Raw genomic sequence first — 113,174 nt, 5'->3', positions numbered from 1 at the left:
CCTCAAGATCGCCCGCATCAGCCGCACGGCAGCCACTCCGGAGCGTGGGTACCAAGCGGTTCCGATGGCAGGGCCCAGCGCGCCGGCGTTTCCGACAACTGCGCTGCGTGGCGCACCACGGTCAGCATGCCGAAGCCTGATGGCAGGACTTCCAGCAGATCGGCCACGTCGTCGATTTTCTGCTCGGGCGCTTGCAGCCCGGCCGGCACGCGGCCCAGGCTCCGCAGCCACTGTCCGACCTGCGCCAGCGAAACCCGAACGTGCCAGCTGCCGCCCTCGGTAGCGCGCCGGTGCAGCGCCGCCATCGCCCCGAACGCCAGCAGGTAGCCGGCTGCGTGGTCGAGCACCTGGGCCGGCAACGGGTGTGGCGCATCTTCCCCGGCAGCCTGCGCTTCGGCATGGTTGAACCCCGTGGCCGTCTGCACCAGCGAATCGAATCCCCGCTTGCCCGACCACGGGCCGACATGGCCATAGGCACTCAGCGACACATAGACGAGCCCCGGCCGCGCACGGGCCGCAGCCTCCGGACCCACGCCGAGTTCGGCGAGGCCGCCGGGCCGGTAGCCCTGGATCATGACGTCGGCGCCGTGCAGCAGCTTGTGCAGCGTGCGCTTGTCGTCGGGATCGCGCAGGTCGAGCTCGCAGTTGCGCTTGCCGCGGCCGGTATCGATGACCAGCGGCGCGATCGACGGCAGGTGTGCCGCCGTGACCAGCAGCACGTCGGCGCCATGTGCCGCCAGCGTGCGCCCGGCCACCGGACCCGCGATGATCCGCGTGAAATCGAGCACCCTGACTCCGGAAAGCGGCCGGCCTTCGGCCGCTGGCAGCGCAGGCAGCGGTTGCGGCGGCGCTTCGCCGATTCGCTCCAGCGTGACCGGCGGCAGCCCGCGCAGCGCCTCGGCCTGCGGGTGCCGGTCCCATTCGTCGAAGCTGCGCATGGCCGCGACCACCAGGCCGGCATCGGAGGCCGTGGCTTCGAACGCCTCGGCTTCCCATTTGCCCAGCGCCGCCTGCACGGCCGCCTTGTCGTGGGCGCAGCCCAGCAGGCGCAGCACGCCGTCACGGTGGTGCGGGAAATTGGTATGCAGGCGGACCCAGCGGCCGTCCCCGCAGCGGTAGACGCCGGCGATCTTGTCCCACAACTCGGGCGCCGGCCCGCCATCCACGCGCAGGTAGCGTTCGCTGCGGAACTCGGTGATGGCGTGACGCATGTCCACATCCACCTGCTGCCAGCGGCCGGTGCGCTGCTGCCATAGCGCCGCGGCGGCCAGTGCCGAGGCTGCCAGGCTGGCCTGCGCCGCCGTGCCGACGGCAAAGCTGGACGGCAGCACCGGATCGGCGCCCGTCAGGACAAGATGGCCCAGGGCTTCGGCGGGCAGGCCGGCGCCTTGCCACAAGCCGGCGGCGACGTTGGCGGGCGCGGCAGGAACGGGAGCGGTATCGAAACTGGCAGTCATGGCGGCAAATCCCGGAAAGATGGCGGATGGCGCGAGGTCAGCGAGCCGGTGAAGGTACGGCCTCCATGCTACCCCCGCACGTCACTTTCGGCTGCCCCGGCGGACCGCCCGGGACAGCGCCGCACACAAAAGCGGGCACAAATCCGCCATGCTCGCGCCGGGTGGCGCCGCTGGCACGGTAAAATCCCAAAATTGGCAATCCGCCACGCAACACTGAAGACCGAGCGGTCCATCCAGCCGCCACACGGCGCCACCATGAGCCACGACAACAAGCCTACCGACAGCACGCCCGCCTCGCCCGCAGCCTCCAACTTCCTGCGGAGCATCATCGACCACGACCTCGCCGCCGGCACCTACGCCGGACGCCAGGACAGCCAGGGCGAGCCGCTGCCGACCGTCATCACCCGCTTCCCGCCGGAGCCGAACGGCTACCTGCATATCGGCCACGCCAAGAGCATCTGCCTGAACTTCGGCCTGGCCCGCGACTACGGCGGCCGCTGCCACCTGCGCTTCGATGACACCAATCCGGTCAAGGAAGATACCGAATACGTCGACTCGATCATCGACGCGGTGCACTGGCTGGGCTTCTCCTGGGACAACAAGACCCCGGGCGGCCAGCCGCACCTGCACTACGCAAGCGACTACTTCGACCAGCTCTACGCGTTCGCCGAGAAGCTGATCGAGCGCGGCGCGGCCTACATCGACAGCCAGAGCGCCGAGCAGATCGCCGCCAACCGCGGCAACTTCTCCGAACTGGGCAAGCCTTCGCCATTCCGCGACCGCAGCGTCGAGGAAAACCTGCAGCTGTTCCGCGACATGCGCGACGGCAAGTACAAGGACGGCGAGCACGTGCTGCGCGCGAAGATCGACATGAGCGCGCCCAACATCGTCATGCGCGATCCGGTGCTGTACCGCATCCGCCATGCGCACCACCACCGTACCGGCGACAAGTGGTGCATCTATCCGATGTACGACTTCACGCACTGCATTTCGGATGCGATCGAGAACATCTCACATTCGCTGTGCACGCTCGAGTTCGAGAACAACCGCCCGCTGTACGACTGGGTGCTCGAGCACCTGCGCGATTGCGGCGTGTTCCGCGATCCGCTGCCGCACCAGTATGAATTCGCGCGCCTGAACCTGACCTACGCGATCACCAGCAAGCGCAAGCTCAAGCAGCTGGTGGACGAGCAGCGCGTGGATGGCTGGGACGATCCGCGCATGCCGACCATCGTCGGCATCCGCCGCCGCGGCTATACGCCGGAGTCGATCCAGCTGTTCTGCGACCGCGTCGGCGTGGCCAAGGCCGACAGCTGGATCGACATGAGCACGCTCGAAGGCTCGGTGCGCGATGACCTGGACGGACGCGCCGCGCGCGGCGTGGCCGTGCTCGACCCGCTCAAGCTGATCCTCGACAACTACCCCGAAGGCCAGACCGAGGAATGCTCGGCGCCCGTGCATCCGAAGAAGCCAGAGCTGGGCAAGCGCGTGTTCCCGATCTCGCGCGAGCTGTGGATCGAGCGCGAGGACTTCAACGAGACGCCGCCGAAGGGTTATTTCCGCCTGTTCCCGGGCAACAAGGTGCGCCTGAAGTACGGCTACGTGATCGAATGCACCGGCGTGGACAAGGATGCCGACGGCAACGTGGTAGCCGTGCATGCCAACTACCTGCCCGACACCAAAAGCGGCACGCCGGGCGCGGACAGCGTCAAGGTCAAGGGCGTGATCCACTGGGTCAGCGCCGCAGCGGCTTATGAATGCGAAGTGCGCCTGTACGACCGCCTGTTCAACGACCCGAACCCGGATGCCGGCGGCAAGAACTTCCTGGAAGCGCTGAACCCGGACTCGAAGCAGGTCATCACCGCCTACCTCGAGCCGAGCCTGCGCGACGCCGCGCCGGAAGACCGCTTCCAGTTCGAGCGCCACGGCTACTTCGTCGCCGACCGTTCGGATTCGCAGCCCGGCAAGCCGGTCTTCAACCGCATCGTCGGGCTGAAGGACAGCTGGGGCAAGTGATGGCGAAGGCAGGCAAACCCCAGGTGCAGGTCATCACGTTCCCGCTCGATCGCGAGTTCATCGCGCTCAACGACCTGCTCAAGCTGGCGGGTGTGTGCGACAGCGGCGGCGCCGGCAAGGCGCTGGTCGCCGCCGGCGAAGTCTCGGTGGACGGCGAGCCCGAATCGCGCAAGACTGCGAAGATTCGCGCCGGCCAGGTCGTCAGCCTGTCCGGCATCGACATCCGGGTGGTCGCGGCCTGACGGCTGGCGGCCGGTGGCGGTGGGGCCGCTGCAAACAATGCAGCTTCACGGAAGGACGGAACCATGCCGATCGCATTCTGGTGTGTCCTCGTGGCGGGCATCCTGCCCGTCGTGACCGTGGCCATTGCCAAGGCCGGCGGCAAGGCCTTTGACAACCACGACCCGCGCGGCTGGCTGGAGCGCCAGAGCGGCCGCGCACGCCGCGCCGACCTGGCGCATCGCAACCATTTCGAAGCGTTCCCCTTCTTTGCCGCGGCAGTGCTGATCGCCACTCACCTGCAGGCGCCCCAGGCTCGCATCAACGAACTGGCGATGGTCTTCATCATCGCGCGCGTGCTGTACACCGTGTGCTACCTGACCGATCGCGCCACGCTGCGCACGCTGTGCTGGACCATCGGCTTCCTGTCGGTGGTCGGCATCTTCCTGCTGCCCGTCTTCGTGCATAACTAAGGAACGCCCCGCCATGCGCACGCGTTGCCTTGCGTGGCTATTGGCCGCCCTGAGCGGGGCCACTGTCGCGGCCCCGGTCGCCTACACCGTCGACCCGACGCATACAAGCGTCTACTTCGCCGCCAGCCACTTCGATCGCACCACGGTGCGCGGGCGGTTCGGCAAGATCGACGGGCGGATCGTCTATGACCCGGCCACGGGCGCCGGCGGCATCGACTTCACCGTGGAAACGGCTTCAGTCGACAGCGGCAACCGCAGCCTCGACGGCGTGCTTCGTTCGCCACAGTTCCTGGATGCCGCCAATTCCCCGGTGGCCCGGCTGCGAGCCGACCGCTTCATCGTCGAGAACGGCAAGCTCGTGGCCGTGGAAGGCGAACTCAGCCTGCTCGGCACGACGCGGCCGCTGCGGTTGGAAGTCGATCGCTTCAGCTGCGGCGAAATCTCGCTGTTCGGCATCCGCCGCAAGGTCTGCGGCGGTGACTTCCACGCCACCGTGGTGCGCAGCACCTTCGGCATGACGCGCTTCCTGCCGGAAGTGGGCGATAACGTAACCCTGCAGATCTCCGTCGAGGCGTCGCCCGCGGATTCGGCTGCGCCGTGACGGCATCCGATCACCTTTACGCCGGGATTTTTTTGTAGAATCGGCGGTTGGCTTCCCTACAATTGCCTGCCGCGCGTCGCATCCTGCGTGCCGGCGACGCGAGACAGACAATGATCGATATCCACTCGGGCGACATCGTGGCCGCCGCGCTGGCGGCGTCCGGCGCCTGCCTGCTGTGCGCCATCCCTCTCGAATTCCTGCGGCGCTTCCCGCTCTGGGCGGTGCGCACCTACGGCCGCGGCGCGCTGCTGCTGCCGTTCCTGGCCATGACGGTCGGAACCTGGCTGTTCCGCCTCACGCTGGCCGGCCAGCTCGACAGCCCTGCCGGGAACGCCATGGTGGTCGCGGCGGCCTTCCTGACGACGGTGCTGATGTCGGCGCTGGTGCGCTTCTACCTCAGCGACTACCGCAAGCGCTGACACCCGCCGGCTGGCCACGCGCCAGCCAGTTCGCGCCGGAGCCGGGCCCGGACATATGGCCGGCCGCCCGATTCACGTATGATGCGGCCTTTCGCGTCGCACGACGCGTGCCGTATCCCTTTCTCCATGGCGCTCAAATCCACCATTTTCAAAGCCGAACTGTCGGTGTCCGACATGGACCGGCCGTACTACGGCAGCCATACGCTGACCATCGCCCAGCACCCGTCCGAAAACGACGCGCGCATGATGGTGCGCCTGCTGGCCTTTGCCTGCGAGGCGAGCGAGACCCTCGCCTTCACGCGCGGCCTGGACGAACCCGACGAACCCGATTTGTGGGACCGCAAGCTGACCGGTGACATCGAGCACTGGGTGGAACTCGGCCAGCCCGACGAGTCACGCCTGAAGCGCGCGGCCGCCCGTTCGGACCGCGTCACGGTCTATGCCTACAACGGCGCCAGCGCGCGCGAGTGGTGGAAGGGCATGGCGGGCAAAGCTGGCAAGCTGCGCAATGTGACGATCTACAATGTGCCGACTGACGCGGTCGATGCGCTGGCCGCGCTGGCCCAACGTGCCATGCGCCTGTCCGTGACGATCCAGGACGGCGAAATCTGGGTCAGCGACGATGACCGCAATGTGCAACTGACGCTGGACGTGCTCCAGCGCGCCGAAAGCTGAGCAGACCCGGGCGCCTGACGCACTGGCCTGCTCCGCTCCCCCGCTCCAACCGCATCTTTTTGCACCAACCGGAAGGAATTACACCATGCAAACCACCCCGTCTGGCCTGCAGTACGAAGACACCACCGTCGGTTCCGGCGCCGAAGCCGTTGCCGGCAAGCACGTGACCGTGCACTACACCGGCTGGCTGTACGAAAACGGCCAGGCCGGCCGCAAGTTCGATTCGAGCAAGGACCGCAACGATCCGTTCGTGTTTCCGCTGGGCGCCGGCCATGTCATCCGCGGCTGGGATGAAGGCGTGCAGGGCATGAAGGTTGGCGGCGTGCGCCGCCTGGTGATCCCGGCCGACCTCGGCTATGGTGCACGCGGCGCCGGCGGCGTGATTCCGCCCAACGCCACGCTGCTGTTCGAAGTGGAACTGCTGGGCGTCTGACGCCGGCAGCGAGGCGGGCGCTGCCCGCTTCGCTAGTGGATGGCCTCAGAAACCGATGGCGGCGTTGCCGACATCGACCCGGACCTTGTCGCGGTCCAGCAGGCGCGCCGCGTGGCGGGCATAGTCCTGTGCCCACGCGGTATCGTTTGCAAAGCGCGACTCCCCTGAAAATTTGGCCACGTTCAGGATCTTGTCGATCACGAGCACCTTGCCGACCGGGCTCGACGCCTGGCAGTCCAGCTCGGTGTACTCCTTGTCGAACCAGCGCCACGCTGCCTCTTCCCCGACGGCCGCCAGTTCCGCCTGGCCGATCGAGAATTCGAACTCCTTGCCGTTGCCGAACACCACCGTAAGCGTACGCGCCATTGCCGGTTCTCCAAGGTCGGGATGATGCCGCCATTGTAGAGACTAGGTGGCAGGCTGAGCCAGTCCGAACCGGCCTCAACACAAGCCGGCCTGATCGAGGACAAGGCGGCCGTTGCGGATCGAGCGTTGCCTGGCGCCCACACCCTTGCCTGCCAGCGACCCAATATGGCGCTCGTGCCGCTTCCTGGCCCCGCCCGTCGGCCAACTTTGCATTATGCTGGCAACATGGCCATCACCCGACAGGACCTCGAAACGGACCGGCTGCGCACCTCGCTGTGCAGCACGCCGGTCGCGTCCGCCCTGTTGCCTGTGGAAGCCTTCGAGCGTTCCCTGCACGAGGCACTGGCCAGCCGCCCCGACGACGGCACCCTCCATGGCGATGTCTGGGTCTTCGGCTACGGCTCGCTGATCTGGAACCCGATGGTCGTGCATACCGAACGCCAGCGCGCCACCGTGCATGGCTACCATCGCGGCTTCTATCTTTACTCCCGTATCAACCGCGGCACCTGGGACAACCCGGGGCTGGTGCTTGGCCTCGACCGCGGCGGCTGCTGCCACGGCATGGTGTTCCGCATTCCGAGCCACGTGGTGGAGCAGGAATTCCGGCTGTTGTGGCGCCGCGAGATGCTGACAGGCGCCTACCATCCGCGCTGGCTGCGCATCCGCACGGGCCGGGCCGAGTCTTCGGACGGCCCCGAGCAGCGTGCGCTGGCCTTCGTCATGAACCGTGACCACGAGGGCTATGCCGGGCGCTTGCCCGACGCCAGCGTGGTGGAGCGGCTGCGTCACGCCGTCGGCCTCTATGGCCCGGCGCGCGAGTATCTGCAGCAAACGCTGTTGGGCCTGGCCACCCATGGCGTCGACGACCCCTACCTCGGCCGGCTGTGGCGCCAGCTCCAGGATCATGACGCCGCCGATGCGCAACGCGGTCATGGCGGGTCGGTTCATCCGTTGCAGTCTGGTGGCGAAGAGGCGCCGTTGCCCGCGCCGGCAAGCCCGCACGAGACCGTCTGACCCAGGAGCGAATGCCATGACGCGCCCCTTTGTCCGCACCCGCCGCCACGCGCTTGCCGAAATGCTGGGACTGATGGGCCTGCTGAGCTGTGGCGCGCTGCTGGCCGGCCAGGGTGGCCAGACGCTGGCGGCACGCCCCGCCCGCAATTCGGAGGAAGCGGGCGCGTCACGCGGCTCACACGGCAACGGTGCCCATGTGCCGAATCACGCGGAAGGGATCACGGCGCTGGACCGCAACCTGATCACCGCCGCGACGGGCGGCGACCTGGAACTCGTCAACCGCCTGCTGGCGGCCGGCGCCTCGGCGCAGGCCGTCGACGAACGGGGCCGCAGTGCGCTGCTGGCGGCGGTCTACAACCGGCGCGGCGACGTGGCGAGGACGCTGACGCTGGCCGGCGCCGACGTCAACCGCAAGGACGCGGAACTCAACAGCCCGTTCCTGCTGGCGGCCGCCACGGGGCAGGTCGAGGTGGTGCGGCTCTCGCTGTCGCATGGCGCGGACCTGGCCAGCACGGACCGCTACGATGGCACCGCGCTGATCGCCGCCTGCCAGCACGGCAATGTCGAGGTGGTGAAGCTGCTGCTGCAGAAAGGCATTGCCGTGGACCACGTCAACCAGCTTGGCTGGACGGCCCTGCTCGAGGCGGTGATCCTCGGCGATGGCAGCGCGCGCTATGAAGAGATCGTGCAGTTGCTGATCGACGCCGGTGCCGACGCCAACCTGGCCGACCGCGAGGGCGTGTCGCCCACGCGCCATGCGCGCGAGCGCGGCTACAAGTCGCTGGTCAAGATCCTCATGCGCGCGCGCGGTCACTGACCGCGGCGCGCACTGTTCCGCCGTCTCAGGCGGCCGGCTTCTGCGCGCCCGCCTCGCGCGCGTTCTCGGCTTCCTGCAACTGGCGCCACATCACCTTGCCCGTGCCGGACTTCGGCAAGGCATCGACGAACTCGACCACGCGCGGGTACTTGTAGGCCGCCATGTTTTCCTTGGCCCACTCGACGATTTCCTCGGCCGTGGTCTTGCCTTTGGCCTGCGCGCGCAGCACGACCACGGCCTTCACGGTCTCGCCGCGATACGCGTCGCGCGTGCCGATGATGCAGGCCTCCTGCACCGCCGGATGCTTGTATAGCAGGTTTTCCACCTCGGCCGGCCAGACCTTGAAGCCGGAGGCATTGATCATGCGCTTGAGGCGGTCGGTGATGAAGTAGTAGCCCTCTTCATCCATGCGCCCGAGGTCGCCGGTGCGGAAGAAGGTCCTGCCGTCGAACTGGATGAAGGCGTCGCGCGTGGCGTCTTCCTTGCCCCAGTAGCCCTTGAACACCTGCGGGCCCGACACGATGATCTCGCCGACTTCGTTGGGCGGCAGTTCCTCGAGCGTGACCGGATCGACGATGCGCGCGTCGGTATTGAAGGTCGGCACGCCCAGGCATTGCAGCTTGGGGCGATCCGCCGGATTGCTGTGCGTCGGCGCCATGGTCTCCGACAGGCCATAACCTTCCAGGTAGTTCAGCCCGAACTGGTCGCGCAGCCGCTCGGCAATGGCCTGCGGCATGGCCGCGCCGCCACCGCCGATGTAGCGCAGGCTGGACAGGTCGAACTCCGGCAGGTTGGGGCTGGCCAGGAAGTCGATCACCATGGTCGGGATGTTGGTCCAGTGCGTGACCTGGTAGCGCGAGATCAGGCGCCCGGCCACCTCGCGGTCCCAGCGCGGCAGCATCACGACCGTGGCGCCGCTGTAGATCGGGCCGTTCATGCCGTACTGCATGCCCGTCACGTGGAACAGCGGCAGCACTGACAGGATCACCGATTCCGCGCCGCTGCCCGACCACGTCGAGCCGCCGATGATGTTGTGCATGACCGAACGGTGCGTGTGGATGCAGCCCTTCGGGAAGCCGGTGGTGCCGGAGGTATAGGGCATCACCGCCATGTCGTCGGGGCCGGCCGTATGCGGCCCCGGCTGCAAGCCTGCACCAAGCGCTTCGGCCCACGCCGTGGCGCCGGCCGGCAGCGGATGCTGCGTCGTCAGCCAGGCGGCCGGGGCGTCTTCGGGATGCTCGTGGGTGGCCGGCAAGGCGTCTGAATACTGCGTCACCAGCAAGTGCTGCAGTCGATCGGCCGGCGCCAGTTCGGACAGCGCCTGCTCGACGCCGGCGCCCAGGTCGGCAGTGCAGATGGCCACGCGTGCACCGGCATCCGTGACGTAGTGCTTGAACTCTTCGGCCCGGTTCATCGGGTTGACCGGCACCACCACGGCGTCCGCGCGCAGGATCGCGTAGTAGCTGATGAGGAACTGCGGGCAGTTCTGCATGTACAGCAGCACGCGGTCGCCCTTCTTCACGCCGGCCTTCTGCTGCAGCCAGCCCGCCAGCGCGGTGGCCTGCGCTTCCAGCTCGCGAAACGTGACGGCCTTGCCGAAGTAGCGAATGGCCGCCTTGTCCGCATAGCGGCGTGCGGAAACCTCCAGGTTGTACCAGAGCGACGTCTCCGGCAGCACGATCGCGGTGGGCACGCGCTTGGGCCAGAACTGGAAATGCGGGCGAGCAAGGTTCTGCATCGAAGAGTCTCCTGGACGGTCTTTGACGACCTGTTTGTAAGGGTGTCATCGACTATAACCGAACGATCGTTCTATTTTCAATCGATGGCTTTCCCGAATCCCGCCCTCTGAGAACGGGCAGTGCGGTTGCATTTGGCGCCCTTGCCCTCACAATTGCGGTATTACAGAACTCCACGCCTGCCCGACAGGCCTGCTGCCATGAGCGACGTCACCTTGCAGAATTTTGAACCGGAAGTGATTGAGGCCTCGCGCCACGCGCCGGTTCTCGTGGACTTCTGGGCGCCGTGGTGCGGCCCCTGCCGCACGCTCGGTCCGATGCTGGAAAAGCTCGAAGCGGAAGCCGACGGCCAGTGGAAGCTGGTCAAGGTGAATGTGGACGAAAATCAGGAACTGGCGGGCCACTTCGGCGTGCGCAGCATTCCACACGTGGTGGCCTTCGCCGACGGGCAGGCGGTCGATCAGTTCACCGGCGTGCTGCCGGAGTCGGGCCTGCGCGAGTTCCTGTCGCGCCTCACGCCGAACCCCGCGCTACTGGCACTGGACGAGGCCCGGAACCTGGCCGCGGCTGGCGACCGACAGGCTGCCGTCGATGCCTTCCAGGCGGCGCTGGCGCTGGACCCTGGTTCCGATGCGGCGCGCTTCGCATATATCAGCTTCCTGCTCGACGGCAATGCGCTTGCCGAGGCGGAAGCCGAATTCGGCAAGTTGTCCGCGCAAGCTGCGCAGGACGACGCCTACACCGCCCTGCGCACGCGCGTGGAGGCCATGAAGGGCGTGGCCGACCTGCCCGACGAGCAGACCTTGACGAACCGCGTCGCGGCCGACCCGCATGACCTTTCCGGCCGCCTTGACCTGGCACGGCTGCTGATCGCGCGGCAGCAGTACGAACCGGCGCTGGAGCAGTTGCTGGCCATCGTGCGCGCGGACCGCGGCTTCGAGGACGACATCGGCCGCAAGACCATGCTCTCGGTGTTCGACATGCTCGCCGACCAGCCCGAGGTGGTGTCGCGCTGGCGCCGGCAACTGAGCACCTCGCTCAACTGACGGCCCCTGGACTGCATGGCGCGGTAAACTGGCGGCCCTGATTTCCGGCATTGCGCCCGCCAAACCCGCCATGACTGCATCCGTGCGCCTGATCGATTTCCAAGCCGCCGCGCCCGCGCCTAGCCACGACCGCCCTCGCCCTGACCGCCTGGTCGCGGGCAACCCCGACCGCACCACCTGGACGCACTACAGCGCCCGGCATGGCGATTTCGATTGCGGCATGTGGGCGTGCGAGCCGGGGTCCTGGCGCATTGCCTTCCCGGCCGGCAAGGAGGAATTCTTCCACGTGATCAGCGGGCGCATTCGCATCAGCGACGACGCCGGCGCGGCCAGCGAGTTCGGCCCGGGCGATGCCTGCGTGATTCCGGCCGGCTTCACCGGCCTGTTCGAAGTGCTGGAACCGGTGCGCAAGTATTTCGTCGTGATCGACCGCGAGGCGGCGCACTCCGCCTGAATTCAGGCCGGCTGGCCGGCCGGTGCCTCGATCAGCGTGAAGCCGTTTTCGCGCATGTGCTCGACCATCATGCTGTCCATCGACTTGACGTGGTGGTCGAACCAGCCGGACAGCTCGGCCACCAGGCGGCGGCCAAGATCCAGTTCCCCGTCGCTGACGACTTTGTCGCGCACGGCCTGGGCCACGGCGAGTACCTGCTTGTGCTCGCCGGCATGGCAATGCCGCGGGCCGAAGTCCATGGCCTCCATCCAGGTTTCTTCCTGGGCGAAATGATGCCGCGTGTGCTCGATCCATTCGTCCATGGCGGGCAGGAAACCGGCGTCGTCCGCGCGCGCGGCGGCATCCAGCAGCTGCACGAATTCTGCATGGGTGGCATCGGTGACGGGTTCGCCCAGCATCAGGTGGGCAGGCAGGCCGTCTGTGGAGAGCTGGTCTTTGGAATCCATGGATGGGGCTGGCGCGAGGCGGCGCGAAAAGAAACGGAAAGGATACCGAATTCAGTTCCGAGGCATCTGATATTGCGCAAATCCTCCCGGAACGCGCGAGAGGTTATGCTTCCCGTTGCGCCGCCCCCGCGGCCCTCCGAGCCAAGACTTCCCAGATGCCACGACTGATCTTTTTCTGCGGCCATGCCGGCACCGGCAAGACCACCCTGGCGCATCGCCTGATCGGCCCGCTGATGCAGGCCACCGGCGAGCCGTTCTGCCTGCTCGACAAGGACACGCTGTACGGCCGCTACAGCGCAGCGGCCATGGCCGCCATTACCGGCGACCCGAATGACAGGGACAGCCCGGCTTACCTGGAAAACCTGCGCGACCCCGAATACCAGGGGCTGCTCGACACCGCGCGCGAAAACCTGGCCCTTGGCATCAGCGTGCTGGTGATCGGCCCGTTGTCGCGCGAGGTGAAAGCCCACCAGCTTCATGATCCGGCCTGGCTAAAGGTCCCGGCCGGAACCGACGTCCACATCGTGTGGGTCCACCTGCCGGAAGACGAGGCGCACGACCGCATCGTCCAGCGTGGCAATCCCAATGACGCCTACAAGCTGGCGCACTGGGACGCGTACCGCACGCGCCGCTTTATGCCCGTGCCGGCGGAATACCCCGAACTCGTCTACTTCAACAACCTCGCGCCCGGCGAGGCGGAAATGGACGCACTGCTGCGCGCATTGAGCGCTTAGACGTCGCCTTTGGCGATAGCGCCGATCACGGCCGACGCCGCCACGAAGCCGAACACCGCGGTCACGGCCACCGAGGAGCCAAAACCCGCGCAGGCCAGCCCCTGCGGGCCCGATGCCGGCGCCACGGCCGCTACGGGTGGAGCTTCGTCGATCTCGCACGCCTGCTGCTCGGGTTCCGGATATTGCAGCGGCTCGTCCGAATAGACCGCGGCAATGCCGAACTTCTTCTTCGGGTCGCGTGGAAAGCCCCCGTCCCTGCGCAGGTTCTGGCGCACCTTGGCCAGCAGCGGATCCTGGATCGTGCGGGCGAGGTCGTCGATGCGCACGCGCGTCGGGTCGAACTGGCCACCCGCGCCGCCGCAGGTGATGACGGGCACGCCCTCGCCGCGCGCCCAGCCCAGCATGGCGGTCTTGACGCGCACGGCGTCGATGGCGTCGATCACGTAGTCATGGCCGCTGAGCAGCCCGGCGACGTTGTCCGGTGTGACGAAGTCATCGACCTGCGTGACGCGGCAGCGCGGATTGATAGCCAGGATGCGTTCGGCCATGGCCTCGACCTTGGCGCGCCCGTAGGCATCGCCCAGCGCGTGGATCTGCCGGTTGGTATTGGACAGCGCGATATGGTCCAGGTCGATCAGCGTGATGCGTCCGACCGCATTGCGCGCCAGCGCTTCGGCGGCCCAGCTGCCGACGCCGCCGATGCCCACCACGCAGACGCTGGCGGCTTCCAGCCGCGCCAGACCGGCAGCGCCGTAGAGCCGGGCCACGCCACCGAAGCGCCGGTGGTAATCGTCATCGGCCGGGCTTTCGTGGATCAGCGGCTCGGGCAATTCGGGCTGGCGGGAGGGGGAGACAGCGTCGTTCATGCTGGCAGTCAGTGCGGGGAAAGTGGGTGGAAAAGCATGCGGACATGGCATGGCGCGCACGCCACCGTGTCAGCCATCCCCCGACAGGTAAGCGAAGCGCGCAACTATACAATAGACGTAGTGGCCCGTCCGCCGCATAGGTTGCCGTTGCCGGGCGCCCTCCCACAGGAGACTACCCATGCCGGTCCGCCGCAAGGTCATTCTCTGGGCAGCGCTGACGCCGATCCTGCTGATTGCCCTGCTGCTCGTCGTGATCCTGACCTTCGACTGGAATCGCTTCAAGCCCTGGCTGAACGAGCGGGTCTCGGACGCCATCGGTCGCCCGTTCGCGATCAACGGCGACCTCACCGTCACCTGGCGTTCGGCCGAAGGCGAGACCGGCTGGCATACGTTTGTCCCGTGGCCCCGGCTGTCGGCGCGCGACATCACCGTCGGCAACCCGGACTGGACGCAGTCGCCGAACATCGCGACCGTACGCGAGCTGATCTTTGTGCTGCGCCCATTGCCGCTGCTGTCCCACGAGATCGCGGTGCCGACCATCGTCATCGACAGCCCGGCGGTATGGCTCGAACGGCTGGCCGACAACCGCAACAACTGGACCTTTGATACCGGCCCCAAGAAAAAACCTTCTTCCTGGCACCTCGATATCGGCGAAGTGGTGCTCTCGCGCGGCAACCTGGCGCTGTCCGACCAGGCGCAGAAAATCGACTTGCAGGCGACGGTCGACACCATTGGCAATGAAGCGGTGTACGACAAGGCGCGCGACGGCGATCTGGTGGTACCGAGTGCCTCCGCGCCGGCCAGCAGACCTGCACCATCGGCCGCAAGCGTCCCTTCCGCGTCCGGTCCACCGGCCAATGCCGTAGCCGGCAACCAGCGCTATGGCCTGCGCTGGAAGGCCACCGGCCGCTACAACGAAGCGACCATCAATGCCAGCGGGAAAGCCGGCAATGTGCTGAGCCTGCGCAATATCAACGTACCGTTCCCGCTGCTGGCCGATGTGCGGGTCGGCGCGACCCGGGCTGTCATTGAAGGCACGCTGACCGACCCGGCGCACCTCGCCGCGCTGGATGTCCACCTGCAGTTGCAGGGCGACAGCATGGCCAAGCTGTACGCGCTGACAGGCATCGTGCTCCCGTCCACGCCGCCGTACGAAACGCGCGGCCGCCTGGTGGGGACGATCCACAAGGGTGCCTCGGTCTATGAATACCGCGGCTTTACCGGCCGCGTGGGCGGCAGCGACCTGAGCGGCACGCTGACCTACACGCAACGCGCGCCGCGACCGCTGCTGGAGGGCAAGCTGGTCTCCAACGAACTGCGCTTCGTCGACCTGGCGCCGCTGATCGGCGCCAATGCGAAGCCGGGCAAACCGGCGCCCGACAGCAATGTGCGGCAGCCAGCCGACAAGGCACTGCCGGTGGCGCCGTTCCGCACCGAGCGCTGGGACGCCATCGATGCCGATGTGCACTTCACCGGCAAGCGCATCATCCGCGATGAACGTCTGCCGATCACCGACCTGGTGACGCACGTGAAGCTCACGGATGCCGTGCTGCTGCTCGACCCGCTCAACTTCGGCGTCGCCGGCGGCAACCTCGTGTCCACCATCCAGCTCGACGGCAAGCGCGAGCCAATGGGCGCGAAGATCGACATGCGCGCGCGTCACCTCAAGCTCAAGCAGCTGTTCCCGACGGTGCAGTCGATGCGCGCCAGCATCGGCGAGATGAACGGCAGCGCCAAGCTGTCGGCAGCCGGGAATTCGGTGGGTGCGCTGCTGGGGTCGTCCAATGGCGAGGCCAAGGTGCTGGTGGAAAACGGCACGGTAAGCAAGTTCCTGCTGGAAGCGATGGGTCTGAACGTGGGGAGCGTCATCATCTCGAAGCTGTTCGGCGACAAACCCGTGCAGATCAACTGCGGCGTGGGCGATTTCGCCTTCACCAACGGCATCGCACGCGCGCGCACGTTCACGCTCGATACGCAGGACGCCGAAATCAATGCCGTCGGCGCCATCGACCTGAACAGTGAAAAGCTGGCGATGACGATCCACCCTGACTCTAAGGGTATGCGGATCTTCTCGCTGCGCTCGCCGCTCTATGTCGGCGGTACGCTGAAGAAGCCGCGCGTCAGTCCGGATATCGGCATACTCGCGCTGCGGGCCGGCGGTGCGCTGGCCCTGGCGCTCGCGGCACCCGTGGCCACAGCGGTGGTGCCATTGGTGGACTTGTCGTCCTCGAAGGAAAACCAGTGCGGCCGGCTGCTGGCGGAACTGCACGATCGACCGACCGCGCCGCCGCCGGGCAAGACCTACCGCGACCCGAAGGCCCCCAACGCGGCCAGTGCCGTAGCCGCCGAACTGCGCAAGCCGGGGCAGCCAGACAGCGCGAAGGCGCAAGCCAAGCAGGCTGAGCAGGCCCAGTCGGCTACCACCCCGCCGGCCCGGCAAGCCGCCGACGGCGCTCGGCCACCGGCGCGGCAGCCTGCGGCGGCGCCGGTCAACCGGCCCGCCAACGACACCGAGCTCTACAAGGGCGGTTGACACCCTCGGCCGTCATCGCTGCAAATTCACAACACTCCTGGCGTGAATTTTCGGTACAGGCCGATTCTGCGTTGTGCCACGCCCACAGCGGGCGCATAATTAAACGGCCATTTACAAGATGTATCAAACAAATGGCACACTCCGGGTGCCAGCAACGGTGCTCTTCCGAAGGTGCGGCCCATGGCCGCCCTTGTTTTTTTGTTGCTCGCTGCAACCGGCAACAAAAAGCCGAATTCGCCGCTCGCCCCCATGACGCTGCCCCATGCCGCCGTCCCGCCGATCAGCTGGCTGATCGCACTGACGGTGTGCAACCACGTGGCGTTCAATGCCAGCCGCGTGGTGGTATCCCTGTTTGCCATTTCGCTGAAGGCGTCGACCGTGACGCTGGGCTTGCTGATGTCGCTCTACGCGCTGCTGCCCATGCTGCTCGCGATCCGCGCCGGCAAGCGCATTGACGAGATCGGTCCGCGCAAGCCGATGATGGCGGGATCGCTGATGGTCGTGGCGGGCACGCTGCTGCCGGCGGTATGGCAGGAGATTGCCGCGCTCTACGTTTCCTGCGCGCTGATCGGCGTGGGTTTCATGCTCGTCCAGGTCGCGATGCAATTGCTGATCGGCCAGGTTTCCACCAACGACACGCGCCTGCGCAACTACACGCTGCACGCGCTCGGCATGTCGGTGTCGGGCACGCTGGGGCCGGTGGTGATGGGCTACGTGATCGAGCATGCGGGCTTCCGGCCCGCGTTCCTGGTGCTGGTCGCGGTCGCGCTGGCCGGGCAAGCCGGACTGCAATGGGTGCGCCCGCGCCTGCCCGCGCAGGGCGGCAACGCGGGGCGCATCGCGATCGAAGACGGCAGCCGCCGCTCCACGCTGGACCTGCTGCAGCACCCCGAACTTCGCGCCGTCTTTGTCGCCAGTGCGGTCCTGTCGGCCGCCTGGGACCTGCACGCGTTCCTGATTCCGATCCAGGGCTCGCGCATCGGCCTGTCGCCATCGTCGATCGGCTGGGTGCTCGGCGCATTTGCCATCGCCACGTTCGCGATTCGCGTGGCCATGCCGATGATGTCGCGCCGCCTGTCGGAGTGGAAGATCATCCGTATCGCGCTGATGGTGGGCGCATCGGCCTACCTGGTCTATCCGTTCGTCGCCCATTTCTGGATGATGTGCGGCCTGGCCTTCATCCTGGGCCTGGCGCTGGGCAGTGCCCAGCCCAATGTCATGAACATCCTTCACACCGCCTCGCCCAGCGGCCGTGCCGGCGAGGCGCTGGGACTGCGCTCGGCGGTCCTCAACACCAGCCAGGTGGTATGGCCGCTCACGTTCGGCGTGGTCGGCACGGCGCTGGGCATGCTGCCCATCTTCCTGTCCATGGCGGGCGCCATGGGCATGGCGGGCCTCTATTCACGGCGGCAGTCGCGCGCCGCCCCCGCAGAACTCTCGCCGCCGACGCATTGATTTGCGGGCACACAAATGCGGCTTGCAGGGCATTCGCTATACTCAAATCAACCGGATTTCCGGCTGATTCCAACCGAATGCGACATGACTCAACTCGCTGACCTCCGCCGTACCTATGTCCTGGGCTCCTTGAACGAATCGGAAGTGGCGGCCGACCCGATGGCCCAGTTCAAACGCTGGTTCGACGAGGCCGTGACCGCCAAGCTCCCCGAGCCCAATGCGATGACGCTGGCCACCGTCGGCGCCGACGGCCAGCCTTCGGCACGCATCGTGCTTCTCAAAGGCATGGATGACAAGGGCTTTACCTTCTTTACCAACTACGAGAGCCGCAAAGGGCTGGACCTCGCCGCCAACCCGCGCGCCGCGCTGCTGTTCCATTGGGTGCAACTCGAGCGCCAGGTGCGCGTGGAAGGGCGCGTGGAAAAGGTCGAGGACGATGAGAGCGACGCGTACTACGCCTCGCGCCCGCTGGGCTCGCGGCTTGGCGCCTGGGCCTCCGAGCAAAGCCGGGAGGTGCCTGGACGCGATGTGCTCGAGCAGCGCGAATCCGAGTTCCGCGCCAAGTTTGGCGAGAACCCGCCCCGACCGGCACACTGGGGCGGCTACCGGCTGGTTCCGACGGCACTTGAGTTCTGGCAGGGCCGGCCGTCGCGCTTGCATGACCGCATCGCGTATCGGCTGGACGCCGCGGACGGCTGGAAGATCGTGCGGCTGTCGCCCTGATGGGTGCACAGCACATTTCGACGAATTATCCTAAAGTGGGATAAGCGTCGCTTTGGGAATGTGTCAGGCACCGCGTAGCGCCATGCTCACGCGGCGGCCTTGAACGCGCCCGTTACCGCGACCAGGCAGCGCCGGGCAAAGACTACACTGCTTGTTATCGCCCTGCGCCTTCGTTCCGCAAAGTGTGCCGCAACGACAGGAGGTAACGCGCATGTTCTTCAAGCAAGCCCTAGACAAGCAACTGGACAGCTGGATCGCCGACCTGCGCGAGCACGCCAACCTGCCCGTCAAGCTACGCCTGTGGAATGGCAGCGAATATCCGCTGGGCTGTTACGACAAGCCCGACGTGACGCTGACGGTGCGCGAGGCAGGCGCCCTGCCCCTGCTGCTCACACCGAGCCTGGACAACCTTGGCGAAGCCTATGTCCAGGAGAAGATCGACCTGGACGGCAAGCTCACCGACATCATCGACGTCGGCTACCGGTTCTCGGCGGCGGCCAAGCGGCGCGCCGGCGGCGCGCTGGCCAAGGTGGCGCATCATTTCACGCACACCAAGCAGGAAGACAAGAACGCGATCCAGTACCACTACGACGTGTCCAACGAGTTCTACAGCCAGTGGCTGGACCCGAACATGGTCTATTCCTGTGCGTACTTTGAACACGGGAATGAAGATCTTGCCACGGCGCAGCGCAAGAAGATCGATCACATCCTGACCAAGATCCGGTTGCAACCGGGGCAGACGCTGCTCGATATTGGTTGCGGCTGGGGTGCGCTGGTGCTGCGCGCCGCGCAGAAATTCGGCGCGCAATGCGTCGGCATCACGCTGTCGCAGAACCAGTTCGACCTAGCTACCGCGCGCGTCAAGGCGGCAGGCCTGTGCGACAGGATCGAGATCCGCCTGCAGGACTATCGGGATATCACGGGCACGTTTGACCGCATCACCAGCGTCGGCATGTTCGAGCACGTGGGCAAGAAGAACCTGCCCGCTTATTTCAGTCGCATGCGCGAGTTGCTGGCCGACCACGGCGTCGCCATGAACCACGGCATCACGGTGCCCGATCCCAGCGATGCACCGATGGACGGCTCCGAGTTCATGGACCGCTACGTATTTCCGCAGGGAGAGCTGCCGCATATCGGGCTGGTGCTGAAGACCATGCAGGAAGGCGGCCTGGAAGCATTTGACGTGGAGCTGCTGCGCCGCCATTATGCGCAGACGCTGCGGCATTGGGCCGAGAACTTCGAAGCCCATTCCGGCGCCATCCGCGACATGGTGGGCGAGAAAAAGTATCGTATCTGGCGCGTCTACCTGGCTGGCTGCGCACACGCCTTCGATACGGACCAGATGTCGATCTACCAGGTCGTGTGCCACAAGTCGGGCGAGGCGTCGTCCGCGATTCCGTGGTCGCGCCGCTATATCTATGACCATCCGATTGGCCAGAACGATTGACTGAAGACCTGTTCGGCGAGCTGCTTCCGCCAGTTTCGCCGCCGCCACCGCGTGCCGCCAATGGCGGTGACGCGGGAACCGCAAGCAAGCCCTCCCGCAGCAAATCCGTCCTGCCGGCACGGCTCGATCCCACGGTCGATGCACTGGGAAAACGGCTGCCGTCCAATCTCTATCTCGGCACCTCGTCGTGGTCCTACAACGGCTGGAACGGGCTGGTCTATGACGGCGAGTACAGCGACAGCCTGCTCTCGCGCAAGGGCCTGGCCGCTTACTCGAAACATCCGCTGCTGCGCGCCGCCGGCATCGACCGCGGCTTCTACGGCCCGATCCCGCTGGCGGATTACCTGTCATACGCCGCGCAGGTTCCCGAGTCCTTTCGCTTCCTGGTGAAGGCGCCCGCCAGCGTGTGCGATGCGTGGCTGCGCGGGTCGGACGGTGTGGGACGGCTGGCCAATGCCGCCTTCCTCGACGCCGAAATCGCCGTCCGTGATTTCATCACGCCCGCCACCACCGGATTAGGTGCCAAGTGCGGCCCGCTCTTGTTCCAGCTTTCGCCGCTGGGCAGCCTGGCCAATGACGGCGCGGCTTTCCTCGGACGGCTCGACAGCTTCCTTGGCGCGTTGCCGCGGCTGGATTCCTCCATCACGCCGCATGCCTGCTATGCGATGGAGATGCGCGACCCCGTCCTGCTGACGCCGCGCTACATCAAGCTGCTGCGCCGGCACGGCGTGCGTTTTTGCCTGTCGGCACGCGACCGGCTGCCGCCGGTGCATCGCCAGGCCTCGGCGCAAGCCTTGATGGATGCCGACGCGCCCGGCCCGCTTGTGCTGCGCTGGATGCTCCATGCCGGACGCCCGTACGAAGTGGCTGAATCGATCTATTCACCGTTCAATCGGCTGGTGGATGAAGACCCCGAAACGCGCGAGGCCATCGCCGACCTGGTCGTGCGGACGCTGCGCGCCGGCCAGAGCGCGACCGTCATCATCAGCAACAAGGCGGAGGGCTCGGCGCCTCTGACTTGCCTGCGCCTGGCGGAAGCGATCGCCGAGCGCCTGTGAACGCTGCGGCCGCTAACGCTAGCGGCGCAGCTTGCCCGCGAACCGCTCGCGGAACTTGGCCAGCTTCGGCGAGATGACAAAGGCGCAGTATCCCTGACTCGGATGGTCCCGGAAATAATTCTGGTGGCTCGCTTCGGCACGCCAGTAAGGCTGCTCCGGCTCGATCTGCGTCACGATGGGCGCGTCGAAGGTCTTGTTGGCGACCAGTTCCCGCATGACGTACTCGGCCACGGCACGCTGCGCCTCGGAGTGCGTAAAGATCACTGACCGGTACTGCGGCCCCACGTCGTTGCCCTGCCGGTTGATGGTGGTCGGATCGTGGATGGCGAAGAAGATCTCGATAATCTCGCGGAAGTTGATGACGGCCGGGTCGAAGGTCACCCGAACGACTTCGGCGTGACCGGTATCGCCCTCGCTGACCTGCTGATAGGTCGGATGGCTGACATGCCCGCCGGTATAGCCGGACTCCACGGCGCGCACGCCGTTCACTTGCTGGTACACCGCCTCAAGACACCAGAAACACCCGCCACCAAGCGTCGCCGTCTCCAGTTCGTGTTCCATGTTCGCCGCCCCCCGGGGATCCATGCGTTTTGTCGACTTGACGGTCTTAAGCATAAGCGCAGATAAGGCAAAGCGCCTGCGGCATCCGTGCCGGGCCCGCCGGTATTGCCGCCCGCCCGGCGCAGCGTGTTGCCAAACCCGTTACAATTCTCACGAATTTGCCGACGATAGGGCACATCGTTGCACAACGCGACATCGAAGCGCAGACCCCAAATTCCTTGCCGCCAACGTTGCCTGCCACACCGACACCAGCGCATAGCCGGGCAGATCTTGTTCCTATCGCCGCGACCCCCAACTAATGAATCATCATGACCGCCAGTGGAGCCCTTGCGATGGGCATGCCTGAAGCCCCGCCGCGGGAGACCGGCCAGGCCGCATCGCCGGATTTCGATTCGATGCATTTCCGCCGCACGCTGTCGCAGTTCGCGACCGGCGTGACAGTCATCACGACGCGCGCAAGCGCCGCATCCGTGGCCGCCGGGGCGCCGCCGTTCATCGGCATCACGGCCAGTTCGTTCAATTCCGTGTCGATGGATCCGCCGCTGGTGCTGTGGAGCATGGCCACGCGCGCCAATAGCCTGCCGATGTTCCGCGACGGCTCGCACTACATCGTGAACGTGCTGTCGGCTTCGCAGCTCGACCTGTGCAAACGCTTCTCCACGCTCAAGGGCGACCGCTTCGCGGGCGTTGATTACCGGCTATCGGAGAATGGCCTGCCGATCCTTGGGAATGCCCTCGCGTGGTTCGAATGCCACAATCGCAGCCGCTATGACGAAGGCGACCACATCATTTTCGTCGGCGAAGTCGAGCGTTGCGGGGTGCTCGACAGCCACGAACCGCCGCTGGTGTTCCAGAACGGCACTTTTTCGACCACATCCCCCCTCGAAGACTGACGGCAGCGGCGCCGCCCTGGCGCTGCCCGCTCAGGTTCCCGCCGGATCCGCGGACTTCAGCACGGCCAGCGGCGAACTGTCGGTCTTGATCCGCTGCAGCACGATGTTGGAGCGGATATCCATCACACCGGGCGTGCGGTACAGCCGGTTCACGATGAAATCCGAGTAGTGCTTCAGGTTGCGCGCCTGCACGCGCAGGATGTAGTTGCTGTCGCCGGTGATAATGTAGGCCGACAGCACCTCGGGCCACGCCTGCACGGCCGCGATGAAGGTGTCGTGCCAGCCTTCCACGTCGTGCCGCATCGAGACCTGCACGATCGCTTCAAGCTCGAGCCCCAGCCGCTCGGCATCGAACCAGGCGCGGTAGCCGCCAATCACCCCCGATTCTTCCAGCAAGCGCACGCGCCGCAGGCACGCCGATGGCGACAGCGCCACGCGGTCGGCCAGGTCCTGGTTGCTGATGCGACCGTGCTCCTGAAGGCACTCGAGAATGCGCAGATCGATGGGATCGAGGTTCATTCGAATATTTCAGCGTTAGTCCGCAAATAAATCGAATTTTATGCGAAATCACGCGGATTCTGCCGTGGATTTCGCAAGCCTCTTGCCGGTTTTTTTGACTATCATGCCGTCATCGACGACGACACAGGCACCGCGCAGCGGCAGCCGTGCAGACATGACCAACCGCCCCGCCCCACCCGCCGACCGCCGCGAACTTTGGGACATCAGCCCACCGCTTTCGCCCGCCACGCCCGTCTGGCCGGGCGACACGCCGTTCCAGCAGGAAGCCGCCTGGCAGATGGATAAACACTGCCCGGTGAACGTGGGCCGCATCACGCTGTCCCCACACACCGGCGCGCATGCGGATGCGCCGCTGCACTATGCCGCCGATGGTGCCCCGATCGGCGCCGTAGGGCTGGAGCCCTACCTCGGACGCTGCCGCGTGATTCATTGCGTGGGCGCCACGCCGGTGGTCGCGCCGCACCACGTGGAGCACGCGCTGGACGCCCTGCCGCCACGCGTGCTGCTGCGCACCTATGCGCGCGCCCCGCTTGAACAATGGGACGCCGGCTTCTGTGCCGTCGCGCCGGAAACCATCGCACTACTTGCCGCGCACGGCGTGCAGCTGGTCGGCATCGACACGCCGTCGCTGGACCCGCAGGAATCCAAGACCATGGATGCGCACAATGCCGTGCGCCGCCACGGTCTGGCCATCCTGGAAGGGCTGGTGCTCGATGCCGTCGCCGAAGGCGACTACGAACTGATCGCGCTGCCGCTGCGCTTTGCCGGGCTCGACGCCAGCCCGGTGCGCGCCGTGCTGCGCAGCCTTGACTGAGTACTTTCCCCGCACTCCCTTGCCCCACTCCGACATGACCGCACTCACCCGCGAGCAATGCCTGTTGCTCGACCAGCAAGACCCCCTGCGCGCCTTGCGCGACCAGTTCGCGCTGCCTGACGGCGTGATCTATCTCGATGGCAATTCGCTGGGCGCACGGCCGCGTGCCGCCGCCGCGCGCGCCGCCGAAGTCGTCAGCGAGGAATGGGGCACCGGCCTGATCCGCAGCTGGAACACCGCCGGCTGGTTCGAGCTGCCGCAGCGGCTGGGCAATATGGTGGCGCCGCTGGTCGGCGCCGGCGAGAACGAAGTGGTCGTCACCGACACGACCTCGATCAACCTGTTCAAGGTGCTGGCCGCCGCGCTGCGCGTGCAGGCCGCGCGCGATCCGTCGCGCAAGGTGATCGTGTCCGAAGCCAGCAATTTCCCGACCGACCTGTACATCGCCCAGGGACTGGCCGACCTGCTGCAGGACGGCTATTCCCTGCGAATGGTGAATTCGCCGGCCGAAATCGAAGCGGCCGTCGGCGCCGACACCGCCGTGCTGATGCTCACGCACGTCAACTACAAGACCGGCGAAATGCTCGACATGGCCGCCTTCACCGAGCTGGCCCATGCGCGCGGCGCGGTGACGGTGTGGGACCTGTGCCATTCGGCCGGCGCCGTGCCGGTGGCGCTGAACGCGTCGAAGGCCGACTACGCGATCGGCTGCACATACAAGTACCTCAACGGCGGCCCGGGCTCGCCGGCCTTCGTCTGGGTCGCACCCGCGCTGCGCGATGCCTTCTGGCAGCCGCTGTCGGGCTGGTGGGGCCATGCCGCGCCGTTCGCGATGGACCCGCAGTACCGCCCCGTCGACGGCGTGCGCCGCTTCCTGTGCGGCACGCAGCCGATCACGTCGATGGCCATGGTCGAATGCGGCCTGGACATCTTCGCGCAGACCGATATGTCCGCCCTGCGCACCAAGTCGCTGCAGCTGACCGACCTGTTTATCGCACTGGTGGAAGCGCGCTGCCGCCACCATCCGCTGACGCTGGTCACGCCGCGCGAGCATGCGCGCCGCGGCAGCCAGGTCAGCTTCGAACATCCGGAAGGCTATGCCGTGATGCAGGCGCTGATCGAGCGCGGCGTGATTGGCGACTACCGCGAGCCGCGGATCATCCGCTTCGGCTTCACGCCGCTGTACACGAGCTTTACCGAGGTGTGGGACGCGGTGGAAACGCTGCGCGACGTCCTCGATACCGAAACCTACCGCGATGCGCGCTTCCATGCGCGTGGCGCGGTGACCTGAGAGCGGAGCCAACCATGAGCGAATTCAAGGGATGCCCGATGTCGGGCACCGCAGGGCAGGACGCCCAGGACAAGCAAGGCGACCGATGGCATGGCGCGCAGATGGACTTCGCCAGGGACATGAGCTACGGCGACTATCTCGGCCTGGACCAGATCCTGAGCGCGCAGCATCCGCTCTCGCCGGACCACAACGAGATGCTCTTCATCGTGCAGCACCAGACCACCGAGCTGTGGATGAAGCTGATGCTGCATGAGCTGCGCGCGGCGCGTGCCTCGGTGCGGGAAGACACGCTGCCGCCGGCCTTCAAGATGCTGACGCGCGTGTCGCGCATCATGGACCAGCTGGTGCAGGCCTGGAACGTGCTGGCCACCATGACGCCGCCGGAATACTCGGCGATGCGGCCCTACCTGGGCATGTCGTCAGGGTTCCAGTCGTACCAGTATCGCGAGATCGAATTCATCCTGGGCAACAAGAACGCGGCCATGCTGCGTCCGCATGCGCACCGCGCGGAACACCTGGCGCTGGTGGAGACGGCGCTGAAGACGCCTTCGCTGTACGACGAAGCGATCCGCCTGATGGCACGCCGCGGCTTTGCCATCGACGCCGACTGCGTCGAGCGCGACTGGAGCCAGCCCACGGCCTACAACGCCTCGGTCGAGGCGGCGTGGCTTGAGGTCTACCGCAATCCGAACGCGCACTGGGAACTGTACGAACTCGGCGAGAAGTTTGTCGACCTGGAGGACTCGTTCCGCCAATGGCGCTTCCGCCATGTGACCACGGTCGAGCGCGTGATCGGCTTCAAGCGCGGCACCGGCGGCACCGAAGGCGTGAGCTACCTGCGCAAGATGCTCGACGTGGTGCTGTTCCCGGAACTGTGGAAGCTGCGCACGGACCTCTGAAGCGATCTGCGGACCCCGCCTCAGCCGGCGGGGTCCGACAGCCGCGCCGCCAGCGCCTTCAGTGCGGGCGCCAGGGTCTCGTGGAAGACGGACTCCTCCACCGTCCCGTAGGACGCGCTGCAGCTCAGCATATGCAGCTCCTTCTCTCCCACCGGCCGGAATGCCACCGCACAGGCATGGATGGCCGGATGCCAGTCGCGGAATGATGACGAATAGCCGCGGCGCTCCGCTTCTTCCAGCGCCGCGCGCGTAGGCGTTTCCTGCTGCTTCCACTGCTCGGGAAAGGCCTGGCTGAATTCCGCCAGCACGCGTTCCCGCCGGCCCGCCGGCAGCGCCGACAGATACGCGCGCCCCATCGAACTGGAGACCAGCGAGAGCCGCGATCCCACCCCCAGCCCGAGCATCACGCCCGCATCATTGCGGATCGACTCGAGGTAGATCACTTCCATGCGCTCGCGCTTGCCCAGCGACACCGAGACGCCATACGACTGCGCGAACGCCAGCATGTGCGGACGCGCCAGCGTCACCACGTCCGACGCCGACAGGTAGGCATAGCCCAGCGCCAGCACGCCCGCATCGAGCGCGTACTTGCCCAGGCTTTCGTCATAGCGCAGGTAGCCAAGCTGGACCAGCGTGCCGGCCAGCCGGCTCACCGTAGCCTTGGGAAAGCCGGTGCGGCGAACGAAATCCTGGTTGCCCAGCATGGCCTCGCCGGTGCGGAAACAGCGCAGCAGTTCCAGGCCGCGCGCCAGCGCGGTGACGAAATTGGGATCGCTGTCGCGCGCCGCCGGGGCGGACACAGCGGGCGGGATGTCGGGAGAAAGGCTGCTCAAGGCTGGCTCCTGTTGGAGGTCCGGCGCCACGCGCGACAATCGAACACGCTGGTGTTCCTACCGCTTGCATGGCGAACGCATTGCGATATACTAATTCAACGGAACACAGTTCCGCAATGCGGAACCTAAAAATTCCACCGATTCCCTGGATTACTGCTGAGACTGGCGCGCCACAGCGCCTGGCAGCGGTGCCCCCGCTCTACCGAAGGAGACCTGCATGGCTGCCAACGCCGAATTCCACTGGGCCGATCCCCTGCTGCTGGACCAGCAACTGACCGCCGACGAGCGCATGATCCGCGACGCCGCGGCCTCGTATTGCCAGGACAAGCTGATGCCGCGCGTCCTGCAGTCGTTCCGCAACGAAAAGACCGACGTGGAAATCTTCCGCGAGATGGGCGAACTTGGCCTGCTCGGCCCGACCATCCCCGAGCAATACGGCGGCCCGGGCCTGAACTACGTCAGCTACGGCCTGGTTGCGCGCGAAGTCGAGCGCGTGGATTCGGGCTACCGCTCGATGATGAGCGTGCAGTCGTCGCTGGTGATGGTGCCGATCCATGAATTCGGCAGCGAAGCGCAAAAGCAGAAGTACCTGCCCAAGCTGGCCACCGGCGAATGGATCGGCTGCTTCGGCCTGACCGAGCCGAACCACGGCTCCGACCCGGGCTCGATGGTCACCCGCGCGAAGAAGGTCGATGGTGGCTACGAGCTGACCGGCGCCAAGATGTGGATCACCAACTCGCCGATCGCCGATGTGTTCGTGGTGTGGGCCAAGCTGGCCGGCGAAGACGGCAAGGAAGACATCCGCGGCTTTATCCTGGAAAAGGGCTGGAAGGGCCTGAGCGCCCCGGCCATCCACGGCAAGGTCGGCCTGCGCACGTCGATCACCGGCGAAATCGTGCTGGATCAGGTGTTCGTGCCGGAAGAGAACCTCATGCCGGGCGTGAAGGGCCTGAAGGGTCCGTTCACCTGCCTGAACTCGGCACGCTACGGCATCGCCTGGGGCGCGCTCGGTGCCGCGGAGTTCTGCTGGCACACCGCTCGCCAGTACACGCTGGACCGCAAGCAGTTCGGCCGCCCGCTGGCCCAGACGCAGCTGGTGCAGAAGAAGCTGGCCGACATGCAGACCGAGATCACGCTGGGCCTGCAGGGCTGCCTGCGCCTGGGGCGCATGAAGGACGAAGGCACCGCGGCGGTGGAAATCACCTCGATCATGAAGCGCAACTCGTGCGGCAAGTCGCTCGATATCGCCCGCGTGGCGCGCGACATGCTCGGCGGCAATGGCATCTCGGACGAATTCGGCGTGATCCGACACGTGGTGAACCTGGAAGTGGTCAACACCTACGAAGGCACGCATGACATCCACGCGCTGATCCTGGGCCGTGCCCAGACCGGCCTGCAGGCCTTCTTCTGATCGAAGCCTCACGCCTGCGGACAGGCACTCCGAAATAAAAAAGCCCGGCTGCGAGGCCGGGCGAAACACACTACCAAGGAGACGACGAGGCTGCCCCCGTCGATAAAACACCTGTCCTGAACCCTGGCCCCGCCTCAAGCGGGGCCGCGTTCATTTGTCCGGCTGCGGCGTAAGACGCAGGTAGGGCCGCACGGCCTTGTAGCCCTTCGGGAATTTCTCGCGGATCACCGCCTCGTCCTTCAGCGATGGGACGATCACCACATCATCGCCGTCCTGCCAGTTGCCCGGCGTGGCCACGCTGTGGTTATCCGTGAGTTGCAGCGAATCGATGACGCGCAGGATCTCGTTGAAATTGCGCCCCGTGCTCGCCGGATAAGTGATGATCAGGCGGACTTTCTTTTTCGGGTCGATGATGAACAGCGAGCGCACCGTCAGGGTCTCGTTCGCGTTCGGGTGGATCATGTCGTAAAGCTGGGACACCTTGCGGTCGCCATCGGCCAGGATCGGGAAGTTGACCGTGGTGGATTGCGTCTCGTTGATGTCCTGAATCCATCCTTTATGCGACTCGACACCGTCCACCGACAGTGCAATGGCCTTCACGCCGCGGCGCGCGAATTCGTCCCGGAGCTTTGCGGTCAGGCCCAGTTCCGTGGTGCACACCGGCGTGTAATCCGCCGGATGCGAGAACAGCACCCCCCAGCTTTCGCCGAGCCAGTCATGGAAACGGATGCGGCCTTCACTGGAATCCTGCTCGAAGTCGGGGGCGAGATCGCCCAGGCGCAATGCCATGCTTTGTCTCCTGAAAAAAGCGTGGAACCAGAGTATCCGCATTGCGATCGAACCCAAACGAATATAAAGTCACTACAAAATCACTCCAAGTCATATAGCGCGGTGCCGAGGGCGGGCGCCGCAATGTGACGCGATTTTGCCCTTATTGGCTTCGTGGTCTTGAAACCACGGGTAGCCGCCACATATGCTAAGTAACAGACAACGCGTGCCGTTACTCTCGCAACAAGGCAAAATGTCAGAAACCACACAATCCGAACCAACCGCCCGCAAACAGGAGAAACTGATGAGCGATGTCAAGACCGTTCTGTCCGACGCCGAAGAACTGCTGAAGCAAGCGGCGTCGACCACCGGCGAAAAGGCTGCCGAACTGCGCGAGCGTGGCATGGGCCTGCTGAAGCAAGCCAAGGAAAAAGCCCAGGACCTGCAAGACGCCGTGGTCACCAAGAGCAAGGCCGCCGCACGCGCGACCGATGACTACGTGCACGACCATCCGTGGCGCGCCGTTGGTGCAGCCGCCGGCGTGGGCCTGCTGATCGGTCTGCTGCTGAACCGCAAGTAAGACTGCCTCGGTCGCGGCGCCCTGCGCCTCGACCACACTGGCTTTGCCCGTCATCGCGTGCGGGCATGCCGTTGGCCCGGCCTGGGCACTATGGATTGTGCCTACCGGGCTTTGCACGCTGAAAGGCGCGGCCGGTCCAGTGCCGCCGCGCCGCTTCCTCGCCGGAGCTGCATGAGCGAATCTCCTCCCTCACCCAAGTTGCTGGAGTCCGTGCGCAACCTGTTCGGTTCGCTGGTTGCGATGGTCCAGACGCGCCTGGAACTGGCCAGTGTCGAATTTGCCGAGGAACGCTCCCGGCTGATGAAGGTCGGCCTGCTGGCCTGCTTCGGCCTGGTCTTCTTCGGGATTGCGCTGGTGACCTTCACCGCCCTGATCGCCATCCTGTTCTGGGACACCTACCGCTGGCAGGCCCTGGTCGCGCTGGTGGTCACCTACCTGGTACTGTCCGCAGGCTGCCTGGCCAGCGCCCGCCACCTTGTACGCAGTGCCCCGCCCATGTTCGAGGCCACGCTGGCGGAAATCGACAAAGACCGGGAGACCCTGCGCCGATGACTACTCCGGAATCCGACGCCGGCAAGGCTTCCCGCCGCGAACATCCCCGCCCCGTGCGCTACGCGCGCGAAATACGCCTGCCGCTCGAGGTCCGCAAGGAGCTGCTGCTGACCCGCGCCGAACTCGAGCGCCATGACCTGCTGAAGGCCCTGCACGAGGTCAAAGGCGGGGCCAGGCGCCTTGGCAGCTTCGCCAACTGGCTACCTCGCGCGGTCCGTCCCGGCTCGTGGATGAAGGTGCTGGGCCTGGCTCAGGACTATCCGCTGCTCAGCACGGCCGCCACGCTTGCCCTGCCCCTGCTGCGACGCACGCCGCTGCTGCGCTGGACATGGAAGGCGTCGAAGCTTGGCGTCATCGCCGTCGCGGCCTACTGGGGCTACAAGACATGGCGCCAGGCCAAGAGCCAGGCAGTGGCCCCGCCTGACACCGGTGGCGCAAAGGGGCCAGAGGACACTGGCTTCCGCGACCCGCTCGTACGTTAGTCCGGCCCAGGGCCTGCTGGCCCTGCCGCAATCCGCCGCCGTGTATCCGTACAGCCGGCGCACAAAATAAAAGGGCCTGTGACTTGCGCCACAGGCCCTTCGAAATGCTGGTGGGTCGTGCGTGACTCGAACACGCGACCAACGGATTAAAAGTCCGCTGCTCTACCGACTGAGCTAACGACCCGAAAAAACAGAACCGCGATTATAGTGAGGCGCTTGCTGCTGTGTCAAGCATCTGACACCAGTTCAGGCAAACGCCATGCGTTCAAGGCGCCATATCTGGTAGCGGAACGCCATCACCGCCCCGGCCACGATGCCGCCCAGCGCGATGAACGAGCCTATCGCCAGCGTCGACACCCCCGACAGCCCCTGCCCCACCGTGCACCCAAGCGCGGTCACGCCGCCAGCACCCATCAGGATGCCGCCGATCATGTGGTTGGCGACGTCTTCCGCGTTGCCAAACCCCTCCCAGCGGAAGGTGCGCGTGGCCAGCGCATACACCGCCGCACCGGCGATCACGCCGAAGACGCTGACGATACCCACGGTCAGCACCTTGCTCTTGTCGCTGAACATCATCAGCCAGTCGAGCGTGTAGGCATACGGCGCCACGAAACTCAGGCTTTCCATGCGGCCGCTATTGGTGGCGACAAACAATTCCTCCAGCGTATTGGGATCTTCCGCCACGTAGCCGAGATGGCCCGAGACGTACCACATGCCGACGATGATCAGGCCCACCGCGATGCCGCCGAGCAGGTTGTCGAACGTGCGGAAGCCGCGCGCGGCCAGCGCCCATACCACGAGCGCCCCGCCGAGCAGCAGGCCCAGGCCGAGCTGCAGCGCGCCGCGGGCCGCACCGGTGCCCTGCGACAGCAGCGACGGCAGGTCCTGCGTGGCCGGCAGCGTGATCGAGACGGCATCGACGGTATTGACACGCACCACGCCGAACAGGCCACGCAGCGTCATATAGGCCGACAGGCCCAGGAAGACGAACACCACCAGCGACTTGAGGTTGCCCGCGCCGATGCGCACCAGCGTCTTGCTGCCGCAGCCCGAGGCCAGCACCATGCCGAAGCCGAACATCAGCCCGCCGGCCAGCGCCGACAGCCAGCTGAGCTTGCTGGCCGTATAGATGGTCTTGGTCGGATCGATCAACCCGGCCGAGGCCAGCACGCCGGTGCCGATCATGGCCACGCCGACCGCCAGGCCCCACATTCGCATGCGGCTCCAGTCGCCCATGTTGACGATGTCCGAGACCGCACCCATCGTGCAGAAATGCGTGCGCTGCAGGATGGCGCCGAACAGGAAGGTCAGGGCAAACGTGCTCAGCAGCACGGTGCGCGAAAGCGCGGCGATATCGATCTCGGGCATGTCGGGGGCGGTAATGGGAGACTGGGGCGCGCTCAGGCGTTCTGGTAGCGGGTCGGGTCGGCAACGCCGGCCGCCTCGAAGCCCGCGCGGCGGATGCGGCAGGAATCGCAGACGCCGCAGGCACGGCCTTCGTCGTCGGCCTGGTAGCACGATACCGTCAGGCCGTAGTCCACCCCCAGGCGGATGCCGGCCTGGATGATCTCGGCCTTGGTCATGTCGATGATCGGCGCATGCACGCGGAACCGGTCGCCTTCCACGCCCGCCTTGGTGGCGAGGTTGGCCAGCGTCTCGTAGGCCGCAACATACTCGGGGCGGCAATCGGGGTAGCCCGAATAGTCGACCGCATTGGCGCCGAAGAACAGGTCGCGTCCGCCGACGGCTTCAGCCCAGCCAAGCGCCAGCGACAGCATGATGGTGTTGCGCGCCGGCACGTAAGTGATCGGGATACCGGACGATTCCCCGTCGGTCGGCACGTCGAAGTTGTCGTCGGTCAGCGCGGAACCGCCGAAGCGGCGCAGGTCGAGGTCGACAATTTCATGGCGGACGGCGCCAAGCGTGCTCGCCACGCGCTTGGCGGCCTCAAGTTCGGACGAATGGCGCTGGCCATAGCGCATCGACAGCGCATAGGTCTCGAAGCCCTGGGCCTTGGCCATGGCGAGAACGGTGGCGGAATCAAGCCCGCCCGAAAGCAGGACAATGGCGCGTTGGGTCATGAGTGGCAGTGGCGCCGCATACGCGACGCAAGGAAATTGCAGGCGAATCGCGTATTTTAGCGCGACTAGCGAAAAGGGCCCGCATTCCGCGGGCCCTGCAATCTCCGTCCGGTTCCGGCCGTCTTACTTCAGCGTCTTCAGCCGGTTGGTGGCGGCCTGCGCCCCTTCGGTACCAGGATACTTCGACACCACCTGTTCCAGCGTCTTCCTGGCCGCAGCCTTCTGGCCGGATTCGAGCTGGTTGTTGGCGATGGCGATCATGGCATCGGGCGCCTTCGGGTGCGTCGGGTTCGCCTGCAGCATGTTCTGCAGCACCGCGGTCGAGCCCTTGTAGTCGCGCTGCGCATAGAGCGAGTTGCCGAGCCAGTATTGCGCCAGCGGCAGGTACGGGCTCTGCGGATACTTCTTCACGAACGCGGCAAAGGAATTGCCCGCGCTCTTGAAGTCACCGGCCTGGAACTGCTTGAGCGCGGCGTCGTACTCGGGCTTCTCGTTCGGTTGCACCGTGCCCTCGCGGCCTTCCACGGTGACCTGCTGCGGCTCGAACTTCTTCAGGCGCGCATCCAGGTCCGCGTAGTAGTCCTTCTGCTGCTTCTGCAGCGAATCCACCGTGTTCTGCAGCACCTCGTTCTGGCCGCGCAGCCGAGCCACCTCCTGGCGCAGGCCTTCCAGCTGGTTCTGGATGTCGATCGTCGTGCGGCTGTTCTGCTCGATGCGCTGCGTGGCGGTCGCCTGGAAACCGTTGAACTGGTCCCGCAGGGTGAGGACCGCCTTGCGCGCCTCGTCATCGTCGAACACGCCGGCACGGGCCTGCGCAAGGGGCAGCATGGCCGCGCCCGAAACGGCGGCGAGCCACAACAGGGTGGAAACGCGTGCTTTCATGGATGGCCTGTACGCGGATCAGATCAGTAGTTGATGTCGGCGCGGCGGTTCTCAGCCCAGGCAGCCTCGTCGTGGCCATTTGCCTTCGGCTTTTCCTTGCCCAGGCTCACGGCTTCCATCTGGTTGTCGGGCACGCCCATGGTCGCCAGCGAACGGCGCACGGCCTCGGCACGCTTCTGGCCCAGCGCCAGGTTGTACTCGCTGGTGCCGCGCTCGTCAGTGTTGCCCTGGATCAGGATCTTGCGGCCCTTGTTGGCGCTCAGGTACTTGGCGTGATCGCCGAGCATGCCCTGGTAGTCCTGCTTGACGCTGTAGCTGTCGAAGTCGAAGTACACGCTGCGCTTGGCCAGCGGGCTGTTCGGGTCGTTCAGCGGATCGCGCGAAACGTCAACGGGCTGGACGGTGCGGGCATCGGCACCGGTGCCACCCTTGTTGGCGCCGGCATTGGCGGCATCGTCCAGCTTCACGCCGGAGCTGCAGGCGCCCAGGGTCAGCAGGGCGGCGATGGCAAGGGTTTTGGTCATCAGTTGGGGCATGGCGAGAGACTCCTGTTATGGCGTTATTGCATGAAAGGACCCCAGGACGGCTCGCGCACATCGCCGGACTGGAGAGACAGAACCTGCCGGGTACGCCCGTCAGTGGATACGGCAGCCAGCACCGAACGGCCGCCCACGCGGGTAGCGTAAAGGATGTACTTGCCATTGGCGGCAAAGCTCGGCGCTTCGTCATTCGACGTATCGGTCAGTGAGGTAACGTCGCCGTTGGTCAGGTCCTGCAGTTGCAGCTTGAAGCCGCCCGACCGCGTGATGTACGCCAGGTACTTGCCGTCCGGCGAAATCCGCGGACTGACGTTGTAGCTGCCCTTGAAGGTCACGCGTTGCGCGCCGCCCGCCTCTTCGCCACCTGTCGGCATGCGATAGATCTGCGGCGCACCGCCGCGGTCGCTGGTGAAATAGATGCTCTTGCCGTCCGGCGCGAACTGCGGCTCGGTATCGATCGCGCTGCTGCGGGTCAGGCGGCGCAAGCCGGAGCCATCGGCATTGATCATGTAGACCTGGGTGTTGCCGTCCTTCGACAAGGCCACGGCCAGGCGCTGACCGTCCGGCGACCACGACGGCGCGCTGTTGTTGCCCTTCTGGTCGGACACCATGGTGCGCTTGCCGGTGGACAGATCGTGCACGTACACCACCGGCTTCTTCCTCTCGAACGAGACGTAAGCCACGCGACGGCCATCCGGCGACCACGACGGCGAGATGATCGGCTCGTTGCTGGTCAGCGCGACCTGCGAATTCTGGCCGTCCGAGTCCGAGATCAGCAGCTGGTAGCGGCCGCCGACGCGCGACACGTACGACAAGCGCGTGGCAAACACGCCGCGCTCGCCCAGCAGCTTCTCGTAGATGTAGTCGGCGATCTTGTGGGCCGTCACGCGCAGCTGGCTCTGGTTGACGTTGTAAGCCAGGCCGCCCAGGCTCTGGCCCTTGACGGTGTCATACAGGCGGAAGCGCACTTCGTACTGGCCATTGCCGGACGGGGTCACGCTGCCGGCGACGAAGGCATCGGCACCGCGGCTCTTCCAGCTGCCGAGATCGACATTGGCCGACTCGGCCACGGTAGCGCCGCCCGGGTCGACGTTGCGGAAACGGCCGCTGCGCGAGAGGTCGCCGCGGATAATCGCGGTCAGGTTCTGCGGAGCCTGCGCCTCGCCCTGGAAATTAGCCGTGGCGACCGGGAACTGGCTCGAGCCGACCCCGGAGATCTCTACGTTCAGTTGTGCTTGTGCGGCGCCGGCGGACATGGCCAGCGCGGCGGCCAGCCAGACCATCAGCGCGTGGCGGCCGATGAGCCGGTTCGCCGCTAGGTTTGCGGCCTGGTTTGCTTGGTGCCGCTTCGCGGACAGCCAGTTGGGGGCCCAAAGCTTTCGCATGCTGCTCCTCAGTCGATTTCAGGTTTCGTCAGGCACGGCAGGCAGACAGCAGAACAGGCGTCGATGCGCATGGCGCATATCCGTTCCGCGCGCGCATCGCGCGCTGCCGGCCGCCTCAGGCAACCTGTCATGGTAGCGGTGGGACTGGCACCGGTTAATGAAGGTTGCATTATGTTGCAAGTCATGGTGCCTGGGTCACTTAATCCTTGGGACGGAAAGTGATAGTGAAGCTCGCCGGCGCCTTGCCGTTTTCGTCGCGCGGCAGCGGGTCCGAGCGCTCGACGGCGCGCAGCACGGCGTTGTCCCAGGCCGAATTGCCGCTGGACTTGCTCAGCCGCGCCGACATCAGCGATCCGTCCGGCGCCAGTTGCACGGATACCACGGCGGTCGGGTTGCCCGGCACGTCTTCGGTGAACACGATGTTGGGCTTGACCTTGCGGCGCACACGATCGGCATAGCCCGGCGAGGCTTTGCCACCGCCGCCGGCGCCCGCACCCGCAGAACTGCCCACGCCGCCACCGCCCTGGCCACCGGCGCCGCCGCCGGCCATGGCCTGCAGACGCGCCAGTTCGCCCTTGCGCTGCGCGTTGGCCGCAGCTTCGCGCCTGGCCTTGGCATCGGCGTCCGCCTTGGCCTTGGCTTGCGATTCCGCCTTGGCCTTTGCATCGGCTTCCGCTTTTGCCTTGGCTTCGGCCTTTGCCTCGGCTTTGGCCCTGGCATCCGCCTCAGCCCTGGCTTTCGCTTGCGCGTCGGCCTTGGCCTTGGCCTTTGCCTCGGCCTCGGCATCGGCTTTGGCCCGGGCCTTGGCATCGGCCTCCTTGCGCTCGCGTTCGCGTTCGCGTTCGCGTTCGCGCTCACGCTCGGCTTGCTCGCGGTGCTGCTGCTCCTGCTGGGCGGCCTTTTTCCTGGCGTCGTCCTTGCGTTGCGCCTCCTGGCGCTCGGCTTCCTTGCGCTCCGCCTCTTTGCGTTCGGCTTCCTTGCGGGCGGCGTCCTTGCGCGCGGCCTCTTCGCGCGCGGCCTGCTCGGCGGCGCGGCGCTTCTGGCGTTCGAGCGCGATATCGGCGTCTTCCTCGACCTTGCTCTTCACCTCGGGCGCCGGCGGCACCGGGCGCGGCTGGACCACCGGCTCGGGTGGTGCCGGTGGCGCGGGTGGCGGTGCTGTGGTAGCGGGAATCTCGTCCCAGAGTTCCGCTTCGGAGCCGACCGGGGTGCTGCTCTGCCAATGCACGCCGTAGTACAGCACGATGCCGAGCAGCAGGTGCATGAAGAGCGCGAGCAGGAAGGAACGCAGGGTTCCCCGCTCCTTCACCGGCTGGTAAGGAAAGGCGGCAGCGGTCGTCATGGGGCGCGGCATTCGGACAGGCATCTCACGCAGCGGGCGCGTTCTACTTGGATTTCACCATCAGGCCGACACGCTTGATGCCGTCGGCCTTGAGCACGGACATGACATCGAGCACGGACTCGTATTTGACCGAGCGGTCCGCGGCGATCACGACCGGCTGGTCCGGGTTCTCGTTCTGGCGCTGGTGCACGAAATCGAGCAAGCCGTTCTTGTCGAGCTTGCGCTCGAACGAATTGCCGGCGTTGTCCTTTCCGCTCGCAGTCAGCGCACCGTCTTCGTGCACGGTCACGACAATCGGAGGCGCCTTCTGTTGCGGCGTGGCGTTGGCCACGGTGGGCAGGTCGACGACGGCGGGGCTGACGATAGGTGCCGCCACCATGAAGATGACCAGCAGCACGAGCATCACGTCGATATACGGTACGACGTTGATCTCGGCACTGGCCCGGCGGCGGGATCCGCCGCGGCGCTGAATGGCTGCCATTGCTGGGCTCCTGGTCGTTCAGTCGTTCAGCGGGTCTGCCGCTGCAGGATGTTCAGGAATTCTTCCATGAAGCTTTCGAACCGGATCGCCAGCCGATCGATCTCGGTGGCGTAGCGGTTATAGGCAATCACGGCCGGAATCGCGGCGAACAGGCCGATTGCGGTAGCCACCAATGCTTCGGCGATGCCGGGCGCCACCGATGCCAGCGTCGCCTGCTGCACATTGGACAGGCCACGGAACGCGTTCATGATCCCCCACACGGTACCGAACAGGCCGATATAGGGACTGACCGAGCCGACCGAGGCCAGGAACGGCAGGTGCGATTCCAGCACGTCCATCTCGCGCTGGTAGGCTGCGCGCATGGCGCGGCGGGCGGCGTCGAGCAGCGCGCTCGCTTCATTGCCGCGCTCGCGCGCCTTGAGGAACTCGCCCATGCCCGATTCGAAAATCCGCTCGAGCGCGCCGGTGTTGTGCCGGTTGTTCGCCGCACTGTTATAGAGCGCCTGCAGGTCGCCGCCGGCCCAGAAGTCGCGCTCGAACCCTTCCGTCTGCGTGCGCGCCGAGCGCAGCGCCAGGTGCTTGCGGAAGATATATGTCCAGGAGAACAGCGACATGACGAGCAGCAGCGCCATGACGGCCTGGGCGAGCAGGCTGGCGTGCAGCACCAGCGTAATGATCGACAGGTCTTGCGTGACGGTCACGGGATTCATCGGGCGGCCTTGATGGTTGCCAGGACAGGGGCGGGAATGGGAGACGGACGAAAAGTGCTTCGATCGACACAGCCAACGCGAATCTGGCCGCTGGCGAGCAACGTCTCGGCGCGCCAGGCCTCTTGCGCGAACTGCACCGAGGCCGGCCCTACACGTTCGATGCGCGTGCGGATCTCAAGCTGGTCGTCGAGCCGGGCGGGCGCATTGTAGTCCACTGCCGTGCTGCGGACGATAAAGACCACGCCGGCCTCATCTGCCAGCGCCTGCTGTTCGACACCCAGCGAGCGCAGCCACTCGGTCCGGGCGCGCTCGAAGAACTTGAGATAGTTGGCGTAAAACACTACGCCGCCGGCGTCGGTGTCTTCCCAGTACACCCGCAGGGTCCAGGCAAAGTTTGTCATGGCCGGGATTGTAACGGACAGCGAGACAGCTTCGGTGTTAACCCGCAGGACGAGTTTGCAACAGCAAGTTGCGGGCCGCACCGGGCCTGGCGTTGCGGGCCATGGGGCGCGGCTTGCGGCAAATCCCCGCCTCACGCTACACTGCGCCCAACCATTCCATCTTGCGCGACTGGCGATGTCAGTGGGTACTACCACGAGGAAGCGCAAGTTCTCTGGCGTGAAGTTTCAAGCGCCTGCCGCTCGCCTGGGCAGCGAATGGGAAGCAGGGTGCGCCCTGCGCCGACGGTTCGTATGGTTCCGCCGGTGCCGGCCGCCAATCGCTTTCCCCGCGCGCCCTACCCCGATGCAGTAATCGGATTCCCTTTTTTCAGACGAGTTTCGCCATGTTCGAACGCAGCCGCTATACGATCGACCAGATCGACCCCGAGGTCTTTGCCGCTATCCAGAAGGAAAACCAGCGCCAGGAAGACCACATCGAACTGATCGCCTCCGAAAACTACACCTCGCCGGCCGTGATGGCCGCGCAAGGCTCGCAACTGACCAACAAGTACGCCGAAGGCTATCCCGGCAAGCGCTACTACGGTGGCTGCGAGTACGTCGACATCGTCGAGCAGCTCGCCATCGACCGCGTCAAGCAACTGTTCGGCGCCGAAGCCGCCAACGTGCAGCCGAACTCGGGTTCGCAGGCCAACCAGGGCGTGTTCTTCGCCGTGCTGAAGCCGGGGGACACCATCATGGGCATGAGCCTGGCCGAAGGCGGCCACCTGACCCACGGCATGGCCCTGAACATGAGCGGCAAGTGGTTCAACGTAGTCAGCTACGGCCTGAACGCGCAGGAAGACATCGACTACGACGCGCTGGAAAAACTGGCGCAAGAGAAGAAGCCGAAGCTGATCATCGCCGGCGCCTCGGCCTTCGCGCTGCGCATCGACTTCGAGCGCATCAGCAAGGTTGCCAAGTCGATCGGTGCCTACTTCATGGTCGACATGGCCCACTACGCCGGCCTGATCGCCGCGGGCGTCTACCCGAACCCGGTGCCGCACGCCGACTTCGTCACCACCACGACGCACAAGAGCCTGCGCGGCCCGCGCGGCGGCGTGATCCTGATGAAGGCCGAGCATGAGAAGGCCATCAACTCGTCGATCTTCCCGGGCATCCAGGGTGGTCCGCTGATGCACGTGATCGCCGGCAAGGCCGTGGCGTTCAAGGAAGCGCTGACGCCGGAGTTCAAGGCCTACCAGGAACAAGTGGTCAAGAACGCCGCCGTGCTGGCCGAAACGCTGATCGCACGCGGTCTGCGCATTGTCTCGGGCCGCACCGAAAGCCACGTGATGCTGGTCGACCTGCGCGCCAAGAACATCACCGGCAAGGAAGCCGAGCGCATCCTGGGTGAAGCGCACCTGACCGTGAACAAGAACGCCATCCCGAACGATCCGGAAAAGCCGTTCGTGACCTCGGGTATCCGCGTTGGCTCGCCGGCCATGACCACGCGCGGCTTCAAGGAAGAAGAAGCGCGCATCGTCGGCAACCTGATCGCCGACGTGCTGGACAACCCGCACGACGCCGGCAACATCGCCAGCGTGCGCGAGCAGGTGTCGGCACTGACCAAGCGTTTCCCGGTCTACGGCTGATGCCGCGCAAGGCCGCCCGCAAGGGCGGCCGGCAGCCCCGCAGGCGCGCCCTCGTGCCGCTTGCGGGCCTCGCCAACCCGCCCGGTTGCCGCAGAAGGACAAGATACCAAGGCGACGGGGCTTTACTCTGAAGGTGGTCAGGCATGAAATGCCCCTTTTGCGGACATTCCAATACCCAGGTGCTCGACACGCGCATGTCGGAAGACGGCGACGCCGTGCGCCGGCGCCGACGCTGCGAAGCCTGCGACCGCCGCTTCACCACCTACGAACGGATCGAACTGTTCTTCCCGGCCATCGTCAAGAAGAACGGCTCGCGCGTGGACTACAGCCGCGCCAAGCTGAAGGATTCGATGCGCCTGGCGCTGCGCAAGCGCCCGGTCTCCGCCGAAGCCATCGACGAAGCCATCACCCGCATTGAAGAAAAGCTGCTGGCGCTTGGCGAGAAAGAAATTCCGAGCAGCCAGGTCGGTGAACTCGTCATGCGCGAACTGCGCAAGCTCGACAAGATCGCCTATATCCGCTTTGCTTCCGTGTACCGCAGCTTCGAGGACGTCGCCGAGTTTTCCGATGTGCTGGCCGAGGTCACGGCAGGAAACAGCAAGCGCTAGCCAGCGTTCAGCGTTCTCAGCAATTCTGCAGATACGCCGCCGGATTCGCGCCGCCTGGCGCCCCGGAACGCATGTTCAGGCGCATGCTGCCGTCCTCTGGTCGATACGGCCTCATTTCCTGAATATCGAGGGCACGTAAGGGCCGCGTCTCGCAACCAAATTTGCCAGTTTCACTACGTTTGTCCACGGATTGGCGCTGTGCAGCGCGGTACCTTGATGGCCTCACCGCCATCCTCACCGCGCCATGCAGCCTCGCCTTCGCCCGCTCCATTCCTGTTGCCGTTACGGCCGCGGCTATGTCCTGGCCGAGTCGCTCTGCGCCCTGCTGATCGTCAGCGCCGGCCTGATCCCGCTGGCCAGTGTGGGGACCACGGCACTGGCACGGCTGCGCGGCCATGAGCAACTCGCCCACGCCATGCGAACCACCGGAGAAATCGCGGAAATCGCGGCGCTGGGCATGGCTCCGATGAACCGGCCCGATCCGGCGTCCGCCGAAGGCTGTGGGCAAACCCCATGCGCGCTGACCCGCAAGCTGGCGATTGCCAGGCTGGCAGTTGGCGCCGCGGACTCCCCGGCGACGTTGCGCGGCATCGCACTGTGGATACAGCCATGAGATCACGTCTTGCACAGGGCCATTTACGCCTTCTGCCGGCGCAGGGCTTCACGCTGACAGAAATGATGGTCGGCCTGGCACTGGGGCTGGTGGTCACCGCAGTCGCCGGCACCGCATTCCTGCTATGCCGCGCGGCCTATCTCGCCACCGCGGAGCGCGCCTTGCTGGAAGAACGTGGGCAGCGCGCGCTGAGTATTCTTTCCCTCCTGATCCGGCAAGGCGGCTGGCGGCCGGATCCGGCCGCCAGGGCGCCGGCCACGCCCGCGATCAGCGGTGCGGACGATTGCGGCCAGCCGTCCATGGCTTCCATCCCGGCCTGCGGTAAATCGGGTATCGGCGGCAGCGACGTTTTGCTGGTCCGCTTCAGCGGCAGCAGCCATGCGCGCGAACGCACCATGCCCGACCAGACGATGATCGACTGCAGCGGGTGGACCTCCGGCGCGATGGTGCGTGGCGTGGAATCGATGCAGATTCGTTACGCCATGGAGTCCCGCAGCAGTGGGCCATCCGACACCTTCCTGCGCGCGGACCAGGTCAGCGCCATGGGCGACGACGCATGGCACCGTGTGGTGGCGGTGCAGGTGGCACTGGCCTTCCGCCTGGAGCGTCGCGGGGCTGCCACGGCGGGCATGCCGGCAACGACCGCCTATGCGTACGTCGACAACGCGATGGCTGACGTTTTCGACAGGCTCCCCGGACATGACCGGAACGCGTGGCGGATCTTCGCCACGACCATCCGCCTGCGCAATGCTCCGCGCTGCCAGGAGACATTGTGCTAGCCAGGATCATGTTCCGCATCCACAGAATCCATGGCGGCGCGACGCTGCTGTTCGCTGCAACGCTCCTGCTGCTCGCGGTGTTCAGCGCAGCGGCCGCACTGCAGTTCCTGCTCTCCACGCGCCAGCTCGCCACCTTGCAGCTCGATCGCGAAATCGCCTTCCGCGCGGCGGAAGTGGCGCTGCTCGATGGCGAAGCGGACGTGTTGACAGCCGCCGCAGGCAGCGGCCCGCGCGGCCGTCTCGAGCCGCTGCCGGCAAGCGGGACTTGCGGCTCGGGCATGCAGGCCGGGGTCTGCGTCCCGGCCCCCGATAGCATGCCCGTATGGCAAGCCTGGCTGTCGGGCACAGGATCCCCCGATGATGTCGGCGTGCCGTTCGGCACGTTCACAGGCAAGGCGATGCCTGGGTTGCCGGAAGGCATCGCCGGAACGGCCATCGCGCCGCGCTATGTCGCCGAGCTGATCGGCGACATAGCGGCCTTCGACGGTTACGGTCAGGAACGGCCCGCAACGCGCTTCCGTGTCACGGCAATCGGCTTCGGCCGCAGCCGGGATACGACCGCCGTAGTCCAGAGCGTGATTCAGCCATGAGCCCGCACCGCATGATTGTCCTTGTCCTGGCCTGGCTCTTGCCGCTTTCTGGGACAGCCTGGGCCGGCACGGTTCCGGACCTTCCCGCCGGCAATCTTCCCCTGGCCTATCAGCTTCGAAACGGCGCTTACCCCTGGACCGGCCGCCTTGATGCACTTGGATGGAGTCCGCAGCAGCAGCCCACGGGACCGGTATCCCACGCACGACTCTGGGAGGCCGGCGCATCGCTCGATGCGAACCCGGTGGCATCCCGGCGTCTTTACACGTCGATCGCCCCGACCGGCCCGGAGCCGGAACGCCTGGTACCGCTGCAGGAGTCCGCACGCGATGCGGCAAGCCCGCCCGCAATGGCACCGGAAGCGGGAAACGGCGTATCCGGGCAGGACAAGCTGGCATGGCTGCGCGGCGAACGCACCAACGCCGCCTTGCGTCCGCGCGAAACGCGCATGGCCAATGCCCGCGGCGCACGCTTGCTCGTCGTTCGTCCACCGGCCTGGCAACCGGGCAAATCCGGCCATGCCGCGTTCCGGGAGCGATATGGCAAGCGGCCACATATGGTCTGGCTCGGCACCACGGACGCCTCGCTGCATGGGTTCGATGCGATCGATGGCAAGGAGCTTGCCGCCTACCTGCCGCGGACTTTGCTGGCGCAGGCGCTCGACATGGCCGACCCGAAGAGTTCGCTCGCACCCGTACCCTGCCCCCGTCCGGAGGCCGCCGACGTCGTGATCCATCGGGAATGGCGCACCGTGCTGCTATGTGCTATCCCGGCCAAGGCTGAAGGGGATAGCGCGCCCGGCATCTTTGCGCTCGATATCACCGCCCCGACAGATCTGGCGCCGATCGCGCTTCAATGGGAAATCACCGCAACGCCTGCCCTGCCGCTTTCCGCCCGCGGCCCGGTACGCGCCGCCGCCTTTGCCGGGGACGAAGGGCTGCGGTGGTTCGCCGTCACGACCGTCGAAGCACGCGCCGACAGCCCGGCATCCCGACCGGGCCTGGCCCTGATACCACTGGAAGGCGCCGCGGCGGATGCCGCGCTGACCTGGCCGCTGCCAGAACGCGATTGCACCGGCGCCCCGGTGACATCGGCACTAACGGGCGTGAGCGTCCTGAGCGGCATGACAGGCGGGGCGCTCGCCATTTATGCCACCGACGACAGTGGCCAGTTGTGGCACTTCCCGTTAGCCGATGCCACCGGACGTCTCAAGCCGGGAACCCCAACGTGCCGGCACAAGCTGCCCGTGACCGCCCGGACAGACAACGCGGAGCCGCCGTTGCAATTGGGAGGGTCAAGCGCCGCCCTCATCGTCTATGGCCAGGGCAGCGAAATCGCGGCTATCCCGGCCCGGACGGGCGGGACCCCGACCCGCATCGTGGCCGAGCCCGCGGACGGAGGATTCCTGCTGCGCGCCTTGCCAGGCCAGGGCGGCACAAGCGACCAGGCCGGCTGGCAGCTGACACTGCCGCATCCGGGCGAACAACTTGAGATGCTGAGCGACGTGTTTCCCGGCTATCTCCACTTCACGACCCGCGCCGCAGACGGCCTTCAGCGGGCCTATCTTGTGCTCGCATCGACCGGTGAATCCGCGGGCCGCAACCGGGAAGATGCGCCGATGCAGGCGTTCGTGACTGGACAGGCAGCCGTCCCCGAAGGCGACTTCGTCCTGACGAGCACACCCAGACCCGGCCCGCCTCAGGCCGCCGGCACAAGCAGCGCGCAAGCGCACACGGTCACGCTGTGGTCCGTAGACCGGAACACCGCCCAGCCGCTGACAACCACCGTCGCGACCCGCCGCACCGGCCGAATCAGCTGGCGTGAAATCATGGCACCCATTCAGCGAGACGCCCCATGAAGAGCAAGATCTGGCCGCAGCACGAGACCGCCGCGCAACGGGCGTTCAGCCTGATCGAGCTGTTGGTCACGCTCGCAATCGTGGCGATCCTCGCCGCCATCGCCGTGCCGACATGGGACCATTACCTGGCACGCGGCTGGCGCGAGCAGGCGCGCGCGGAACTGGTCTCGGCGATGCTGGAGCTCGAGCAGCACGCGATGGCGGCCACGACCTTCGCCCTGCAGCCGGGCAGTGACATCGCCGCCGGAACCTGGCCTCGGCCGGTGCCGCCCGGACCCAATCCGCGCCACCTCCTTACCGCTGTCGCCTGTCCACAAGCCGACCTGGATGCCTGCGTCGAGATCCGCGCGACACCGGTGATGCCAGACCATCGCTGCGGCGTGCTCATCCTGCGCAGCACAGGTCAGCAACTGAACCTGTCGGGGAACATGGCGCAGGCCGCTCAATCCGGACGGGATTGTTGATATGCCTGAATCAGCACGCCATTGTCAGGGCGGCATCACCTTGGCCGAGCTGCTCGTTTGCCTGGCAGTCCTCGCGCTACTGGGAGTGGTCACCTATCACGCCGCCGACGTCCTGATGGCCCGCCAGCAGGTGACGATTGCCGCCGACCGGATGGCGGCATCGCTCGCGCTGGCGCGCAGCGCGGCCATGTCGCGGCGGGTGGAAGTCACCTTGCAGCCGCTCGACGGCCACTTCACGCTCGATCGTGGCTGGCAGCTGGCGGCCACAGACGGGCGCCGGGGACCGGGGCGGGATGCCGTCCTCTCGGTCGTCCAGCTCGATGCGCCGTGCCTGTCCATCACCCTGCGCCAGACCGCGCGCGCCAGCAACGTCCTGCGATTCGCAGCTGTGGGATACTCTCGGTCTGAGCAGGGCGGATTTCAGGCCGCCACTTTCACGCTCAGCTGTCGCGGCGAGCAGCGCCAGGTTCGCATGGGCGCGCAAGGACGTATTCGCCTTTGCACGCCCGGCCACGACAAGGACTGCGAGGCCTCCGGCGAACCCGCCCCGCCCTGACAGCGGCACGCACACCCAACGCCCAGCGAACCCAGCGAACAAGAGTCACCGGCCAAATGTTTTCCGATTCCGACCACGCCGCCATGCAGCAAGCGCTCGCGCTTGCCGCGCGAGGCATGTTCACCACCACCCCCAATCCCCGCGTCGGCTGCGTGCTGAGCAAGAACGGACAGATCATCGGGCAGGGCTTTACCCAGCCGGCCGGCCAGGACCATGCCGAGGTCCAGGCGCTGAAGGACGCGCAAGCGCGCGGCATCGACCCGGCCGGCGCGACCACCTATGTGACGCTGGAGCCGTGCAGCCATTTCGGCCGCACGCCGCCTTGCGCCGACGCGCTGGTGCGGGCCGGCATTGCCCGCGTAGTGGCGGCGATGGAGGACCCCAACCCATCCGTATCGGGCCGCGGCCTGCAGCGGCTGCGCGATGCCGGCATCGATGTGCGGTGCGGGCTGCTGGAAAAGGAGGCACGCGACCTGAATATCGGCTTCGTGTCGCGCATGACGCGCGGGTTGCCGTGGGTACGGGTCAAGGTGGCGGCATCGATGGACGGCGCCACGGCCCTGCACGACGGCACCAGCCAGTGGATCACGGGCCCGGCCGCACGCGACGACGGCCATGCCTGGCGCGCACGCGCCTGCGCCATCCTGACCGGCATCGGCACGGTACGCGACGACAATCCGCAGATGACCGTGCGCGCCATCCCGACGCCGCGCCAGCCGCAGCGCGTGCTGGTGGACTCGCGCCTGGAAGTGCCGCTCGACGCGCGCATCCTGACGCCCGACAGCGGCGACTATGCCAAGCCGGTACTGGTGTTCTGCGCCGTGGACGACCGCGACCGGCGCCACGCGCTGGAGGCCCGCGGTGCCGAGGTGGTGGTCTTGCCGAATCCGCACGGCAAGGTTGAATTGCGCAAGATGATCGAGGAACTCGGCCGCCGCGGCATCAACGAGCTGCATGTCGAAGCCGGCTTCAAACTCAATGGCTCGCTGATCCGCGAGCATTGCGCCGATGAGCTGCTGATCTACCTGGCCCCCAAGCTGCTGGGCGACGCGCAGGGCATGTTCAACCTGCCGCCGCTGCCCCGGCTGCAGGATGCCGCGACATTCCGCTGGCACGACGTGCGCCAGATCGGCGAGGACGTGCGCCTGATCGCGCGCCGCAACGACGCCTGACCCTGCCCGACGGCCTGACATTTACCGACGGCGCGGCAGCCGCGCCGGTTACCAAACCCTGAACTTTCGAGAACGCATCATGTTTACTGGCATTGTGGCGGCCGTTGGCCGCATCGAGACCGTCACCCCGCTCGGCGCTGGCGACGCCGGCGTGCGCCTGCATGTCGCCGCCGGCGGGCTGGACCTCACAGACGTGGTCATCGGCGACAGCATCGCCATCCAGGGCGCGTGCATGACGGTGATCGCCATGACCGCCGACAGCTTCGACGTGGACGTCTCGCGCGAATCGCTGGACAAGACCGTCGGGCTGGAGCGTGCCGGCCGCGTCAACCTGGAAAAGGCACTGACGCTGGCGGACCGGCTCGGCGGCCACCTGGTCTCGGGCCACGTCGACGGCCTCGGCGAAGTCCTGCATTTCGCCCCGATCGGCGAATCGCATGAGCTGCGCGTGCGTGCCCCACGCGAACTGGGCCGCTACCTGGCGTACAAGGGCTCGGTCGTGGTCAACGGCGTGTCGCTGACCGTCAACCGCGTCAGCGACGAGGCCGACGGCTGCGTGTTCTCGATCAACCTGATTCCGCACACGGTGGAAGTCACGACGCTGCAGGACCTGAAGCCCGGCAGCCGCGTGAACCTGGAGATCGACCTGATTGCCAGGTATGTCGAGCGGATGTTGTCGGCGTCCGGGTCAAACCAATAGGACGCTCGGCAAGCTTGCTGACTCTGCGGCGCCTCGGGCGCCGCAATCATGCGAGGGCCCCGCACCCGGCAGGGCCACCCTCCCGTATTGCCTGCCTTGGCGTACAATACGCGGTTTGACGATGCGAGCCCTTGGCCGCCGCCTCCTGGCCGGCCTGGCGTATTCCCGCAGCAGTCCCCGCATGTTTGAGCCGCCGCCCGCCGGCTGGCCGCTTTTCCGCCCCTTTTTGCCGCCCAGCAGCCATGACAATCGCCCGTACCGAAGACATCATTGCCGACATCCGCGCCGGCCGCATGGTCATCCTCGTCGATGAAGAAGATCGCGAGAACGAGGGCGACCTGGTCCTGGCTGCCGATTTCGTCACACCCGAGGCGATCAACTTCATGGCCAAGCATGGCCGCGGCCTGATCTGCCTGACGCTGACCGCCGACCGCTGCCGCCAGCTGAACCTGCAGCCGATGGTCAGCCGCAACGGTACCCAGCACGGCACCAACTTCACGGTGTCGATCGAAGCCGCCGAAGGCGTGACCACCGGCATTTCCGCGGCGGACCGCTCCCGCACCGTGGAAGCCGCCGTCGCCCGCGACGCCAAGCCGTCCGACCTGGTGCAGCCGGGACACATCTTCCCGCTGACGGCCCAGCCGGGCGGCGTGCTGATCCGCGCTGGCCACACCGAAGCCGGTTGCGACCTCGGCGCCCTGGCCGGCCTGACGCCCGCCGCCGTGATCTGCGAGATCATGAAGGACGACGGCACCATGGCGCGCCTGCCGGACCTGATCGAATTCGCGCAGGAACACGACCTGAAGATCGGCACCATCGCCGACCTGATCCACTACCGCAGCCGCACCGAAAGCATCGTCGAGCGCGTGGGCGAGCGGGCCATGGAAACGCCGTACGGCACCTTCCACAGCATCGTCTACCGCGACAAGCCGACCGGCAACGCCCACCTGGCGCTGGTCAAGGGCACGCCGACGCCGACCCAGGAAACGCTGGTGCGCGTGCACGAGCCGCTGTCCGTGCTCGACCTGCTGGAAGTGTCCCGCACCACCCACTCGTGGAGCATGCCGGCCGCCCTCGAGGCGATCGCCAAGGCCGAAAACGGCGTGATGGTGCTGCTCAACTGCGGCGACTCGGCCGAACAGCTGTTCACCCAGTTCACCGCGCTGGACGAACCGCAAAACCGCCCGCGCCGCAAGCCGGACCTGCGCACCTACGGCATGGGCGCGCAGATCCTGAAGGATGTGGGCGTGGGCAAGATGCGCGTGCTGGCGGCCCGGCAGCGCATGCCCAGTATGACCGGCTACGACCTGGAAGTGACCGGCTACCAGCCCATGAACGGGCTGGCCGACTGAGACTGAATACCTGGCAGCCGCGCCTGGCCGCGGGTGCCACCCCGAACTCTGGAGAACTGAACAATGGATCACGGCTTCTACCCCAGCAACCTCGACGGTGAAGGCCTGCGTATCGGCATCGTACAGGCCCGCTTCAATGAACCCGTCTGCGCCGAGCTGCTCGAAGCCTGCGTGGCCGAGCTGGAAAAGCTCGGCGTCGAAGGCGAAGACACCCTGGTCGTGACCGTCCCGGGCGCCCTGGAAGTGCCGCTGGCCCTGCAGAAGATGGCCGAAAGCGGCCAGTTCGACGCACTGGTGGCGCTGGGCGCCGTGGTGCGGGGCGAAACCTATCATTTCGAGCTGGTCTCGAATGAATCGGGCGCCGGCATCACCCGCGTCGGCCTGGACTTCAACGTGCCTGTCGCCAACGGCATCCTGACCGTCGACACGGATGAGCAGGCCCATGCCCGCACGCGCGAGAAGGGCCGCGACTGCGCCCGCACCGCCGTCGAAATGGCCAACCTGGTGGTCGCCCTGGATTCGCTGCGCGAAAACGACGGCGACGATGCAGACGAGGACGACGATGAGTGACACGCCCGAAACCGGCAAGCCGGCAGCTGGCGCCAAGCCCGCCGCCCGCAGCGAAGCCAAGGCGCCGCCCAAGAGCGCGCGCCGCCGCTCGCGCGAGCTGGCCCTGCAGGGCCTTTACCAGTGGCTGCTGAACCGCAACGACATCGGCGCGATCCAGGCCCACCTCCATGATGCGCAGGGCTTCAACAAGGCCGACCGCGAGCACTTCGACGCGCTGCTGAACGGCGCCGTGCGCGAAGAAGCCCGCCTGACCGCCGCGTTCGAGCCGTTCCTGGACCGCACGGTCGATGAACTGTCGCCGGTGGAGCGCGCCGCGCTGCTGGTCGGCAGCTATGAGCTCGTGCATTGCATCGACATCCCCTACAAGGTCGTCATCAACGAAGCCGTTGAACTGACCAAGACCTTTGGCGGTGTCGAAGGCTACAAGTACGTGAACGGCGTACTGGACAAGCTCGCCGCCCAGGTGCGTTCGACCGAGGTCGCCGCGCGCCGCTGAAGCACCGGGCCCGCGGGCCCTGCCCTGCTTCGAAACGACACCCGCTCACGCGGGTGTTTTTGCTTCCAACCACTGCCCGCCCGAAAAAGGGCTAAGGGCTCCGCCGAAATCGCCATGGACCTGCAGCGCCTCGCCACCGCCTCCCGCCTTTCCAATATCGAGGCCTTCCACGTCATGGAGCTGGCCAAGCAGGCCAACGAGCTCGAACGCGCCGGCCGCCACATCATCCACATGGGGATCGGCGAGCCCGACTTCACCGCCGCCGAGCCGGTCGTGCGCGCCGCGGAAGCCGCCATGCGGCGCGGCGTCACGCAATACACCGGCGCGCTGGGCATCCATGCGCTGCGCGAAGCAATCGCCGGCTATTACAAGACGATGTACGGCCTGGACATCCCCGCACGGCGCGTGATCGTCACGGCCGGGGCGTCGGGCGCGCTGCTGCTGGCCTGCGCGGTGCTGGTGGAAATCGGCGCCGAGGTGCTGATGCCGGACCCGAGCTACCCCTGCAACCGCCATTTCGTCGCGGCGTTCGATGGCGCCGCGCGCATGATCCCGAGCGGCCCGGCCGAGCGCTTCCAGCTGACGGCCGCGCAAGTCGAGGCGCATTGGAACGCGCGCACGCGCGGCGTGCTGCTGGCGTCGCCGTCAAACCCGACCGGCACCTCGATCCTGCCCGACGAACTGTCGCGCATCCTGCAGGCGGTGCGCGCCCGCCAGGGCTTTGCCATCCTCGACGAGATCTACCAGGGCCTGTCCTATGACGCGCCGCCGGTATCGGCACTGAGCCTCGACGACAACGTGGTGACCGTCAACAGCTTCTCGAAGTACTTCAACATGACCGGCTGGCGCCTGGGCTGGCTGGTGGTGCCGGACGCGCTCGTGGCTGACTTCGAGAAGGTAGCGCAGAACCTGTTCATCTGCGCGTCGGCCGTGGCCCAGCATGCCGCGCTGGCCTGCTTCACGCCCGAGGCCATGGCGATCTATGACGAGCGCAAGGCCGAATTCCGCCGCCGCCGCGACCTGATCGTGCCGGCGCTGGAATCGCTCGGCCTGCACGTGCCGGTCATGCCCGACGGCGCGTTCTATGTCTATGCGGATTGCCGTGGCGTCAACCATGCGGCCGCTGGCGACGCCGACAAGCTGACGCAGGCGATGCTGCATGACGCCGGCGTGGTCCTGGTGCCGGGCCAGGATTTCGGGCCGCACACGGCGCGCGACTACATCCGGATCTCGTACGCGACCTCGCGCCGGAACATCGAGGAAGCCATGGCAAGGCTGCAGAAGCTGTTCCGCTGATCTTCGGAGTCTCGCTCTGGCGACGCCGGCAAAATGAAAAAGCACCCCTCGGGGTGCTTTTTCATTGAAGGGCAAACGACGCCTCAGGCGCTCTGCTGCGTATTGCTTGCCGCCTCCAGCTTCTCGCCGGTCTGGTGGTGCTCCGGCTGCGACTTGCCGTCGCCTGCCTTGTCGGCCTGCGCGTTGGCCACGCGCACGCCCAGCAGCTGGCGCAGACGCGCACGCTCGGCCAGCACCTTGGCGCCGTAGCCGCCGTCGGTATTGGTGGTGGCGCCCACGTAGTACTTCAGGCCGCCTTCGATCGAACCGGCACGGGCGATGCAGTCCTTCAGCACCAGCGCGCCGATCTTGATGTTGGCGTACGGATTCAGTGCGGCGGCCACGCCGCCGACAGCTTCGTACTTGTCCTGGTGCACCTTGGTCATGACCTGCATCAGGCCCTGCGCGCCGACGCCGCTTTCGGCATACGGGTTGAAGCTGGACTCGATCGCGATCACGCCCAGGATCAGCAGCGGATCGATGCCGACCTCGCGCCCCGTCATGTAGGCAGCCTTGACCAGTTGCGCGGTGGCCTGCGCCGCCACGCGGTACTTGCGCGCGATGTAGTCGGCCACGGCCGCCTGTTCGCGCGCGGTGCCGAGCGTGCTGGTGCTGCGGGCGTCGAGCGCCACGCGGGTCACCGGGATCTGGGCCGCCAGGTGGGCCACGGATGGCACCTTGGCGGCGGACGCCACGCTCCATTCATCCACGCCCGAGACGCTCGGCAGGCCAGCGTGGCCACGAACGAGCTTGGCCGCCGCCACGTCCGCCGAACTCGAAGGCACGGCAGTGCTGGCGATGACCGGCACAGGCGCGGGTGCCGCGGCACCCACCAGCACGGCCGGCGCTTCGTCGCCGGCCAGCATGGCCGCCAGCGTGGTGCGCCATTCCTGGCTCAGCGACAGCGAGACGGCCGAAACGACCGATACCACGCCCAGACTGTTCAGGACGTACTTCAAGGTTGTGCGGCCCCCGCGCAAGGCGCGGCCCGCGACCGGATGCGCAAATCGGAACTGAAATGCCCGATTCACTCCGGGTACCGGCGTTCGGAGGCGGACCTGCAATGCCCGCCCGATGCCGGGAAGATGAAGGGTTTTCCAACCGCTCATGCTTACCTCCATCCGTTGCCCGCTGTGCGCGCCAGACAACTGCACGCACCCGATCTCAACGTACTCAAGTAAGGATGCTGCGCTGCCTAGCAGTGGCAACCAGCACCTGTTGGTGGGCGCTCCCCATGCGCCCAACTAGAAACAGGGCACGCTCTTGGGGGAGCACGCCCTGCCACGGACAACTCAACGCTCCGGCGAGCCGCCAGAGGGCGACCGGGTCGGACCTCAGGGGCCCACGCGGTCTGGATGGAGGAATCTTTTGCTCACAAATTTTTATGTGCGCCCCTTGACACAAGGGCAGATTCCATGTTGCAACACAACATTCCATCGAGCAGACGCGATTGTAGGAACCGTTTTATAACCAGTCAAGCATAACGATTTCTTATAACGCTACTTTTAGTTATTAGTAACAAGCCGTGCGAGGTCGGATTGGCGCCACTTGAACAGCGGGAATCCTAAGCCTGGCCTAGGCCCGTCCCGATCTTCGCGACGCCTTTTCGGTCAAAAAACTTACAATTTGCGCTGGCGCAAACAAACTATTTTTTTGCCGGGACGCCTGCGCGTGTGTATCGTGGCACACACCACGATGGCGTACCGGCGCTGCCGCAAGGCCGCATCAGGACCAGAATTCACTATGCAATACAAAGACTTGCGCGACTTTATCCACCAGCTTGAGCAACAAGGAGAGCTGCGGCGCGTCAGCACGCCAGTGTCTCCCGACCTGGAGATGACCGAGATCTGCGACCGGCTGCTGCGTGCCGGCGGGCCGGCCGTCCTGTTCGAGCGCCCGGCAGGCGCGGGCGGCCGGGACGGTATCTATAACGTTCCGGTGCTGGCCAATCTGTTCGGGACGACGCGCAGGGTGGCCCTGGGCATGGGCGCGGAGTCGCTGGAGGACCTGCGCGACATCGGCCGGGTGCTGTCGGCCCTGAAGGAGCCAGAGCCGCCGCGCGGACTGCGCGAGGCTGGCAAGCTGTTCACGCTGGCCAAATCCGTATGGGACATGGCGCCCAAACGCGTCAGCAGCCCCGCGTGCCAGGAGATCGTGTGGGAGGGCAATGACGTGGACCTGGCGCGCCTGCCGATCCAGACCTGCTGGCCCGGCGATGCCGCGCCACTGATCACGTGGGGGCTGGTGGTCACCAAGGGGCCGCACAAGAAGCGGCAGAACCTGGGCATCTATCGCCAGCAGGTGATCAGCCGCAACCAGGTCATCATGCGCTGGCTGGCCCACCGGGGCGGCGCCCTCGATTTCCGCGAACACGGGCTGGCCAATCCCGGCAAGCCGTTCCCGATCGCCGTAGCGCTCGGCGCCGATCCGGCCACGATCCTCGGCGCGGTCACGCCGGTGCCGGACACGCTGTCCGAATACCAGTTTGCCGGCCTGCTGCGCGGCAGCCGCACGGCGCTGACCGGATGTCTGACGCCGACGCTGTCCGAACTGAGCGTGCCGGCTTCGGCCGAAATCGTGCTGGAAGGCCATATCCAGCCCGATCCGGAACATCCGTCGGGTTATCAGCACGCCCTCGAAGGGCCGTATGGCGACCACACCGGCTATTACAACGAGCAGGACTGGTTCCCGGTCTTCACCATCGACCGCATCACGATGCGGCGCGATCCGATCTACCACTCGACCTACACCGGCAAGCCGCCCGACGAACCGGCGGTGCTCGGCGTGGCGCTCAACGAGGTGTTCGTGCCGCTGCTGCAAAAGCAGTTCCCGGAAATCACCGACTTCTACCTGCCGCCCGAAGGCTGCAGCTACCGCATGGCGGTGGTGCGCATGAAGAAGCAGTACGCCGGCCACGCCAAGCGCGTGATGTTCGGGGTGTGGAGCTTCCTGCGGCAGTTCATGTACACCAAGTTCATCGTGGTCGTGGACGACGACATCGACGTGCGCGACTGGAAGGAGGTGATCTGGGCCATCACCACGCGCGTCGATCCCGCGCGCGACACGGTCCTGGTGGAGAACACGCCGATCGATTACCTGGATTTTGCGTCGCCGGTGTCCGGGCTGGGCTCCAAGATGGGCATCGACGCCACCGACAAGTGGCCTGGGGAAACCACGCGCGAATGGGGCCGCACGATCAGCATGGACCCCGCCGTCAAGGCCAGGGTGGATGGCATGATGGCCACCCTTTTCGACCGCCCTGCCGGCGCGTAAGCCCGGGCGCAAGTATCCTGTCAGGCTGAAACGCGGGGCGGCGCCAGACTCAAGCGTCCCGCTCGACCTCACCATCCCATACCCGCGCCAGACGGGAATCAGGAGGAGACATGAGCACCCTCGCCGAAGGGACACTGATGTGGACGCCTTCCGCCGCATTCCGCGACGGCAGCCAGCTCGCGCAGTTCATGCGCTGGCTGCAGCATGAGCGAGGGCTCGCATTCGATGACTACGCCAGCCTCTGGCAGTGGTCGGTCACCGAGATCGAAACCTTCTGGGAGGCGGTGCGCGCGTACTTCGACGTGCGCTTCGACACGCCCGCGCAGCGCGTGCTGGACCGGCGCGTCATGCCCGGCGCCCGCTGGTTCGAAGGCGCCAGCCTGAACTACGTGCAGCAGGTGTTCCGCCACGCAGGCAGCGGGCCTGCCCGCCAGCGCGCAGCCATCCGCCACGCGGGCGAGAATCGCCCGCTTGAAGACGTGAGCTGGGATGCGCTTGAAGCACAGGTCGCGTCGCTCGCGCATGCACTGCGCGAGATGGGCGTCGGCCGTGGCGACCGCGTGGCGGGCTACCTGCCGAATATCCCCGCGACGATCGTCGCCTTCCTCGCCACGGCAAGTCTCGGCGCGATCTGGTCGGGCTGCGCGCCGGACATGGGACAAGTCGCCGTGATCGACCGTTTCCGCCAGATCGAACCGAAGGTGCTGATCGCGGTGGACGGCTACCGCTATGGCGGCAAGGACTATGACCGCGCGCCGGTCGTGGCGGACCTCGTTGCCGCCCTGCCGTCGCTCACCGACGTGGTCATCGTCCCGCACACGGGCAACCCGGTCCGGGCGCGCGACGGTGTGAGCGCCCATGCCTGGCACGACGTGCTGTCCCACGGCGTCCCGCTGGCCATCGAGTCCGTGCCGTTCGACCATCCGTTGTGGATCGTCTATTCGTCGGGCACGACGGGCATGCCCAAGCCGATCGTGCATGGCCACGGCGGCATCGTCATCGAGCAACTCAAGCTGATGGCGTTCCATAACAACCTCGGCCCCGACGATGTGTTCCACTGGTACAGCAGCAGCGGCTGGATCATGTGGAATGCGCAGGTCGCCGGGCTGCTGCTGGGCACCACCATCGCGCTCTATGACGGCAACCCGGCGTGGCCCGATGCGGGCGTGCTGTGGCGCTTCGTCGACGACGCGCGCGTCACCGTCTTCGGCGCCGGCGCGGCCTTTTTCACGAATTGCATGAAGGCCGGCGTTGAGCCGGCGCGCATCGCCGATGTGTCGCGGCTGCGCGGACTGGGCTCGACCGGCTCGCCGCTGCCGGTGGAAGCCTATGACTGGATCTACCGCCACGTGCGCAGCGATATCTGGCTGGCGCCCATGTCCGGCGGCACCGATTTCGCCGGCTCCTTCGTCGCTGGCTGCCCGCTGCTGCCAGTGGTTTCGGGCGAGATGCAGTGCCGCTGCCTCGGCGCCAGGGTGGAAGCCTTCGACGACAGCGGCAAGGCGCTGATCGACCAGGTCGGCGAGCTGGTCTGCACCGAGCCCATGCCGTCGATGCCGCTGTTCCTGTGGGGCGATGCCGATGGCAAGCGCTACCGCGACAGCTACTTCGACACCTACCCCGGTGTCTGGCGGCACGGCGACTGGATCAGGATCACGGCGCGCGGGGGCGCCATCATCTACGGCCGTTCGGACGCCACCATCAACCGGCACGGCATCCGCATGGGCACCAGCGAGTTGTACCGCGTGGTGGAAGAACTGCCCGTGGTGCTGGACAGCATGGTGGTCGACCTGGAGTACCTGGGCCGTGAATCCTACATGCCGCTGTTCGTGGTACTGCGCGACGGTGTTGTGCTGGACGATGCCCTGCGCGACACGCTGCGCGGCCGCATCCGGGACGCGCTGTCGTCCCGCCACGTCCCCAACGAGATTCTCCAGGCGCCGGCGGTGCCGCGCACGCTGTCGGGCAAGAAGATGGAAGTGCCGATCAAGAAGCTGTTTCTCGGACACGCGCCGGACAGCATCGCGAACCGCGACGCCATGGCCAACCCGGACTGCCTGGACTGGTACTTTGGCTACGCCACGCGATACCTGGCGGCGCGGCAGGCGGAGTCCTCCGCCGCCTGACACCGTACGCGCCCGTCGAACTCAGAACTCGACATCGAGTTCGCTGATTTCGTCGGGCTCCTCGCGGGCTGCGGCAATCCATTCTTGGAGTTCCGGCATGGCCAGGATCTGCTTGCAGTACTCAACGGGCACCGGGTCCAGCATGACCCCATACGTGACGAAGCGCGTCACCACCGGCGCATACATGGCGTCGGCCATTGTGCGGGTGCCGAACAGGTAAGGGCCGCCATACCGCTCCAGGCATTCGGTCCAGATTGCGGTGATGCGGTCGATATCGGCCTGCGCGCGCGACCAGACTTTCAGGCCGGGGAACTGCCCCTTGAGGTTCATTGGCAATGCCGCGCGCATGGCGGCAAAGCCTGAATGCATCTCGCCACAGATCGCGCGGCAATGTGCGCGTGCGGTCCGGTCGTCGGGCAGCAGCCCTGCGTTGGGAGAGATCTCGTTAAGGTACTCGGCAATCGCCAGCGTGTCCCAAACGGTCACGCCCTGATGGCGCAGGCACGGCACGAGGATCGATGGCGAGAGGAGCAGGATCTCCGCGCGCACGGCCGGGTCGTCCGGCGTCACCAGCACCTCCTCGAACTCCAGGCCTGCAAAGCGCGCCAGCAGCCATCCGCGCAGCGACCATGAAGAGTAGGTCTTGCTGCTGATGGTGAGTGTGGTCTTGCCCATCTCGCCTCCTTGTCGCCCGTCGCGGCGGTCAGCACGATACCGGCCATCCGGCTCTACGCACCCATGCAGTGCAGCGGACCAGCACCAGCGTGAAGCCTGTGCGCCTGCCACGCCACCAGCATTCCATTCGGGCCAACCTGACCGAGCGGCCTGCAAGGCTTGTGCCACCATTGATGCGGATGGCATATATATTGCGGATAGCGGGGCCACGGATTCACGGGAGGCGAGCCATGCTGTACCAGGCGTACCAGACCTACGCGGACATGATGCACCCGGGCTGTACGCTGGCCGGTCTCACCGCATCCATCCTTGCCACCAACCCGAGTGCCGCCGGTACCGATTCCATGCGTTCGCTATGGGCAGCCTGCGAAATCCTGGCGCTGGCACGCCTGACCCACCACCGTCCCGACTTCGGTATTGACAGCGTAGTCGTCAATGGCGTGCCCGTGCAGGTTTCCGAGGAAGTCGTCGCGCGTACGCCATTTTGTTCGCTGCTGCATTTCCGCCGCCACGGCATCGGCGGGCAGCCCCGCGTGCTGCTGGTTGCGCCGATGTCCGGCCACTTCGCCAGCCTGCTGCGCGGCACCGCGCAGACTATGCTGGCCGACCATGACGTCTACATTACCGACTGGCACAACCCGCGCGATATCCCGCTGCTTGCCGGCCGCTTTGGCTTCGACGAGTTCGTCGGGCACCTGATTGCCTTCATGCACACACTTGGCGGACACACGCACCTGGTCGCCGTCTGCCAGCCAACCGTCGCCGCGCTGGCCGCTGCCGCGCTGATGGCCGAGGACGACGACCCGGACCAGCCGCCCAGCCTCACGCTCATGGCAGGCCCGATCGACGCGCGCGTCAATCCGACCAAGGTCAACGAACTTGCCATGGCCCGCCCGATCGAGTGGTTCGAGAGCAGGCTGATCGGCTTCGTCCCGCTTCGCTTTGCCGGCGGTCTGCGCCGCGTCTACCCGGGCTTTGTCCAACTACTGGCCTTCATGAGCATGAACCTGGAACGGCACGATCAGGCGCTGCGCGAAATGCACGCGCTGCGCTCGCGCGGCGAGCATGAGAAGGCCAATGCTATCCAGGACTTCTACGTCGAATACTTCGCGACCATGGACCTGACGGCGGAGTTCTACCTTGAGACTGTCAGCACGGTATTCCAGCGTTTCCTGTTGGCGCAGGGACTGCTGGAAGTGGGCGGACGCCTCGTATCCACGCGCGCCATCCGCCGCACGGCACTGCTGACCGTGGAAGGCGAGCGCGACGACATCTGCGCCATCGGCCAGACCATGGCCGCCCAGGACCTATGTGGCAGCCTGCGCCCGACCCTGCGCATGCACCATGTGCAAACCGGCGTGGGGCACTATGGCGTATTCAATGGCAGGCGGTGGGAAACCCAGGTCTATCCGCTGGTCCGCGACACGATCTACATGCGTGATTGACGCGGATAGAGGCAACTCAGCACGGCGGGCAGCCACGGCGCATACAATGCGCAGTCCAACATCGGACAAAAGCATGGCCTCGCTACCCATCGAACGCTTTCAGGACCAGGACCTGGTCCGCATCGGGCAAGATGAAAACTACCTGTTGCTCGCGCCGCGGCATGGCGGACGGCTGGTGCGCTGGGTGTTGCGTGGGGAGGACATTCTGTACTGGCCCGCCCAGGCCGACTGGAGCCGCGCAGCGAAGATCCGCGGCGGAAATCCGCTGTTGTTTCCGTTTATCGGACGGCACTTTGTAGACGGGCAGGCCGGCCAGTGGCGCGACGCGGATGGCGCCATCCGCGCATTGCCGCAGCATGGCTTTGCGCGCGACCTGCCCTTTTCCGTCGCCAGCAACGACGACAGCAGCATCGCCTTGGCTCTGGAAGGCTCGGACGGCACCTGGACCGGCTATCCGCACGCGTTCCGCTTCGAGGCGCACTACCGCCTGATCGACGGTGGACTGGAAGTGGCGCTGCGCACGGAAAACAGGGGCAACACGCGTCTGCCCTACTATGCGGGCCACCATTTCTATCTTCGATTGCCCTCCGCGCAGCGGCGCGAGAGTCGCCTGCGACTGCCGCCAACCGCGCGACGACGACAGGAGCCGGACGGTCGGCTGACGGCGGCGGCGAAGGGCGAGTCCGCCTATGCTTTGGACGATGACCGGCTGCAAGACACGTTCCATGTGCTGCAAGGCACCGGGCCTGTCACGCTGGCCATGCCGGACAGAACGTTATCGATCGACCTTGATGTTCCGGGCAGCATCGCTTGGCATGCGGTCACCACCTGGTCGGAAAGCGCGGAATCGGACTTCTACTGCGTCGAGCCATGGCTTGGCCTGCCTGACGCCATCCACAACGGCCAGGGCCTGCGCTGGCTGGAGCCTGGCCAGGCCGAAACCGCCATTTGCCGACTGCGCGTGGGCTAAATCGCCATCTCAGTGCTCGAAATCCAGGCCGCCGATCAGCACCGAAGGGGCGGCCTGCGACAGCGAACTCCAGTCGAGATGGCGCGGCTCCTGCCAGGCCTTGAGCTTGGCCGGCAAGGCCGCCAGGTAGCCGGCAAAGCGCTGCGGGCCGCCGTCGGCAAACAGCGCCTCGACCTCCAGGCCGTCCCACGCCAGCGTGACATCGAGTGAATGGGTGAAACGCTGCAACTCCAGGGCGCCGTGGCCGCGGATGCGTACGCGCGCAGGCCAGCCGGCCGGCGTGCCCGGCAGGACTTCGACTTGCAAGCGATGCGGGTACAGGCGGGCGATCGCATCGACGATGCGCGGGATGCAGTCTGCTTCGAAACGCGCGAGGAAGTCGGTGGTCACGGTCAGCCCTTGTGTGTTGAGCAGCGGCGGGATCTGGACAGCCGTCACCGCTGCAGGCAAGCATAATGTGCAGCCACCCCACGGGCAACGTTCCCGCTGAAACGTCTGGCAATTGCAACGGAGCGGTGGCAAATCATGCTAGAATTCGGCCCCAAGTCATGCCAGAGGCATGCCAAGGCGGGCGTCGTATAATGGCCATTACCTTAGCTTCCCAAGCTAAAGACGTGGGTTCGATTCCCATCGCCCGCTCCACTGCCAAGCTCTTGGCGTGTGCCGCCGGCCCCAGACAGGTCGATCGGCAGCAGGAAGACAGTCCACCTTGCGGCCACCTCCATCACAGAGGGTGATCTTTGCCGCATTCGCAACCCTGGTTTTTCGCCGGGGTTATCCATGCCCCACACGGTCCGCCCGTTATCCGAGGACGATAAGTGCCATCTGAACAGCGAGATGTATCTGTGCTGCACGCCAGCAAGAAACCGGTCCATGTGGCATTCGGCGTCGATGCAGGCTACTACCGCGGCATGGGTGTAGCCATCACATCCGTTGTCGAAAACAATCCGGGGCTGGATTTCGTTTTCCATGTTTTCGCCTTCTCCATCACGACAGACAATCGGGAGAAGCTTGAAAAGCTGGAGAAACAGTATGGCGTGGCAATTCAACTCCATCTGCTCGATACGGCCGCTCTCGACGAGTTCCGCCAGTTCCCCTGTTTCAGCAAGCATTCGCTGGGCACCTTTATCCGCTTGCTGATCCCATCGACGCTGAACGGTATCGCGGAACAGGTGTTGTACCTGGATGCCGACCTGCTTTGCTTCGGCGACCTGTCAGACCTGCTTGCCATCGATCTCGGAAACTGCATCGCCGCGGCGGTCGCCGATGAGAAGGACACGACTGTCACCACACAGATTCCAGCACTGGGGCTGAAACATGGCCACTACTTCAATGCAGGTGTCATGTACATCGATGTGCGGAACTGGATGGCCGCCGACGTCCAGCAAGTCGCGTTGAAAGCTCTCGCAACCCTGGACATGCGATTTGCAGACCAGGATGCCTTGAACATCGCACTCGATGGCCGGGTCAGATATGTTGATACGAAGTGGAACTATCGATATCACCTCGTGGATTACCTGACGCGCGGCGAGACCAGGCTGGAGGTCTCACAGCCTTACGTTTTCATGCACTTTACCGGACCGGTAAAGCCTTGGCACAGCTGGTGCTTGCATGACATCCGGGAATTGTTCACGGAGATCCAGTCGCGTTCGCCATGGGCGGAGTCACCGTTGGACGGGCCGCGAACAGCGCGAGAACTGAAACTCTTTTCCAAATTCCTGATCACACAACACCGAATTGCCAAAGGTATCTACTGGCACTGCCGCTACCTGAAATCGCGGCTGATGCAGAGACTGAAGTCCTCATAAGATTTCGATCTTCAACTGGGAACTACAGTTTTGTGCAAGTCAGTGCAGACCAAGAAGAGAATGACTCAACGACTTGATCAAAGCCTCACTTCAATCGCTTCAATGTCCGGCGTTGTTTCGATGGACCGGGAAGACGCGGTAATCCGCGTCCTGGCCCGGCTTGCCGCAGTTGTCCTTGCTGCTTTCTACATTCTCGCACTGATCGTGGATCGCGCGGCCGGCGTGCTGTATGGCCTGCTAATTGTGCTGGGCCTCGCAGTATTGCTTTACCGCTGGAAATCGCAGAGCGGACTATTTTTCGCGCAGGTAAGGCGTTACTGGCCACTTGCCATCGCCATGGCGGCACCGATGATGGCAGTCATGGCGAACGAAATATCGAGGCAACAATTCTCGATCCGTAGCATCGATGCGCCCTCGAGACTTGCCCTGTTCGCGCTGGTATTCTGGACCGTTTCCCATGTGCCGCTGCGATATTTGCGTCATTTGCAGTGGGCCTTCGTTGCGGGCGCAATCCTGTCCACCATCAAGATCCAGGTACTTAGCCATGGCGGGCAAGAAAGGTATCTGACGGACTTTATACCCATTACCATCTTCATTGAAATGGCGATGGTGCTGGGAGCGTACGGCTTGTTTTCGCTTGGCTGGAGCTCGCAGCAAAGCAAGACCGAAATCGTGATCAAGGTTTTGGCGGCAACGGCAATCCTGTATGGCAGCTACATCTCCCAATCACGCGGGGCCTGGATCACCATACCGCTGTTTGGTGGCATCGCGCTGTTCTCCAGTGGCGTGCTGCCGAAGGGCCGCAAGCTGGGCATGACAATCGTGGTTGCGCTGGTACTGGTGGCCGCTATGAGCCAAGCCAAACTGATCAAGGATCGCATTGCTGACGCGCGCAATGATATCGACCAGTACGTAACCGGCACCAATGTCGAGACCTCCATTGGCTTCCGTTTTCAGCTATGGCAGGGATCCGTCGTAATCTTCCGTGAGCATCCTGTTTTCGGTGTAGGCGTCGACAGGTATCGCGACGCCCTCGCAGATCTGGCAAATCGAAAGATCATTACGCCGGCTGCCACCGTTTTTGCCCATTCGCACAACGAGTTCCTGTTCAATGCCGCCAGACTGGGCTTGTTTGGCATTGCCGCCTTGCTGGCCTTGTACCTGGTGCCTGCCTACTATTTCGTGCGGGATCTCCGACACCGCGACAAGGAAGTCCGTGCTGCGGCTTGCATGGGCGCCTCCTTATGCGGCGGCATTTTTGTGCTCGGCCTGACCGATGTGGTGTTCCTTTGGTGGGAAGTCTTCCCCTTCTATGCCGTGAGCATTGCCACATTCTTGAGTTTCATTGACAAGAAGAAGGCCACCCTGCCGGTGCCGCAAGGCGCTGCCGGGTAGATGCCATCGATCAGGTAAAATTCCGCCTCTCCATAGCCGCGCCGCGCGCGGAATGCTGCAGATTCGAACAAACTGCCCGCCGCGAAGGCTGACGCCTGATGGCCGACGCGGTGCATCCCTTGCCATAAATTGCCTGTCCCGCCGGCCGCAAGACCCCGAGCGGCCGTCCAGGCGGCTTTCTCGTTGCCATGCCTGCCCAAGACCCCAGTACCGAAGCTTTCCCGACTAAAGATGTTCCAAGTGGCGAGAACGTTGAAACGCCCTCCCCAACTGACCCCGAAGGCGTAGCCCACCCCCGCCGCATCCGCTCCTTCGTCCGCCGCGCCGGCCGCACCTCCACCGGCCAGCAGCGCGCCATTGATGAAGTCGGCCCACGCCTGCTCGTGCCGTACGCCCCTGAGCCACTGGACTGGGAAGCCACATTCGGCCGCCACGCCCCGTCTATCCTGGAAATCGGCTTCGGCATGGGCGAGACCACCGCGCATATTGCCCAGTTGCGCCCGCAGGACAACTTCCTGGGCTGCGAAGTGCACGAACCCGGCGTGGGTGCCCTGCTCAAGCTGGCGGGCGAACGGGCGATCGAGAACATCCGGATCATCCAGCACGATGCCGTGGAAGTCATCGCGCACATGCTGACCGAGAATTGCCTCGATGGCGTGCATATCTACTTCCCCGACCCGTGGCACAAGAAGCGCCACAACAAGCGCCGGCTGGTGCAGCCGCCGCTCGTGAAGCTGCTGGCCGGCCGTCTGAAGCCGGGGGGATACATCCATTGCGCGACCGACTGGGAAGAGTACGCACACCAGATGGTGGAAGTGCTGGCTGGCGAGCCGGCCCTGGAAAACACCTCCTCGGCAGCCGATGGCTTCTCGGAGCGGCCGGAATACCGTCCCATTACCAAGTTCGAGCGCCGCGGCGTGCGGCTCGGGCATGGCGTCTGGGATGTCATGTTCCGCAAGCGCGGCTGAACGATTCAGCAACGCCCATCAGCATAAACAAAAAGGCGTGGCACGTTGGCCACGCCTTTTTTGTATCCGGCTCTCGCCGTATCAGGCGTGCCAGGATACGAGCCCGGTGTACGCCGTCGCCAGCACGATGATGCCGAACGCAATCCGGTACCAGGCAAACGGCTTGAAGTCGTGCGTGGCAACGAAGCGCAGCAGCCAGCGCACGCAAAGGAACGCGGACAGGAAGGCGAAGACGAAACCGATACCGAAGATGCCGAGGTCATCCGCGGACAACAAGGCGCGGGCTTTGTACAGCTCGTACACCGTCGCCCCGAAAATCACGGGGATGGCAAGGAAGAACGAGAACTCGGTCGCCACCTGGCGCGACAGGCCGAACAGCATGCCGCCGATGATGGTCGCACCCGATCGCGACGTCCCTGGCACCAGCGCAAAACACTGGGCAAGACCGACCTTCAGGGCATCACGCCAGTTCAGGTCATCGACTGATTCGATACGCGGCGCACCGGCCTTGGCGGCTTGCAGCAATGCATTGCCGCGCGGATTGCTCACCACGGCGCGCCGGCCCTCGCGCCATTCGGCCAGCAGGATCACCACACCGCCGACGATGAAGGCCAGCGCCACCGTGATCGGGTTGAACAGATGGGCCTTGATCCATTTGCCGAACACCAGCGCCAGCACGATGGCCGGCACCGTCGCGACGATAACGTTGATGGCGAACCGCTGTGCCTTCGGGTCCGTCGTCAGCCCGGCCAAGACGTTGCCGATGCGCCGGCGAAACTCCCAGCAGACCGCCAGGATGGCGCCGAACTGGATGACGATCTCGAAGATCTTACCCTTTTCATCATTGAAGTCGAGCAGCTGGCCAGCCAAGATCAAATGACCAGTGCTCGAGATAGGCAGAAACTCGGTCAGTCCTTCGACGATGCCGAGTATCACGGCTTTCAAGGCAAGTGCGATTTCCATGGATGAGGTCGTTTAGGCGGGGACATGCCCGAGCTTGGCCGGGCAATGCCTCTTTATGGCTCAGGGGCGATTGATTTTGACGTTGATGCCGTCCGACAGGACCGTGATTGTACCGGGCTCGACCTCTCTTCCCGCAAGGCGCAACTGGTCCGGCCTGAAGGTGTACAGCGGGTAGCCCTGCAGGAACTGCTCAGCCACGATTCCACCGAGCGCGTTAACCTGGCGCGAAAACTGGCCAGGCAGTCCCTGCACGTCGAACTGCTGGACTTCCGGATCCTGCAGCACGACCGAATGGCTCGGCGCGTCGTAACGCAGCCCGCTATCCAGCGCAAACCGGCCCGCCAGCGGCTGGCGGAAGAACAACTTGTTGTCAACGGTGGCATCGAACTGCAGGTTGACACGATTGCGTACCGGATCGAGCGTCAGGCGCGGGTTCGCCAACTGAATATCGAATAGCTCCAGGTAGCGCTTGCTGAACGGAAACTTGTGCTCCAGCGCCGATTGCAACTGGCTCTGCGAGAAGGTGTATTCGTTGCCGAACGAACCGCAGGCGCCCAGCCAGATGGTCGCCACGGCAGCAGCGATGGCGCCGGTCCAGCGCCGCCGGGAAATCCGGATCATATTGCCTCCGATGGAATGGTTTGCGCCGACCGGGGCGGGCGGCACGCGAGGCTGCCCTCACGCGCCGCGGCCGGCAGGCGCGGTCAGGATTTCGAGTTCCGTCAGCCAGCGCAGCGCGGATTCGCGGGAATCGCCGCACATTTCGGCGGAGGGTTGCAGCCCGCCGCAAAAAGCCGGCCGCTCGGGCCTGCCAAATACCGCGCACCTCGCATCCGGCAGCAACTGCGCGCAGCGAACGCCGGCCGGCTTGCCGTTGGGCATGCCGGGAAGCGGTGACGCGATCGACGGCGCGATGCAGCAGGCGCCGCAACCGTCACGGCAGGAAATGTGAGACTGGCAACTCATGGGAATGGTTCAGCAAGCCGCATCCAGGCGCGGCAAAGGCGCCATTGTGCCCCAATACGTCCCGGCCTCCGGGTTAATGCCATTCCGTTAACCACCGTCCGCGCAGGCGGGAACCCAGTGACTTCAAAAGACGCTGGATTCCCGCCTGCGCGGGAATGACAGGGGTGGTTGATAACTTATCTGCCGGCCCCCCAAACGAGCACCATGCATCACATGTTGTATAGCTACCGCACCATGCTCGCGGGACAGGGCGAACCCGGGTTGACCCCCGCCCATGCCCGCCCTACATTACTGACCGAAAAGTTATTAACATTCCCGCGCCCCGCTTCTCATCAAACATGGCAACACCCGGCAAAACCTCCGTCGCCGATCACTCCGCCCACCGCAACGACGCCGAACCTCCACGCTGGAGCCGGCGCAAGGCCGCCCGCCCGCAGGAACTGGTCGCGGCCGCGCTCGGCTTGTTCGTAGAACGCGGCTATGCCGCCACGCGCCTGGAAGACGTGGCCGCGGCCGCCGGCGTCTCGAAGGGAACGGTGTACCTCTACTTCGCCAACAAGGAAGAGTTGTTCAAGACCGTGGTCCGCGAAAACCTGGTGCCTGCGCTGGCACGCGGCACGGACCTGGTCGACCGCTTCGAGGGCTCGACGCCGGAGTTGCTGCGCGAGCTGCTGCGCGGCTGGTGGGGGCTGATCGGCGCCACGCCGGTCGCGGGGCTGACCAAGCTGATCATGGCGGAGTCCGGCAACTTCCCCGACATCGCGCGCTTCTACCAGGAAGAGGTGATGGCGCCCGGTGACGAACTCTTCGCGCGCGTGCTGGCGCGCGGTGCGGAGCGCGGCGAGTTCCGTGCCCTGCCCCCCAATCCGGCCACCACGCTGGTCTGCGCGCCGCTGGTGTTCCTGATGCTCTGGCAGCGCTCGTTCGGCCTTTACGGGCACAAGGAAATCGACCCGGACGTGTACATCGACAACCTGCTCGAGATGCTGCTGTTCGGCCTGACGACCGGCGAGACGCGCGACCGCCCGCTGCCGCCGAAGTCCGGACCCTACGTCTGGGAAAAGATTCGCGACGAGATGGCAACCGAGCGCCTGGCGCAGCACGCCGACGAGCCGGACACGATGGCAGCCGCGGCGGCCGCACAACACGACAAGACATGAAGCGAAACAAAAAGATCCTGATCGCCGTGCTGGGCACGGTAGCCGTGCTCAGCGCCACCGCCGCGGTGCGCAAGGCCGGCAGCGCGCGCCAGGTTCAGGCGTCGGCGCAGGCCGCGGCACCTTCCGTGGTGGAGTTCCTTCAGTCCGACCTGGTGCAGGCGGCCACGCGCGACCTGCAGGTTGCGCTGCCGCTGTCCGGCAGCCTGCGCGCGCTGAACCAGGCCTCGGTCAAGGCCAAGGTGTCGGGCGAGGTATTGCAGGTACTCGTGCGCGAAGGCGAGGCCGTGCGCGCGGGTCAGGTCATCGTACGGATCGATCCGACTGAGTACGAGGCCAAGGTCGCGCAGGCGCGCGGCCAGATGCTGGCGGCGCGCGGACAGTTCGAGAACTCGCGCCAGACGTGGGAGCGCAACCGCGAACTGGTCGGCAAGGGTTTTATCTCGAAGACCGCGTTCGATAACTATCAATCCAATCTCGACGTGGCGCGCGCCAACCTCGACGCCGCCCAGGGCGGCCTGGCCGTCGCACAGAAAGCGCTGAACGACACCGTGGTCAAGGCCCCGCTCGACGGCATGGTCGCGGCGCGCGCCGTGCAGCCCGGCGAAAAGGTATCGCCCGACACGCGGCTGATCGATGTGGTCGACCTGCGTGTGCTGGAACTGGAAGCGCCGATACCGATGGCCGACGTGGCGCGTGCGTCGGTGGGCCAGTCGGTGCAGCTGAATGTGGAAGGCGCCGGGCAATTTACCGGCGCGCTGGTGCGCATCAACCCGGCCGTGAGCCAGGGCACGCGCAGCATCATGGTCTATGTGCGCGTGCAGAACGACGACGGCAAGCTGCGCGCCGGCATGTTCGCGCGTGGTGCGCTGGTGCTCGGCGAGCGCAGCGGCGTGGTGTCGGTGCCAGCGTCTGCCGTGCGCAGCGACGGCGACCGTGCCTTTGTCTACGTGGTCGAGAACGGCCTGCTGGCCGAGCGCGCGGTACAGACCGGCGTGCGCGACGAAGGCAGCGCCATGGTCGAGATCACCTCGGGGCTGGCCACCGGCGCCGAGATCGTGCGCAACAACCTGGGCACGCTGCGCAGCGGCAGCCAGGTGCGCCGCGTGAAGACCTGAGGACGACGCGCCATGTGGTTTACCCGCCTGTCGATCCAGAACCCGGTGCTGGCCACCATGATGATGCTGGCCTTCATCGTGGTCGGCCTGTTCTCTTACCAGCGCCTGCCGGTGGACCAGTTCCCCGACATCACCTTCCCGGTGGTGGTGGTACAGACCGAATACCCGGGCGCCGCACCCGAATCGGTCGAGTCCGACGTAACGCGCAAGGTCGAGGAGATCGTCAACACGATCTCGGGCATTGACGAGATCTTCTCGCACTCGTACCAGGGGACCTCCGTCGTCGTCGTCAAGTTTGACCTGAGCGTCGACGTCGGCCAGGCCGCGCAGGATGTGCGCGACAAGCTGGCACTGATCCGCAAGCAGCTCCGCGACGAAGTCGAAGACCCGCGCGTGCTGCGCTATGACCCCACCGATGCACCCATCTTCTATCTCTCCGTCTCGAACGCGCCGGGTGCCGAGCGCAGCCAGCGCGAGCTGACCACCATCGCCGACCAGATCGTGCGCAAGCGGCTGGAGACCGTGCGCGGTGTGGGGACCATCAATATCGTCGGCGGCACCAAGCGCGAGGTGGAAATCCGCATCCGGCCGACGCAGCTCGAAGCACTTGGCATCGGCGTCGACCAGGTCATGAACGCGATCCGCAGCGAGAACCAGGAGCTGCCCGCGGGCGAACTGCGCTCGTCCTCGACCGAGACCGTGGTGCAGATCAAGGGCCGCGTGCCCACGCCCGATGCTTTCCGCCGGATCATCGTCGCGCGCCGCGCGGGCCAGCCGGTCACGCTGGGCGAGATTGCCGACGTGCGCGACGGCCAGGAAGAACAGGAAAGCCTGGCGCTGCTCGACGGCAAGCGCGCCCTCTTCCTCTCGGTGGTTAAGGCGCAAGGCCAGAACACCGTCGATACCGTGGACGGCCTCGTGCGCATGGTCGACGAAGTGCGCAAGCTGGTGCCTGCCGGCGTGCAGCTAACCGTGGTCAACGACACGGCGCGCGGCATCCGCAGCAGCGTGAAAGAGGTACGCTCCACGCTGCTCGAAGGCGCGCTGCTGACCGTGGCGATCGTGTTCCTGTTCCTGGGCTCGTGGCGCAGCACGGTCATCACGGGCCTGACGCTGCCGATTGCGCTGATTGGCACCTTCGGCGTGATGTACCTGTGCGGCTTCACGCTCAACGTGATCACGCTGATGGCGCTGTCGCTGTGCGTGGGCCTGCTGATCGACGATGCCATCGTGGTGCGCGAGAACATCGTGCGCCACAACCTGATGGGCAAGGACCACCGCACCTCCGCGCTCGACGGCACCGCCGAGATCGGGCTGGCGGTGCTGGCCACCACGTTCTCGATCGTCGCGGTGTTCCTGCCGGTGGGCTTCATGGGCGGCATTATCGGGCGCTTCTTCCACCAGTTCGGCATTACGGTGGTGGCGGCGGTGCTGATCTCGATGTTCGTCTCGTTCACGCTGGACCCGATGCTGTCCTCGGTCTGGCACGATCCGGACCTGCACGGCACCGGCAACAAGAAGAGCTGGTACGGACGCACCGTGGGCCGTTTGCTCGACTGGTTCTCGGCGCGCATGAATGCGCTGGGCCACGGCTATGCCGCGATGCTGGGCTGGGCTCTCAAGCACAGGCTGGCCACGACGCTGATCGCCATCGTCACCTTCTTCGGCAGCTTTGCGTTGGTGCCGCTGATCGGCACCGAATTCGTCCCCGCCGCCGACCTTGGCGAAACGCAGGTGGGCTTCACCACGCCGGTCGGCACGTCGATGGAGGTCACCGAGGCCAAGGTGCGCCAGGTGGAAGCCGCGCTCAAGTCCTTCCCCGAAGTCGCCTATACCTACGCGACGATCAATTCGGGCAACACGTCCGGGCGCAACAACGCGCTGGTGTCGGTGCGGCTGGTGGATCGCCGCGCGCGCAAGCTGTCCACGGTGCAGCTCAACCCGAAGATCCGCGAGCGCCTGACCGCCATCGCCGGCATCACGCTGACCATGGTCGGCATGCCCGATGGCGCCGGCGGCCAGAAGGCGATCCAGGTGTCGATCCAGGGCGATGACCTCAACGAGTTGCGGCGGCTGTCGCAAGAGGCCAGCCGCCGCATGCTGGCCATCCGCGGCCTGGCGGACCTCGATTCGAGCATGAAGGATGACCGGCCCACCATCGAGGTCCGCATCCGCCGCGAACTGGCGTCGGACCTGGGCGTGGGCGTCGCGCAGATCGGCAATGCGCTGCGGCCGCTGCTGGCAGGCGATGCCATCAGCTCGTGGCGCGCGCCGGATGACCAGAACTACGACGTGCGCGTGCGGCTGCCGCGCGACGCGCGCACCGGGATGGCCGACCTCAATGCGCTGATGATCGCCAGCAACCAGACCAACCCCGACGGCACGCCGAAGATGGTGGCGCTGCGGCAGGTGGCCGACCTGGTGCCGACCACGGGCGCCAACCAGATCAGCCGCCGCGACCTGAACCGCGAAGTCGAGCTGACGGCCAACACCGCCGGGCGCTCGGCGGGCGAAGTGGCGCGCGACGTCAAGGCTGCGCTCGACGGCATGACCTGGCCGGCCGGCTACAAGTACCGTTTCGGCGGCTCGACCAAGTCGATGAACGAGTCGTTCGGCTACGCGGTGTCCGCGCTGGCGCTGGCCGTGATCTTCATCTACATGATCCTGGCCTCGCAGTTCGCCAGCTTCTTCCAGCCGATCGCCATCATGACGTCGCTGCCGCTCACGCTGATCGGCGTATTCGCGGCGCTGCTGATGTTCCGCTCGACGCTGAACATGTTCTCGATCATCGGCTTCATCATGCTGATGGGGCTGGTAACCAAGAACGCGATCCTGCTGGTGGACTTTGCCAACCAGGCCCGGCACGGCCATGTGGACGGCGCCGACGGCCGGGCGCCGCTCTCGCGGGAGGCCGCGCTGATCGAAGCGGCGCGCGTGCGGCTGCGCCCGATCCTGATGACCACGCTGGCCATGATCTTCGGCATGGTGCCGCTCGCCTTCAGCCTGGGTGAAGGCGCCGAGCAGCGCGCGCCGATGGGCCAGACGGTGATCGGCGGCATCATCACGTCGTCGATCCTGACGCTCGTCGTGGTGCCGGTGATCTATACGTATCTCGATGATTTCGCGGCGTGGCTACGGCGGCGCTGGCAGGGCCAGCCAGCTGTGGCGGCCAGCTCACCGGACGCAGCCGACGCTGGGGCCGCGGCACAACATCGGAGCGCTGAATGAGCCGGACGGCGCACGGAGGGTTAAAATGCAGGGTTTGACAAGTTTGCCCGGCCGTGGCACCGCGCGGCCCGGACACAAGCACCCATATAGCGGTTGGCATTGGTAAGGAATGGCAAGATGGATCTCGAAAAAGCCCGCTTCAACATGATCGAACAGCAAATCCGCCCGTGGGATGTGCTGGACCAGGAAATCCTTGACCTGCTGGCAGTGGTCAAGCGCGAAGAATTCGTTCCCGCGGCCTACAAGGGCCTGGCCTTTGTCGACATGGAGATTCCGCTGCCGGGCGGCCAGAACATGCTGCCCCCGCGCGTGGAAGCCCGCATCCTGCAGGAACTGGCCGTGCGCAAGCATGAGAACGTCCTGGAAATCGGCGCTGGCTCCGGCTACATGGCCGCCCTGCTGGCCAACCGCGCCCGCCACGTGTTGACCGTGGACATCCTGCCGGAACTCGTGGCCCTTGCCCGCCAGAACCTGGCCGATGCCGGCATCACCAATGCCGACGTGGCTGAAGGCAATGCCGCAGACGGCTGGACCGCCGCAGCGCCGTACGACGTGATCTGCATCTCCGGGTCGCTGCCGGGCATTCCGGCATCGATCCTGTCGCAGGTCAAGGTCGGCGGCCGCATCGCCGCGTTCGTCGGCGCGCTGCCGGTCATGGAAGCCCGCCTGGTCACGCGCCTGTCGGAAACCGAATACCAGGTGGTGAACCTGTTCGAGACCGCGGTCAAGCCGCTGATCGGCGCGGCGCAGCCGTCGCTGTTCCGTTTCTGAGGACGCAGGCGCCATGCAGGTTATCCAAGCTACCGAACTGGCCCAGTGGCTGGCGGATGCCAGCCGCGCCAAGCCGGTCCTGCTCGATGTGCGCGAGCCGTGGGAGGTGCAGACCTGCGCCATGCCCGGCATCACCCACATCCCCATGCGCGACATCCCGGCGCGCGCCGCCGAACTCGACGAGGACGCGGACATCGTCTGCATCTGCCACCACGGCATGCGCAGCATGCAGGTCGCCGCGTATCTCGAACGGCAAGGCTATGCCAAGGTCTACAACCTCACCGGCGGCGTCGATGCGTGGGCGAGCGAAGTGGACCCGGCCATGCCGAAGTACTGATAGGCCGGCCCTGGCTTGCCGGCCGGCCCGCGAAGTCAAACCCGAACAAGAAATGACCGTTGGCCGCGCCTGTGCCGGCAACCTGGAGATGTGATGACGTTTGCGCCTTTCGCCGCGACCGGCAGGATGCGGCTGGCTGTAGCGCTGTCCTTGTATGCGCTGCTGCAAATGCCGGCGGCCTCGGCGGCCGACCTGCTGCAGGTCTACCGCGACGCCCAGTCCAATGACGCCCAGTTCGCCAGTGCGCGGGCGCAGTTGCTGGCCACGCGCGAGAAGCTGCCGCAGGGCCGCGCCGGCCTGCTGCCGCTGGTCACCGGCACGGCCGGCGCCAACCGTACCCGGCTAGACCAGACCGCGTCCCTGGCGCAGGGCCTGCCCAGCGCCTCGGGCGTACGCTTCTTCGACAACAACAGCTGGGCGCTGCAACTGAGCCAGCCGCTGTTCCGCTGGGACCGCTGGGAAACCTACAAGCAGGGCGAGCTGGCCGCGATGGCGGGCGAAGTCACGTTCCAGCAGGCGCAGCTCGACCTGATCACCCGTTCTGCGCAGGCCTATTTCGACGTGCTCACGGCGCAGGACAATCTCTACCTGGCCGGCGCGCAGAAGAAGGCCATCGGCGAGCAGCTGGCGCAGGCCAAGCGCAATTTCGAGGTGGGCACCGCCACCATCACCGACGCCAACGATGCCCAGGCCCGCTACGACCTGGCCACATCGACCGAGATCGCGGCGCAAAGCGCGCTGGAAGTTGCACGCGCCAACCTGCAGCAGATCACCGGCAAGCCCGTGGACGAGTTGCTCGGGCTGCGCCCCGAAGCCGAGCTGCCCGCGCCGATGCCGGCAGACTCCAACGCCTGGGCGGCCCAGGCCGAGGCCACCAACCTGCAGGTGGGACTGGCCAACTACAACCTGGAAACCGCGCAGCGCGAAACCAACAAGGCGAAGGCCGCGCACCTGCCGTCCGTGGACTTGGTGGCTTCCTACGGCTTCACCAACCAGACCGGCAGCGCCACGCAAGCGATCTCCACGCACTACAACGCGTCGCAGATCGGCGTCCAGCTGAGCATGCCGATCTTCGCGGGCGGCCAGATCCAGTCGCGCGTGCGGGAAACGCTGGCACTGGCGGACAAGGCCGCCAGCGACCTGGAGTTCGCACGCCGCACCGCCGCGCAAGGCGCGCGCCAGAGCTATTCGGGGGTGTCCAACGGCCTGGCACAGGTCAAGGCGCTGGAAGCGGCCGAGCGCTCGGCCCAGAGCGCCGTGGAATCGAACCAGCTCGGTTACGAGGTCGGCGTGCGCATCAACATTGATGTGCTGAATGCCGAAGCGCAGCTGTTCCAGACTCGCGCCAACCTGGCCAAGGCCCGCTATGACACGATCATGAACGGCTTGCGGCTGAAGGCGTCCACAGGCGCGCTGAAGGAAGACGATGTCGTCCAGATCAACACGCTGCTGACGTCGGCGCCGGGGGTCATGTACCAGTTGCCGCAGAAGGCGCAGGTGGGCGCGGTGGCAACGCCCGCGCCGGCTGCGACAGGCCGCCGCAGCGGCCGGCGCGAAGCGCTGGCAAGCGGTACGCCCCGCTCCTGACAGAAGGTAGATAACGCAAAACGGGCCGCAATGCGGCCCGTTTTGCTTTGATGGCGGGCCTAGTTCGCACGCGTGCGCGACTCCACGCTTAGCAACTGCCAGCGGATGGAAGGGGCGTCCGCCGGCGGGTTCGCCACCTTGTACTCGCGCACGCGCAGCTTGTACGACACGCCCTGCTCGAAATCCAATCCTTCAATCGGCCCATACCAGAGCTGCCACGGCGCATCCGGCGACTCGCGCCAGCGGTAGCAGGTCATGCGGCCCGCGCCGCTGCATTCCACGCGCTGGGAATCGATATAGACCGTTTTCTCGACGCTTCCCGCGGCATCGATGCGCGCGCCGCGCTGGCCGACGCCCTCGCGCTCGACAAACTGCAGCAAGTCCTCGCCGGAGGTTTTCCAGATGATCTGGCGGCCCGAGGCGCCTGCCGTCGGCTGCGTGCCAACCGTCAGGAACGGCGTCTGCATGGCCTTGAGCAAGGCTGACTCCAGTTCCATGCGCGGCGGCGGGCAGGCCATGCGCGTACCGGCGATGCGGTCGAAACGGATGCCGGTATCGGTCTTGCCGTAGCTGCCGGTGAAGCGGTTGCAGCCGCTCGTGCCGCTGACCGTGCCCTGCGCGGCGTCGATGCCGGCGCTGAATTCGAAGGTAATGGGCTGGCCGTTGTCGCCATGCGGGATATCGCGCAGCGTGCCGTCGGGCTGCTGCCAGCGCACCAGTTCCCAGCGGCTCGGGCCGGAGGACTGGGTCTGGTTGAGGGCGGTGGTGGCGCCGGTCGAGTCTGGCGCCGGCCCCGTCGCGCATGCGCCCAGGGCGCCTGCCAGCATGGCAGCGGCTGCCCCGCGCCGGGCAATCCGGCGGCAGGTATCACGGGTCAATGTCTGCATGGGTCTGGCTCCTGTGTTGAGGCGTGCCAGGCAGTCCGACTGGCACGCCGGTTGATGCCCCTTAGAGCCTGGGGCCTTGCCTCGAATTCCCGCTCTGCTCAGGCACCGAGCGCTGGGGCCAGCGCTGCCAGCGTTCGCACGGTAGCCCCGCGATGCACTCCAGCGAACGTGCGGGCGTGCGAACGCATATCGGCCAGCGCAGGGGGATCAGCCAGCAGCCGGGCCGCGGTCTGCATCACCTCGTCGGCATTCGCCACACGCCGGCATGCACCGGCCGAAATGGCGTCTTCCGTCGCCTGGGCAAAATTGAACGTATGTGGGCCGACCAGCACCGGCGTCCCCACTGCGCACGACTCGATCAGGTTTTGTCCGCCGAGCGGCAGCAGGCTGCCGCCGACAAAGGCCAGGTCCGAAGCGGCAAAGTACATGGCCATCTCGCCCATCGAGTCGCCCAGCACGATGTCAGCGGTGATCGGGGCGGCCAGCGTGTCGATATCCATCGCACTGCGGCGCTGGACCGAGAAACCTGCACGCTCCGCCATGGCCGCGACTTCGCTGAAGCGCTGCGGATGGCGCGGCACCAGCAGCAAGGCCGGTCTTGGCGTGTCGCCGCCCAGCTGCGCCCAGCGCGAGAGCGCATCCAGCAGAAGCGGTTCCTCACCTTCCCGCGTGCTTGCCGCCGCCAGCACGGCACGGCTGCAAAACGCCTGGCGCAGGCGATGGCCGCGCTCGATGCCGGCGGGCGCCGGTTGCATGTCGAACTTGAGGTTGCCGGTGATCTGCACCGCTTCGAGCCCAAGGGCCTGGAAACGCTCGGCATCGCCGCTGGTCTGGGCCAGCACGCCGGCAAAGTCCGCATACATGGCCGACGCGGCGCGCCCGAAGCGCGCCGTACGGCGGAAGCTGCGCGGCGACAGGCGCGCATTGACGAGGAACAGCGGCACGCCGGCACGGCGTGCGCCATGCACAACGTTGGGCCAAACCTCGGTTTCCATCAGCATGCCCGCCGCCGGCCGGAAATACCGCAGGAACCGGCCCACGAGCCACGGCAGGTCATAAGGCAGGTAGCACTGAAGGATGCGCGGCTCCTTGCCGAACAACTCCGCGCCGGTCTGCCGGCCCGTCGGCGTCATGTGCGTGAGCAGCAGCCGGTGCGTCGGATAGGCGGCTAGCAAGGCCTCGACGAGCGGCTGCGCCGCGCGGGTCTCGCCGACGGACACCGCATGCACCCATAGCCATGGGCCTTGCGCGGGCAGCTGTCCGTAAAGGCCAAGGCGTTCGCCGATGTTGCGGACATAGCCGGGCTCCTTGCGCCCGCGCCAGAACAGCCGCAACAAAGCGAGCGGGAGGATGACGAGCCATAGCAGGCTATACAGGACGCGCAGCATCAGGCCCCTACCCCGCGTACGCGGCAAGCCGCCTGCCAGACTTCATCGACCGTGGGTACGACACCGTCATCGCCCACGTTCGCGATCCGTTCGGACCAATACCCCTCGGTCTTCCAGCGCCAGGTGGCGGTATAGATTTCCACAGTCGGACGGCACAGCGCCGCGGCGATATGGACGAGCCCGGTATCCACGCCGATCACCACCTCGGCGCGATTGATCAGCCCGAAGCCCTGCATCACGGAAAAGCGCGGCAGCACCTGCGCACCGGGCACACCGGCGGCGATCTCCTGTGCAGCGCGGCGCTCGGCCTCGTTGCCCCAGGGCAGCAGCATAGTCAGGCCATCGGCTTGCAGCCGTTGACCCAGAGCGTGCCAGTTGGCCACCGGCCATTTTTTCTTCGCGCCGGCGGTGGCATGAAAGCACACCGCATAGCGCGCCGGCAATTGCGCCCAGATCGGGGCATCGACGTGCAGTGAACGTGCCGACTCGCCAAAAAATCTCGGCGGCTCGGCCGGTGCCATGCCGGTCAGCGTCGCGCCAAGCAGGCGCGAGCGGCGCACCGAATGCGCCTGGCGCGGAACGCGGACAGGATTCGTGTACAGCAGGCGGGCGGCCGGCTCGTAGCCCGAACCTTGCGTACGGTTGCCAAGACCGATGATCGGCGCGCTGGCGGCCCGCGCCGCGACGCGCGCGACCACGGCGGTTTTCAGCAATCCCTGGCTTTCGACCACGGCGTCATAGCGCTGCGCGCGCAGCGCATCGCGCACCTCGCCGATCTCATGCCAGATCGCCGGTTGCCAGAAGCGCTTGCGCCAGCGCCGCAGCGCAAACGGAATCACGCGTGCGACGTCGGGCAGCAGCCGCACGAGGTCGACGTAGCCCTCCTCCACCACCCAGTCGATCTGCGCGCCGGGCCAGCGGGCGCGCAGATCGTGGATCAGCGGCATGTTATGGACCACATCGCCGAGCGAGGAGACCTTGACCACCAGGATGCGCGGATTGGCCGGCAACGCGAACGGCGCCGCCTGCGTCACGGCCTGCGGTGCCGCCGGAGCGGCCATCACCTCACGCATCTGCTCAGAACGGGAGCTTGGCATCAGGCTTTTCGGCCAGGATCACGCGCTTGAACTCGGCCTGGATGCGGGCCAGCGCCGCGTCGTTGTCAGCCTCGAACCGCATCACCACGACCGGCGTGGTATTGGACGGGCGTGCCAGGCCAAACCCGTCGGGATACTCCACGCGGACGCCGTCAATGGTGATCACCTCGCGCGCGCCGTCGAACTTGGCGTTGGCCTTGATCTTGTCGAGTAGCGTGAACGGCTCGCCTTCCGCGCACTTGAGCTGCAGCTCCGGCGTGTTGTTGGCGTTGGGCAATGCGTTCAGCACGGCGCTCGGGTCGGCATGACGCGACAGGATCTCCAGCAGGCGCGCGCCGGTGTACAGGCCATCGTCAAAGCCGTACCAGCGGTCCTTGAAGAACACGTGGCCGCTCATTTCGCCGGCGATCGGGGCGCCAGTTTCCTTCAGCTTGGCCTTGACCAGCGAGTGGCCGGTCTTCCACATCAGCGGCTCGCCGCCGTGCTGGCGGATCCACGGGGCCAGCTTGCCCGTGCACTTGACGTCGTAGATCACCTGCGCGCCCGGATTGCGGCCGAGGATTTCTTCGGCGAACAGCATCAGTTGGCGGTCGGGGAAGATGACCTGGCCATCCTTGGTCACCACACCGAGGCGGTCGCCGTCGCCGTCGAAGGCCAGGCCGAGTTCGCAATCGGTGTCGCGCAGGCACTTCATCAGGTCCTGCAGGTTCTCCACATGGGCGGGGTCGGGATGGTGGTTGGGGAAGTTGCCATCGACTTCGCAGAACAACTCCGTCACCTCGCAGCCCAGGCCGCGGAACAGGTCGCCGATGAAGGCGCCGGCCACGCCGTTGCCGGCATCCAGTGCGATTTTCATCGGGCGCGAAAGCTTCACGTCGCTGGTGATGCGGTCGAGGTACTGTTGGCGCACTTCGTATTGGCGGTATCCACCCGCGCCGCTGGCAAACTTGCCCTCCTCGATCCGCTGGCGCAGGGCCTGAATCTGTTCGCCGTAGATCGCCTTGCCTGCCAACACCATCTTGAAGCCGTTGTAGTCGGGCGGGTTGTGGCTGCCGGTGACCATGATGCCGGAGGTGGCTTTTACGCCATCCAATTCAATGTTCGTGCCGAAGTAGACCATTGGCGTGGCGACCATGCCGAGGTCAATGACGTCGATGCCGGCGGCGCATAGGCCGTCGACCAGGCCACCGATCAGGTCGGGGCCAGAGAGACGGCCGTCGCGGCCGACGACGACGGTCTTCTCGCCGGCTTCGGCTGCGGCGGTACCGAATGACTGGCCGATAAGGTGGGCCACGTCGCGGGTCAGCGACTTTCCGACGATGCCGCGGATGTCGTAGGCCTTGAAGATGGAGGGATCGATTACCATACCTAATTCCGTATTGAAGGGCTTATGCGCCGCATTTGAAAGTCAACTCAGACGCTATTGTGCCGGATTTATGTTCAGGGACCGGACGACAGGCGGTTTATAATGCGCCCCCAATCCCCCTGCTATTGGTCCTATGCCCGTTGCAAAGGCAAATTCCGCCTGCGTCAGCGGTTGGCCAGCAGGACAGCCAAAAAGCCGCAAACTGCGCGCAGAGCCTTGAACCGAAAAGCCCCGACTTTCCTGTATGCAGCACCCCCTAGAACCGGCTGGTCATGCATTGGCGCGGCTTCCGCGTCATAAAATGAAGCTGCCAACGCGAACGTCTTCCGAAACCATCCGCCGCCGTAGCCGCATGCTCGCATGGACGGGGCTTGGCCTGCTGTTCTACGGGTTGGCTGCCTTGGCCGGCCATGAGGCGAGACGACACGGTCTGGTGACGCAGGTTTTCCTGAATACCATTGCGATGTCGGTCATTCCCTATGCCGTCGCTTACCGCTTGCTGGACCGCACCATGCATATGCCCCCGCTTGAGGGGAACAACATGGTGGCTCCTGCAACGCTCCTGCCCTTTGCCCTGCTTCTTGCCGTCTGCGCGACATTTCGCATCGACTATTCACGCGGGGCAATGCTTGTATGCATGCTGATCACACTCTTGTGGCTATGGAGCGGCTACAACCGGTTTGTCAGTCGGTACGTTCCCACCTTTGGTTATAGCGACCCCCAGTCGCTCGCGCACCTCCAAACGCTGATGGACATGCCAGGTGCGGCGCAAAGCTCACACGCAGAATTTCGCCACATTGTCACTTTGCCGGAAGCCGTCAATTGCGATGGGCTCATGATGGACCGTAGCGCAACCGTTGACCCGGAACGTACCCGCGCCCTTGCCCGGTTCAAGCTCAGCCACGTTCACGTTTATTCGGTGGAGCGCATCGCCGAGCTCCTTACCGGCCGTCTCGCTCTGTCGAACATAGATGAGAACTTCCTGGATGACCATGCCCAGAACTTCGTATATGCCCCGCTCAAGCGAATAAGCGATATCGCGGCAGTCCTGCTACTGGCGCCTATTGCCATTCCCGTGGGACTGATCGTCGCAGCCGCCATCCGTCTGGAGTCCAGTGGGCCGGCAATCTTCCGCCAAGAACGGGTAGGCCTTTACGGCAAGGTATTCACCATGTTCAAGTTTCGAAGCATGGCGGATATACCTGATGTTGAAGCCCAGTTTGCCGCACACCGAGATCCTCGTATTACCCGGGTCGGGCGCTTTATCCGCAAGTACCGGCTCGACGAAATCCCGCAACTCTGGAACGTTTTCGTTGGCCAAATGAGCCTGATTGGCCCTCGCCCAGAGCAGTCTTCATTGGTGGATTCCTTTTCGGAAACGATCCCGTACTATCCGTACCGCCATCTCGTGCGCCCCGGGGTATCAGGTTGGGCCCAGGTCCAGCAAGGGTACGCTGCCAGCCACGAAGAAACGATCACCAAGCTCAGCTATGACCTTTACTACGTCAAGCACTGTTCGATGGCGCTCGATTTGCTGATTGCTTCCAAGACCATACGCACCCTTCTCACGGGTTACGGGGCACGTTGATGCGACTAGGCAAACCTGGCTGCTGCCCCACGACCTGATGCGTATTTTGTTGCTGACGACCGGGCTCAAGCTTGGCGGAGCCGAGCGCCAGGTTGCAGATCTGGCCAGCCAATTCATAGCACTCGGGCATAGCGTAGCCGTGGTGAGTCTTACCCTCGCACAGGAAATAGAGCTCCCACCAAGCGTAACGCTGTTCCGCGTCGAGCTGCGCAAGACTCCACTGCAGTTCCTTCTCACGTTGCGCGCTGTACGAAAATGGGTTGTAGGATGGGGTCCGGATATTGTCCACGCGCACATGTTTCACGCCAATATCTTTGCGCGATTGATGCGTCCCCGGCGATCCACAGGCAATCGAATTCCGGTGGTATGCACGGCGCACAGCCTGCGTGAAGGTGGCCGGCTTCGCATGCTGGCGTATCGACTGACGGACCGATGGTGCACGTTGACAACACACGTGAGCGCAGAAGGTCGGCAACGCATGGTGGACGTCCATGCGACGACAGCAGCCCGCATCCGTGTCATGCCAAATGGAATCGATACAGATCGCTTTCGGCCTGACCCGAATGCCCGCATACAAACGCGGCGAATACTTGGCTTGAGCCCGGACAGTAGAGTGTTTCTAAACGTCGGACGACTCGTCCCCGAAAAGGCCCAGCAACACCTGATCGAGGCATTTGCTCTATTGCGCCGTGACCCACAGATCGCGGCCGACACTCATCTGCTGATAGCCGGCGACGGTCCCCTCAGGGAAGCGCTGTCGAGCCATGCCGCCGCGCTGGGTCTGTCTCATGTAGTCAGGCTGCTGGGCCCCTGCTCCAACGTGCCCGAACTTATGAACGCCAGCGATATCTTCGTGCTCTCGTCCGTGCTGGAAGGGCTGCCGCTTGTCGTTGCCGAGGCATTGGCCTGCGAGACTGCCGTCGTTGCGACCGATGTATCCGGTGTACGGTCCCTGCTCGCAGCATCTGGCGCCATCGTAGCACCGGCCAATATTGGCGAACTCGCCGCAGCGATGCGCACGGCCCTGTGTAAGCAACAGGATGTCGCGTCGGGACGGGCGCATGTCGTAGCCACCTACGGGCTACCCAACGTCGCAATGCAATGGATCCAGTTGTACCAAGATCTGTCTGCCGCCGCGGGCCGCAGACCCGACGAAGTATCCTGCCAGGAAGCTGGACATGCGTAGACAGATTGCACGCAATGTGGTCTGGCTGCTCGGCGAGCGCGCCCTTCAGGTCATGCTTGGTATCGTTACCGTTGCATTGATCGCGCGTGGCGTAGGCCCGGAAGGTTTTGCCCACTTCCAGTACGCGCAATCCCTTGCCCTCATTGCCTCATCCATCGGGCTGATCTGTGGTAGCGAGGTCCTTGTGCCGCGCCTGGTCGCGAACTCCTCACCCGCGGCGCAATACCACCTTCTAGCGCATGTCTTCGGCCTGCGTGAGGTTGCCGCCGTGGCAGGCTACCTACTGCTACTTGTGACAATCGTACTCACCGGGCAGGATGCCATCACAGTGCACATCGCTGCGATCCTCGGACTTTCTATCCTGCTGCGTGAGCCATTCGGTGTAGTCAATGCCTGGATGCAGGCCCATACCGACAATCGCGCGGGCGTTACCTTCAGCTTGCTGGCCTTGATGCTGAAAGGAGCCTTGATTAGCGTTCTTTACCTTCTGCAAACGCGCACCGTTCATGAATATGCGTGGGCGTTCGTGTTCGAATCCGTCCTGCTGGCCGCCCTTCTGGCACGCCACTACCTGCAACGCCGTCCACGGCAGCCGGTATCGCCGGATCGGGAGCTAATTGCCGGTCTGGTGCGAAGTGGCTCGGTATTCTGGATCGGCATGATGCTCATGTTCAGTGCCCGGCGCATCGACCAACTCCTGCTCAAACCACGAGTGCCGTTGCCCGACCTCGGAGCCTACGCCGCTTGCATGCAAATCCTGGACAACTTTGCGCTGCTCGCCACGATCATTGCCAGTTCCGTCGCGCCACTCGCAATCTATGCGCAACCGACGCTGGCCATGGCACGTCGCAACGTGGCGCGCGTGGCGGGCGGCATGGCAGCAATAGGGGCGACTGGTGGCGCAATCATTGCCTTCAGTGCGCCGTGGATTGTGCATCTACTCTATGGTGGCCGCTTCGACGCCACCGTTGCATTGCTTCGACAGGGGGCGCTTGCAAGCGGCCTGCTCTTCGCTGATGTAGGCCTGTCCCTGTTTGCCATCCACCTGCGCAAGCCAGGCTGGCTGGCCGCAAAAAGCCTGCTCGTGCTGGTTGTCACAGCGGTTGTAGACCTCACCACCATCCCGCACGTGGGCGCACAGGGTGCTGTCTTCGGATATATCGCAGGCAACACGCTAGCAGTAGCGGCAGGCATTGGCTTCCTGCTACTGAACCGCGACGAGCCCGCTGCCTCGCCGCGAACTGCATGAACCCGCGTCCGACAATCTGCTTCCTGACCGGCACAATGGATGCACTTGCCGGAGCCGAACGGGTTACTGCAGTCATTGCCAACGGACTCGCGCGCCGAGGCTGGCAAGTGCGAATACTCTGTCTCTGGGGCCAGAACAGCCAGTACACACTGGATCCTTCCGTCACGGTTGATGCCCTGTATCCCAAACGGCCGTCATTCAAATCAAGGTATGCCTCGACCGTACTCGGGATCCGTCGTTACATAAAAGCTCATGGCGTTCACGTACTGATCAGCGTGGACACTATGCTAGCTCTCTTCACGCTGCCCGCCTGCTTCCGCTTGCCCGTGCGGCAGATTGCATGGGAGCACTGCAATTTCGACCAAGACCTGGGACGCCGCAGCCGGCGCCTTGCACGACGGCTGGCGGTGCGATTTTTTGAACAAGTGGTAGTACTGACTGATCGAGACCGAGTACGTTGGCATGAATGCCTGAATCCCGCCAACCCAGTTGAAGTCATCCCCAATCCCCTGCCCTTCGAGCCATCTGAGACGAACCCGATAGAGGGCTCAAAAACTGTGCTGGCGGTAGGCCGCCTGACCGAAGCAAAAGGTTTTGACGTCTTGTTGCTCGCCTGGAAACAGGTGGCGATGGCCTACCCGAACTGGAAGCTTCGCATTGTGGGCGAAGGGGAGTGCCGGGCTGGGCTGGAACGGCTTCGTGATCAGCTCGAATTGGGCGATTCGGTGACACTGCCTGGTGCAACGAGCAACATTGCAGACGAATACAGCGGTGCGGAGATCTTCTGTCTGAGCTCGCGTTATGAAGGCTTTGGCATGGTCCTGATCGAGGCCATGGCTTTTGGCCTGCCAGTTGTATCGACGGATTGCGAAACCGGACCACGCGAGATTCTGCAAGATGGCCAAAATGCACTGCTTGCTCCAGTGAACGACAGCGAGGAATTGGCCGGGCGAATTTTGCAACTCGTTGCAGACGATACTCTGCGTCAACAAATTACACGGGGCGGAGCCGCCACAGTGCGTCGCTATATGCCAGACCTGGTCATCGAAAGTTGGGAGCGACTCGTTATCGGTCGTAACGCCTGACATCGCCCGGAAATTGGTCGGATGAACCAACGAAAGCGAAGCAACGGCAACACCAGCGTATTCATAGGGTTCTGCTAAAATTCGCCCGGCTCAGCGTAATCCCTTATGAGGCTCACAAGTAGGGATGCAGAACTACGCGACTGACTGTTCATGCAGTGAATTGACCGTCGAAATAGACTGCGACAAGGATGCGAAATAGTATTTACGAACGTCCAGCCCTGGATATACCGGGCGGCCAGGAAGAGGCGGCTGCACGGTCGCAGGAGCGGCGGCTGGACGGCACGCATGTTGCGTTCGTAGCAAACTCTTGCTGGTCCATCCAACAGTACCGTAGTGGTGTGATACGCGCCTTGCTTGCTCGCGGCGCCAGGGTCAGCATTATTGCTCCGGCAGATCGCGCCTCAGAATCGCTCCAAGTGCTTGGTTGCGAATTTCACGCCCTGACACTGTCCGCAAAGAGCGCCAATCCACTGACAGACTGGAAATGCTTCAGCCAACTAGTGCGGCTGTACAGGCAGCAAAGGCCCGATTGCATATTCCAGTACACGATCAAGCCCAATATCTATGGTTCGCTGGCAGCCCGACTAGCCGGCATTCCCTGTATTGCCGTAACCACAGGTCTTGGCTTCGTCTTCATCAACGACAATCTAGTGGCGCGAATAGGTCGGGTGCTCTACCGAGTGGCCCTGCGCTCGAGCCATCAGGTCTGGTTCCTCAACGAGGACGATCGGCGGGAATTCCTATTACGTAACCTGGTCAGCGAACAACAGACCTTTGTGCTGCCCAGCGAGGGCATCGATCTTGAGTACTACGCCCCGGGTCAGCGACCGCCTAGCGAAGACGGCACTTTTCGATTTCTCTTGATTGCGCGAATGCTATGGGACAAGGGTGTCGGCGAATATGTCGAGGCGGCACGCCGCATCCGTGCTGAGCACCCTCATGTCCGGTTCCAATTGCTAGGTCCCGCCGACGTCGAGAATCCAAGTGCGATTTCACGCACACAGCTACTGGCTTGGCAGGGCGAAGGGCTCGTTGAATACCTTGGCACTGCACCGGATGTAAGGGGTGTAATTGCCCAAGCTGATTGTGTGGTCCTGCCCTCCTACCGCGAAGGTGTGCCCCGCACACTGCTCGAAGCAGCTTCGATGGAAAAGCCAATTGTGGCGACGGATGTGCCCGGATGCCGTGATGTAGTGCGGGATGGTGTGACTGGCAGGCTTTGTCCGGCGCGCAGCTATGAAGAGTTGACAGCAACTCTGCTGGAGCTATGCCATAGCGACGACGAAAGGCTGCGGAAGATGGGCAAGGCCGGACGACAGGATGTTGAAGCCCGGTTTGGCGAAGCTCGGATTGTTGATATCTACCTCGAGACGATAAATCAGCTCAAGCTTACCAGTCCTGGTCATTAGCATCATTTGCGAGCCGAATGCAGGTCAGCATCAAAACAATATCAACACATCGACCGGTGCACAAATCTTGTGTTCCTGAAGGGACCAATGACAAGGCATGATCCTTCACGAGATCCATGCTCTTGGATAATTTCCGTCATCGAGCGCTTTGGAGGCTAGCCTAACAGGCTGCTGAAGTACTCACCGCGCAAACGGTGAGGCTTCTCCCACAAGGCCAGGCGGTTCGCAATTTTTTGACAGTCCGGAAGCCGGGCGTCACTGCATCGACGTTTTTTTGCGTTTTGACACTCATTCCCACCTCTTTACCGCGATTACTGCAACTGCGGACGGATTTGTCCCAGCGAGCGCATGCGCACGAGGTTGTAGGCCGCCATGCTAAGCACAAACATTTGGTCGACCTTCTTTAGTCCGCGCACCATTACCTGGCGCATGCGCCCCACGGTCTTCGCCCACCCGAAGCCTTGTTCGATGAGCTTGCGCTTCTGCTGCGAGATGGCATAGCCGGCGCTGCAAGCAATGGCATCAGGAACGGCCGAGCGCCGCCCCGAGGTGTTTTGCGCCACGTGAGGCGTCACCTTCATCTGCAAGCAAGCATCAATGAACTCGTGTGCGTCATAACCCTTGTCCGCGCCCACGGTGACTTCCACATCCGGGTCTTCCGTCGCCTGCCTGGCATCGTTGAGCATGACCTTGGCGGCTTCGCGCTCGGCGTGTCCGTCCGCATTGGTCACCATGGCGCTCACCACCAGGCCGTGGCGGTTGTCGCTCAGGGTATGACCCATGTAGCGCAGTTCGCTGCCTGTCTTGCCCTTGCGGTAGAGCTTGGCGTCGGGATCGGTCTTGGACTCGTGTGTGTCGTTGCTGCGCTTGCGCCCCTTGAAGTTGCCGCCGTCGTTGTCGTCCTTGTCGCCGCCATCCTTGCGCACGAAGCTCTTGTGGCCTGCCCATGCCTGAATCAGTGTGCCGTCCACGCTGAAGTGCTCGCCCGACAGCCAGTTCTTCTTCTGTGCGATGGCCAGCACCTCGTTGAAGAACTCGATGACAGCATCATGCTTGATCAGCCGTTCGCGGTTCTTGGTGAAAACGGTGGGCCCCCAAACTGGGTCGTCCATCGACAGCCCGATGAACCAGCGAAACAGCAGGTTGTACTGGCGTCTGCTCCATGAGCTGACGTTCGGAGCGAATGCTGTAGAGCAACTGCAGCAGCATGGCCCGCAGCAGCTTCTCAGGTGCGATGCTGGGCCGGCCACCCTTGATATCGGCCTCGTACATCTGCGCGAACAACCGGGCCATATTCACCAGCGCCTGGTTGGCCATGGCGCGGATCGAGCGCAGCGGGTGGGACTGCGGCACGAAATCATCCAGCCTTCGCATTGTGAACAAGCTCTCCGTGAAGGTGTCTGCGCCGCGCATGAAAGTAAGGTTGGATGGGGTCCTCAAATCAACGCTTCAGTCAGTCGTCGCGCTGACGTTCGCTCGCGGTATTTCAGCGGCCTGCTAAGAGCCCCGTACCGAGATTGCAGTAGCCGTTTGAGCCACGTCGCCAACCACGTGCGCTTTCACCTCTCTGACGCCACTGGATCTATAGAGAGTTATATTGCGCGACCATTCCGATTCGTATAGCACTCATCTTCAAACCTTCGAACTGGAGTGGCGTAATTGTAGTTTTCCCGAATACGAGCGGCGATCGCTCCCCAACAACAACTGACTCACGTCAACTGTTATTTGACATTTTTCCTCGTTGAATTAAATAACAATCTGCAACTTCGACGCGCGATTGCGACCAGGCTGCATGGTCACGACTAACAACATGCGCCGATCAATGATCAGTCGACGAAAAAATTGCGAGATACGAGGTCAGTGAATAAACACGACAGGACCATGTCAATAGTCATGCAGGGACAATGGCACGAGTTACAGGAAATTTTTGCAAAAGAAAAACGATCGACGCCGACACGAAAAACACGAAGAATGTTACGCACGGAATAGCGATCCATGGGTTTATGAATTTATAATCAAATCCATTTACATCCATTGCAAATATAACCATTACATGAATTAAATACACGCCAAAACTCAATCGACTCAACCTAATCAGCGCGACACTCGTTAATTTAGCTTTAGACAGAAATTCTTGACTCATCCATCTCAACACAATAAAGGCAGCAATAGCGCCAATCGCAACGAAAGGCGACGTGTATGCATAAAACACCTCACTTGCCAGAGATAACTTCATTGAATAAAGCCACGTAAATCCCGCTGTCAAAATCGCACACAACCCCCAAATTACAGCAGAACTAAATACCAAGAATTTTTTTGCTTCTATTTTTTTGTAAAGAATCGCCCCCAAGACAATATAGCCCGAATACAATGAAAGAAATCCCCAATTAATTCCCACGTACTCCTCTTTTGTAAGAAAAAAGATTGTAGGAACAATAGTTGCGCCCACAAACCACACTCCCATCACGAACAGCAAAACCTTGAGGTTATTAGCTTGAAAAAACCCAGCCATCACCGGGAGAAACAGATAAGCCCCCAACAAAGTATATAAATACCAAAGATGATCTACAACAGGAGCTTTCAAAATTCTTGAAATCCAAAATTCATAGTCCGTACCCGTATACTTAAACCACAATAAATACAGAATAGACCAAGAAAAGAGTGGAATTACAACTCTCCGCAACCGCGACAGCATTGATGACACTGAAGACTCTCGCGGGAGCAGTAATGCTCCGGTCACCATGAAAAAGAGGGGCACCGAAATACGCGATACACTCTCAAAGGTATTCACGGCCCACCAGTGTCGTTGCTCGATCGCTGAAAAACCTTTGGCTGAAACGTGAATGCATATCACAAATAACATTGCCACGAAACGGATGCAATCCAACGAAATGTCTCGCTCAAATTCTTGATCTATATTACCGCGCATAAATCCCCCACTCTTATAAACTTTCCTCATATATTAGCAGTTCTACCGCTCGGCTCTATTCCTACGGAAAAATTGCGTTGAATTTCGGTCGGCATAGAGAAGGCAATCAAGGATCTAATCCCTTTTCAAGCCTGCGCCCCCCCCCGATTTGTAGTTGTCACACCGTCAGTTCGGTGCTGCACGAGGCGACAGGGTTGGCGACGCACCGCAGCCAAGAGCGGCTGAGAGGCAATCTCGCTTGGGCTGTGCAGTGAAGCCTCAATCAGTGACAACCGATGAGACCTGGTGAGCCCGTTTCGGGAAGGCTAGCAAGTAGAAAGAAGCTCAGGCTGGCAGCTGCCCGCGAATAGTGGTGGTGGGAAAGAGCCATTGTCATATGCTCATCGGCACCTCAAGGCACACCCGCGGAGGCCTACTTGCACCAACTGGCGATCGCACTCGCCAATACACCGTCAGTGATGGCGCAGCCCCAGTCGTTCAAAACCGACCTATCGTGCAATAAGAACGCCTCGGCATGCCAGCAACACCGCGCCCAAATGCTTTAGTATCTATTTCTATCGGCAATCCGAAGTAGCGAAAATCTCTTTGCGGTATTTCCCTGACCTTCTCCGGGCATATTCGTATGCTGTAATGGATGCCGCAGCCCTAATTTCGAATGATGCCTATAGCCCGCGCGCCAGCACGAAAATACCACCAGTAATCATACATATACCGAATGCCCTCGCCAGAGAAATGCTCTCGCCGAACACGACAGTGCTGGCAAGCGCCACGAGCAGAAATGTTGCCCCCGCCATTAAAGGCGCAGCCATTGAAAGAGGATTTACAGCGAATACTTTTACGGTTAACATAAAACTGGACCCATAAAGAGCAATCGCAAGAAATAGCCATGGCGATAACCACGACATGAAGCCCTCATTCCCTACGCCATGCCGTCCTGCGATTTTTATCATCACCTGCGCCCCAACATTGCAAAGCACCGATACAAGAGCCAACAAAGGGGCATTCATGGTTGAATCTCCTCTTCCTGAGATGCAATCACAAATGGTGGACGGCCTTTCACCTCGTCGTAAATGCGACTCAGGTAGTGACCGATTATACCAAGGCTTACCATCAATATACTGCTCATCATGATGATCAGAAGATTCACCGTGGTAAAGCCATCAATCGCTCTACCTTCGGCCTTCTGAACTATGCTCAGCGTTCCAATCACACCTCCGAGCATAAACATCAGAACTCCGAGCCACGTGATCGATTTCAACGGAAAACTCGAAAACATGGTGATATTGTTGATTGCATACCTCAAAAGTTTCAACTTGTTCCATCTGGATCCGCCAATATCACGCTCAGCAACATCGAATGGAATACGCGCACTTTTGAAACCCACCCAGTGAATCAAGCCGCGGAAGAATCGATTACGTTCCGGCAACGTGATATAGGCCTGCACAACAGCCCTATCGAGCAACTTGAAATCTGAATGACCGGCAATGTCGAGTTCAGAAAGGCGATGGAATAGAGCGTAGAAAGTTTTGGCGAAAATTCGATTGGCGACTGTCTCCCTGCCGCGGTTTGCCTTAATTGCCTCTACAACTGGAAATCCACTTTTCCATAGGCGAATCATTTCTGGGATAAGGCTAGGTGGATGCTGCAGATCAGCATCAATCACGATAACCGCATCTCCGCGAGCCTCCCGCAAGCCAGCCAAAATTGCAGCTTCCTTTCCAAAATTTCGGGTGAAGCAGACTCCTCTGATCCGATTATCAGATTCAGCAACTCTACAGATCTGGGCCCAAGTACCATCCGCAGAGCCGTCGTTAACGGCTATGATTTCCAGAGTATGGCCTTCTGTTTCGGCTTCACTTGCAATTATTTGAAGATTGCGGTTAACGATCGCCTCTTCATTATACAGCGGCACTACGATTGAAATTATTGTCATTCTTCAATACCTTCTTTCGAGGGTGACTTTATGAATTTCCATGACACCGTCACCATCATATATGCTTCGAATTTCCAGTGCTCGCAAACTTCTTTCTGACACGAAATCCTCACTGAGGATAACGCTAGACCCATGGGTTGCTCGCAAGGTGCCTCGCGCAATATTCTGCGGCTTGATCGCGCCATCTGCCATGATATCCCATGAGCCACACTGACCGCTCGATGTCGATGAACACGAATATTCGATTGAGGCCCGGTATCTACCTGGCGTGAGATCAACATAGGGACCATAGCTAAGGGTGCCAGGCCGATCTGCATGGCTGATAAGGCGCTCATCTTTGAGACGCCCTACTACAGTAGGAAGCTCATTGGCCGAGTACTCCGCCTTTCCTTCAAGCATTATGCCATCGACGAGTTTCCCCCCCCAACGAAGCGCGATGTCACCCACACCCAAACCTCGTCGACATGCAATGAGCCCGTCAACAACCACGCATTCATTACGACTTACGGCTGCCACAAGCGCGGGAGAGAGATCAAATTGAATGAACTTGAGCTCACTCTCCGGCATGACGAACACTGTACCTGAGTCAAACTCAGTAGGCAGACCCGCAGCAGCAATACCACATGTTGTTCGTAACCGCGCGATGTATCCCGTATTAAAGGTCAATCCTTGTCGCGCAGCAATATTCTGAAAATACAGATATTGTTCTGGCTCAACACGACCACAACCGAATGCCGGATACATGACTAAATGCTTGGCGCCAGCCAGAATCGTTTCCCACGGCTTCTGATCCACTTTCTCTGGGCGATGCACAGCATCAATTACATTGCTCCGGAGCTTGGATGTATCTAGCCACTGCAAGGGGAGCGCCACTATAAGTACGGCAATGGGCACCATCCGCACTTTGCTCTTTAGCAAGCACGCCAAGGAAACAAACAATGAGAGATATCCGACTACCCAGAAAAACCGGCCGCTCGCCCGGAAGGTGCCGGTAATGAGCCTGAAGGCCGAAGGAAGCGAATAGCTGAGTACTTTGATGCCAGCCAGGTACCATATATTCGACAAAGCATAAAGAGTCAAACCGACTGCCATGAGGATCAGGAACGGATGCTTAAATTTCGCAGCTTTAGCCTTCTCACCCAGCCTGGATGACAATGCGCCTGCAGCGAGAATCAAAAGCCCGCCCACCCCAAAGAAATTTAGCCCTTCCTGTTGTCCGCCCGTCGCATCGATACGACAGTGCAGCAAGAAGCCACCACAAAATGGGGAAGCCAAGTTCATCGAGTAATAGCCGAAGCCATCTGCGCCCCCAGCCGACCCCGTGTAGCCAAGAAGGTACATCAACGCTCCAACCATACCTAACGATGCAGCGATTCGCAGTCCTTGCAGACGCCAACCTTCCCCGCCGAACCCCTTGTCAAGCACATATGCGAGGAAGATGGTGTAAATCATCGCCATCAGATATGGGTGCACCAGCAGGCCAACGGCCACTAGAGCGATCAGCCATCCCGCAGCGCGATTACTGCTATCCTCGTTTTTGAGACCTGCGAAGTAGGCACTCAGCGCGAACAGGATCAAACCATGGGTCATCAGGGAAGTGTGACCCAGGCGATTGGTTAGCGCTGGCCAAGTAATAGCAAGCGCCGTGGCAACACTGGCTGCAAAGAGTGTGCGACAACCAAGCACGCGTATGAGCGCAGTTGCCGCCAGCGCCTGCATTACGTAGGCAATGGCATGCCATAACCCAATATACTGGAAGCCCCGCGGTAGATAAGCACTCAGCGGCTTAAGGAAAAGGGCTACCAAAGGGATGCTATCAGTTAGCGCAATGCTCACCCCTTCTGGGGCATTGAGCCGCGTGGTGCGAAGTAGGGGGAAATGCCAGTCATCCGCCGCATAGAAGAGCCATCCACTCACATGCTGGCTCGCGTCACCGTCGGCAAAGTAATACCCCATTCCACGAAAAAAATCCGATGGATAGATGTACGCCACATATATTAGCGCAATGGCTACCGCCATAGTCATAGCCGCCCAAGCTGGACAAGTAAACACAAATATTGCTTTGGCGACACGTTTCACAGCGGCTCACCTATTCCCTCTGACATCGTTTTCTCTCCAACTCCAACTACTGGGGCATATCTATCTCTACCGCGCGGGAGCGACGAGTGACTCGACTCCGGATTCCAGTAAATATTGAATATGCACCCGTTCAAAATCATTGCCCCATAATCAGTTTCGAAACCTCAGCGTTTTATCCAATCATATGAATTCAGGCGTTTCCGCGTCCACTCAAAACTGCAATTCGTTGCACGATAAACATCTCAAGGGACTTCCTAAAGGCAACTCATTCAAGTGGAATAGGCATTTCGCTGTCGTAAGGACCTTGTATGGGCGTCCCATTGCCAAAAATTCTCCGATAGAGCTCGGCATATGACGAAGTCATGCGGTCTGCGGTGAAAACTGTCTCGAAGCGCCTGCGCGCCTCACTGCCCATACGAGCGACGTCCTCAGGATGCGTGGCCAACCTGTCCATCGCTTCGCGTAAGGCAAGTGGATCGCGCGGCGGGACGACGAGGCCGGTTTGCTCGTTAACATTAACGAAGCTGCTACCCGTGCCAATCTCCGCCGAGATTAGCGGCTTGCTAGACATTGCGCCTTCTACCAGCGTGATGCCATACGCCTCCGACCTAAGGTGGGATGGAAACACGACCGCCAGGGACAGCTTTAACAGCGCAATCTTGTCTTCCTCGGGCAGCGCGCCAAGAAATATCACATTGTCGAGCTTCAATGCCGCTGCTTGTCGACGCAGGCCATCTTCAATGGGACCTGCACCGACAATCACCACGCGAATGTTGGGGTTTGCCGAAGTTGTAGCAGGCCCAAGCGCATCGAGAAGGACGTGCAACCCTTTGTAGTATCGGATCACGCCCACGAAAAGGAAGAACCCTTCGCCGACGCGCGCGCGCCATTCTTCGATACGTGTCTGATCAGGGCGGGGATATGCCGACTCGTTGACACCAATTGGAATGACAACCACTTTATCCGCATACTTTTGCAGCGTCTCGCTTGTTTCCACGTAGTTGGGCGAGGTTGCAACAATTGAATGCATACTATCGAAAAACCTGCGCTGCAGTGGCTTGTATAGTTGCAGCAACATCTTCTGCCGGACAATGTCCGAGTGATAAGTCACCAACGCCGGCTTTCTCGGTCGCACGAGTGTGTGCAGAATATCAGCAAAGGGCCACGGGAAATGATAGTGGATGACATCTGCCCATGCCGCAGCTTCGCGGAATGGACCAAGTGCTCGCGTCGAAAACGGCGTTGATGCAACATCAACCGTACACGGTACCTGGATCACTTCCACGCCGTCCTCATACGCGATTCGCACATCGCGGGCGGCATGGCTTAGCGTGAATATCTTGCAGGTGACACCATACGCCGCGCCAGACGTCGCGATTTGGCGGATCACCTGCTCCACGCCCCCGAACGAGTCGGGGTAGTATGTTTTAAATACCTGAAGTACCCGCATCGTTGTACTGTCGTTTATCCGACCACGCGCCGATACACGTCAGCGGTCATGCGAGCCGTGTTTTCCCAAGACAACGCCTTTGCACGAGCATTTCCAAGCTCGATGAAACGCGCACGAAGTGAATCACTTTCTGCAAGGCGCCCCATAGCATCGGCTATGGCCGCGGAATCGGTGGGATCCACCTTGAGCGCTGCGTTACCTGCAACTTCGGGGAGCGATGAAACGTTCGAGGTCACTACAGGTAATCCACTGGCAAACGCCTCCAAAACAGGGATGCCATAGCCCTCATACAGCGATGGAAAGACGAATACACCTGCGCCAGCATAGATCCGTCGCAAGGCAGCGGTATCCTTGATATCGTCGAGCCAGACGCCCCCACCGCTGGTAGTGCGCGCCGCAGTCAGGCGGCTGACCTCCTCTTCGCAATGCCATCCCGCACGACCAACAATGACCAGTTGCCGGTCCCTACGTGTGGCATCAGGCAGAGCTTCATAAGCGTTCAGGATCCCAACTACGTTCTTGCGTGGCTGCAACGTACCAACAAATAGAAAATATCCGCGACGCAAGCCGCGCAACGCAAGCTCTCTCTCAACGTCTTCCGCCGCAGGAGCGTCGAACCAACTGGCATCTACACCATTGGGCACAACGGAGATACGCCCCTCATCGATGCCGAAGTACTCGACCAAATCAGGAATGACTGCTCGGGAAAGCGCGATCACATGGTCCGCATAGCTGGCGGATCGCTGCAACACAAGACTTTTAAGGCTGCGGAATCGCCCTCTGGTCCATTCGGGGTATTTCAGTGGAACTGCATCGTGCAGCGTTGCGACAACAGGGCAGCGCATTCGCACTGTCCGGTAATCTGTGCTGTGGAAAATATCCAAGCGCTCCCCTGTTGACGCCGGCCGACCCAGACTCGAAGCCAGCATTTGCACTGGGAATGACCACGGAAAAGTCTTGCCCTTAACCATGGACGCCTTGGTGGCGAACGGAGGGAAAGAATAGTCATGAACCGTCACTCCCGCGTCGGCCAGAGTGCGCCGCAATGCCGTCGTATAGACACCAATGCCGTCGAGATGTCCGCCATTGCCTACCGGCTCCAGCATCGACGTGCTGATACCAACCTGCAACTGTCTCATTCCTCGTACATCCAGCGCAGCGTATCCTCAAAAGCGGGGCGGACAAGGCCTGGAACGCAGCGATTCAGCTTCTCGGGGGACCCGATCAGCACCTTCACTTCGTTGGCCCGAACAAACGCCGGATTGACAGAAATCTCGATCTCATAACCAGCGAGTTGCTCCAGTGTCCTGATCACATCTCTCAACGCGTAAGGAACACCATTGCATATATGGACGATGTCGCTTGCAGCGTGGCTCTCTAGTAGCGCACGATACGCATGCGCCACCGTCCTGACGTCAGAGAAATCGCGCATTACGTCGAGGTTGCCCAATTCGATATGGAGACGACGTTGCCGGAAATGCCCCACAATCTTCGGCACCAAGAACTGCGGTGCCTGGCCGCGGCCGGTGTAATTGAATGGCCGGACGATAATTATTGGCAGCTTGTCGAACCACGTCGCAACCATGTACTCCATAGCGGCCTTGCTGGCGCCATAGTGACTCACCGGTTGAATGCGCTGGTCCTCATGCAGCACGCCACCTGCCGTATTGCCGTAGACATTCGCGCTACTGGCTATCAGTATCTTTTCCGGGGTGTGACCAGCATCGTGACACGCCTGTAGCACATTGCTAGTGCCGACGACATTGACCCGATAGAACGCGTCGGCATTGGCATGGGCAACAAAGCTAATTGCGGCGAGATGTACGATATAGTGGGGACGAAATGTCTCAATTGCATTCCGGCACGCTTCCGGCGACGCAATATCGAGAGCCACTCTACCATGTGCCGGCGACATCGCAGTCCCCGTAACATCGTATCCGGCGGCAGCGAGTTCCGCACACACATAAAGACCGGTAAAACCTTGACTACCGGTCACCAGTACGCGCTTCGCGGGTTCAGAACGAGAAACCAATCTCGTTTCTCCTTAGGTCCGCCTTCACCATCATCTCACACAACTGTTCGAGGCTCGTAGTAGGTTCCCAGCCTAGCTTAACCCTAGCTTTTGCAGGGTCGCCGATAAGCAATTCCACTTCCGCGGGACGATAGAACTTCGGATTGACGCGCACAAGCGTCTTGCCGGTCTGGACGTCCACGCCTGTTTCACCTTCGCCCTTGCCCTTCCAGTCGAGCGCGATATCGACGGCTTTGAACGCCATCGTGACAAAATCGCGGACGGTTTCCGTACGATTCGTAGCTAGGACGAAGGTATCCGGCTCGTCGGCCTGTAGCATTCGCCACATGCCTTCCACATATTCCTTGGCAAAGCCCCAATCACGCTTAGCATCCATATTGCCAAGTTCGAGGACATCGAGCTTACCCAACTTGAACTTTGCAACTGAATCCGTGATCTTTCGTGTGACAAATTCGCGGCCGCGCAGTGGTGATTCGTGATTGAACAGAATCCCACTCGAACCAAAAATCCCATAAGACTCGCGATAATTCACCGTGATCCAATGCGCATAGAGCTTGGCGACGCCGTATGGGCTGCGTGGGTAGAACGGGGTCGATTCGGTCTGCGGAATCGCCTGCACCTTGCCGAACATTTCCGAGGTCGAGGCCTGATAGAAGCGAATTTTCGGATTGACGATACGAATGGCCTCGAGCAGGTTCAACGCACCGACGCCGGTGATCTCCGCTGTGGTAACTGGCTGCTCGAACGACACGCCGACGAAGCTCTGGGCTGCCAGGTTATAGACCTCCATAGCATCGGAAGTCTGTAGCAGGCGGATACATGTACTTAGGTCGGTGAGGTCAAATTCGACGAGATGCAGGTTCGGATGCCTGGTCACGCCCAATTCGTCCATGCGCCAGAAATTAACGGAGCTTGTGCGGCGGTACGTACCGTAGACAATGTAGCCTTTGTCAAGCAGCAGTTGAGCGAGATAGGCGCCGTCCTGGCCTGTAATACCCGTAATGATTGCCGTCTTCATGCATCTACTCTTCTGGTTAATCTAGTTGGTTTCAGTCTTTACTCGCTGGCCCTGCGGATGGGCCACGAGTAAGTCCAATGTGAATCGGCCGGATTTGTCAGCAGTGCGACGATCTGCCGAGCACTGTCCGCCCAAGTGGAACGGGGCATGTCCGCCGAGCTGATAGCTTTTCCGGCACGCGCTGCACTCAGCCACTGCTCGATAACGCGCGCCAGCGCCTGGGGCGAATCATCCGAGAAGTAAGTGGCATATTCACATGCCACTTCCCGGAACACTGGTAGGTCGCGCGCCAAGATCGGCTTAGCGTGTTCGGCCGCCTCGACTAACGGAAGGCCGAATCCCTCTCCTTCCGAAGCCATTATTACGCCATCGGAGGCAGAGTAAATGCGCTCGAGCGCCTCGTCGCTGATGCCGCGGTACCAGAAAAGGTTCTTGCCATAGCGCCAATGCTCCAGAAGCTTACTGGCCAAATTATCGACCATCCAGCCCTGCTTGCCGACGATCACCAAGTTGAACGCCGTGCCTGCGCGCCAAAGCTCATCAAAGGCAGCCAGCACATATTTGTGGCCCTTTCGGGGTTCTACCGTGCCGACCATCAGCGCGGTAGGAAGGTCGCGCATCACCTCAAGGTCCGACAGAAGTTGCGCGTCGAGACCCATGGACGGCGCGGACGAGCTTATATCGCTGCCATTATGGAACCAGCCGACGCGGAATGGCTGCGTACGCGCCACGCCGCTAGCTCGAACCCAATCGTTCAGTTCCGATGCCACCGCCGCCGATACACAGAGCGCTCCCGTATTTCGCGCCACCTCATTCAGCCAATGTTCGTGCGTAGTGCTAGCTCCCGGGGGAAAATACTGCGGTAGCCGGATGGGGAGCAGATCATGCACAACGAAATACGCCTGCCCGCCGCGCTGCCGCATCTCAGCAAAGAATGCCGTCTGCTGGGGAACAAAGTAGGCGTGCCAGTCGAGCCCGAGGAAAATGTCCTGCGCCTGAACTTCGACAGGCTCGTCCGTCAACACGGTGCTTTCCGCGCCCAGGAATTCCATGGTAAAGCGCCGCGCATAGTAGTAGGAATGATCGGCAGTCGCATAGACCGGCTCCACTCGAAAGCCCGGGGGAGGATCGCGCAATAGACAGTGCAAGATGCTGCGTGCCACACGTTCGATGCCGGTCTTCAGATCATGCTGGACGATGGCAGACACATCTACCAGCAGTTGGCGGGCGACCTGCGGCAAGGGCATCGAAGTCGCAATGGCGCGGCCCAGATGCCGCAGCCCCGCATCCGAGACAGCTTCGGCATCGAGTGCGTCAAACAACTGACCACGCGCATCTGCGGCGTAGAATGATTCGATGGCATCCCGGTAGCGATCGGCAATATCCCGGGGAGCATGCTGTGCCCAAACCAGCGCGCGCGCGCGGTCGCCAAGCTGTTTGCGTAGCGTAACATCCTGCCAAAGTCGTTCTATGGCATCGACGAGTGCGGCATCCTCGAATTCGTCCACGAGTTTCCACACGGTCGAGTCAGGAATGTCCGCCATCGAACCGTGGGCGTTGATGATGGTCGGAATCCCATGGTTCATGCAATCGAGCACCGCCGCGGAAGTTTCGCCGCGCGAATGGGTGCGCAATTGGATGGCCACGTCGGCGCTGGCCAGCCAGTCCTCGTAGTCAGCGTCGGGGGTAAGTCCAGTTACTCGAATACGACCTTGGCCATGCGAGTCGATCAGGCTGACCATGTCGGCGCCATAGTCCCCACCATGCATTTCGCCGACGAATACCAGTTGACAACGCTCAGACGACGACAATTGCGACGACCGCCACGCCGACAGCGCGCGATGGTTGAGCTTTGTAGGCGCCACCATGCCAAAGCTCGCGACGATAAAGTCGTCCTCGCGCAAACCAAGCCGAGAGCGCGCGGCGGCACGATTCGCATGTGTAGCCGGCTTGCGTAAGAGCGGAATCAATTTCCAATTCTTCGCACTTTGCGGGCCATACCACTTATCTGCCAAACGCAGCGACACGGCCGAATGCACAACGATGCCTCGCGAGTACTGCAGGATAGGGAAATTAACGGGGTACCGGTACACAGCCTCGTGCTTGCATTCGGCCTGTACACCCTCGATAGCTGCAAGATAGCCATGTGAAGCGTACAACTGCTTCTGCCAGACGCCTGGTGTAATGCTGGCGGCCTCCATGTTCGAATACAGGCCGCTCAAGAAGAAGTCATGCAGTACCGTGACGCCCGGAAAGTTTTCAAGCAAGGCAGGCATGTGTGCATGAAACAGCGAGTTTCCGAACTGATAGACGATCCGGTCGTATGACTGTGCATTCGCCAGAAAGTACTCCACCGAACGAATATTGCAGTCCGCCGCAACGAAAGGTGCATCGATTTTCTGCTGATCGCAGATAACGTCGATCTGATAATGGCGCGCCAATTCCGGCAAAAGGGCGGCACTGTAGCCGGCAATGCCCGTCGGCTCGGGCGGCATAGGCGAAACATAGGCTAGGCGCGGCCGACGGCACGGCGCCGGCATGGCCCGCCCCGCGTTACTCGCAACCTGGCGTTCATGCCACGCTTCGGCACCCTCCAGCAACAAACGCGCCGTTTCATCCCACGAGAACTCCTTCGCCTTCCTCAGACCATGCTCCTTCAGCGACGCGCTAAAAGCCTCGTCGGTCAGCACGCGCCCCAGCAACATGGACATCGCACGGGCGCTTCTAGGCGTAAACAACGCATCCTCCCGTCCAATGACTTCTGGGATGCTGGAACTGTTTGCACCAATTACGGCCGCGCCGCAAGCCATGGCCTCGAGTGCAGGGAGGCCAAATCCTTCGTGCCAAGAAGGGAAAACGAATGCCTTACAAACGTTGTACAACTCAACCAGTTCGTAGTCAGTCACATAGCCGGCCAAAATCATCTCGTCCCGGCCTAGGCCATTGGTTTTAGCCAGGTTCCCGAGCTGCGCCATCTCGCCGTCTGTCAGCTTGCCAACAATCAGCAACTGATGGGCGCGGCGGATGTCGGCCGGCAGCATGGCAAAAGCCTCCAGCAGCCCGCGCAGGTACTTCCGTTCGTCGGTCCCACCGGTATACATAACGCAAGGTCGCGTAAGCCCGAACCGCTCGGTGATCCGTGCGAGATCCGTCTGTCCTAGTCTCAATGGGCGAAAGACGGAATCCACCGCCGCGCGAATATTCACAACCCGATCCGCCGGCAGATCCAGGAAGTCGATACCTTCCCTGCGCGACGATTCCGATATGGCGAACCAGAGATCGGCCCGCCGGGCATGTGCGACCTTCTGATAGTACCAGTCGCAAATCGAGGCCTCTGTCAGATAGGTGTCTTTGTGAATAAGCGGGACGAGATCGTACAGCGTGACAGCATTTGGCTGGCTGGTCGAAAGACGGCCAATGCTTGTAACGACGTCATCCACGTAACCTTCGAACAAACTACTGACGAGCACGAGATCCGGCTTCTGGCTTGCAAGAAAAGCTTCCCGGGCTAGTTCGCCAGCACGGCGCCGCGCCGCACTTCCGGGCAATGAAAAACGGACATTGCTCAGCCCCCCCCAGACCCTGATGTTCTCCTGCGGGACGAGCCCATCCAAGGCAGCGCGAATAGGCTCGACAGACTCGGTCAGTTGACCATTCAGGCCAATGATCAGCTCATGATCCTGTGCGCGCTGCGCCAACGCACAGGCAACTGCCAGCGAATAGCGTCCAATTCCCCGAAAACGGCTGGCGCTCTGTGCGCCCTGCAAATCCAAGACGAGCCGCATTGTTACCTTGTCTCCTCGACCTTGACGTTGTGCATTTTGTTCGCGATGCGTTTGACTACCCAGCGCTCGGTAGCGGGCAAGTCCTGCCAATCGCCGTTCGCACGCATGTCAAAACTCATCGACGCCACGCCTACCGCCGGCGCAGTCAGCGGAATCATCATCTTCCGAATGCGACGATCGAGTCGCGGGTAGCGCGCCAGCGCTCGCAGCACAAGACTCTTGTGCGAAGGATGGTGGCGGAGGTACTCCACGGCTCTCCGGCCCAGTCGGCGCACCACACGTCGGGCGAACGACCCATGGTCCGATTTCGCCGCGGCAGTAAGAACGGGGGGGCGAGCAACAGCAGACGATACACCTGCAGTAACCGCACTGCTTGCCGCAGGCCGCCCCTTCAACAAGCTCCCTGCCACGCGCAATGGTCGGGTGATGCGCCAGGACGTGCTGGCATACATGGTAGCTAGTCGTTCGGCCATGGTAGCTAATCGTTCCGCCAGATCGCTATTCTGCCCGTACGCGATAGCCAGTTCTTCGGATAGGCGGGATACATCATGACGGGCAGCATCGAGTTCTTGTGTTCGCCGGGCAATCACGTCTTCGAGTACCCTTATGCGATCTGAAAGGTGGGCCTCCATCTCCCGCTTGCCCGCGTTGACCATCCAGTCGACGAGAAAATGGTCGAATACATTCGGGGGCAGTTGCAATGACTCGACCAGGTCCGCATGCTCATTGGCTACATAAAACCGGTTCAGCCCGTCGAAATGGGCGAAAACATAGCCATGCGCGAGCAGCATCGGTTCCCATTCTGCGCTGCTGACCTCCTGTTTCAGCGGGCGAGTTGCTTCTAGCACTACCACCCAAGGACGCCAGCGCACCCAGTCCATCCCGGCGACAACTTCGCGCTCCGCCCCCTCGACGTCAATCTTCAGGAAGTGGATCTCGCGGTCACCAACAAATTCGTCACACACCTCGGCCAGCGTGCGCACGGGTATCGTGGATTCGCTAGGATGCCAGCCCGATTGTGTATGAGATTCGGCTATGTCCTTTTCGATCGTTGACAACCCGGTGTCGGCGATGGTGTAGAACGTTACCTCCCCCGACTCGGCACCGATAGCGCACTGAAGGTTGATATCTCGCCCACGAGCCTCTTTCAGGCGGTCGAAATACTGCTGCATGGGCTCGATATTCAATCCAGACCAGCCGCGCTCATAGAACGCTCGCGTGACAGAATGCAGCGAAGGGTCGTTCGCACCCACGTCCACATAAAAGCCGGCCTCCTCCTGCTTGAGCGTACGCCACAACAGGACATCTTCGAAATTCTGAGCGTAAGATTGAAACGTCATTTTAAGGATTGTTGCCACACCGCCGCCATGAACTCACCATCCTGGATAAAGCACTGCAGGCTAAGACCTGCTTTCTCGCCCAATAACGTCCGGGAGCGCCCCAAAAAGAAATAGAGATGAAAGCGTGTATATTCGTATAGGTACTCGAAGCACGGCGTGGCGTGCACCATGGTCGCGCCGGGCTTCAGCAACGCGCCCATTTGGCGAAGCTCTTCAATCGGATACCGTAAGTGCTCAAGTACATTATTGGAAAAGATCCCATCGAATCGCATCCTGGCCAGCGAAGCGTAATCCGTGAAGACACCCTCGGCGCCCGCCGCCGTCTCGCCATGCGGCTCGAATCCATATACTTGCCAGCCTTCCTGACGCAGAACTTGCAGCGTGCGTGACCAGGATCCGGCACCATAGTTCAGATAAATCCCATCTCGCCGCGGGTGCAAGGCATGAAAGGCCCGCACTTCCTGTTCGGTGGAATCCCCTTCGGCGTAGACAAGGTAGTGCCAAGCATATTCCTGCGCTAATTCAGCACCGGTCAGCTTCAGCATCTTGTTTGGTCCGAAGATCACATCGCAAGTCGGACACTGGTGCCGGGAAAGCCTTCCCCCGCCGAACGCGCAATGTGCCTCATATGATCTAAAACCCGCGCCTTCATCGGCATACCCGCACAGAGGACATATTAACGACCGAGAATCGTTGCGCATGCTGGTATCCAGCGCATCCAATACAGACCACTTCGAGGCAATCTGATGCTTGATGGCTTCATTGCGAGCCAGCGCGACGGCGAGTTCCGTCCCTTGCAGACGATCATTCAAGGCACGAATGATATCCGCCGCGCTCGTATCAAGCGCGCCGGAATCACTGCGGCACGAACGGACCAAATCATTCCGCAAATGATCAAGCGTCGAGCGCTTGGTAACAGCAAGATTAAGGTGCGCCAGCAATCGATTGAGGAAGACTTTGGCCATGTAGTCGACTAGCACTCTACCGTAATCATTGGATCCAGCCATGCGCATCCCACGAAATGGGAATGGCTGGCGTTTACGACCGAAAACATCAACGCTCGGTCTGTCCACTCGTAATTGTTCCGGAGATGCGTATCAGAGCTCGCGACCGATGTCGCGATGGAGTAATGCCCCTCCCCTAGGTTGGCCGGAAACTCAAACTTGTAGATAATGCGTTGACCGGCGCGCACATCTTGCACCACCTGATTCTTGAGGTGGGTGTTTGTGCCGAATATGGGCTGTCCGAACCGGTCTTTAATCAGATATCCGAGAACCAATTCCGGAATGTGCGCCTTCGTCGTAACTTCCACCCACAGCATTACCTTCGCCCCAACTTCAATCGTTTCAGCGGGTTGTCCAACCTCATTCAGCAGAATGATATTGGATACGAAGGCCTCCCCGCTCCCCGAGACCGTCTGGACATGGCCATTTTCCAGGACACGCTGGGCGATAGCCCCGCTTTCGCGCTCTGCCAGCATCGCATTGTAATAATCCATGACATCCTCTGGCCTGCCCTCTTTCACCAAGCGCCCGCTGTCCAGCAAGATAGCGCGATCACAAATCGACTGAATGGCCGTCTTGTCATGGGAAACCATCAGCAAAGTGGTCCCTTGGTCGCGATAGGTACGGATTCGATCAAAGCTCTTGTGTTGGAAATAAGCGTCGCCTACCGAGAGAGCCTCGTCGACGATCAGCACGTCCGGGCGGCGCGCCGTCGCGATGCTAAAGGCAACGCGCATTTGCATGCCACTTGAGTAGACTCGTACCGGCTCGTCCATATAGGCGCCGATTTCGGCAAACGCCTCGATCTCTGGCATCAGATCCTGAATTTCGGTGGCGTCCATACCCAGAAGTTGCCCGGCCATCAGCACATTCTGACGCCCAGTAAAGTCAGGGTGAAAGCCCATGCCAAGCTCCAGCAGCGCAGAAACGCGTCCGCCAATACTAATCGAACCCGTGGTCGGCAATGTCGTGCCGGTGATCATCTTCAGCAGGGTACTCTTCCCAGCACCATTGACACCCATGATCCCAACCGCCTCGCCGGGCTGGACGGTAAACGACACATCCCTGAGCACCCATTTCAGCGAATGATGCTGCCGTCCGAAGGGAACACACCATTCCAGCAAGCGTGACCACCGGGTCGGATACTGTTTGTATGCCTTGCCGACCTGTTTTACGAGAATCGTGCTCATTAAAGCTCATCCACCATTTCACCGGCCCGGGTGCGGAAGAGATGCATGCCGGCTACGCACAACAGTAGAGCCAGCACGATGACCGGCACGAGAGCGGCCCAGTCCGGAAATTCGCCGCGCACCAGAATGGCTTGGTAAGCACTCACCAGCACTGTCATCGGATTCCATTCCACAATGCGACGGGCAAATTCCGGGATCGCATTCAACGGATAAACCACGGGCGTCAACCAGAACCAGAATTGCAGAACAACCCCCATGAGTTGGCCGACATCCCGGAAAAACACGTTCAGTACACCAAGGATCATGCCCAAGCCAATTGAGAACAAAATCTGGACGCCAAGCACCGGCAGAATTGAGAAAAGCGCCCACCCTGGAAAATTACCGGACACCACTAGAAAAATTAGGAATAGCGAGAATACAACAGCAAAATTCAGACCCGCATTTAGCACGATGATGACGGGTAAACAAATGCGAGGGAAACTCAGCTTCTTAATCAGATTTGCTTGCTCAATAAATACATTTTGTGCACGGCCGATTATTTCCGCAAAGAACGCCCACGTAAATGCACCGGCACACAAGTAAATACTGTATGCCAAGTGACTCTCTGCACCGGGAAGGCGCGCGCGCATCATCTGCGAAAAAATAACCGTATAGACAACGATCATCGCCAGCGGGTTGATCACCGTCCATGCAGCACCTAGAATTGAATTTCTATAACGTGACTGAAATTCTCGCTTGACGCTACCAATAATAAATCCGCGATAATTCCACACGGAGCGAATCAATCCTATTGGCATTACCTAGCTCGGCCGTAAGAATCGGCAAAGCGCACGATATCGTCCTCACCGAGGTATTCGCCACATTGCACCTCGATCAGCACAAGATCCATTACACCAGGATTAATCAACCGATGCTTATGTCCGGCCGGAATATAGGTAGATTGATTCGGCTGCAGCGAAATAATCTGTTCGCCGTTAACAACGTCGGCCGTCCCGCTCACTACAATCCAGTGCTCGCTGCGATGGTGGTGCATTTGCAAAGACAACTGCGCGCCAGGCTTCACTACGATCCGTTTGATCTTGAAACGGTCGCTCTCTTCCAGAACGGTGTAGGTACCCCAAGGGCGGTGTGCGGTTTTATGGATCTTGTAGCTATCATGCCCGTTCTGCTTAAGCTGACCAACGATATGCTTCACATCTTGCGTGCAATCGCGGTTCGCCACCAGCAGCGCGTCGGGGGTATCGACAATAATTAGGTTGTCTACACCCACCGCTCCAACCACTCGCTCATCGCTCTTGATATAGCAGTTGCTAACACCATGCAACAGCGCATCGCCATAGATACGATTGCCCTGTGAATCCGGTGGCGTCAGTTCGCTAATGGAATGCCAGGAGCCGATATCACTCCATCCCATATTGCTCGGCACAACTGAGACGCGATCTGATTTTTCCATGATCGCGTAATCGATGGAGATGTCCGTGACACGCTTAAAGTGTGCCGCCTCGAGTTCCAGAGCGCGGCAGCAATCTGCCGTCGAAACAGCGCCCGCAGCAAAGCTACCTTCGCAAGCCCGAAGCAGGTCCGGAGTAAAGTTGTTGAACTCCTTGAGGATGGTCTTCACGCTGAAGCAGAACATCCCGGAGTTCCAGAGATGCGCCCCCCCCGCAATCAGCGCCTCGGCGACGTCTAGTTTCGGCTTCTCGACGAACCGGACCACGGGATGGACGCCGTCCAATCCCCGCTCCGTATCGAACTCGATATAGCCATAGCCGGTCTCGGGAGCTGTCGGGCGAATACCAAACGTCACGATGCGCCCTTCGGTCGCGGCCGCAGCTGCGGCATTCACTGCCGATTGGAACTGATCGAGGTCCTCAATCAGATGATCCGCGGGCAACACCAGCATCACCGCATCCTCGCCGTGATGCTGCTTGATCCAGCATGCCGCAGATGCCACTGCGCCCGCCGTATTGCGGCCAAACGGCTCGAGCACAAACCCAAGCGGAATGCGATCCTCGTTCACGTCCTGGCACTCATCCCGAGTCAGGAAAAAGGTCTCCCGGTTTGTGACGACGACGACCTCTGGCACGTCCCGAAACAAAGTGGCCCGCTTGAAAGTCTTCTGCAGCAGGCTTTCCCCATCGGCTAGCTTCAGCAAGGGCTTGGGGAACGCTTCACGGGAGACCGGCCAAAGCCTGGTCCCTGCCCCACCGGAGATAATGACTGGAATGATTTGCATGATTGACCCGCATTTCTTGGCTGAGGCGCGAATTGTAACGGAGCGTTCCAATCACCCTGTAAAAGCCGTGTAATTTTGTCTTGCCAGGTGTAACGTTCGGCACAATCCGACCATTAGTACTTGCCAAGGGCACATCGCGCTGCTAGGTGGCCAAATTGAAACCAATCTCAGCGCCTAAAGTCACCAATCGTTGCTACTGATCATGCCTACTTTAGCCAATCTCACCACAATTGTGACGCAAACACCACAAATTATAAATCCTGCCGATACACGCGCTTACAGAATCGGAGCGGCGATAGAGGTCCGCAAGAACCGTTCCTATCACCGACAGTAGACAGGTAGGCGCATCTTCGGGAGGCTTGCTCACCCCGATCTCTTTGGCAGCTTCGAAGTGTGCGGCTCGGGACCATAGTGGCAAGCTGGAATACCCGGTCCTAGCCGCGGCATAGCCGACCGACCACTCAGTGCTGCGCGGCCCGCCGAACGGCGAACTCGCGGCGGCAAAGCTAGTATTTTTGACGAACGTGCTTCAGAAAAGCAACCGCTCGCTCGGAGATGCGCCCTTCTCTGCGCGTATTAAGGGAGGGAACCGTGAAACAGCCCGCTCGGCTACTTGTCTCGCACCTGAGACACACCGAACGGGATCACTTTCAGGCAGCGCACCTCCCGATGAAGGAGGACGAGTTCGCAGATCGAGTCCCTCATTTCATCGCACGACTTTGCCGTCACGCAAACACTTCCGCCTCTGCCAACCGCCTGCCCACCGCATCCTTGCCAGCAACAACTGGCTGCTCCTCAATAGGCCATTCGATGCCAATCGTCTCATCACTCCAAAGAAGGCTGCGCTCATGCTCGGGGTACCAATAGTCAGTCGTCTTGTAGAGAAATTCCGCTGCCTCGGAGAGGACCACGAAGCCATGCGCAAATCCCTCGGGCACCCAAAGCTGTTTCTTGTTATCAGCGCTCAGGCTCACACCCACCCATTGCCCAAATGTCGGCGACGATCGGCGCAAATCCACAGCCACATCGAAGACTTCGCCTGACACAACACGCACCAATTTTGCCTGTGGATGCTGGATCTGGTAGTGCAGACCGCGGAGTACATTCTTCGCCGAGCGGGAATGGTTGTCCTGAACAAACTCGCGCCGCAGCCCGGTAGCCGCCTCGAAGTCCCTAGCATTGAAGCTTTCGAAAAAGAACCCTCGGTCGTCGCCGAACACCTTCGGTTCAAGAACCATCACACCATCCAGCTTTGTCGGTGTTACCGTCAGTTTCATGGCTTCGGCCCTCTTACCTAACGCCGTCCAGCAGGAGGCGCTGCAGATATTGCCCGTACGAATTTTTTGCCAACGGAGCTGCCAGGCGGGCCACCTGTTCCGCGCTGATCCACTTGCTCCGATAGGCAATTTCCTCCGGACACGCGACCATCAGCCCCTGCCGTTTTTGCAGCGTTGCGATAAAACTGGCGGCATCGAGCAAGGAGTCGTGCGTGCCCGTATCCAGCCACGCATAGCCGCGCCCCATGATTTCGACATTCAGGCCGGACATTTCGAGATACCGTTTGTTGACGTCGGTGATCTCCAGTTCTCCACGGCCTGACGGCCTGATCTCGGCGGCAATGTCGCAGACCTGATTATCGTAAAAATACAGACCTGTCACGGCGTAGTTCGAACGCGGCGTAGCCGGCTTCTCTTCGAGCGAGATAGCGCGAAAGTGTTCATCGAACTCCACCACACCATAGCGCTCCGGATCCTGCACGTGATAGGCAAAGACCGTTGCACCCCGTTCTTGATCTGCGGAGCGCGTAAGCTGACTGACAAGATCGTGGCCGAAGAACAGGTTGTCCCCAAGAATCAGCGTGCTGGGCTTATTTCCAACGAATTCGCGACCAATAATGAAGGCTTGGGCCAGTCCGTCGGGCGATGGCTGTACTGCGTACTGCAGGCTCAAGCCCCATTTGCTTCCGTCGCCCAGCATCTCGGAAAAGCGCGGCGTGTCTTCGGGGGTGGAGATGACGAGGATGTCCCGGATCCCAGCCAGCATCAGCGTTGACAGCGGGTAGTAGATCATCGGCTTGTCATACACCGGCAGCAGCTGCTTGGAAACAGACCGCGTGATCGGGTAAAGACGAGTGCCGGACCCACCGGCCAGGATAATCCCTTTACGCATGGTGCCCCCCTGTTACGTAAGGATCTGGTCCAGCAGGTGGTGGATCCCCTGCTTCCAGTCAGGTATGTAAATGCCGAAGGTTTCCCGCAGTCGCGTGGTATCCAGTCGAGAATTGGACGGTCGCGGCGCTGGCAACGGATATGCCGTGGCAGGAATGGCTTCGATTTTTTCCGGATCGACCTTGAGTTCCGCGCCGTGCGACCTCGCATAGCGAAGGACTTCGGTGGCATAGGCGTGCCAGTTTGTCTCACCGGCCGCTGCAAAGTGATAGATACCCCCGACAAAGGCCTTTTGGTCACCTGCCAGCCAGTGCCTAGCCACGATCTGAGCCGTGACGTCGGCAATCAGCGATGCGGTGGTGGGCGCACCAAACTGATCGGCGATAACCCGCAACTGCTCACGCTCCTTGCCCAGACGCAGGATGGTTTTGGCGAAGTTGCCCCCGTGCACACCGGCCACCCAGCATGTCCGCAGGACCAACGCCTGCGCTCCCGAAGCAGCGATGGCTTGCTCGCCTGCCAGCTTGCTTCTGCCATATACGGATTGGGGATTGACCGCGTCCGTTTCGACGTAGGCCCCGTCCTTGGTACCGTCGAACACGTAGTCCGTCGAGTAATGCACCAGCAGACTGCCAAGTGCCCTAGCTTCGTCCCCAAGGACGCCCGCAGCGGCACCGTTGATGGCAAAGGCCAATTCCGCGTCTGATTCGGCTCTGTCAACTGCCGTATAAGCTGCAGAATTGACGATCACATCGGGGCGATTCTCGCGTACCACGCGGCGCACCATGTCGTGGTCTGTCAGGTCGCACGCGGCGCGATCCAGTGCCACCACATGACCAAGCGGCGCCAGACTGCGTCGCAGCTCGAATCCAACCTGCCCATTGCAGCCGGTGATGAGAAGCGTCGGTACATTCGGATTACGTTGCATATTGCTTCGCCACCCAGTTGCGATATTCGCCCGACATTACGTCTTGCACCCATGCCTGGTTATCCAGATACCACCGCACGGTCTTGCGCAGCCCGGTCTCGAAAGTCTCGGCTGGCTTCCAGCCAAGTTCGCGCTCCAGCTTGCGAGCGTCAATCGCGTAGCGACGATCGTGGCCTGGCCTGTCTTTTACGAACTGGATCTGGTCGCGGTAAGAGCCACCGCTCATCGGCTGCAGTTCATCCAGCAGATCACAGAGCGTGTGGACGACATCGAGGTTGGTCTTTTCATTCCAGCCACCTACGTTGTAGGTTTCGCCCGGCCGTCCGTGCGCCAGTACTTCTCGAATGGCGGAGCAATGGTCGCCGACATACAGCCAGTCACGCACGTTCAGGCCGTCGCCATAAACGGGCAGTGGTTTACCGGCCAGCGCATTGGCAATCACCAGCGGGATAAGCTTCTCGGGGAAGTGGTACGGCCCGTAGTTGTTTGAGCAGTTTGTGGTAAGAGCGGGCAGGCCATAGGTGTGGTGATACGCACGGACCAGATGATCAGAGGCAGCCTTGGATGCGGAGTATGGGCTGTTAGGCGCGTATGGGGTCGCCTCCGAGAATTGCGGGTCGTTCTCGCCCAGCGATCCGAACACCTCGTCCGTGGAAACGTGGAGAAAGCGGAATCCTGACTTGGCCGGCTCTTCGAGCGAACTCCAGTACGCGCGAGCGGCTTCGAGCAGCGTAAAAGTGCCGACAATATTCGTCTGAATGAACTCCGCGGGACCATGAATCGAACGATCAACATGGCTCTCCGCTGCGAGATGCACCACCGCCCGCGGCTGATATGCCGCGAATAGCTTGTCGAGCGCGTCTCGATCACAGATATCCGTCTGCGAAAAGATGTGGCGGCTGTCGCCCTCCAGCGATGACAGCGTCTTGCGATTGCCGGCATAAGTCAGCTTATCGACATTGACGACACCATCTGCCGCACTATTGCTCAACCATGCCAGAACGAAATTGGCTCCAATGAATCCGGCGCCCCCAGTCACCAAAATATGCGACACGACATGCTCCCTGCCCCGATATTTTCAGAAACCCGGCAATGACCACTGGCCATCGTGCCCATCTGAGTCTGGCGGGCGCTAAGCAACTGCAGAAGTCGAGGTATTCTATCCAACTCTATGTGCACGCTACCGCCGCACGGACCGGGGTTTGTACGATGCGTAACAATGTTCTGAGGCTCCGGACTGGTTCCCGAGTCTTGGCGCCGCATTTTCCTTCCTGCTCCTCAGAGGCGGTCTTTGTATGTCTGATAAAACACCTTACGCCATCGGCGACCTCCAGGGATGCTCCGGCTCCTTTGACCAACTCCTCGCCAAAGTGCCCGCTGACAGCGGCCTCCGCCTGGTGGGCGATCTCATCAACCGCGGCCCCGCCTCTCTCCAGACCCTGCGCACCGTCCGCGCCATGGGCACACGTGCCGAAACCGTCCTGGGAAACCACGACATCCACGCCCTGGCCGCTGCCGCCGGTGTCCGCAAGAACGGAAAGTCCGACACCTTGCAAGACATCCTCACCGCACCAGACCGTGACGACGTGCTGACTTGGCTACGTCATCGCCCGCTCGCTCTGCTCGAGGACGACTTTCTCATCGTCCACGCCGGCGTCCTGCCCCAATGGTCCGCCGAACACGTCATCGACCTCGCCCACGAAGTCGAAGAACAACTCCAAGGTCCAAACTGGCAAGGCTTCCTTGCCGACATCTTCGGCAATGCCGCCGACCGCTGGCATGACGGCCTGCGAGGCGCCGAGCGCCACCGGGTAATCATTAACGCAATGACACGGCTACGCTATTGCACGGTCGACGGCGTGATGGACTTCAAGACCAAGGAAGGACTGGGCAATGCCCCTGCCGGATTCATGCCATGGTTCGACGTGCCGGGACGTCGCACGGAGAATGTCACCGTCGTCTGCGGACACTGGTCGACTCTCGGCCTGGTGATGCGCCCGAACCTGATGGCTTTAGATACGGGCTGTGTCTGGGGTGGCAAGCTCACGGCTGCACGGCTCGCGGCCGATCCCGGCGCGCGGACGCTCATCCAGGTGGAATGCCCGCAATATTGTGATCCGCTTGCCTGATCCTGTCGTCCCCGCCATGGCAGGGGACGACAGCAGAACTCAACTGATGGTAGCAGGGGCTGGCACGCTGGCCTCGCCCGAATCTTCCTGACTGCGCCGCACGGCGGCTTCGGCAGCGGCTTCGTGCGCCCCCCGCTTCAGGTGAACGACCACTTCGCGGGCCGAGCCTGCCAGTTCGCGACGGCTGCCGGAGGCGGGATAAAGCAGCGGACCAATGGACAGCCGCGCCTTGATGCGCGGCGCCTTAAGCACAGCATTCAGACAGTCGAGCAGACTCAGGTCGCCAATATAGGCCGGCGCCAGCGTAGGCTTGCCAGTCGCCGCATCCACATAACTAAGTCCCAGCGGCAACACCGGCACCCCGCCCGAGATCGGCGCCTGCATCAAGTTCGCGTGAAACGGCAACACATCGCTGCCATCCGTCGTCGTACCCTCCGGGAACACGCCGACTAGATCGCCCTGCAGCATCACATCGGTAATGTCATGCAGCACCCGATGCGCGTCACGCTTGCGCGCGCGTTCGATGAACAACGTCCCAGTCTTCTCGCACAGCCAGCCAATAACCGGCCAACTCCGAATCTCCGACTTGGCAACAAAGCGCACCGGCCGCCAGCTGTGAATCACATAGATATCCAGCCATGAAATGTGGTTGGAAACCACAAGCGCACCCTGGCTGCCGCCGTGCGCCGGCATTTCACCGGCGATTTCGAGCTCCATCCCGCAGATGCGCAGCAGACGGCGCGACCAGCGCCGAATGTGCCATTCACGTGAACGTACGCCCAGCCAGGGGAACAGCACCGCGCAGGTCAGCAGCCCCCTCAACAGGTGCAGCACCAACGCCGTCTTGCGCAGCCAGACCATGCGCGTGTCAGTGGTGGTTGTTGTTGCCGTGGACAATTTGCCCGCCGACCACCGTCATGCGCACCTTGCCCTCCATCTCATAACCCAGCCACGGCGAGTTCTTGCCCTGACTCTTGATGGACTGGCGTTCGACCTTCCAGACTTCCTTCGGATCGAACACACAAACGTCGGCAACGGCCCCCATTGCCAGCGTACCGGCCTTCAGACCAGCCACGCGCGCGGGCTCGGAGGTGATGCGGGCCAGGGCCGTCTGCAGCGGCACCTTGTGCTCGGCGGCCCAGCGCAGCGTCAGCGGCAGCAGCAGTTCCAGACCGATCGCGCCCGGAGTGGCTTCGGCGAACGGCAGCAGCTTCTCGTCGTCGTCCACCGGCGTGTGATCCGAACACAGCGCGTCGATGGTGCCGTCGGCCAGCGCCGTGACAATGGCATCGCGGTCGCGCGAGCTGCGCAGCGGCGGCGAGAAGCGCATCTGCGAATTGAAGTAACCGATATCCATGTCGGTCAGCGAGACGTGGTGGATATTCACGTCGCAAGTCACCGGCAAGCCCTCTCGCTTGGCCTGTCGCACCAGTTCCAGCCCCGCTGCCGACGACAAGCGGCAAAGATGGACCCGGGCGCCGCTAGAGCGCATCAGTTCGAAGATGGTGTGCAGGCGCACCGTCTCGGACATCACGGACACGCCCGACAAGCCCAGGCGCGACGCCACCGCGCCGCTCGCGGCCACGCCACCGCCAAGGAACGGATCTTCAGGTCGCAGCCACACGGTGAACCCGAACGTCTGCGCATACTGCAGCGCACGCAGCAGCACCTGCGTGTTGCGCACGGGCGCATCGGCCTGGCTGAAACCGACACAACCGGCTTCGGTCAGCTGGTTCATCTCGGTCAGCACTTCGCCCTTCAGGCCCTGCGTCAGCGC

Annotated in this window: 106 protein-coding genes, 2 tRNA genes, 1 pseudogene and 1 riboswitch (1 of these 110 only partly in view); of the genes and pseudogenes, 59 read left to right on the top strand and 50 right to left on the bottom strand. The window is 63.0% G+C overall.

All coding sequences use genetic code 11. The features are described 5' to 3' along the window. Positions 1–17: 17 nt before the first annotated feature. Entirely contained in the window at positions 18–1,457 is a 1,440-nt protein-coding gene (locus ACIGJB_RS03900; RefSeq protein WP_483731486.1) for a CoA transferase, read from the bottom strand. A gap of 255 nt (positions 1,458–1,712) precedes the next feature. On the opposite strand from ACIGJB_RS03900, the gene ACIGJB_RS03895 reads away from it, so the two are divergent. From ACIGJB_RS03895 to ACIGJB_RS03865, 7 genes are all read left to right on the top strand, one after another. Beyond that, positions 1,713–3,473 (top strand): glutamine--tRNA ligase/YqeY domain fusion protein, encoded by a 1,761-nt coding sequence (locus tag ACIGJB_RS03895; protein WP_483731485.1) that lies wholly within the window; start codon positions 1,713–1,715, stop codon positions 3,471–3,473. Next, complete coding sequence (locus ACIGJB_RS03890) at positions 3,473–3,715, top strand: RNA-binding S4 domain-containing protein (protein WP_483731484.1); 243 nt, start codon at positions 3,473–3,475, stop codon at positions 3,713–3,715. Before ACIGJB_RS03895 ends, ACIGJB_RS03890 begins: the two co-directional genes overlap by 1 nt. Positions 3,716–3,778: 63 nt before the next feature. Beyond that, the gene (locus ACIGJB_RS03885; protein ID WP_483731483.1) at positions 3,779–4,165 is read left to right on the top strand and encodes an MAPEG family protein; all 387 of its coding nucleotides are present in this window, start codon (positions 3,779–3,781) and stop codon (positions 4,163–4,165) included. Between the two features lie 13 nt (positions 4,166–4,178). After that, on the top strand, positions 4,179–4,766 hold the full coding sequence (locus ACIGJB_RS03880; protein WP_483731482.1) for a YceI family protein: 588 nt from the start codon (positions 4,179–4,181) through the stop codon (positions 4,764–4,766). A gap of 110 nt (positions 4,767–4,876) precedes the next feature. After that, complete coding sequence (locus ACIGJB_RS03875) at positions 4,877–5,185, top strand: hypothetical protein (protein ID WP_483731481.1); 309 nt, start codon at positions 4,877–4,879, stop codon at positions 5,183–5,185. A gap of 126 nt (positions 5,186–5,311) precedes the next feature. Then, positions 5,312–5,860: a YaeQ family protein gene (locus ACIGJB_RS03870; RefSeq protein ID WP_483731480.1), complete on the top strand. Its 549-nt coding sequence runs from the start codon at positions 5,312–5,314 to the stop codon at positions 5,858–5,860. A gap of 85 nt (positions 5,861–5,945) precedes the next feature. Beyond that, positions 5,946–6,293: an FKBP-type peptidyl-prolyl cis-trans isomerase gene (locus ACIGJB_RS03865; RefSeq protein ID WP_011297011.1), complete on the top strand. Its 348-nt coding sequence runs from the start codon at positions 5,946–5,948 to the stop codon at positions 6,291–6,293. 45 nt (positions 6,294–6,338) lie between these two features. On the opposite strand, the gene ACIGJB_RS03860 is transcribed toward ACIGJB_RS03865, so the two are convergent. Further along, positions 6,339–6,659 carry a hypothetical protein gene (locus ACIGJB_RS03860; protein WP_483731479.1) on the bottom strand — a complete coding sequence of 107 codons (321 nt, stop codon included), beginning with the start codon at positions 6,657–6,659 and terminating at the stop codon, positions 6,339–6,341. A gap of 225 nt (positions 6,660–6,884) precedes the next feature. Between ACIGJB_RS03860 and ACIGJB_RS03855 the strand changes: the two genes are divergently transcribed. Both ACIGJB_RS03855 and ACIGJB_RS03850 read left to right on the top strand, forming a co-directional pair. Beyond that, positions 6,885–7,673: a gamma-glutamylcyclotransferase gene (locus ACIGJB_RS03855; protein ID WP_483731478.1), complete on the top strand. Its 789-nt coding sequence runs from the start codon at positions 6,885–6,887 to the stop codon at positions 7,671–7,673. Positions 7,674–7,689: 16 nt separating this feature from the next. Further along, the gene (locus tag ACIGJB_RS03850; protein ID WP_483731477.1) at positions 7,690–8,490 is read left to right on the top strand and encodes an ankyrin repeat domain-containing protein; all 801 of its coding nucleotides are present in this window, start codon (positions 7,690–7,692) and stop codon (positions 8,488–8,490) included. Positions 8,491–8,515: 25 nt separating this feature from the next. Here the strand turns inward: ACIGJB_RS03850 and ACIGJB_RS03845 are convergent, their stop codons facing one another. Further along, positions 8,516–10,228, bottom strand: a complete 1,713-nt coding sequence (locus ACIGJB_RS03845) for a long-chain fatty acid--CoA ligase (protein WP_483731476.1) — start codon at positions 10,226–10,228, stop codon at positions 8,516–8,518. A 198-nt stretch (positions 10,229–10,426) separates the two neighbouring features. On the opposite strand from ACIGJB_RS03845, the gene trxA reads away from it, so the two are divergent. Continuing rightward, positions 10,427–11,272, top strand: a complete 846-nt coding sequence (gene trxA, locus ACIGJB_RS03840) for a thioredoxin (RefSeq protein WP_483731475.1) — start codon at positions 10,427–10,429, stop codon at positions 11,270–11,272. A gap of 70 nt (positions 11,273–11,342) precedes the next feature. Further along, positions 11,343–11,726, top strand: coding sequence for a cupin domain-containing protein (locus ACIGJB_RS03835; RefSeq protein ID WP_483731474.1), 384 nt, complete (start codon positions 11,343–11,345; stop codon positions 11,724–11,726). A gap of 2 nt (positions 11,727–11,728) precedes the next feature. Here the strand turns inward: ACIGJB_RS03835 and ACIGJB_RS03830 are convergent, their stop codons facing one another. Then, on the bottom strand, positions 11,729–12,172 hold the full coding sequence (locus ACIGJB_RS03830; RefSeq protein WP_483731473.1) for a bacteriohemerythrin: 444 nt from the start codon (positions 12,170–12,172) through the stop codon (positions 11,729–11,731). A 155-nt stretch (positions 12,173–12,327) separates the two neighbouring features. Between ACIGJB_RS03830 and ACIGJB_RS03825 the strand changes: the two genes are divergently transcribed. Beyond that, positions 12,328–12,906: a P-loop nucleotide/nucleoside kinase family protein gene (locus ACIGJB_RS03825; protein ID WP_483731472.1), complete on the top strand. Its 579-nt coding sequence runs from the start codon at positions 12,328–12,330 to the stop codon at positions 12,904–12,906. On the opposite strand, the gene tcdA is transcribed toward ACIGJB_RS03825, so the two are convergent. After that, positions 12,903–13,772 carry a tRNA cyclic N6-threonylcarbamoyladenosine(37) synthase TcdA gene (gene tcdA / locus ACIGJB_RS03820; RefSeq protein ID WP_483731471.1) on the bottom strand — a complete coding sequence of 290 codons (870 nt, stop codon included), beginning with the start codon at positions 13,770–13,772 and terminating at the stop codon, positions 12,903–12,905. The two genes, ACIGJB_RS03825 and tcdA, sit on opposite strands and share 4 nt — an antisense overlap. Positions 13,773–13,950: 178 nt before the next feature. Here tcdA and ACIGJB_RS03815 point away from each other — a divergent pair, with 178 nt between their 5' ends. The 5 genes from ACIGJB_RS03815 to ACIGJB_RS03795 all read left to right on the top strand — a co-directional run bounded on the left by ACIGJB_RS03815 (position 13,951) and on the right by ACIGJB_RS03795 (position 20,988). Beyond that, complete coding sequence (locus tag ACIGJB_RS03815; protein WP_483731470.1) at positions 13,951–16,305, top strand: AsmA family protein; 2,355 nt, start codon at positions 13,951–13,953, stop codon at positions 16,303–16,305. Between the two features lie 249 nt (positions 16,306–16,554). Beyond that, complete coding sequence (locus ACIGJB_RS03810) at positions 16,555–17,760, top strand: MFS transporter (RefSeq protein WP_483732251.1); 1,206 nt, start codon at positions 16,555–16,557, stop codon at positions 17,758–17,760. Positions 17,761–17,844: 84 nt separating this feature from the next. After that, complete coding sequence (gene pdxH / locus ACIGJB_RS03805) at positions 17,845–18,483, top strand: pyridoxamine 5'-phosphate oxidase (RefSeq protein ID WP_483731469.1); 639 nt, start codon at positions 17,845–17,847, stop codon at positions 18,481–18,483. Positions 18,484–18,694: 211 nt separating this feature from the next. Next, positions 18,695–19,930 (top strand): class I SAM-dependent methyltransferase, encoded by a 1,236-nt coding sequence (locus tag ACIGJB_RS03800; RefSeq protein ID WP_483731468.1) that lies wholly within the window; start codon positions 18,695–18,697, stop codon positions 19,928–19,930. Then, positions 19,927–20,988 carry a DUF72 domain-containing protein gene (locus ACIGJB_RS03795; RefSeq protein WP_483731467.1) on the top strand — a complete coding sequence of 354 codons (1,062 nt, stop codon included), beginning with the start codon at positions 19,927–19,929 and terminating at the stop codon, positions 20,986–20,988. Before ACIGJB_RS03800 ends, ACIGJB_RS03795 begins: the two co-directional genes overlap by 4 nt. A gap of 18 nt (positions 20,989–21,006) precedes the next feature. Here the strand turns inward: ACIGJB_RS03795 and msrA are convergent, their stop codons facing one another. After that, positions 21,007–21,549: a peptide-methionine (S)-S-oxide reductase MsrA gene (gene msrA, locus ACIGJB_RS03790; protein WP_483731466.1), complete on the bottom strand. Its 543-nt coding sequence runs from the start codon at positions 21,547–21,549 to the stop codon at positions 21,007–21,009. Between the two features lie 332 nt (positions 21,550–21,881). Between msrA and ACIGJB_RS03785 the strand changes: the two genes are divergently transcribed. Then, on the top strand, positions 21,882–22,442 hold the full coding sequence (locus tag ACIGJB_RS03785; RefSeq protein ID WP_483732250.1) for a flavin reductase family protein: 561 nt from the start codon (positions 21,882–21,884) through the stop codon (positions 22,440–22,442). A 30-nt stretch (positions 22,443–22,472) separates the two neighbouring features. Here the strand turns inward: ACIGJB_RS03785 and ACIGJB_RS03780 are convergent, their stop codons facing one another. Beyond that, positions 22,473–22,961: an Lrp/AsnC family transcriptional regulator gene (locus tag ACIGJB_RS03780; RefSeq protein ID WP_483731465.1), complete on the bottom strand. Its 489-nt coding sequence runs from the start codon at positions 22,959–22,961 to the stop codon at positions 22,473–22,475. Between the two features lie 154 nt (positions 22,962–23,115). On the opposite strand from ACIGJB_RS03780, the gene kynB reads away from it, so the two are divergent. From kynB to kynA, 3 genes are read left to right on the top strand one after another with little or no spacing between them, the layout of a single operon-like run. Then, positions 23,116–23,775, top strand: coding sequence for an arylformamidase (kynB, locus tag ACIGJB_RS03775; RefSeq protein ID WP_483731464.1), 660 nt, complete (start codon positions 23,116–23,118; stop codon positions 23,773–23,775). 34 nt (positions 23,776–23,809) lie between these two features. After that, positions 23,810–25,066 carry a kynureninase gene (kynU, locus tag ACIGJB_RS03770; protein ID WP_483731463.1) on the top strand — a complete coding sequence of 419 codons (1,257 nt, stop codon included), beginning with the start codon at positions 23,810–23,812 and terminating at the stop codon, positions 25,064–25,066. A 14-nt stretch (positions 25,067–25,080) separates the two neighbouring features. Further along, entirely contained in the window at positions 25,081–25,965 is an 885-nt protein-coding gene (kynA, locus tag ACIGJB_RS03765; protein WP_483731462.1) for a tryptophan 2,3-dioxygenase, read from the top strand. Between the two features lie 20 nt (positions 25,966–25,985). Here the strand turns inward: kynA and ACIGJB_RS03760 are convergent, their stop codons facing one another. Then, positions 25,986–26,798, bottom strand: coding sequence for an IclR family transcriptional regulator (locus ACIGJB_RS03760; RefSeq protein WP_483731461.1), 813 nt, complete (start codon positions 26,796–26,798; stop codon positions 25,986–25,988). Positions 26,799–27,015: 217 nt separating this feature from the next. On the opposite strand from ACIGJB_RS03760, the gene ACIGJB_RS03755 reads away from it, so the two are divergent. Next, positions 27,016–28,209: an acyl-CoA dehydrogenase gene (locus ACIGJB_RS03755; protein ID WP_483731460.1), complete on the top strand. Its 1,194-nt coding sequence runs from the start codon at positions 27,016–27,018 to the stop codon at positions 28,207–28,209. A gap of 150 nt (positions 28,210–28,359) precedes the next feature. Here the strand turns inward: ACIGJB_RS03755 and ACIGJB_RS03750 are convergent, their stop codons facing one another. Continuing rightward, entirely contained in the window at positions 28,360–28,998 is a 639-nt protein-coding gene (locus ACIGJB_RS03750; RefSeq protein WP_483731459.1) for a peroxiredoxin, read from the bottom strand. A 232-nt stretch (positions 28,999–29,230) separates the two neighbouring features. Between ACIGJB_RS03750 and ACIGJB_RS03745 the strand changes: the two genes are divergently transcribed. From ACIGJB_RS03745 to ACIGJB_RS03735, 3 genes are all read left to right on the top strand, one after another. Next, positions 29,231–29,557: an ElaB/YgaM/YqjD family protein gene (locus ACIGJB_RS03745; protein ID WP_483731458.1), complete on the top strand. Its 327-nt coding sequence runs from the start codon at positions 29,231–29,233 to the stop codon at positions 29,555–29,557. Positions 29,558–29,728: 171 nt separating this feature from the next. Then, entirely contained in the window at positions 29,729–30,109 is a 381-nt protein-coding gene (locus ACIGJB_RS03740; protein WP_483731457.1) for a phage holin family protein, read from the top strand. Next, positions 30,106–30,591, top strand: coding sequence for a DUF3318 domain-containing protein (locus tag ACIGJB_RS03735; RefSeq protein WP_483731456.1), 486 nt, complete (start codon positions 30,106–30,108; stop codon positions 30,589–30,591). The genes ACIGJB_RS03740 and ACIGJB_RS03735 overlap by 4 nt, the downstream gene beginning before the upstream one ends. A 108-nt stretch (positions 30,592–30,699) precedes the next feature. Here ACIGJB_RS03735 and ACIGJB_RS03730 read toward each other — a convergent pair. The 10 genes from ACIGJB_RS03730 to ybgC form a co-directional block, all read right to left on the bottom strand. Then, positions 30,700–30,775: transfer RNA gene (locus ACIGJB_RS03730), tRNA-Lys, on the bottom strand. A gap of 62 nt (positions 30,776–30,837) precedes the next feature. After that, complete coding sequence (locus ACIGJB_RS03725) at positions 30,838–31,959, bottom strand: YeeE/YedE family protein (RefSeq protein ID WP_483731455.1); 1,122 nt, start codon at positions 31,957–31,959, stop codon at positions 30,838–30,840. Between the two features lie 32 nt (positions 31,960–31,991). Next, a complete protein-coding gene (gene queC / locus ACIGJB_RS03720) occupies positions 31,992–32,672 on the bottom strand; it encodes a 7-cyano-7-deazaguanine synthase QueC (RefSeq protein WP_483731454.1) in 681 nt (226 codons plus the stop codon). Positions 32,673–32,795: 123 nt separating this feature from the next. Continuing rightward, on the bottom strand, positions 32,796–33,554 hold the full coding sequence (gene ybgF, locus ACIGJB_RS03715; protein ID WP_483731453.1) for a tol-pal system protein YbgF: 759 nt from the start codon (positions 33,552–33,554) through the stop codon (positions 32,796–32,798). 23 nt (positions 33,555–33,577) lie between these two features. Next, entirely contained in the window at positions 33,578–34,090 is a 513-nt protein-coding gene (gene pal, locus ACIGJB_RS03710; protein ID WP_483731452.1) for a peptidoglycan-associated lipoprotein Pal, read from the bottom strand. A 23-nt stretch (positions 34,091–34,113) separates the two neighbouring features. Next, positions 34,114–35,478, bottom strand: coding sequence for a Tol-Pal system beta propeller repeat protein TolB (tolB, locus tag ACIGJB_RS03705; RefSeq protein WP_483731451.1), 1,365 nt, complete (start codon positions 35,476–35,478; stop codon positions 34,114–34,116). Positions 35,479–35,677: 199 nt separating this feature from the next. Beyond that, on the bottom strand, positions 35,678–36,844 hold the full coding sequence (gene tolA, locus ACIGJB_RS03700; RefSeq protein ID WP_483731450.1) for a cell envelope integrity protein TolA: 1,167 nt from the start codon (positions 36,842–36,844) through the stop codon (positions 35,678–35,680). 19 nt (positions 36,845–36,863) lie between these two features. Next, complete coding sequence (gene tolR / locus ACIGJB_RS03695; RefSeq protein ID WP_483708888.1) at positions 36,864–37,301, bottom strand: protein TolR; 438 nt, start codon at positions 37,299–37,301, stop codon at positions 36,864–36,866. Between the two features lie 26 nt (positions 37,302–37,327). Beyond that, a complete protein-coding gene (gene tolQ, locus ACIGJB_RS03690) occupies positions 37,328–38,011 on the bottom strand; it encodes a protein TolQ (RefSeq protein WP_483708889.1) in 684 nt (227 codons plus the stop codon). Continuing rightward, positions 38,008–38,412 carry a tol-pal system-associated acyl-CoA thioesterase gene (gene ybgC, locus ACIGJB_RS03685; RefSeq protein WP_483731449.1) on the bottom strand — a complete coding sequence of 135 codons (405 nt, stop codon included), beginning with the start codon at positions 38,410–38,412 and terminating at the stop codon, positions 38,008–38,010. Before ybgC ends, tolQ begins: the two co-directional genes overlap by 4 nt. A gap of 155 nt (positions 38,413–38,567) precedes the next feature. Continuing rightward, positions 38,568–38,669, top strand: a riboswitch (ZMP/ZTP riboswitch). A gap of 126 nt (positions 38,670–38,795) precedes the next feature. Between ybgC and glyA the strand changes: the two genes are divergently transcribed. From glyA to ACIGJB_RS03615, 14 genes are all read left to right on the top strand, one after another. Further along, positions 38,796–40,043, top strand: a complete 1,248-nt coding sequence (gene glyA, locus ACIGJB_RS03680; RefSeq protein ID WP_483731448.1) for a serine hydroxymethyltransferase — start codon at positions 38,796–38,798, stop codon at positions 40,041–40,043. Positions 40,044–40,186: 143 nt separating this feature from the next. Next, the gene (gene nrdR, locus ACIGJB_RS03675) at positions 40,187–40,651 is read left to right on the top strand and encodes a transcriptional regulator NrdR (RefSeq protein WP_483708893.1); all 465 of its coding nucleotides are present in this window, start codon (positions 40,187–40,189) and stop codon (positions 40,649–40,651) included. Positions 40,652–40,895: 244 nt separating this feature from the next. After that, positions 40,896–41,264 (top strand): hypothetical protein, encoded by a 369-nt coding sequence (locus tag ACIGJB_RS03670; protein ID WP_483731447.1) that lies wholly within the window; start codon positions 40,896–40,898, stop codon positions 41,262–41,264. Then, positions 41,261–42,043, top strand: a complete 783-nt coding sequence (locus tag ACIGJB_RS03665) for a PilW family protein (protein ID WP_483731446.1) — start codon at positions 41,261–41,263, stop codon at positions 42,041–42,043. Before ACIGJB_RS03670 ends, ACIGJB_RS03665 begins: the two co-directional genes overlap by 4 nt. Continuing rightward, the gene (locus tag ACIGJB_RS03660) at positions 42,037–42,633 is read left to right on the top strand and encodes a pilus assembly PilX family protein (protein WP_483731445.1); all 597 of its coding nucleotides are present in this window, start codon (positions 42,037–42,039) and stop codon (positions 42,631–42,633) included. Before ACIGJB_RS03665 ends, ACIGJB_RS03660 begins: the two co-directional genes overlap by 7 nt. Beyond that, positions 42,630–44,489 (top strand): pilus assembly protein, encoded by a 1,860-nt coding sequence (locus ACIGJB_RS03655; protein ID WP_483731444.1) that lies wholly within the window; start codon positions 42,630–42,632, stop codon positions 44,487–44,489. The genes ACIGJB_RS03660 and ACIGJB_RS03655 overlap by 4 nt, the downstream gene beginning before the upstream one ends. Continuing rightward, positions 44,486–44,953 (top strand): prepilin-type N-terminal cleavage/methylation domain-containing protein, encoded by a 468-nt coding sequence (locus tag ACIGJB_RS03650; protein ID WP_483731443.1) that lies wholly within the window; start codon positions 44,486–44,488, stop codon positions 44,951–44,953. The genes ACIGJB_RS03655 and ACIGJB_RS03650 overlap by 4 nt, the downstream gene beginning before the upstream one ends. A gap of 1 nt (position 44,954) precedes the next feature. Then, positions 44,955–45,509, top strand: coding sequence for a GspH/FimT family pseudopilin (locus tag ACIGJB_RS03645; RefSeq protein ID WP_483731442.1), 555 nt, complete (start codon positions 44,955–44,957; stop codon positions 45,507–45,509). A gap of 56 nt (positions 45,510–45,565) precedes the next feature. Further along, on the top strand, positions 45,566–46,681 hold the full coding sequence (gene ribD, locus ACIGJB_RS03640; RefSeq protein WP_483731441.1) for a bifunctional diaminohydroxyphosphoribosylaminopyrimidine deaminase/5-amino-6-(5-phosphoribosylamino)uracil reductase RibD: 1,116 nt from the start codon (positions 45,566–45,568) through the stop codon (positions 46,679–46,681). A 79-nt stretch (positions 46,682–46,760) separates the two neighbouring features. Then, the gene (locus ACIGJB_RS03635; RefSeq protein ID WP_483731440.1) at positions 46,761–47,381 is read left to right on the top strand and encodes a riboflavin synthase; all 621 of its coding nucleotides are present in this window, start codon (positions 46,761–46,763) and stop codon (positions 47,379–47,381) included. Between the two features lie 242 nt (positions 47,382–47,623). Then, the gene (gene ribBA, locus ACIGJB_RS03630; protein WP_483731439.1) at positions 47,624–48,733 is read left to right on the top strand and encodes a bifunctional 3,4-dihydroxy-2-butanone-4-phosphate synthase/GTP cyclohydrolase II; all 1,110 of its coding nucleotides are present in this window, start codon (positions 47,624–47,626) and stop codon (positions 48,731–48,733) included. A gap of 63 nt (positions 48,734–48,796) precedes the next feature. Next, on the top strand, positions 48,797–49,303 hold the full coding sequence (ribH, locus tag ACIGJB_RS03625) for a 6,7-dimethyl-8-ribityllumazine synthase (RefSeq protein WP_483731438.1): 507 nt from the start codon (positions 48,797–48,799) through the stop codon (positions 49,301–49,303). Continuing rightward, the gene (gene nusB, locus ACIGJB_RS03620; protein ID WP_483731437.1) at positions 49,296–49,799 is read left to right on the top strand and encodes a transcription antitermination factor NusB; all 504 of its coding nucleotides are present in this window, start codon (positions 49,296–49,298) and stop codon (positions 49,797–49,799) included. Before ribH ends, nusB begins: the two co-directional genes overlap by 8 nt. Before the next feature lie 114 nt (positions 49,800–49,913). Continuing rightward, entirely contained in the window at positions 49,914–51,095 is a 1,182-nt protein-coding gene (locus ACIGJB_RS03615; protein ID WP_483731436.1) for a pyridoxal phosphate-dependent aminotransferase, read from the top strand. 83 nt (positions 51,096–51,178) lie between these two features. Here ACIGJB_RS03615 and ACIGJB_RS03610 read toward each other — a convergent pair whose 3' ends face one another. Continuing rightward, complete coding sequence (locus ACIGJB_RS03610; protein ID WP_483731435.1) at positions 51,179–52,243, bottom strand: transglycosylase SLT domain-containing protein; 1,065 nt, start codon at positions 52,241–52,243, stop codon at positions 51,179–51,181. Between the two features lie 634 nt (positions 52,244–52,877). On the opposite strand from ACIGJB_RS03610, the gene ubiD reads away from it, so the two are divergent. Both ubiD and ACIGJB_RS03600 read left to right on the top strand, forming a co-directional pair. After that, entirely contained in the window at positions 52,878–54,407 is a 1,530-nt protein-coding gene (gene ubiD / locus ACIGJB_RS03605; protein WP_483731434.1) for a 4-hydroxy-3-polyprenylbenzoate decarboxylase, read from the top strand. A gap of 110 nt (positions 54,408–54,517) precedes the next feature. Continuing rightward, positions 54,518–56,533 carry an acetoacetate--CoA ligase gene (locus tag ACIGJB_RS03600; protein ID WP_483731433.1) on the top strand — a complete coding sequence of 672 codons (2,016 nt, stop codon included), beginning with the start codon at positions 54,518–54,520 and terminating at the stop codon, positions 56,531–56,533. A gap of 21 nt (positions 56,534–56,554) precedes the next feature. Here the strand turns inward: ACIGJB_RS03600 and ACIGJB_RS03595 are convergent, their stop codons facing one another. Then, on the bottom strand, positions 56,555–57,208 hold the full coding sequence (locus ACIGJB_RS03595; protein WP_483731432.1) for a glutathione S-transferase family protein: 654 nt from the start codon (positions 57,206–57,208) through the stop codon (positions 56,555–56,557). 230 nt (positions 57,209–57,438) lie between these two features. Between ACIGJB_RS03595 and ACIGJB_RS03590 the strand changes: the two genes are divergently transcribed. Both ACIGJB_RS03590 and ACIGJB_RS03585 read left to right on the top strand, forming a co-directional pair. Continuing rightward, on the top strand, positions 57,439–58,653 hold the full coding sequence (locus tag ACIGJB_RS03590) for a polyhydroxyalkanoate depolymerase (protein WP_483731431.1): 1,215 nt from the start codon (positions 57,439–57,441) through the stop codon (positions 58,651–58,653). A 73-nt stretch (positions 58,654–58,726) separates the two neighbouring features. Further along, positions 58,727–59,623 (top strand): aldose epimerase family protein, encoded by an 897-nt coding sequence (locus ACIGJB_RS03585; RefSeq protein WP_483732249.1) that lies wholly within the window; start codon positions 58,727–58,729, stop codon positions 59,621–59,623. Positions 59,624–59,632: 9 nt separating this feature from the next. On the opposite strand, the gene ACIGJB_RS03580 is transcribed toward ACIGJB_RS03585, so the two are convergent. Further along, positions 59,633–60,013 (bottom strand): DUF5594 family protein, encoded by a 381-nt coding sequence (locus ACIGJB_RS03580; RefSeq protein WP_483732248.1) that lies wholly within the window; start codon positions 60,011–60,013, stop codon positions 59,633–59,635. A gap of 177 nt (positions 60,014–60,190) precedes the next feature. On the opposite strand from ACIGJB_RS03580, the gene ACIGJB_RS03575 reads away from it, so the two are divergent. The 4 genes from ACIGJB_RS03575 to trmB all read left to right on the top strand — a co-directional run bounded on the left by ACIGJB_RS03575 (position 60,191) and on the right by trmB (position 63,794). After that, positions 60,191–60,265, top strand: a tRNA-Gly gene (locus tag ACIGJB_RS03575). A gap of 176 nt (positions 60,266–60,441) precedes the next feature. Continuing rightward, positions 60,442–61,431, top strand: a complete 990-nt coding sequence (locus ACIGJB_RS03570; protein ID WP_483731430.1) for a glycosyltransferase family 8 protein — start codon at positions 60,442–60,444, stop codon at positions 61,429–61,431. A gap of 60 nt (positions 61,432–61,491) precedes the next feature. Next, positions 61,492–62,826 carry an O-antigen ligase family protein gene (locus ACIGJB_RS03565; RefSeq protein ID WP_483731429.1) on the top strand — a complete coding sequence of 445 codons (1,335 nt, stop codon included), beginning with the start codon at positions 61,492–61,494 and terminating at the stop codon, positions 62,824–62,826. Positions 62,827–63,014: 188 nt separating this feature from the next. Continuing rightward, the gene (gene trmB / locus ACIGJB_RS03560; protein WP_483731428.1) at positions 63,015–63,794 is read left to right on the top strand and encodes a tRNA (guanosine(46)-N7)-methyltransferase TrmB; all 780 of its coding nucleotides are present in this window, start codon (positions 63,015–63,017) and stop codon (positions 63,792–63,794) included. 81 nt (positions 63,795–63,875) lie between these two features. On the opposite strand, the gene ACIGJB_RS03555 is transcribed toward trmB, so the two are convergent. The 3 genes from ACIGJB_RS03555 to ACIGJB_RS03545 are packed head-to-tail and all read right to left on the bottom strand — an operon-like array spanning position 63,876 to position 65,723. Beyond that, positions 63,876–64,757 carry an undecaprenyl-diphosphate phosphatase gene (locus ACIGJB_RS03555; RefSeq protein WP_483731427.1) on the bottom strand — a complete coding sequence of 294 codons (882 nt, stop codon included), beginning with the start codon at positions 64,755–64,757 and terminating at the stop codon, positions 63,876–63,878. Positions 64,758–64,817: 60 nt separating this feature from the next. Continuing rightward, a complete protein-coding gene (locus ACIGJB_RS03550) occupies positions 64,818–65,378 on the bottom strand; it encodes a DUF1439 domain-containing protein (RefSeq protein WP_483731426.1) in 561 nt (186 codons plus the stop codon). Positions 65,379–65,435: 57 nt separating this feature from the next. Then, the gene (locus tag ACIGJB_RS03545) at positions 65,436–65,723 is read right to left on the bottom strand and encodes a YkgJ family cysteine cluster protein (protein ID WP_483731425.1); all 288 of its coding nucleotides are present in this window, start codon (positions 65,721–65,723) and stop codon (positions 65,436–65,438) included. 338 nt (positions 65,724–66,061) lie between these two features. Here ACIGJB_RS03545 and ACIGJB_RS03540 point away from each other — a divergent pair, with 338 nt between their 5' ends. From ACIGJB_RS03540 to ACIGJB_RS03515, 6 genes are all read left to right on the top strand, one after another. Then, the gene (locus ACIGJB_RS03540) at positions 66,062–66,883 is read left to right on the top strand and encodes a TetR/AcrR family transcriptional regulator (RefSeq protein ID WP_483731424.1); all 822 of its coding nucleotides are present in this window, start codon (positions 66,062–66,064) and stop codon (positions 66,881–66,883) included. Beyond that, entirely contained in the window at positions 66,880–67,998 is a 1,119-nt protein-coding gene (locus ACIGJB_RS03535; RefSeq protein WP_483731423.1) for an efflux RND transporter periplasmic adaptor subunit, read from the top strand. The genes ACIGJB_RS03540 and ACIGJB_RS03535 overlap by 4 nt, the downstream gene beginning before the upstream one ends. Positions 67,999–68,010: 12 nt before the next feature. Next, positions 68,011–71,226, top strand: coding sequence for an efflux RND transporter permease subunit (locus tag ACIGJB_RS03530; protein WP_483731422.1), 3,216 nt, complete (start codon positions 68,011–68,013; stop codon positions 71,224–71,226). 117 nt (positions 71,227–71,343) lie between these two features. Next, positions 71,344–71,997, top strand: coding sequence for a protein-L-isoaspartate O-methyltransferase family protein (locus tag ACIGJB_RS03525; protein WP_483731421.1), 654 nt, complete (start codon positions 71,344–71,346; stop codon positions 71,995–71,997). Positions 71,998–72,010: 13 nt separating this feature from the next. Then, complete coding sequence (locus ACIGJB_RS03520) at positions 72,011–72,334, top strand: rhodanese-like domain-containing protein (RefSeq protein ID WP_483731420.1); 324 nt, start codon at positions 72,011–72,013, stop codon at positions 72,332–72,334. A gap of 93 nt (positions 72,335–72,427) precedes the next feature. Next, the gene (locus ACIGJB_RS03515) at positions 72,428–73,921 is read left to right on the top strand and encodes a TolC family outer membrane protein (RefSeq protein WP_483731419.1); all 1,494 of its coding nucleotides are present in this window, start codon (positions 72,428–72,430) and stop codon (positions 73,919–73,921) included. Between the two features lie 59 nt (positions 73,922–73,980). On the opposite strand, the gene ACIGJB_RS03510 is transcribed toward ACIGJB_RS03515, so the two are convergent. The 4 genes from ACIGJB_RS03510 to ACIGJB_RS03495 form a co-directional block, all read right to left on the bottom strand. After that, positions 73,981–74,808 carry a DUF4377 domain-containing protein gene (locus ACIGJB_RS03510; protein ID WP_483731418.1) on the bottom strand — a complete coding sequence of 276 codons (828 nt, stop codon included), beginning with the start codon at positions 74,806–74,808 and terminating at the stop codon, positions 73,981–73,983. Positions 74,809–74,906: 98 nt separating this feature from the next. Beyond that, positions 74,907–76,196, bottom strand: coding sequence for a lipid IV(A) 3-deoxy-D-manno-octulosonic acid transferase (gene waaA, locus ACIGJB_RS03505; protein WP_483731417.1), 1,290 nt, complete (start codon positions 76,194–76,196; stop codon positions 74,907–74,909). Further along, a complete protein-coding gene (gene waaC / locus ACIGJB_RS03500) occupies positions 76,196–77,293 on the bottom strand; it encodes a lipopolysaccharide heptosyltransferase I (protein WP_483731416.1) in 1,098 nt (365 codons plus the stop codon). Before waaC ends, waaA begins: the two co-directional genes overlap by 1 nt. Next, positions 77,274–78,659: a phosphomannomutase/phosphoglucomutase gene (locus ACIGJB_RS03495; RefSeq protein ID WP_483731415.1), complete on the bottom strand. Its 1,386-nt coding sequence runs from the start codon at positions 78,657–78,659 to the stop codon at positions 77,274–77,276. The genes waaC and ACIGJB_RS03495 overlap by 20 nt, the downstream gene beginning before the upstream one ends. A 301-nt stretch (positions 78,660–78,960) precedes the next feature. On the opposite strand from ACIGJB_RS03495, the gene ACIGJB_RS03490 reads away from it, so the two are divergent. From ACIGJB_RS03490 to ACIGJB_RS03470, 5 genes are all read left to right on the top strand, one after another. Then, positions 78,961–80,247, top strand: a complete 1,287-nt coding sequence (locus ACIGJB_RS03490) for an exopolysaccharide biosynthesis polyprenyl glycosylphosphotransferase (RefSeq protein ID WP_483731414.1) — start codon at positions 78,961–78,963, stop codon at positions 80,245–80,247. A gap of 37 nt (positions 80,248–80,284) precedes the next feature. Beyond that, a complete protein-coding gene (locus ACIGJB_RS03485) occupies positions 80,285–81,433 on the top strand; it encodes a glycosyltransferase (RefSeq protein WP_483731413.1) in 1,149 nt (382 codons plus the stop codon). Further along, positions 81,426–82,682, top strand: coding sequence for a lipopolysaccharide biosynthesis protein (locus tag ACIGJB_RS03480; protein ID WP_483731412.1), 1,257 nt, complete (start codon positions 81,426–81,428; stop codon positions 82,680–82,682). Before ACIGJB_RS03485 ends, ACIGJB_RS03480 begins: the two co-directional genes overlap by 8 nt. Beyond that, positions 82,679–83,767, top strand: a complete 1,089-nt coding sequence (locus ACIGJB_RS03475; protein WP_483731411.1) for a glycosyltransferase family 4 protein — start codon at positions 82,679–82,681, stop codon at positions 83,765–83,767. The genes ACIGJB_RS03480 and ACIGJB_RS03475 overlap by 4 nt, the downstream gene beginning before the upstream one ends. A 188-nt stretch (positions 83,768–83,955) precedes the next feature. Then, a complete protein-coding gene (locus ACIGJB_RS03470; protein WP_483731410.1) occupies positions 83,956–85,176 on the top strand; it encodes a glycosyltransferase family 4 protein in 1,221 nt (406 codons plus the stop codon). A gap of 311 nt (positions 85,177–85,487) precedes the next feature. Here the strand turns inward: ACIGJB_RS03470 and ACIGJB_RS03465 are convergent. The 19 genes and pseudogenes from ACIGJB_RS03465 to rfbB all read right to left on the bottom strand — a co-directional run bounded on the left by ACIGJB_RS03465 (position 85,488) and on the right by rfbB (position 110,322). After that, positions 85,488–86,589, bottom strand: a pseudogene (locus ACIGJB_RS03465) (IS5 family transposase). A gap of 478 nt (positions 86,590–87,067) precedes the next feature. Further along, positions 87,068–88,135: an acyltransferase gene (locus tag ACIGJB_RS03460; RefSeq protein WP_483731409.1), complete on the bottom strand. Its 1,068-nt coding sequence runs from the start codon at positions 88,133–88,135 to the stop codon at positions 87,068–87,070. A 632-nt stretch (positions 88,136–88,767) separates the two neighbouring features. Further along, entirely contained in the window at positions 88,768–89,112 is a 345-nt protein-coding gene (locus tag ACIGJB_RS03455) for a hypothetical protein (protein ID WP_483731408.1), read from the bottom strand. Then, positions 89,109–90,038 carry a glycosyltransferase family 2 protein gene (locus tag ACIGJB_RS03450; protein ID WP_483731407.1) on the bottom strand — a complete coding sequence of 310 codons (930 nt, stop codon included), beginning with the start codon at positions 90,036–90,038 and terminating at the stop codon, positions 89,109–89,111. The genes ACIGJB_RS03455 and ACIGJB_RS03450 overlap by 4 nt, the downstream gene beginning before the upstream one ends. Before the next feature lie 3 nt (positions 90,039–90,041). Then, complete coding sequence (locus ACIGJB_RS03445; RefSeq protein ID WP_483731406.1) at positions 90,042–92,117, bottom strand: DUF6311 domain-containing protein; 2,076 nt, start codon at positions 92,115–92,117, stop codon at positions 90,042–90,044. A gap of 265 nt (positions 92,118–92,382) precedes the next feature. Beyond that, positions 92,383–93,567: a glycosyltransferase gene (locus ACIGJB_RS03440; protein WP_483731405.1), complete on the bottom strand. Its 1,185-nt coding sequence runs from the start codon at positions 93,565–93,567 to the stop codon at positions 92,383–92,385. Between the two features lie 14 nt (positions 93,568–93,581). Then, positions 93,582–94,706 (bottom strand): glycosyltransferase family 4 protein, encoded by a 1,125-nt coding sequence (locus ACIGJB_RS03435; protein ID WP_483731404.1) that lies wholly within the window; start codon positions 94,704–94,706, stop codon positions 93,582–93,584. Next, complete coding sequence (locus tag ACIGJB_RS03430; protein WP_483731403.1) at positions 94,703–95,599, bottom strand: GDP-mannose 4,6-dehydratase; 897 nt, start codon at positions 95,597–95,599, stop codon at positions 94,703–94,705. The genes ACIGJB_RS03435 and ACIGJB_RS03430 overlap by 4 nt, the downstream gene beginning before the upstream one ends. Further along, complete coding sequence (gene gmd, locus ACIGJB_RS03425) at positions 95,583–96,617, bottom strand: GDP-mannose 4,6-dehydratase (protein WP_483731402.1); 1,035 nt, start codon at positions 96,615–96,617, stop codon at positions 95,583–95,585. Before gmd ends, ACIGJB_RS03430 begins: the two co-directional genes overlap by 17 nt. A gap of 38 nt (positions 96,618–96,655) precedes the next feature. Continuing rightward, positions 96,656–100,402: a glycosyltransferase gene (locus ACIGJB_RS03420; protein ID WP_483731401.1), complete on the bottom strand. Its 3,747-nt coding sequence runs from the start codon at positions 100,400–100,402 to the stop codon at positions 96,656–96,658. Positions 100,403–100,404: 2 nt separating this feature from the next. Continuing rightward, entirely contained in the window at positions 100,405–101,760 is a 1,356-nt protein-coding gene (locus ACIGJB_RS03415; protein ID WP_483731400.1) for an FkbM family methyltransferase, read from the bottom strand. Beyond that, complete coding sequence (locus ACIGJB_RS03410; protein ID WP_483731399.1) at positions 101,739–102,707, bottom strand: class I SAM-dependent methyltransferase; 969 nt, start codon at positions 102,705–102,707, stop codon at positions 101,739–101,741. The genes ACIGJB_RS03415 and ACIGJB_RS03410 overlap by 22 nt, the downstream gene beginning before the upstream one ends. 8 nt (positions 102,708–102,715) lie before the next feature. Continuing rightward, a complete protein-coding gene (locus ACIGJB_RS03405; protein WP_483731398.1) occupies positions 102,716–103,936 on the bottom strand; it encodes an ABC transporter ATP-binding protein in 1,221 nt (406 codons plus the stop codon). Beyond that, positions 103,936–104,733 (bottom strand): ABC transporter permease, encoded by a 798-nt coding sequence (locus ACIGJB_RS03400; RefSeq protein ID WP_483731397.1) that lies wholly within the window; start codon positions 104,731–104,733, stop codon positions 103,936–103,938. The genes ACIGJB_RS03405 and ACIGJB_RS03400 overlap by 1 nt, the downstream gene beginning before the upstream one ends. Beyond that, a complete protein-coding gene (locus ACIGJB_RS03395) occupies positions 104,733–106,172 on the bottom strand; it encodes a mannose-1-phosphate guanylyltransferase/mannose-6-phosphate isomerase (protein WP_483731396.1) in 1,440 nt (479 codons plus the stop codon). The genes ACIGJB_RS03400 and ACIGJB_RS03395 overlap by 1 nt, the downstream gene beginning before the upstream one ends. A gap of 725 nt (positions 106,173–106,897) precedes the next feature. Continuing rightward, positions 106,898–107,449, bottom strand: coding sequence for a dTDP-4-dehydrorhamnose 3,5-epimerase (rfbC, locus tag ACIGJB_RS03390; protein ID WP_483731395.1), 552 nt, complete (start codon positions 107,447–107,449; stop codon positions 106,898–106,900). A gap of 13 nt (positions 107,450–107,462) precedes the next feature. Further along, positions 107,463–108,341, bottom strand: coding sequence for a glucose-1-phosphate thymidylyltransferase RfbA (gene rfbA, locus ACIGJB_RS03385; RefSeq protein WP_483731394.1), 879 nt, complete (start codon positions 108,339–108,341; stop codon positions 107,463–107,465). 12 nt (positions 108,342–108,353) lie between these two features. Further along, a complete protein-coding gene (rfbD, locus tag ACIGJB_RS03380) occupies positions 108,354–109,268 on the bottom strand; it encodes a dTDP-4-dehydrorhamnose reductase (RefSeq protein WP_483731393.1) in 915 nt (304 codons plus the stop codon). Continuing rightward, complete coding sequence (rfbB, locus tag ACIGJB_RS03375) at positions 109,258–110,322, bottom strand: dTDP-glucose 4,6-dehydratase (RefSeq protein ID WP_483731392.1); 1,065 nt, start codon at positions 110,320–110,322, stop codon at positions 109,258–109,260. The genes rfbD and rfbB overlap by 11 nt, the downstream gene beginning before the upstream one ends. A gap of 241 nt (positions 110,323–110,563) precedes the next feature. On the opposite strand from rfbB, the gene ACIGJB_RS03370 reads away from it, so the two are divergent. Further along, positions 110,564–111,397 carry a symmetrical bis(5'-nucleosyl)-tetraphosphatase gene (locus tag ACIGJB_RS03370; protein WP_483731391.1) on the top strand — a complete coding sequence of 278 codons (834 nt, stop codon included), beginning with the start codon at positions 110,564–110,566 and terminating at the stop codon, positions 111,395–111,397. Between the two features lie 39 nt (positions 111,398–111,436). Here ACIGJB_RS03370 and ACIGJB_RS03365 read toward each other — a convergent pair whose 3' ends face one another. After that, on the bottom strand, positions 111,437–112,258 hold the full coding sequence (locus tag ACIGJB_RS03365) for a lysophospholipid acyltransferase family protein (RefSeq protein WP_483731390.1): 822 nt from the start codon (positions 112,256–112,258) through the stop codon (positions 111,437–111,439). A 7-nt stretch (positions 112,259–112,265) separates the two neighbouring features. Beyond that, positions 112,266–113,174: the 3' portion of a dihydroorotase gene (locus ACIGJB_RS03360; RefSeq protein WP_483731389.1), read on the bottom strand. 375 nt of this gene lie beyond the right edge of the window; only the last 909 of its 1,284 coding nucleotides appear in the window; its start codon lies off the right edge, out of view — the gene reads right to left on this strand; its stop codon occupies positions 112,266–112,268.

The sequence above is a fragment of the Cupriavidus sp. C2SS-8b genome, assembly GCF_057073745.1.
This window is presented reverse-complemented; position numbering and strand designations above follow the sequence as displayed.

Bases quoted from the DNA above. Each gene is read 5' to 3' on its own strand.
- ACIGJB_RS03900 (WP_483731486.1), bottom strand. From the start codon at position 1,457: ATGACTGCCAGTTTCGATACCGCTCCCGTTCCTGCCGCGCCCGCCAAC.
- ACIGJB_RS03895 (WP_483731485.1), top strand. From the start codon at position 1,713: ATGAGCCACGACAACAAGCCTACCGACAGCACGCCCGCCTCGCCCGCA.
- ACIGJB_RS03890 (WP_483731484.1), top strand. From the start codon at position 3,473: ATGGCGAAGGCAGGCAAACCCCAGGTGCAGGTCATCACGTTCCCGCTC.
- ACIGJB_RS03885 (WP_483731483.1), top strand. From the start codon at position 3,779: ATGCCGATCGCATTCTGGTGTGTCCTCGTGGCGGGCATCCTGCCCGTC.
- ACIGJB_RS03880 (WP_483731482.1), top strand. From the start codon at position 4,179: ATGCGCACGCGTTGCCTTGCGTGGCTATTGGCCGCCCTGAGCGGGGCC.
- ACIGJB_RS03875 (WP_483731481.1), top strand. From the start codon at position 4,877: ATGATCGATATCCACTCGGGCGACATCGTGGCCGCCGCGCTGGCGGCG.
- ACIGJB_RS03870 (WP_483731480.1), top strand. From the start codon at position 5,312: ATGGCGCTCAAATCCACCATTTTCAAAGCCGAACTGTCGGTGTCCGAC.
- ACIGJB_RS03865 (WP_011297011.1), top strand. From the start codon at position 5,946: ATGCAAACCACCCCGTCTGGCCTGCAGTACGAAGACACCACCGTCGGT.
- ACIGJB_RS03860 (WP_483731479.1), bottom strand. From the start codon at position 6,659: ATGGCGCGTACGCTTACGGTGGTGTTCGGCAACGGCAAGGAGTTCGAA.
- ACIGJB_RS03855 (WP_483731478.1), top strand. From the start codon at position 6,885: ATGGCCATCACCCGACAGGACCTCGAAACGGACCGGCTGCGCACCTCG.
- ACIGJB_RS03850 (WP_483731477.1), top strand. From the start codon at position 7,690: ATGACGCGCCCCTTTGTCCGCACCCGCCGCCACGCGCTTGCCGAAATG.
- ACIGJB_RS03845 (WP_483731476.1), bottom strand. From the start codon at position 10,228: ATGCAGAACCTTGCTCGCCCGCATTTCCAGTTCTGGCCCAAGCGCGTG.
- trxA (WP_483731475.1), top strand. From the start codon at position 10,427: ATGAGCGACGTCACCTTGCAGAATTTTGAACCGGAAGTGATTGAGGCC.
- ACIGJB_RS03835 (WP_483731474.1), top strand. From the start codon at position 11,343: ATGACTGCATCCGTGCGCCTGATCGATTTCCAAGCCGCCGCGCCCGCG.
- ACIGJB_RS03830 (WP_483731473.1), bottom strand. From the start codon at position 12,172: ATGGATTCCAAAGACCAGCTCTCCACAGACGGCCTGCCTGCCCACCTG.
- ACIGJB_RS03825 (WP_483731472.1), top strand. From the start codon at position 12,328: ATGCCACGACTGATCTTTTTCTGCGGCCATGCCGGCACCGGCAAGACC.
- tcdA (WP_483731471.1), bottom strand. From the start codon at position 13,772: ATGAACGACGCTGTCTCCCCCTCCCGCCAGCCCGAATTGCCCGAGCCG.
- ACIGJB_RS03815 (WP_483731470.1), top strand. From the start codon at position 13,951: ATGCCGGTCCGCCGCAAGGTCATTCTCTGGGCAGCGCTGACGCCGATC.
- ACIGJB_RS03810 (WP_483732251.1), top strand. From the start codon at position 16,555: ATGACGCTGCCCCATGCCGCCGTCCCGCCGATCAGCTGGCTGATCGCA.
- pdxH (WP_483731469.1), top strand. From the start codon at position 17,845: ATGACTCAACTCGCTGACCTCCGCCGTACCTATGTCCTGGGCTCCTTG.
- ACIGJB_RS03800 (WP_483731468.1), top strand. From the start codon at position 18,695: ATGTTCTTCAAGCAAGCCCTAGACAAGCAACTGGACAGCTGGATCGCC.
- msrA (WP_483731466.1), bottom strand. From the start codon at position 21,549: ATGGAACACGAACTGGAGACGGCGACGCTTGGTGGCGGGTGTTTCTGG.
- ACIGJB_RS03785 (WP_483732250.1), top strand. From the start codon at position 21,882: ATGGGCATGCCTGAAGCCCCGCCGCGGGAGACCGGCCAGGCCGCATCG.
- ACIGJB_RS03780 (WP_483731465.1), bottom strand. From the start codon at position 22,961: ATGAACCTCGATCCCATCGATCTGCGCATTCTCGAGTGCCTTCAGGAG.
- kynB (WP_483731464.1), top strand. From the start codon at position 23,116: ATGACCAACCGCCCCGCCCCACCCGCCGACCGCCGCGAACTTTGGGAC.
- kynU (WP_483731463.1), top strand. From the start codon at position 23,810: ATGACCGCACTCACCCGCGAGCAATGCCTGTTGCTCGACCAGCAAGAC.
- kynA (WP_483731462.1), top strand. From the start codon at position 25,081: ATGAGCGAATTCAAGGGATGCCCGATGTCGGGCACCGCAGGGCAGGAC.
- ACIGJB_RS03755 (WP_483731460.1), top strand. From the start codon at position 27,016: ATGGCTGCCAACGCCGAATTCCACTGGGCCGATCCCCTGCTGCTGGAC.
- ACIGJB_RS03750 (WP_483731459.1), bottom strand. From the start codon at position 28,998: ATGGCATTGCGCCTGGGCGATCTCGCCCCCGACTTCGAGCAGGATTCC.
- ACIGJB_RS03745 (WP_483731458.1), top strand. From the start codon at position 29,231: ATGTCAGAAACCACACAATCCGAACCAACCGCCCGCAAACAGGAGAAA.
- ACIGJB_RS03740 (WP_483731457.1), top strand. From the start codon at position 29,729: ATGAGCGAATCTCCTCCCTCACCCAAGTTGCTGGAGTCCGTGCGCAAC.
- ACIGJB_RS03735 (WP_483731456.1), top strand. From the start codon at position 30,106: ATGACTACTCCGGAATCCGACGCCGGCAAGGCTTCCCGCCGCGAACAT.
- ACIGJB_RS03725 (WP_483731455.1), bottom strand. From the start codon at position 31,959: ATGCCCGAGATCGATATCGCCGCGCTTTCGCGCACCGTGCTGCTGAGC.
- queC (WP_483731454.1), bottom strand. From the start codon at position 32,672: ATGACCCAACGCGCCATTGTCCTGCTTTCGGGCGGGCTTGATTCCGCC.
- ybgF (WP_483731453.1), bottom strand. From the start codon at position 33,554: ATGAAAGCACGCGTTTCCACCCTGTTGTGGCTCGCCGCCGTTTCGGGC.
- pal (WP_483731452.1), bottom strand. From the start codon at position 34,090: ATGCCCCAACTGATGACCAAAACCCTTGCCATCGCCGCCCTGCTGACC.
- tolB (WP_483731451.1), bottom strand. From the start codon at position 35,478: ATGCGAAAGCTTTGGGCCCCCAACTGGCTGTCCGCGAAGCGGCACCAA.
- tolA (WP_483731450.1), bottom strand. From the start codon at position 36,844: ATGCCTGTCCGAATGCCGCGCCCCATGACGACCGCTGCCGCCTTTCCT.
- tolR (WP_483708888.1), bottom strand. From the start codon at position 37,301: ATGGCAGCCATTCAGCGCCGCGGCGGATCCCGCCGCCGGGCCAGTGCC.
- tolQ (WP_483708889.1), bottom strand. From the start codon at position 38,011: ATGAATCCCGTGACCGTCACGCAAGACCTGTCGATCATTACGCTGGTG.
- ybgC (WP_483731449.1), bottom strand. From the start codon at position 38,412: ATGACAAACTTTGCCTGGACCCTGCGGGTGTACTGGGAAGACACCGAC.
- glyA (WP_483731448.1), top strand. From the start codon at position 38,796: ATGTTCGAACGCAGCCGCTATACGATCGACCAGATCGACCCCGAGGTC.
- nrdR (WP_483708893.1), top strand. From the start codon at position 40,187: ATGAAATGCCCCTTTTGCGGACATTCCAATACCCAGGTGCTCGACACG.
- ACIGJB_RS03670 (WP_483731447.1), top strand. From the start codon at position 40,896: ATGCAGCCTCGCCTTCGCCCGCTCCATTCCTGTTGCCGTTACGGCCGC.
- ACIGJB_RS03665 (WP_483731446.1), top strand. From the start codon at position 41,261: ATGAGATCACGTCTTGCACAGGGCCATTTACGCCTTCTGCCGGCGCAG.
- ACIGJB_RS03655 (WP_483731444.1), top strand. From the start codon at position 42,630: ATGAGCCCGCACCGCATGATTGTCCTTGTCCTGGCCTGGCTCTTGCCG.
- ACIGJB_RS03650 (WP_483731443.1), top strand. From the start codon at position 44,486: ATGAAGAGCAAGATCTGGCCGCAGCACGAGACCGCCGCGCAACGGGCG.
- ACIGJB_RS03645 (WP_483731442.1), top strand. From the start codon at position 44,955: ATGCCTGAATCAGCACGCCATTGTCAGGGCGGCATCACCTTGGCCGAG.
- ribD (WP_483731441.1), top strand. From the start codon at position 45,566: ATGTTTTCCGATTCCGACCACGCCGCCATGCAGCAAGCGCTCGCGCTT.
- ACIGJB_RS03635 (WP_483731440.1), top strand. From the start codon at position 46,761: ATGTTTACTGGCATTGTGGCGGCCGTTGGCCGCATCGAGACCGTCACC.
- ribBA (WP_483731439.1), top strand. From the start codon at position 47,624: ATGACAATCGCCCGTACCGAAGACATCATTGCCGACATCCGCGCCGGC.
- ribH (WP_483731438.1), top strand. From the start codon at position 48,797: ATGGATCACGGCTTCTACCCCAGCAACCTCGACGGTGAAGGCCTGCGT.
- nusB (WP_483731437.1), top strand. From the start codon at position 49,296: ATGAGTGACACGCCCGAAACCGGCAAGCCGGCAGCTGGCGCCAAGCCC.
- ACIGJB_RS03615 (WP_483731436.1), top strand. From the start codon at position 49,914: ATGGACCTGCAGCGCCTCGCCACCGCCTCCCGCCTTTCCAATATCGAG.
- ACIGJB_RS03610 (WP_483731435.1), bottom strand. From the start codon at position 52,243: ATGAGCGGTTGGAAAACCCTTCATCTTCCCGGCATCGGGCGGGCATTG.
- ubiD (WP_483731434.1), top strand. From the start codon at position 52,878: ATGCAATACAAAGACTTGCGCGACTTTATCCACCAGCTTGAGCAACAA.
- ACIGJB_RS03600 (WP_483731433.1), top strand. From the start codon at position 54,518: ATGAGCACCCTCGCCGAAGGGACACTGATGTGGACGCCTTCCGCCGCA.
- ACIGJB_RS03595 (WP_483731432.1), bottom strand. From the start codon at position 57,208: ATGGGCAAGACCACACTCACCATCAGCAGCAAGACCTACTCTTCATGG.
- ACIGJB_RS03590 (WP_483731431.1), top strand. From the start codon at position 57,439: ATGCTGTACCAGGCGTACCAGACCTACGCGGACATGATGCACCCGGGC.
- ACIGJB_RS03585 (WP_483732249.1), top strand. From the start codon at position 58,727: ATGGCCTCGCTACCCATCGAACGCTTTCAGGACCAGGACCTGGTCCGC.
- ACIGJB_RS03565 (WP_483731429.1), top strand. From the start codon at position 61,492: ATGACTCAACGACTTGATCAAAGCCTCACTTCAATCGCTTCAATGTCC.
- trmB (WP_483731428.1), top strand. From the start codon at position 63,015: ATGCCTGCCCAAGACCCCAGTACCGAAGCTTTCCCGACTAAAGATGTT.
- ACIGJB_RS03555 (WP_483731427.1), bottom strand. From the start codon at position 64,757: ATGGAAATCGCACTTGCCTTGAAAGCCGTGATACTCGGCATCGTCGAA.
- ACIGJB_RS03550 (WP_483731426.1), bottom strand. From the start codon at position 65,378: ATGATCCGGATTTCCCGGCGGCGCTGGACCGGCGCCATCGCTGCTGCC.
- ACIGJB_RS03545 (WP_483731425.1), bottom strand. From the start codon at position 65,723: ATGAGTTGCCAGTCTCACATTTCCTGCCGTGACGGTTGCGGCGCCTGC.
- ACIGJB_RS03540 (WP_483731424.1), top strand. From the start codon at position 66,062: ATGGCAACACCCGGCAAAACCTCCGTCGCCGATCACTCCGCCCACCGC.
- ACIGJB_RS03535 (WP_483731423.1), top strand. From the start codon at position 66,880: ATGAAGCGAAACAAAAAGATCCTGATCGCCGTGCTGGGCACGGTAGCC.
- ACIGJB_RS03530 (WP_483731422.1), top strand. From the start codon at position 68,011: ATGTGGTTTACCCGCCTGTCGATCCAGAACCCGGTGCTGGCCACCATG.
- ACIGJB_RS03525 (WP_483731421.1), top strand. From the start codon at position 71,344: ATGGATCTCGAAAAAGCCCGCTTCAACATGATCGAACAGCAAATCCGC.
- ACIGJB_RS03520 (WP_483731420.1), top strand. From the start codon at position 72,011: ATGCAGGTTATCCAAGCTACCGAACTGGCCCAGTGGCTGGCGGATGCC.
- ACIGJB_RS03515 (WP_483731419.1), top strand. From the start codon at position 72,428: ATGACGTTTGCGCCTTTCGCCGCGACCGGCAGGATGCGGCTGGCTGTA.
- ACIGJB_RS03510 (WP_483731418.1), bottom strand. From the start codon at position 74,808: ATGCAGACATTGACCCGTGATACCTGCCGCCGGATTGCCCGGCGCGGG.
- waaA (WP_483731417.1), bottom strand. From the start codon at position 76,196: ATGCTGCGCGTCCTGTATAGCCTGCTATGGCTCGTCATCCTCCCGCTC.
- waaC (WP_483731416.1), bottom strand. From the start codon at position 77,293: ATGCCAAGCTCCCGTTCTGAGCAGATGCGTGAGGTGATGGCCGCTCCG.
- ACIGJB_RS03495 (WP_483731415.1), bottom strand. From the start codon at position 78,659: ATGGTAATCGATCCCTCCATCTTCAAGGCCTACGACATCCGCGGCATC.
- ACIGJB_RS03490 (WP_483731414.1), top strand. From the start codon at position 78,961: ATGAAGCTGCCAACGCGAACGTCTTCCGAAACCATCCGCCGCCGTAGC.
- ACIGJB_RS03485 (WP_483731413.1), top strand. From the start codon at position 80,285: ATGCGTATTTTGTTGCTGACGACCGGGCTCAAGCTTGGCGGAGCCGAG.
- ACIGJB_RS03480 (WP_483731412.1), top strand. From the start codon at position 81,426: ATGCGTAGACAGATTGCACGCAATGTGGTCTGGCTGCTCGGCGAGCGC.
- ACIGJB_RS03475 (WP_483731411.1), top strand. From the start codon at position 82,679: ATGAACCCGCGTCCGACAATCTGCTTCCTGACCGGCACAATGGATGCA.
- ACIGJB_RS03470 (WP_483731410.1), top strand. From the start codon at position 83,956: ATGCGAAATAGTATTTACGAACGTCCAGCCCTGGATATACCGGGCGGC.
- ACIGJB_RS03460 (WP_483731409.1), bottom strand. From the start codon at position 88,135: ATGAGGAAAGTTTATAAGAGTGGGGGATTTATGCGCGGTAATATAGAT.
- ACIGJB_RS03455 (WP_483731408.1), bottom strand. From the start codon at position 89,112: ATGAATGCCCCTTTGTTGGCTCTTGTATCGGTGCTTTGCAATGTTGGG.
- ACIGJB_RS03450 (WP_483731407.1), bottom strand. From the start codon at position 90,038: ATGACAATAATTTCAATCGTAGTGCCGCTGTATAATGAAGAGGCGATC.
- ACIGJB_RS03440 (WP_483731405.1), bottom strand. From the start codon at position 93,567: ATGCGGGTACTTCAGGTATTTAAAACATACTACCCCGACTCGTTCGGG.
- ACIGJB_RS03435 (WP_483731404.1), bottom strand. From the start codon at position 94,706: ATGAGACAGTTGCAGGTTGGTATCAGCACGTCGATGCTGGAGCCGGTA.
- gmd (WP_483731402.1), bottom strand. From the start codon at position 96,617: ATGAAGACGGCAATCATTACGGGTATTACAGGCCAGGACGGCGCCTAT.
- ACIGJB_RS03420 (WP_483731401.1), bottom strand. From the start codon at position 100,402: ATGCGGCTCGTCTTGGATTTGCAGGGCGCACAGAGCGCCAGCCGTTTT.
- ACIGJB_RS03410 (WP_483731399.1), bottom strand. From the start codon at position 102,707: ATGGCCAAAGTCTTCCTCAATCGATTGCTGGCGCACCTTAATCTTGCT.
- ACIGJB_RS03405 (WP_483731398.1), bottom strand. From the start codon at position 103,936: ATGAGCACGATTCTCGTAAAACAGGTCGGCAAGGCATACAAACAGTAT.
- ACIGJB_RS03400 (WP_483731397.1), bottom strand. From the start codon at position 104,733: ATGCCAATAGGATTGATTCGCTCCGTGTGGAATTATCGCGGATTTATT.
- ACIGJB_RS03395 (WP_483731396.1), bottom strand. From the start codon at position 106,172: ATGCAAATCATTCCAGTCATTATCTCCGGTGGGGCAGGGACCAGGCTT.
- rfbC (WP_483731395.1), bottom strand. From the start codon at position 107,449: ATGAAACTGACGGTAACACCGACAAAGCTGGATGGTGTGATGGTTCTT.
- rfbA (WP_483731394.1), bottom strand. From the start codon at position 108,341: ATGCGTAAAGGGATTATCCTGGCCGGTGGGTCCGGCACTCGTCTTTAC.
- rfbD (WP_483731393.1), bottom strand. From the start codon at position 109,268: ATGCAACGTAATCCGAATGTACCGACGCTTCTCATCACCGGCTGCAAT.
- ACIGJB_RS03370 (WP_483731391.1), top strand. From the start codon at position 110,564: ATGTCTGATAAAACACCTTACGCCATCGGCGACCTCCAGGGATGCTCC.
- ACIGJB_RS03365 (WP_483731390.1), bottom strand. From the start codon at position 112,258: ATGGTCTGGCTGCGCAAGACGGCGTTGGTGCTGCACCTGTTGAGGGGG.